The organism is Paraburkholderia sp. SARCC-3016 (assembly GCF_031119615.1).
Taxonomy (GTDB): Bacteria; Pseudomonadota; Gammaproteobacteria; order Burkholderiales; family Burkholderiaceae; genus Paraburkholderia.
In genome coordinates this window covers 114,174-210,689 of sequence record NZ_JAVHZD010000012.1, presented here as the reverse complement: position 1 = coordinate 210,689, position 96,516 = coordinate 114,174, and the positions used below count along the sequence as shown (strand labels likewise).

General features: G+C 62.3%; 81 protein-coding genes and 2 pseudogenes (1 of these 83 cut by a window edge). 36 read left to right on the top strand and 47 right to left on the bottom strand.

The genetic code is table 11. From position 1 onward, the window contains the following. The first annotated feature begins 54 nt into the window (after positions 1 to 54). Complete coding sequence (locus tag QYH69_RS14495; protein WP_308832552.1) at positions 55 to 1,281, top strand: L-lactate permease; 1,227 nt, start codon at positions 55 to 57, stop codon at positions 1,279 to 1,281. 22 nt (positions 1,282 to 1,303) lie between these two features. Here QYH69_RS14495 and QYH69_RS14490 read toward each other — a convergent pair whose 3' ends face one another. The 7 genes from QYH69_RS14490 to QYH69_RS14460 form a co-directional block, all read right to left on the bottom strand. Next, complete coding sequence (locus QYH69_RS14490; RefSeq protein ID WP_308832551.1) at positions 1,304 to 2,242, bottom strand: dihydrodipicolinate synthase family protein; 939 nt, start codon at positions 2,240 to 2,242, stop codon at positions 1,304 to 1,306. 298 nt (positions 2,243 to 2,540) lie between these two features. Beyond that, entirely contained in the window at positions 2,541 to 3,044 is a 504-nt protein-coding gene (locus tag QYH69_RS14485; protein ID WP_374992414.1) for a diacylglycerol kinase, read from the bottom strand. A gap of 1 nt (position 3,045) precedes the next feature. Beyond that, entirely contained in the window at positions 3,046 to 4,737 is a 1,692-nt protein-coding gene (locus QYH69_RS14480; protein ID WP_308832550.1) for a sulfatase-like hydrolase/transferase, read from the bottom strand. Between the two features lie 209 nt (positions 4,738 to 4,946). Next, the gene (gene cls / locus QYH69_RS14475; protein ID WP_308832549.1) at positions 4,947 to 6,218 is read right to left on the bottom strand and encodes a cardiolipin synthase; all 1,272 of its coding nucleotides are present in this window, start codon (positions 6,216 to 6,218) and stop codon (positions 4,947 to 4,949) included. A gap of 37 nt (positions 6,219 to 6,255) precedes the next feature. Continuing rightward, a complete protein-coding gene (locus tag QYH69_RS14470) occupies positions 6,256 to 6,816 on the bottom strand; it encodes a class II glutamine amidotransferase (RefSeq protein ID WP_308832548.1) in 561 nt (186 codons plus the stop codon). Between the two features lie 82 nt (positions 6,817 to 6,898). Continuing rightward, a complete protein-coding gene (locus QYH69_RS14465; protein ID WP_308832547.1) occupies positions 6,899 to 7,507 on the bottom strand; it encodes a uracil-DNA glycosylase family protein in 609 nt (202 codons plus the stop codon). Between the two features lie 90 nt (positions 7,508 to 7,597). After that, the gene (locus QYH69_RS14460) at positions 7,598 to 8,488 is read right to left on the bottom strand and encodes a LysR substrate-binding domain-containing protein (protein WP_308832546.1); all 891 of its coding nucleotides are present in this window, start codon (positions 8,486 to 8,488) and stop codon (positions 7,598 to 7,600) included. 103 nt (positions 8,489 to 8,591) lie between these two features. Between QYH69_RS14460 and QYH69_RS14455 the strand changes: the two genes are divergently transcribed. Beyond that, positions 8,592 to 9,857 carry an MFS transporter gene (locus QYH69_RS14455; RefSeq protein ID WP_308832545.1) on the top strand — a complete coding sequence of 422 codons (1,266 nt, stop codon included), beginning with the start codon at positions 8,592 to 8,594 and terminating at the stop codon, positions 9,855 to 9,857. A gap of 249 nt (positions 9,858 to 10,106) precedes the next feature. Further along, on the top strand, positions 10,107 to 11,117 hold the full coding sequence (locus QYH69_RS14450; protein ID WP_308832544.1) for a bile acid:sodium symporter family protein: 1,011 nt from the start codon (positions 10,107 to 10,109) through the stop codon (positions 11,115 to 11,117). Here the strand turns inward: QYH69_RS14450 and QYH69_RS14445 are convergent. The 8 genes from QYH69_RS14445 to QYH69_RS14410 all read right to left on the bottom strand — a co-directional run bounded on the left by QYH69_RS14445 (position 11,058) and on the right by QYH69_RS14410 (position 23,067). Continuing rightward, positions 11,058 to 11,981 (bottom strand): LysR family transcriptional regulator, encoded by a 924-nt coding sequence (locus QYH69_RS14445; protein WP_308832543.1) that lies wholly within the window; start codon positions 11,979 to 11,981, stop codon positions 11,058 to 11,060. The two genes, QYH69_RS14450 and QYH69_RS14445, sit on opposite strands and share 60 nt — an antisense overlap. A gap of 60 nt (positions 11,982 to 12,041) precedes the next feature. After that, on the bottom strand, positions 12,042 to 15,182 hold the full coding sequence (locus QYH69_RS14440; protein WP_308832542.1) for an ImcF-related family protein: 3,141 nt from the start codon (positions 15,180 to 15,182) through the stop codon (positions 12,042 to 12,044). Between the two features lie 385 nt (positions 15,183 to 15,567). After that, positions 15,568 to 16,860 (bottom strand): hypothetical protein, encoded by a 1,293-nt coding sequence (locus QYH69_RS14435; RefSeq protein WP_308832541.1) that lies wholly within the window; start codon positions 16,858 to 16,860, stop codon positions 15,568 to 15,570. Further along, positions 16,860 to 17,120, bottom strand: a complete 261-nt coding sequence (locus QYH69_RS14430) for a PAAR domain-containing protein (RefSeq protein ID WP_308832540.1) — start codon at positions 17,118 to 17,120, stop codon at positions 16,860 to 16,862. The genes QYH69_RS14435 and QYH69_RS14430 overlap by 1 nt, the downstream gene beginning before the upstream one ends. Before the next feature lie 602 nt (positions 17,121 to 17,722). After that, positions 17,723 to 18,310: a hypothetical protein gene (locus QYH69_RS14425; protein ID WP_308832539.1), complete on the bottom strand. Its 588-nt coding sequence runs from the start codon at positions 18,308 to 18,310 to the stop codon at positions 17,723 to 17,725. Between the two features lie 87 nt (positions 18,311 to 18,397). After that, positions 18,398 to 19,045, bottom strand: coding sequence for a hypothetical protein (locus QYH69_RS14420; protein ID WP_308832538.1), 648 nt, complete (start codon positions 19,043 to 19,045; stop codon positions 18,398 to 18,400). Between the two features lie 58 nt (positions 19,046 to 19,103). Continuing rightward, entirely contained in the window at positions 19,104 to 20,801 is a 1,698-nt protein-coding gene (locus QYH69_RS14415; protein WP_308832537.1) for a M23 family metallopeptidase, read from the bottom strand. Between the two features lie 4 nt (positions 20,802 to 20,805). Continuing rightward, complete coding sequence (locus QYH69_RS14410) at positions 20,806 to 23,067, bottom strand: type VI secretion system tip protein VgrG (protein WP_308832536.1); 2,262 nt, start codon at positions 23,065 to 23,067, stop codon at positions 20,806 to 20,808. Between the two features lie 718 nt (positions 23,068 to 23,785). Between QYH69_RS14410 and QYH69_RS14405 the strand changes: the two genes are divergently transcribed. Further along, positions 23,786 to 24,148 (top strand): DUF4148 domain-containing protein, encoded by a 363-nt coding sequence (locus QYH69_RS14405; protein ID WP_308832535.1) that lies wholly within the window; start codon positions 23,786 to 23,788, stop codon positions 24,146 to 24,148. Positions 24,149 to 24,280: 132 nt separating this feature from the next. Here the strand turns inward: QYH69_RS14405 and QYH69_RS14400 are convergent, their stop codons facing one another. From QYH69_RS14400 to QYH69_RS14390, 3 genes are read right to left on the bottom strand one after another with little or no spacing between them, the layout of a single operon-like run. Beyond that, entirely contained in the window at positions 24,281 to 25,663 is a 1,383-nt protein-coding gene (locus tag QYH69_RS14400; RefSeq protein ID WP_308832534.1) for a DUF6513 domain-containing protein, read from the bottom strand. Then, positions 25,642 to 26,241, bottom strand: coding sequence for a flavoprotein (locus tag QYH69_RS14395; RefSeq protein WP_308832533.1), 600 nt, complete (start codon positions 26,239 to 26,241; stop codon positions 25,642 to 25,644). The genes QYH69_RS14400 and QYH69_RS14395 overlap by 22 nt, the downstream gene beginning before the upstream one ends. Before the next feature lie 6 nt (positions 26,242 to 26,247). After that, a complete protein-coding gene (locus QYH69_RS14390; RefSeq protein WP_308832532.1) occupies positions 26,248 to 28,341 on the bottom strand; it encodes a sigma-54-dependent Fis family transcriptional regulator in 2,094 nt (697 codons plus the stop codon). 366 nt (positions 28,342 to 28,707) lie between these two features. On the opposite strand from QYH69_RS14390, the gene QYH69_RS14385 reads away from it, so the two are divergent. Continuing rightward, positions 28,708 to 29,235, top strand: coding sequence for a dihydroneopterin aldolase (locus QYH69_RS14385; protein ID WP_374992413.1), 528 nt, complete (start codon positions 28,708 to 28,710; stop codon positions 29,233 to 29,235). 65 nt (positions 29,236 to 29,300) lie between these two features. On the opposite strand, the gene QYH69_RS14380 is transcribed toward QYH69_RS14385, so the two are convergent. The 9 genes from QYH69_RS14380 to QYH69_RS14340 form a co-directional block, all read right to left on the bottom strand. After that, a complete protein-coding gene (locus tag QYH69_RS14380) occupies positions 29,301 to 29,729 on the bottom strand; it encodes a hypothetical protein (protein WP_308832531.1) in 429 nt (142 codons plus the stop codon). A gap of 104 nt (positions 29,730 to 29,833) precedes the next feature. Continuing rightward, positions 29,834 to 30,343 carry a formaldehyde-activating enzyme gene (fae, locus tag QYH69_RS14375; RefSeq protein WP_075159723.1) on the bottom strand — a complete coding sequence of 170 codons (510 nt, stop codon included), beginning with the start codon at positions 30,341 to 30,343 and terminating at the stop codon, positions 29,834 to 29,836. 131 nt (positions 30,344 to 30,474) lie between these two features. Further along, positions 30,475 to 31,371, bottom strand: a complete 897-nt coding sequence (locus tag QYH69_RS14370; RefSeq protein WP_308832530.1) for a triphosphoribosyl-dephospho-CoA synthase — start codon at positions 31,369 to 31,371, stop codon at positions 30,475 to 30,477. Further along, complete coding sequence (locus QYH69_RS14365; RefSeq protein ID WP_308832529.1) at positions 31,358 to 32,407, bottom strand: RimK family alpha-L-glutamate ligase; 1,050 nt, start codon at positions 32,405 to 32,407, stop codon at positions 31,358 to 31,360. The genes QYH69_RS14370 and QYH69_RS14365 overlap by 14 nt, the downstream gene beginning before the upstream one ends. Then, entirely contained in the window at positions 32,404 to 33,513 is a 1,110-nt protein-coding gene (gene mch, locus QYH69_RS14360) for a methenyltetrahydromethanopterin cyclohydrolase (protein ID WP_308832528.1), read from the bottom strand. Before mch ends, QYH69_RS14365 begins: the two co-directional genes overlap by 4 nt. Continuing rightward, on the bottom strand, positions 33,488 to 34,771 hold the full coding sequence (locus QYH69_RS14355) for an ATP-grasp domain-containing protein (protein ID WP_308832527.1): 1,284 nt from the start codon (positions 34,769 to 34,771) through the stop codon (positions 33,488 to 33,490). The genes mch and QYH69_RS14355 overlap by 26 nt, the downstream gene beginning before the upstream one ends. An 18-nt stretch (positions 34,772 to 34,789) precedes the next feature. Beyond that, a complete protein-coding gene (locus QYH69_RS14350; RefSeq protein ID WP_308832526.1) occupies positions 34,790 to 35,716 on the bottom strand; it encodes a methylenetetrahydromethanopterin dehydrogenase in 927 nt (308 codons plus the stop codon). A gap of 136 nt (positions 35,717 to 35,852) precedes the next feature. Then, positions 35,853 to 36,887 carry a beta-ribofuranosylaminobenzene 5'-phosphate synthase family protein gene (locus QYH69_RS14345; RefSeq protein ID WP_308832525.1) on the bottom strand — a complete coding sequence of 345 codons (1,035 nt, stop codon included), beginning with the start codon at positions 36,885 to 36,887 and terminating at the stop codon, positions 35,853 to 35,855. Positions 36,888 to 37,019: 132 nt separating this feature from the next. Further along, complete coding sequence (locus QYH69_RS14340) at positions 37,020 to 37,406, bottom strand: 4a-hydroxytetrahydrobiopterin dehydratase (protein WP_308832524.1); 387 nt, start codon at positions 37,404 to 37,406, stop codon at positions 37,020 to 37,022. Positions 37,407 to 37,690: 284 nt separating this feature from the next. Between QYH69_RS14340 and QYH69_RS14335 the strand changes: the two genes are divergently transcribed. The 8 genes from QYH69_RS14335 to QYH69_RS14300 all read left to right on the top strand — a co-directional run bounded on the left by QYH69_RS14335 (position 37,691) and on the right by QYH69_RS14300 (position 46,087). Continuing rightward, positions 37,691 to 39,499 (top strand): methanol/ethanol family PQQ-dependent dehydrogenase, encoded by a 1,809-nt coding sequence (locus QYH69_RS14335; protein ID WP_308832523.1) that lies wholly within the window; start codon positions 37,691 to 37,693, stop codon positions 39,497 to 39,499. A gap of 228 nt (positions 39,500 to 39,727) precedes the next feature. Beyond that, complete coding sequence (locus QYH69_RS14330) at positions 39,728 to 40,141, top strand: c-type cytochrome (RefSeq protein WP_308832522.1); 414 nt, start codon at positions 39,728 to 39,730, stop codon at positions 40,139 to 40,141. Positions 40,142 to 40,206: 65 nt separating this feature from the next. Beyond that, a complete protein-coding gene (locus QYH69_RS14325) occupies positions 40,207 to 41,115 on the top strand; it encodes a substrate-binding domain-containing protein (protein ID WP_308832521.1) in 909 nt (302 codons plus the stop codon). A 47-nt stretch (positions 41,116 to 41,162) separates the two neighbouring features. Beyond that, entirely contained in the window at positions 41,163 to 41,969 is an 807-nt protein-coding gene (locus tag QYH69_RS14320) for a hypothetical protein (protein WP_374992416.1), read from the top strand. Positions 41,970 to 42,092: 123 nt separating this feature from the next. Continuing rightward, a complete protein-coding gene (locus QYH69_RS14315; RefSeq protein ID WP_308832519.1) occupies positions 42,093 to 43,124 on the top strand; it encodes a LysR family transcriptional regulator in 1,032 nt (343 codons plus the stop codon). Further along, entirely contained in the window at positions 43,124 to 44,071 is a 948-nt protein-coding gene (locus tag QYH69_RS14310) for a quinoprotein relay system zinc metallohydrolase 2 (RefSeq protein ID WP_308832518.1), read from the top strand. Before QYH69_RS14315 ends, QYH69_RS14310 begins: the two co-directional genes overlap by 1 nt. 70 nt (positions 44,072 to 44,141) lie before the next feature. Beyond that, positions 44,142 to 45,032, top strand: coding sequence for a quinoprotein dehydrogenase-associated SoxYZ-like carrier (locus QYH69_RS14305; RefSeq protein WP_308832517.1), 891 nt, complete (start codon positions 44,142 to 44,144; stop codon positions 45,030 to 45,032). A gap of 44 nt (positions 45,033 to 45,076) precedes the next feature. Then, positions 45,077 to 46,087 (top strand): MBL fold metallo-hydrolase, encoded by a 1,011-nt coding sequence (locus QYH69_RS14300; protein ID WP_308832516.1) that lies wholly within the window; start codon positions 45,077 to 45,079, stop codon positions 46,085 to 46,087. Between the two features lie 10 nt (positions 46,088 to 46,097). On the opposite strand, the gene QYH69_RS14295 is transcribed toward QYH69_RS14300, so the two are convergent. The 4 genes from QYH69_RS14295 to QYH69_RS14280 all read right to left on the bottom strand — a co-directional run bounded on the left by QYH69_RS14295 (position 46,098) and on the right by QYH69_RS14280 (position 49,477). Beyond that, positions 46,098 to 47,456 carry an ATP-binding protein gene (locus QYH69_RS14295; protein ID WP_308832515.1) on the bottom strand — a complete coding sequence of 453 codons (1,359 nt, stop codon included), beginning with the start codon at positions 47,454 to 47,456 and terminating at the stop codon, positions 46,098 to 46,100. Next, positions 47,453 to 48,115 (bottom strand): response regulator, encoded by a 663-nt coding sequence (locus QYH69_RS14290; RefSeq protein WP_308832514.1) that lies wholly within the window; start codon positions 48,113 to 48,115, stop codon positions 47,453 to 47,455. Before QYH69_RS14290 ends, QYH69_RS14295 begins: the two co-directional genes overlap by 4 nt. Before the next feature lie 108 nt (positions 48,116 to 48,223). Beyond that, complete coding sequence (locus QYH69_RS14285) at positions 48,224 to 48,505, bottom strand: hypothetical protein (RefSeq protein ID WP_308832513.1); 282 nt, start codon at positions 48,503 to 48,505, stop codon at positions 48,224 to 48,226. A 162-nt stretch (positions 48,506 to 48,667) separates the two neighbouring features. Then, positions 48,668 to 49,477, bottom strand: coding sequence for a hypothetical protein (locus tag QYH69_RS14280; protein WP_308832512.1), 810 nt, complete (start codon positions 49,475 to 49,477; stop codon positions 48,668 to 48,670). A gap of 190 nt (positions 49,478 to 49,667) precedes the next feature. On the opposite strand from QYH69_RS14280, the gene QYH69_RS14275 reads away from it, so the two are divergent. Continuing rightward, positions 49,668 to 50,375, top strand: coding sequence for a dienelactone hydrolase family protein (locus QYH69_RS14275; protein WP_308832511.1), 708 nt, complete (start codon positions 49,668 to 49,670; stop codon positions 50,373 to 50,375). A 196-nt stretch (positions 50,376 to 50,571) separates the two neighbouring features. Here the strand turns inward: QYH69_RS14275 and QYH69_RS14270 are convergent, their stop codons facing one another. Beyond that, positions 50,572 to 51,840 carry a PQQ-dependent sugar dehydrogenase gene (locus QYH69_RS14270; protein WP_308832510.1) on the bottom strand — a complete coding sequence of 423 codons (1,269 nt, stop codon included), beginning with the start codon at positions 51,838 to 51,840 and terminating at the stop codon, positions 50,572 to 50,574. 267 nt (positions 51,841 to 52,107) lie between these two features. Here QYH69_RS14270 and QYH69_RS14265 point away from each other — a divergent pair, with 267 nt between their 5' ends. Then, positions 52,108 to 52,929, top strand: coding sequence for an enoyl-CoA hydratase/isomerase family protein (locus QYH69_RS14265; RefSeq protein ID WP_308832509.1), 822 nt, complete (start codon positions 52,108 to 52,110; stop codon positions 52,927 to 52,929). Between the two features lie 96 nt (positions 52,930 to 53,025). Here the strand turns inward: QYH69_RS14265 and QYH69_RS14260 are convergent, their stop codons facing one another. From QYH69_RS14260 to QYH69_RS14240, 5 genes are all read right to left on the bottom strand, one after another. After that, positions 53,026 to 54,177, bottom strand: coding sequence for an ABC transporter substrate-binding protein (locus QYH69_RS14260; protein ID WP_308832508.1), 1,152 nt, complete (start codon positions 54,175 to 54,177; stop codon positions 53,026 to 53,028). 99 nt (positions 54,178 to 54,276) lie between these two features. Further along, complete coding sequence (locus QYH69_RS14255) at positions 54,277 to 55,209, bottom strand: 3-hydroxyacyl-CoA dehydrogenase (RefSeq protein ID WP_308832507.1); 933 nt, start codon at positions 55,207 to 55,209, stop codon at positions 54,277 to 54,279. Positions 55,210 to 55,314: 105 nt separating this feature from the next. After that, entirely contained in the window at positions 55,315 to 56,052 is a 738-nt protein-coding gene (locus QYH69_RS14250; RefSeq protein ID WP_308832561.1) for an ABC transporter ATP-binding protein, read from the bottom strand. Continuing rightward, positions 56,045 to 57,838: a branched-chain amino acid ABC transporter ATP-binding protein/permease gene (locus QYH69_RS14245; RefSeq protein WP_308832506.1), complete on the bottom strand. Its 1,794-nt coding sequence runs from the start codon at positions 57,836 to 57,838 to the stop codon at positions 56,045 to 56,047. The genes QYH69_RS14250 and QYH69_RS14245 overlap by 8 nt, the downstream gene beginning before the upstream one ends. Then, positions 57,835 to 58,716, bottom strand: a complete 882-nt coding sequence (locus QYH69_RS14240; RefSeq protein ID WP_308832505.1) for a branched-chain amino acid ABC transporter permease — start codon at positions 58,714 to 58,716, stop codon at positions 57,835 to 57,837. Before QYH69_RS14240 ends, QYH69_RS14245 begins: the two co-directional genes overlap by 4 nt. 231 nt (positions 58,717 to 58,947) lie before the next feature. On the opposite strand from QYH69_RS14240, the gene QYH69_RS14235 reads away from it, so the two are divergent. Next, complete coding sequence (locus QYH69_RS14235) at positions 58,948 to 59,799, top strand: FadR/GntR family transcriptional regulator (RefSeq protein ID WP_308832504.1); 852 nt, start codon at positions 58,948 to 58,950, stop codon at positions 59,797 to 59,799. 67 nt (positions 59,800 to 59,866) lie between these two features. Here QYH69_RS14235 and otnI read toward each other — a convergent pair whose 3' ends face one another. The 5 genes from otnI to QYH69_RS14210 all read right to left on the bottom strand — a co-directional run bounded on the left by otnI (position 59,867) and on the right by QYH69_RS14210 (position 64,683). Then, positions 59,867 to 60,649, bottom strand: coding sequence for a 2-oxo-tetronate isomerase (gene otnI / locus QYH69_RS14230; protein WP_308832503.1), 783 nt, complete (start codon positions 60,647 to 60,649; stop codon positions 59,867 to 59,869). Between the two features lie 54 nt (positions 60,650 to 60,703). Then, positions 60,704 to 61,366, bottom strand: a complete 663-nt coding sequence (locus QYH69_RS14225) for an aldolase (protein WP_308832502.1) — start codon at positions 61,364 to 61,366, stop codon at positions 60,704 to 60,706. Continuing rightward, positions 61,363 to 62,658, bottom strand: a complete 1,296-nt coding sequence (gene otnK / locus QYH69_RS14220; RefSeq protein WP_308832501.1) for a 3-oxo-tetronate kinase — start codon at positions 62,656 to 62,658, stop codon at positions 61,363 to 61,365. The genes QYH69_RS14225 and otnK overlap by 4 nt, the downstream gene beginning before the upstream one ends. A gap of 10 nt (positions 62,659 to 62,668) precedes the next feature. Beyond that, the gene (gene denD, locus QYH69_RS14215) at positions 62,669 to 63,643 is read right to left on the bottom strand and encodes a D-erythronate dehydrogenase (RefSeq protein WP_308832500.1); all 975 of its coding nucleotides are present in this window, start codon (positions 63,641 to 63,643) and stop codon (positions 62,669 to 62,671) included. 161 nt (positions 63,644 to 63,804) lie between these two features. Then, complete coding sequence (locus tag QYH69_RS14210; protein WP_308832499.1) at positions 63,805 to 64,683, bottom strand: FadR/GntR family transcriptional regulator; 879 nt, start codon at positions 64,681 to 64,683, stop codon at positions 63,805 to 63,807. A gap of 156 nt (positions 64,684 to 64,839) precedes the next feature. On the opposite strand from QYH69_RS14210, the gene QYH69_RS14205 reads away from it, so the two are divergent. From QYH69_RS14205 to QYH69_RS14180, 6 genes are all read left to right on the top strand, one after another. Beyond that, positions 64,840 to 66,150 carry an MFS transporter gene (locus QYH69_RS14205; RefSeq protein WP_308832498.1) on the top strand — a complete coding sequence of 437 codons (1,311 nt, stop codon included), beginning with the start codon at positions 64,840 to 64,842 and terminating at the stop codon, positions 66,148 to 66,150. Positions 66,151 to 66,174: 24 nt separating this feature from the next. Further along, positions 66,175 to 68,121: a hypothetical protein gene (locus QYH69_RS14200; protein ID WP_308832497.1), complete on the top strand. Its 1,947-nt coding sequence runs from the start codon at positions 66,175 to 66,177 to the stop codon at positions 68,119 to 68,121. A 2-nt stretch (positions 68,122 to 68,123) separates the two neighbouring features. Continuing rightward, positions 68,124 to 70,085, top strand: coding sequence for a sugar ABC transporter ATP-binding protein (locus QYH69_RS14195; protein ID WP_308832496.1), 1,962 nt, complete (start codon positions 68,124 to 68,126; stop codon positions 70,083 to 70,085). Beyond that, positions 70,082 to 71,182 (top strand): ABC transporter permease, encoded by a 1,101-nt coding sequence (locus tag QYH69_RS14190; RefSeq protein WP_308832495.1) that lies wholly within the window; start codon positions 70,082 to 70,084, stop codon positions 71,180 to 71,182. Before QYH69_RS14195 ends, QYH69_RS14190 begins: the two co-directional genes overlap by 4 nt. Positions 71,183 to 71,225: 43 nt before the next feature. Further along, the gene (locus QYH69_RS14185; RefSeq protein ID WP_308832494.1) at positions 71,226 to 72,239 is read left to right on the top strand and encodes a substrate-binding domain-containing protein; all 1,014 of its coding nucleotides are present in this window, start codon (positions 71,226 to 71,228) and stop codon (positions 72,237 to 72,239) included. A gap of 285 nt (positions 72,240 to 72,524) precedes the next feature. Then, positions 72,525 to 73,277, top strand: coding sequence for a class I SAM-dependent methyltransferase (locus tag QYH69_RS14180; protein ID WP_374992412.1), 753 nt, complete (start codon positions 72,525 to 72,527; stop codon positions 73,275 to 73,277). A 4-nt stretch (positions 73,278 to 73,281) separates the two neighbouring features. On the opposite strand, the gene QYH69_RS14175 is transcribed toward QYH69_RS14180, so the two are convergent. Together QYH69_RS14175 and QYH69_RS14170 are read right to left on the bottom strand one after the other, a co-directional pair. Then, the gene (locus tag QYH69_RS14175) at positions 73,282 to 73,584 is read right to left on the bottom strand and encodes a hypothetical protein (RefSeq protein WP_308832492.1); all 303 of its coding nucleotides are present in this window, start codon (positions 73,582 to 73,584) and stop codon (positions 73,282 to 73,284) included. Between the two features lie 341 nt (positions 73,585 to 73,925). Next, entirely contained in the window at positions 73,926 to 74,651 is a 726-nt protein-coding gene (locus tag QYH69_RS14170; RefSeq protein WP_308832491.1) for a GntR family transcriptional regulator, read from the bottom strand. A gap of 175 nt (positions 74,652 to 74,826) precedes the next feature. Between QYH69_RS14170 and QYH69_RS14165 the strand changes: the two genes are divergently transcribed. The 7 genes from QYH69_RS14165 (at position 74,827) to QYH69_RS14135 (ending at position 85,463) form a co-directional block, all read left to right on the top strand. After that, positions 74,827 to 76,047 (top strand): aminotransferase class V-fold PLP-dependent enzyme, encoded by a 1,221-nt coding sequence (locus QYH69_RS14165; protein ID WP_308832490.1) that lies wholly within the window; start codon positions 74,827 to 74,829, stop codon positions 76,045 to 76,047. Then, on the top strand, positions 76,044 to 76,847 hold the full coding sequence (locus tag QYH69_RS14160; RefSeq protein ID WP_308832489.1) for a fumarylacetoacetate hydrolase family protein: 804 nt from the start codon (positions 76,044 to 76,046) through the stop codon (positions 76,845 to 76,847). Before QYH69_RS14165 ends, QYH69_RS14160 begins: the two co-directional genes overlap by 4 nt. 76 nt (positions 76,848 to 76,923) lie before the next feature. After that, positions 76,924 to 79,938, top strand: coding sequence for an FAD-linked oxidase C-terminal domain-containing protein (locus QYH69_RS14155; protein WP_308832488.1), 3,015 nt, complete (start codon positions 76,924 to 76,926; stop codon positions 79,936 to 79,938). 305 nt (positions 79,939 to 80,243) lie between these two features. After that, the gene (locus QYH69_RS14150) at positions 80,244 to 81,533 is read left to right on the top strand and encodes an MFS transporter (RefSeq protein WP_308832487.1); all 1,290 of its coding nucleotides are present in this window, start codon (positions 80,244 to 80,246) and stop codon (positions 81,531 to 81,533) included. Positions 81,534 to 81,666: 133 nt separating this feature from the next. After that, a complete protein-coding gene (locus QYH69_RS14145; protein WP_308832486.1) occupies positions 81,667 to 82,449 on the top strand; it encodes an enoyl-CoA hydratase-related protein in 783 nt (260 codons plus the stop codon). Between the two features lies 1 nt (position 82,450). Further along, positions 82,451 to 83,698 carry a CaiB/BaiF CoA transferase family protein gene (locus tag QYH69_RS14140; protein ID WP_374992411.1) on the top strand — a complete coding sequence of 416 codons (1,248 nt, stop codon included), beginning with the start codon at positions 82,451 to 82,453 and terminating at the stop codon, positions 83,696 to 83,698. A gap of 181 nt (positions 83,699 to 83,879) precedes the next feature. Further along, positions 83,880 to 85,463, top strand: coding sequence for a methyl-accepting chemotaxis protein (locus QYH69_RS14135; protein WP_308832485.1), 1,584 nt, complete (start codon positions 83,880 to 83,882; stop codon positions 85,461 to 85,463). Between the two features lie 97 nt (positions 85,464 to 85,560). Here the strand turns inward: QYH69_RS14135 and QYH69_RS14130 are convergent, their stop codons facing one another. Genes QYH69_RS14130 through QYH69_RS14120 form a run of 3 tightly spaced genes read right to left on the bottom strand, consistent with a single transcriptional unit; the run spans position 85,561 to position 87,380 of the window. Next, positions 85,561 to 86,331: an energy transducer TonB gene (locus QYH69_RS14130; protein WP_308832484.1), complete on the bottom strand. Its 771-nt coding sequence runs from the start codon at positions 86,329 to 86,331 to the stop codon at positions 85,561 to 85,563. Further along, a complete protein-coding gene (locus QYH69_RS14125; protein WP_308832483.1) occupies positions 86,328 to 86,747 on the bottom strand; it encodes a biopolymer transporter ExbD in 420 nt (139 codons plus the stop codon). Before QYH69_RS14125 ends, QYH69_RS14130 begins: the two co-directional genes overlap by 4 nt. 21 nt (positions 86,748 to 86,768) lie before the next feature. Continuing rightward, positions 86,769 to 87,380, bottom strand: a complete 612-nt coding sequence (locus tag QYH69_RS14120; RefSeq protein WP_308832482.1) for a MotA/TolQ/ExbB proton channel family protein — start codon at positions 87,378 to 87,380, stop codon at positions 86,769 to 86,771. Between the two features lie 1,058 nt (positions 87,381 to 88,438). On the opposite strand from QYH69_RS14120, the gene QYH69_RS14115 reads away from it, so the two are divergent. From QYH69_RS14115 to QYH69_RS14090, 7 genes and pseudogenes are all read left to right on the top strand, one after another. Next, positions 88,439 to 91,099, top strand: a complete 2,661-nt coding sequence (locus QYH69_RS14115; RefSeq protein WP_374992410.1) for a TonB-dependent receptor plug domain-containing protein — start codon at positions 88,439 to 88,441, stop codon at positions 91,097 to 91,099. A 231-nt stretch (positions 91,100 to 91,330) separates the two neighbouring features. Beyond that, positions 91,331 to 91,988: pseudogene (locus QYH69_RS36105) on the top strand (ABC transporter substrate-binding protein); the annotation flags it as partial. An 81-nt stretch (positions 91,989 to 92,069) separates the two neighbouring features. Further along, positions 92,070 to 92,918, top strand: a pseudogene (locus tag QYH69_RS36100) (ABC transporter substrate-binding protein); the annotation flags it as partial. Positions 92,919 to 92,934: 16 nt separating this feature from the next. Further along, entirely contained in the window at positions 92,935 to 93,873 is a 939-nt protein-coding gene (gene oppB, locus QYH69_RS14105) for an oligopeptide ABC transporter permease OppB (protein WP_308832480.1), read from the top strand. A 4-nt stretch (positions 93,874 to 93,877) separates the two neighbouring features. Continuing rightward, positions 93,878 to 94,792, top strand: a complete 915-nt coding sequence (locus tag QYH69_RS14100; RefSeq protein ID WP_308832479.1) for an ABC transporter permease subunit — start codon at positions 93,878 to 93,880, stop codon at positions 94,790 to 94,792. A 1-nt stretch (position 94,793) separates the two neighbouring features. Beyond that, on the top strand, positions 94,794 to 95,789 hold the full coding sequence (locus QYH69_RS14095) for an oligopeptide/dipeptide ABC transporter ATP-binding protein (RefSeq protein WP_308832478.1): 996 nt from the start codon (positions 94,794 to 94,796) through the stop codon (positions 95,787 to 95,789). Next, positions 95,789 to 96,516: the 5' portion of an oligopeptide/dipeptide ABC transporter ATP-binding protein gene (locus QYH69_RS14090; RefSeq protein ID WP_308832559.1), read on the top strand. It continues 301 nt past the right edge of the window; the window shows 728 of its 1,029 coding nt (coding positions 1–728); it begins with the start codon at positions 95,789 to 95,791; its stop codon lies off the right edge, out of view. The genes QYH69_RS14095 and QYH69_RS14090 overlap by 1 nt, the downstream gene beginning before the upstream one ends.

Genomic DNA, 96,516 nt, shown 5'->3' with positions numbered 1-96,516 from the left:
AAGCGGTCTTAGGAAGACAAAACATTCTACCAACTCCTTGGCTCACAGAACGACATGGCTACGATCCGACTTCAGGTGACCCTGTCGGCAATGGCGGGGCGGCAGTTGCCGTTTGTGTCGGTACTCGTGCCGTTCTGGCTGGTCGCGACGTTCGTCAAAATGGAAGGCGGCACCTGGAAGCAGGTGTTCGAAGTCTGGCCGGCAATGTTGTGCGCGGGTTTGACGTTCGCGGCGATGCAGTTTTTTGCATCGGGCAGCAGCGCGCTGCATTTGATGACCGATGTGGTGTCAGGTGTATTTTCGGTGATCTGCACGGCGCTGTTTCTGCGCTTCGTCTGGCATCCAAAGACGCGGTTTCTGCTGCGCTCCGAGCGCGAGGCGCTCGAGCGCGCGGGTCAAAACCCGGAAACCGTCACGGCGGACTCGAACGGATGGAAGTACCGGTACACGACGCGCGAGACGATTCATGCGTGGATGCCGTGGGTGATTCTGATTGCGTGTTGCGCATTGTGGGGTGTGCCGGAGTTCAAGAAGCTGCTCAACGGTCTGTTCTCAGGCGTGACGTTTTCGACGACATTGCTCGGCTCGCCGTTTGCCGGTTCGCTGTCGCTGCCTGTGTGGGACATGCCTGCGCTGCACAACCTCGTTCAACGCATGCCGCCGGTTGCGCCCGTCAATGCGAAAGCTGAAGCGGCCAAATTCACGATCAACTGGTTATCGACCGCAGGGACGGGCGTGTTCGTCGCGGCCTTGCTTGCCGGTCTTGTTCTTAAGTTGAATGCGGCGCAATGGAAGGAAGCGTTCATCCAGACCATGCGGCGGATGAAGATTCCGGTGCTGGTGATCGGTCAGGTTCTGGGCCTTGGATTTCTGACGCGCTATTCGGGCACGGATGCGGTGCTCGGTCTTGCGTTCACGCATGCCGGCTTTCTTTATCCGTTTTTCGCTGCCTACCTCGGCTGGCTCGGCGTATTCCTCACCGGCTCCGATACGGCGTCCAATGCGCTGTTCGGCAGCCTGCAGCGGATTACGGCGCAGCAGCTGAACCTGAATCCGACACTGATCGTCGCGACGAATTCCACGGGCGGGGTGATGGGGAAGATGATCGACGCGCAGTCGATCATGGTGGCCTGCGCGGCCTGCTACGACGATCCGAAGGAGCGGTCGTTCGCGTTAGGCCCGATCTTCAGGACGGTATTTTTCCATTCGATTGCGGGCGCAGCGGTGATCGGGATCATCGCCATGCTGCAGGCGTATGTGTTTCCCTCAATGATTCCATAGGCAGGAGAAGGGCCGTACGGCCCTATCGAAGCTCATCGAGCCGCTTCGTCTGGCGCCTGACAAGACGCTCGATGTCGCCGATATCGGCTGCCGAAAGCCGGGGGCCCGGTTTGCGCAGCGCCGCCGAAGCAATCACGCCGCGCTGCGCCATGATGTGCTTGCGCACCGCGAGGCCAATGCCCGGCTGTTGCTCATAGCGCGCGAGCGGCAGATATGCATCGAACAGATCGTGCGCGCGTTCGATGTCGCCGTTCGCATGGGCTCGGCACACGTCGACCATCATTTCGGGGTAGGCGAAACCTGTCATCGCACCGTCGGCGCCGCGCGTCAGCTCTTCCGGCAGAAAGAGACCGCCGCCGTTGCCGGTCAGGATCGAAACGCGCTTGAGTTCGCCCTTGTCGCTCGCGGCGCGGATGGCCGACAGCTTCGCGAGGCCGGGACAATCTTCATGCTTGAGCATCACGCAGCCCGGCAAGTTCTTGAGGATCCGCAGCACCACCGGCGTGGACATCTGCACGCCCGTCGAAACCGGGTGGTCTTGCAGAACCCACGGGCAACCGCCTCCCAGGGTCTCGTTGACCATGTCGAAGTAGGCGACGATCTGGTCGTCGGTGCGCAGCGTCGGAGACGGTGCGACCATGACGCCGGAGGCGCCCATGTCCATCACGCTCACGGCCAGTTCGCGCATGGGCGCGAAACCCGCTGCCGATGCGCCGACTACCACCGGCACGCGCTCGGCCACGCGCGCGAGTACACGCTTGACGAACGTACGCGACTCGTCGGCCGTCAGCTTGGTCGCTTCACCGAGGATGCCGAGAATCGTCAGGCCGGTCGCGCCGCGCTCCAGATAGAAATCCACCATGCGGTCGGTACTCTCGAGATCGAGATCGCCGGTTTCGGTGAACGGCGTCACTGCGATCAGGAAAACGCCTTTGGCAGTGGCATTCAACAGGTTGCTCATGAAGTCGTGCTCCTCGTTGGGTTCGGCCTGGCGATGATGGCAGTATTCGACGCCGCGAGACGCTCGCGTGTTCGCGATCGCGGCGGACGCCTCGATCCGCCTTTCAACGATGCCAGGACGACAGATCCCACTGCAGCGGCAGGACTTCTGCTCGGGCGCCCGGAGATGTCCGCAGCGGAATGCGACGTTGGCCGATTAGTATAGGCAACGGCAAGTCCGATATAAAACGGATAGTTTCTTGTCTGAGCATCGAAAAATTCGATGCATATGTGGATTTTTGGATCCCTCCCGGTTTGCGCTAAAACAGCGCACGCAACCAGCGCATGACGAATGGCCCCGCGATAATCCCCCACGTCATCAAGCAAAGGCCAAGTGCCGCCATCACAGCCGCGCTGCCCAGATCTTTCGCGCGGCGCGATAGTTCATGACGTTCGAGGGAGATGCGGTCGATCGCCGCTTCAAGGCTCGAATTGAGCAGTTCGACGATCAGCACGAGCAGCACGGAAGCGAGCAACAGCACGCGCGAGGCCGCATCGACGGGCACGGCGAGGGCGCACGGTATGAGTATCGCGGCCAGCACGAGTTCCTGGCGAAATGCGCTCTCTTCGCGGATCGCGACGCACAAGCCGGCTACCGAGTGCTTCGCCGCGCGCCAGCCGCGCATAAGACCCCGGCTGCCTTTGTACGGATTGAACGATAACGGCGAGAGCGGATCGTCCGGGGAAAGCGGTTCGGGCGGGACGTCTGGCTGCATAGCTGCATATCGTGGGTTGAGGGAATAATGAACAACGTAGGGATGCAAATTAATAATTGACCTGAGCCTGAACGGAATGTTGCCCGGCGGTTTCCATTCGCGGCCGCTGCACGAAGGGGTCGACGTCGTGCCAGCTGGCTTGCGAGCTGAATACGCCGAACAGGTCGTCCGAGACGAAGCGTGGTTTGGTATCGAGATCGCGCAGAAGCGATTCGTCGTAGGTTGCGGCGATATCGGATGGCGTATAGCCCATCAGTTCGAGCAGCGTCGGTGCAATGGCGAAATGAGATGCGCGGCCCGGAAAACGCCGCGACACGTCGGCGAAGCGCTGCCTCAGTCTCTGGTCCCCGGTGGCGACCAGCAACGGCACGATACCTTCCTGAGCATCGACATTGCTGGCGGAACTGCAATGGGTCAGGTGTCCCGGACGGAAGTTCTGACCATGGTCGGACGTGTAGATCATCGTCATGCCATCCCAGTTCGCCTCGCGTGTCAGTTGAGCCATTGTCCGGTCCGTCGACCAACGGACGGCCCTGGCATACGTTGCAAGCGTTGCGGGATCGTTGCCCACGTAGTTGCCGTCGATGGACACAGGAGGCTTCTGGTTGCCGGGAGCGTCGTTCACGTAAGGGAAATGGGCGCCATTCTTGTTCGCGTAAATGAACACGCGATCGCCGCGGCCGAGTTCGGACAGGGTAATACGGATCAGTTCGTCGTCGAGCTGATACGTGGGGACGCTCGTGTCCAGTTTGTAGAGACGGTCGATCGAGTTCGTCTCCGAGGGAGTCATATAGTTTTGCAGCTTGCCATAGGCGCTGATGAAGCCAGCCTGCGCATCGATATAGACGGTGCGGAATCCTGCCGCTTTCGCGTACTGCCAGACGGTCGGATTGGTTGTGATGCTGGTCGTGAGATTGCGTGGGCTGGCCATAAAGCGCAGCAATGCGTTCGAATTGTTGGAACAATTGCTTCCCGACACCGCAGGACCGAAGTCGATCCAGGGCCCGCTTGCCGAGGCCCATTCCGGCGTGTACGGATTGCCCGGCTCGAGGCTCACATGGTCGGCACGCACGCTTTCGTCGACCATCAGAACCAGTGCGCGCACCAGTGGGGCGCCAGGCTCGAATTGCACCTGATGGCGATCGGGGAATCTGCCGGTATCGATCTTGTAGGCGGCCAGGGCAGAGAGCGAGAGTGGCGCAAACTGCTTGGGCATGGCATCCGATCCTTTACCGTCCCGATAGAGCACGACGAGGATCACGATCCCGATGGGCAGAACCGGGGCCATGGAAAGCGCAAATCGCATCGGGCGACGAACTTCGGTAGACAAGCCTGTTGGCATGGCGAACGCGACGAAGCTTGCGCATAAGACGGTTAGCGACGGCGCGATTGCGCCGGAATAGAAATCCAGCGCCCGATTCACGTCATGGCGAGCGGACCAGAAATTCAGCACGTCGAATATGAAGAATTCCGACTGCTGAACCGCATAGTAGGCAAATGCCGCCGTCCCCGCGATGCTGAGCGGAACTGCCCAGAACAGGCGCACGCCAGGAGAGGGATGAAAAGCGGCTGCCAGAATAGCGGCTAGAGAAAGAATCCAGATCGCGCCGAATATCACAAGCGTTATCAGGCGCTTATCGACGAGCAGAAAATGCACGCGACTTAATGCGCCATGGTTCGTGGCATTGATTACCACGACCAGTAGCCCGGTCTTTACCAGGAAAGCAGGTTTAATTCTCATGGACCCTTCTCGCTCTCGATGACGAGTTTCCCCGGGGAGGCATAGCCTTCCCGGTCGCGTTATAAGCAGCGGATGAAGCGCGACCATGAGAACCGGAATGTGCGGGTCGCAGAGGTGAATGAAAGGCGACGGCGCGGATAATGTAAATCGTAAAAGGCCTGCTTCTGCGCGATGGCGCACAAAAGTGTGTCAATCGTGTGATGGCCTCGCTAGAGTTGCGGATCGAGCAGTGCGGCAACGCGTTCCAGCAGTTTTTCGGTGAATGGGCGACGGCGCCAGTCGTCAAGTGTGATGCGTTTTGCGTGGGCGACGTCCTCGTCGAAAATCGCGGTTTGCTGCTGCGCGAAATCGCGGTCGTAGATGTTGAGATTAGCCTCGTCGTTGAGCTTGAAAGAGCGGCTATCGAAGTTAGTGGAGCCAACCGATACCATATACTCGTCGACAACGATCAGCTTGCAGTGGAACATCGTCGGCTGATACTCGTGCATCTCGACGCCTGCCGCGAGCAGGTCGCCCCAGCACGCGCGCGACGCCTCGCGCACCGTATGGGTGTCGATGCGCTTGCCTGGCGTGATGATGCGCACCTTCACGCCGCGCTTCGCCGCCTCGACGATTGCGTTGATGGTCAGCTTGTCCGGCACGAAGTACGCGCTCGACAGATGGATGGAATGCGTCGCGGCGGTGATCGCCATGAGGTACATGAGCTGCATGTCGTCGCTGCCGCCCGACGGCGAGCTGCTGAACATATGTGCAAGGCCGTCGCCTGCCGCGTCGATTTCCGGGAAGTAGTGCGGGCCGTGCAGCACGTTCCCGGTTGCCTTGACCCAGTTGTCCATGAAGACTGCCTGCATCTGGCCGACGGCTGGGCCTTCGACGCGGAAGTGCGTATCGCGCCAGTGCTTCTCGTCCTGTGCGTGCCCGGTCCATTCGTCAGCGATACCGACGCCGCCCGTGAAGCCGATGCGACCGTCGATCACGAGCAGCTTGCGGTGCGTGCGGTCGTTCATGCGGCCGAGGCCCGTCCAATGCGGCTTGTGATACTGGATGACTTCCGCGCCCGCTTCGCGCAGCATCCGCAGATAGCGTCGGTCCATTTTCGACGAGCCGACCCAGTCGAGCAGTACATGCACCGCGATGCCCGCGCGCGCCTTGTCGGCCAGCGCCCGCGCGATTTCCTCGCCGACCGCGCCGGACCAGTAAATGAAGGTCTCGAAGGTGATCGTGTGACGTGCGGCACGAATGCCTTCCAGCATCGACGGAAAGATCTCGTCGCCGTTCACGAGTACCTCGAAGCGATTGCCCCCGACGACAGGAGGCCCGAGCAGCAGGCCCATCGAGCGCATGAATTGCGGGTCTTCGCTGGGGTACAGCCGTTCGATCTTGTGCTCGATCTTCTTTTCGCCGCTCGACAGATTCGCGATGATCAGTACGACGACGAGCGTTACCACTACAGTCAGGACAATCAGGGCAATCGTCGGCATGCGCGTGCCTCGCGTAGCGAACATTCGTCCGGAGCCGCTAGTGTACGACGGCCGTCTTGTCCCATGGATCCTTGCCGTCAGGCAGGGCGGCCATCAGGCTTGCAAACGCGGCACGAAGGGCTGCTGCCGGATGTCGCCGCGGCGCGCGACGATAGAACATGACTTCCGAATCAGTCGATCCCTCGACCGATCTGAATAGCGCGGGGTCGATCCTCATCATCAGGTCGCGACGCAGCACATGAAAATGCCGGATCAGTCCGTTGTGCACGAACAGCCACTGGTTGTGGCGAAACGGATGACAGTTCGATTCCTGCACCGGCGCTTCGGTTGCCGCGCGGATATGCGCGACAAACAAAGGGGCATGAATGGCTCGCGCAGCCTCGCGCAGATTATGGTCGTTCCATGCCGGGCGAACGCTGCGGTAACGGAACGGAGCCTCGTGAGGCCGGCCATACCAGCCGATGCCGAAGCCATCGCCGTTGGTCGTCGTGGCACCCATGCGCGAGTGCAGGCTTTGATCGATCAGCGAATGCGTCGAACGAAAAATGACAGTCTCGAGCTGAATCGGATTTCCCGTGTAGGCGAGCCAGCGGCACATGATCGATCTCCCGGAAAAATGCGATTGCCTGGTCGGCTGACGACACCTTACCGCGATTGCGCCTCTCGCGCGGCGCAGCGCGTTACGAGGCAGAACCAGACAACGCGAGTGCGACCCGCTCCCGAAGCGTCGGCAACACTTCTGCCTCAAACCACGGATTGTGCTTGAACCAGGCGATATTGCGCGGAGACGGATGCGGCAACGGAATTACCTTGGGACTGAAATCGCGCCATCGCAGCAGTGTTTCGGTCAATGTCGTACCGGATGCATTGCCGAGTCCGAAGCGCAGCGCGTATTGGCCGATCAGTATCGTGAGCCGAACCGAGCGGATCTGCGCCAGCAGAACGTTGTGCCAGCGTGCGGCGCACTCGGGCCGTGGCGGAAGGTCGCCGCTTGCGCCGCGGCCCGGAAAACAGAACCCCATCGGCACGAGTGCGAATTTCGTATCGTCGTAGAACGTCGCGTCGTCGACGCCGAGCCACGTGCGCAGCCGAGCGCCGCTTGCATCGCTCCAGGGAACGCCCGATGCGTGCACGCGCGCGCCGGGCGCCTGGCCGATGATCAGAATTCGGGAACGTTCGGATGCGGCGAGTACCGGGCGGGGAGCGTGCGGCAGCACAGGCGCGCAAATCGTGCAGGCGCGGATGTCGCGCAACAGGACATTCAGTGGAGATTGCTTCATAACCCGCATTATCGACGAAGTATGCCGACATCATGCAGAGCCCGGCGATCACCTCGCAAAAGCTTCATCTCGTCACTGCGGCTGATGCATGGCGCTTGCTCATACCATTTTTGACACCGCTGCAAATGAAGCCGCCTGCGGCGAAGGCTGACGGGTCTGCAATACCAGCCACATGGCCGATCGCGCGCCTTTCTCCTTAAGCGGCCTGTACACCACGCCGTTCGCGCCGATGCTCCGCAGCGAGTCAGGCACGACCGCGACACCGAGCCCTGCCGCGACGAGTCCGACTATCGTCGCCATTGCATGCGCTTCTTGTGCGATGGTCGGGGCAAACCCCGCCTGCCTGCACAGCATGATGATCTGGTCATATACGCCGGTCCCGCTATCGCGCGGGTACATGACGAACGCCTCGTCTGCCAGCGCTCCGATCGGCAGCGGCCTCGAGACGCCGGCAAGGCGATGCTGGGCAGGCAATGCCACGACTAGCGAGTCTTCGAGCAGACGCGTCGCGCGCAGCGTAGGAGGGAGGTCGGGGGTCGACACGCTACGCACGATGGCTACGTCGAGTTGCTGTTGAAGCAGCGCGTTCAGTTGCTCCTGGGTCGTCAGTTCGTCGATGCGCAGACGCACGCCGGGAAAACGCTGGCGGTACGTGAGGATCAGTCGCGGAATCACGACGGTGAAGATGGCCGAGCCGGTCAATCCGACTCGCAGCTCGCCAATTTCGCCGCGCTGCGCGCGGGCCGCCACGGTCGACGTGCGGTCCGCTTGAGCGAGTAACGCGCGCGCCTCGGGCAGTAGCGCCTTGCCGGCGGGTGTCAGCTCCACGCGCCGGTTGCTGCGCTCGAATAGCCGCGCGCCCAGTTCCTGTTCGAGCACGCGGATCTGCTGGCTCAGCGGCGGCTGCGCAATGTTCAGCGACAACGCGGCACGGCCGAAATGCAGGGTTTCGGCCAGCACGACGAAGTAGCGGATGCGACGCAGGTCCATGATATGGATTATGTATCAATTACGGCGCAAACGATATTGGACGGCGATGCTTCGCGGTTGGATCATTTGAACCATACGAACGATTTTCGACTGGGAATGGATCATGGCAGGACAGGACGCCGACACGTTGGAACAGGAAGTCGCGCCCGCGGCAAAGGCGCCGCCCGCACCCGATGTGGCGATCGACAAGATCGAATTCGGGACACCCGCCTTCATTCGCACGAACTGTGCGCTATTTGCAGCGGGCTTTGCGACGTTTGCGCTGCTTTACTGCGTGCAGCCGCTCATGCCGCTTTTTTCCCAAAGTTTTCATGTGGATGCCGCAGGCGCCAGTCTTGCGCTGTCGTTGACGACCGGCCTGCTTGCGGTCTCGCTACTCGTAGCCGGCGGACTCTCCGAAGCGTGGGGCCGCAAACCGATGATGGTCGGCGCGTTGCTGCTGTCTGCTGTGCTGGGCATGCTCAGTGCGGTCTTGCCGCACTGGCCGGCGTTTCTCGCGACGCGCGCGCTGATGGGCGTGGCGCTGAGCGGTTTGCCCGCTGTCGCAATGGCCTATGTCGGCGAAGAGATGCATCCGCGTTCGCTCGGCATCGCGATGGGGCTATACGTCGGCGGCACCGGTTTGGGCGGAATGTCGGGCCGTCTGCTGACGGGCGTCGTGACGGACCTGTGGGGCTGGCGCGCGGCCGTGATGACGATGGCCGTTCTCGCGATGCTGTGCGCGCTTGTCATGTGGCGCTATCTGCCGGCGTCGCGGCACTTCGTACGTCGTCCATTGCATCTTGGCTTGCTCGCGAAGACGTATGCGCTGCAGTTGCGGGACCGCACGCTGCCATGGCTATTTGCAAGCGGATTCATGCTGGCGGGCGGCTTCGTGGCCGTCTACAACTACATTGGCTACCGGCTCGTCGCGCCGCCGTTCTCGCTGAGCCAGACAAAAATCGGCCTGATTTTCGCCGTCTATCTGTGCGGTATCGTCAGTTCGGCGTGGATCGGCAGTCTGTCGGGATGGCTCGGCCGTCGAACGCTATTGCCGGTTGCGCTCGGGCTCATGCTGCTCGGCACTTTGCTTACGCGTGCCGATTCATTGCCCCTCATCGTGACCGGCATTGCAATATTGACCGTTGGCTTTTTCGGCTCGCATTCGGTCGCGAGCGCGTCGGTCAGCGCTCGCGCGCGAACCGGCAAGGCGCAAGCTTCATCGCTGTACCTGTTTGCGTATTACGCGGGGTCGTGCGTGGTGGGCTCGCTGGGCGGCGTGTTCTGGAACCTGGGCGGATGGTCCGGCATGACGTGGATGACGGGTTCGCTCCTGCTCGTCGCGATCCTTGTCTCGCTCTGGTTGCGCGCAACCGGCAGGAGCGCGTGAGTCAACGCGTCCCTTCCCGGCGCGTTCCGAACCTACGGGTTCCGAGCCTTAGCCCCGTGAGGTCAGCCGCGCCTCGTCCCCAATCGTTACGCTTGGCGTAAACATTCGCCATCCGGTTGATTGATCGCTTTTTTACGGCGACTTATCGTGCATGACATACATGAGCTCGTAAGCGACGTCGATTTCCTACGGAAGAGAACGGGGTGCAGAGCCAGGTAACCACTGTTCTGAATTCTGAAAGGAAAGGAAATGTCGCTGCACAAGCTGATACCGGACAAATTTACGCTGGCGCTCGTATGTACCGTCGTCTTCGCCACGCTGCTTCCATGTCGAGGCTCCGCGGCTACGGCTTTCAACTGGCTGACCGACGCGGCGATTGCCCTGCTGTTCTTTCTTCACGGAGCGAAGCTTTCCCGGGAGGCGATCGTCGCCGGGGCGTCGAACTGGAAGCTTCATGCGGCGGTGTTTTGCAGCACTTTTGTGCTTTTTCCGCTGCTCGGCGTCGTGTTGCACCCGGTGCTCGGTGTGTTCGTCAAGCCGTGGTTGTATCTGGGCGTGCTGTTTCTGTGCACGCTGCCGTCCACCGTGCAATCTTCGATTGCGTTCACGTCGATGGCAAACGGAAACGTTTCGGCGGCTGTTTGCAGTGCCTCCGCGTCGAGCCTGCTCGGCATCTTCCTGACGCCCGCTCTCGTTAGCCTGGTTGTGACCAACCACGCAAGCGGCGGCGGTTCGGCATTCAGCTCGGTGGGCGACATCGTTCTTCAGCTTTTCGTCCCGTTTATTGCCGGCCAGCTGTTGCGCCCGGTCATCGGTCGCTGGGTCGACGCGCGCAAGGAACTGCTTCGCTTCGCCGACCAGGGATCGATCGTCCTTATCGTATATGTCGCTTTCAGCGAAGCGGTGAATGGCGGCATCTGGCATCAGCTTTCCGCAAGCTCGCTTGTCGGCATCGTTATCGTCAATATGATTCTGCTTGCCAGCATTCTTCTACTGACGACCTATGGGAGCAAGTGGTTGGGATTTTCGGATGAAGACCGGGTGACGATCATCTTCTGCGGCTCCAAGAAAAGCATGGCATCCGGTATTGCGATGGCGAAAATCCTGTTTGGCGCGCATGCGGGACTGATCGTGCTGCCCGTCATGCTGTTTCATCAGATCCAGTTGATGGCGTGTTCCGTGCTGGCGCAACGCTGGGGTTCACGTACGAAGACTGAACCGCTTCGCCATGGCCCTGCAAACCACGCCAAGCTTCAATAGCGCGGGGTTGCGTTCGCGAACGCTTAAATAGGTCAATCCGATTTGCTGTTTCATCTGGAAACGTGAATCCAGAGGAATGAAGCGGACCCGGTCTTTCAGGAAGCCGCGAATTCGTCCGGGCAAAAGCGTATATCCGACGCCGCCGCTCACCAGACTCGTCAATGAGAATACGTCTCCGACGGTCATGGCAACGGTGGGCGTTGTTCCGGCGAGATGGAATGCGTGTTGAAATCCATGATACGTAGCGAACCCTTCGTGTAGCGAGACGAACGGTTCGTGCGAACAGGCGCGCAGATCGATCGTCTCGTGCTTGTCGTACTTCGATCCCGCAGGCGCAGCGAAGAAGATTTCGTCTTCGAACAGTTCAATGGTCTGAAACTCCGCACCGAGGTCGGAGACGGCCAGCAGCGCGGCGTCGAGTGCGCCGTTCGACAAGCGCTCGAGCAGTTCGGTGTTGGAGCCGAGCGTGAGGTCGACCTCGAGGCCCATCTCGCGTGTTTTCAGTTCGCCGATGATGGCCGGGACGGTCTCGAGCGTCAGGGAGTAAAGGGAGCCCAACCGGATCACGGACGACGCATAGCCAGCCACCTCGCGCGTCGTGCGAATTCCGCTGGAGATGGTCGACAGAACCTCGCGCGCGGTGGCGGCCAGCGTTCTCGCAGCCTCGGTCGGAATCAGTTGTCTGCCTTGATGCAGAAACAGTTTGCAGCGCACGCCCTTTTCCAGCGCGTGCAACGCGCGGTGAACGCTGACGGTGCTGGTATCGAGCCGTTCCGCTGCCTTTCCGAGGCTGCCGCCTTCCATGAAGGCGAGCAAAACCTCAAGCCGGCGGAAGGTCACTTGCTCGTCGATTCTTTCTTCCATGGCGGCGGCGATGTGTGGGTATCGATTCGATCATACCTTTTCGCGGCTGCCGGAATCTATTCACTGAAAAGGCGAATCGATTGGCGGCAACGGCGGGAGTGCCGCTGCGGCCAGGGCGCCTACGTCCTTGCCGACGCTAAAGATGCGCTCCGGCATTCGAAAGCCGCGCAGCTTGAGCAGCGCGAGCGGTCCCGCGCCGACCTGCGTGCGCATCACGTAGCGCAGCGGCGCCGCATTCGGCTCGTTCCACGTCAGCTCGTAACGCGTGCTGTCGAGCGGTTTGATTTGTGCCTGCGCGAGCAGTCGCAGGAAAGCCCAGTCGCCGGTTGCGTCGAACGCCTGACGCAATCCCGCGTTGACCATTTCCCACATCAAACCCGCGCGGCCATTCAGGCCGTTGCCGGGCCACGTCAGAGCGGTCCACGATTCCTTCTGGTTGAAGTAGACGATCGGCTTGCCGTCGACGCTCAATTCGGTACGCGTCACGCTAGCCGTCGGCAGCGCCATGATCTCGAAGTGATAACCGGCGTCCCCCTGTGCGTAGGCGAGTGCGCCGAGACCCGATAACTGGCGGATCGCCGCGAGAAACGCGAGATCGAAGCGCAGCGCCTGTGGCGCGAGTTCGTCCGGTCTCCACTGGTCGCCCTGACGTTTGAGCATGCCGGCCAGTTCGGTCGTCAAAAAGCGTGAGATCAGTCCGGTGTCAGGGCGCACATAGCGGCCCAGTTCAGCAAACGATGCATCGGCATTCGTATCGAAGAACGGATAGCGGCCGTCGAATGAAGTCTTGAACGGCATGGCGATGCTTGTGCGCCATGCCTCGTTCAGACTTGCTGCTGCCGGCTGCAGGATCGTTTGCCAGGCGGTGTCGAGCGGTCGGGCAAAGAGTGCGTCGCCGAAGCCGGACCACTGCGTGCCGAGGCTCGCAGCGGTTAGCGCCGCATCGTCGCGCGCCTGGGTGAGTTCGGAAAATTTGCCTTGGAATACGGCCTGCGCGAGCGAACGGGCCATGGCCTGCGCATCGGGACTCGCGGCAATCTGCTGGAGCTTCAGGCGCATGGTCGTGGTGACGGTCAGGTAGTGTGCGAGGCTCACGCCGCCTGCTGTGATTGGCGCGGCGCCCGCATGGTCGCCATTGTTTGCGTCTGTATTTGCACCGTTGTCTCCCATCAACGCGAGCAATGCGCCGAATGGTCGGTCGAGCGGGTTTGCGCCGGATGTTTGCGGGTTGATGCCGTTGCCGATCAGACTTTGCGCCTTGCGCACGAGGGTATCGCCAAGCGCCTGGGAAGGGCGACCCGCTTGCGCCTGATATTGGACAGACTTCATCAACGCGATAAGCGGCGACGTTTGTGCGTCGGCCAGTCGCGTGAGCTGGTCGATCGCGGCATTGACGTTCGCGGCTGGTTGCCACTGGATGCTGTTGAGCATGCGTTGCCATGCGGCGGTGTAGTCGGCGAAGTAGCGTGCGGTGAGGCGCTGTTTGAGCGCTTCGCTGGCGCGTTTCTTATCGGTTGCCGATGCAGTTGCTGGAGGCGGCAGCGCGGCTGCTTGCGTGGATGGTGCCGGTCTGTCGCCGCTCAGCACCCAGTCGCCGATCGTGCGTTGCTCACTGGCCGCTTGCTCGATCGCGTCGGCGATCTTGCCGTCCCACGCAGCACGCGTGTAGATGCCGGACACCGTTTGCGCGGTCGAGAAAAGGCCGCGTGCGTCGGCGCCGTTCAGCAGGGTGGCAAGCGAGGCATCGGCATACTTGCCGTTTGCATCGTCGAGAATGGAGCGGTACACGGTGTCGTCGTCGTTTGCGAGGCCGATCTGGTTGATGAGGGTGTTGCGCGACCTGGCGATGAGCGAATCGCGCGCATGGGTGCGCCATTCAGGGTGATCGTTCAAATGCGCGGCGTAGAACCGCGCCAGCTGCTCTGCAAGGTCGTCGCGCTCGCCGACGGACATGCCGGCCGGCAAGGGCCACGACGACACCAGCATCTTCGCGAGAAAAGTCGCATCGGCGCGCTGCGGATGCGAAAGCATCAGGTACGCCTTGAGCGTGTCGTAGCCGTTTTGTCTCGCGCGCTCGGTTTGCAGTGCATCGGCCCGCGTGCGGTTCATATCGTCGAGGCGGGCTTCTAGCGATGCGACGACAGGCTGCTGCAGGTTGCGTGCGGCGACAGCCGCGTACGGGCGCCACAGCGCTTCGAGCAATGCGTCGTTGCGGCTCAAGCCCGCGCGCAGATACCACGGCGCGCCGTGTTGTCGACGATATTCGAGTGTATCGATCTGCAGTTGCAGTGCCCGTTGCGCGCGCAGCGCGGCAGGTGTGGCGGGCGATGCGTCGAGTGCGGCGTTGGCTACGGCTTGCGCTTCGCGAGTCAATTGCCGGTTGCAGAGAAATGAAACGGTCATCGCGATACACGAGGCGATCGATGCGAGCATGACGCTCGCGGCCAAGGCGTTAGGCCAGTGAAATCCGATGCGCCGGCCGCTGCGATGACGCAAGCGGAGGCTGATTTCTTGCCATGTGGATTCGAGCGCGAGCGGTTCGCTGCGTGCCGCGACTGCGGTGCCGGGGTCTACTTCGACTGGCATTGGGGCGGAGTGCACGCCGCTATCGAAGACGGGCGCGAATATCAGGCCCGCGAGCGGCGCACGCAACCACCCGGACGAGACGAGCGAGCGCCAGTTTTCCACGATCTTTTCGCGTTGTTCTGTGATGTATTGCGACACCTGCGCGAGATAGAAGAGGCGCTGAGGCGAACAACATAGCGGGACGCCGGACAGGGCGGCCTCGATTTCGAGGTCGGCGAGATCGTTTGAAAGCGCATCTGCGGCGCGCTGCATCGCTTGACGTGTTCTGGCATGCCGGAATGTGCCGACCGGGTCGTACTGTGTCGGCTGCGTGCCTGTGGCTTTGACCGCATGCAAAAGCGTGATCGGAGCCGCCCAGCCGAGATCGGCGGCGATCGTTGCGAGCGTGCGAGGCGTTGTGGCGTCGCGCGGCTCGTCTTTTCCGAGGCGCGTGATGTGCACGAGGACGTCGATGGGACGGCGGCGACGAAGGCGTTTGATCTGGCGGCGCCAGTGGGCCGGATCGATGTCGTCGGGTGCTGCGTGAAGGAGCACGGTGCCGGCAACCAGCATGGCGCCGGACTGTTTGAGACCGGGCGCGACTTCGTCGATCTGTTTGTCGCTGCCGGTGAGCATGAGCCATGAGAGGCGGTAGCGCCAGCGTATGCCGTGGGTGTGGCGGAGTTCGTCGTGGAGGTGCTGGAGGCGGGGGTCGCGTCTTTGAGGCTGGGCGGTATGCGGTGTATCGCCGGTTTGGCGAAGAACGAATCGCGCGGCCATGTCGTACGCACCGAACGCCAAAGCGATAAAATAAGCCACTGCGGCGATGGCCAATGCGAAGCTGGTCCAGAGAATCGCCGATATGCGCGCATCCCTCGAGGGAAGGTCCAGCCAGTCCCCCTTCGACCAGATCAGTGCCGCCAGAAGCAGCGCGCTGCTCAGAGCGGCGAACGGAAAGCCCCATGCGGCGACAAGGCGTTGGCGTGCGGCAGCAGGTGTCTCTGATGTGGGCGTCGGCATGTTAGTCATGAGCGGCATGAGAGAAGACATGGAGGACCGCGGCCTGGTCGCGGTCGATAATGAGGTGAGGGCCTTCCTCGGCAGACTCGATCGCCGCTGCGATGGAAAGCCAGCCGTTGACTGCGCCGGCGTCGCCGACGATTCGGTCGGGGTGGCGACGCGCTTCCTGCCCTCCAACGCCTGATCGCGATGCTTCGCGAAGAGCGGCAAGCAATGTGTTGTCTTCTTTCGTAGTCAGACGCGTGATCCAGGCGCGCTTGATATCGGGGCCTGTGACTTTGCCCCATATCACAGCGTTTCCGAACAGGTCGCCCAGTGCCGCGCGTTGCCCTGCGACGGGACGGTGCAGCGTGCCGATCACCGGCACCGATGCTGGGAGCCGGTAAAAGCCAGGATCGAGGAGAATCGCAACGCAGCCCTCCGTGCTGCCGAAAGACGGATTGGCGTCATGCCACGCGGTGGCGACGACTAGTAGGGGGCGCCGCTCCTGCGCATCGAGCCATGCGTCGGCGACAAGCAGGCCGTCCGTGGAGGGAATGGCGTGGCATGCGAGTTCCGAGAGCCCGGCGATACGCAGTGCGTCGCAAACTTGCGTTTCAAGTAGCGTGGCGTCGCCGACGGCGGCAAGCACACGCACCTGCGGCCAATACGCGGATTCGTATAGCGTCAGCGCATGGAGGCTGGCGGCTAGCGGTTCGAGCGCCTTAGCGATTTTTAGTGCCAAGGGTGTGACGCTTTTGCGACTTACCGGTGGCGGCCCGGCTTGGACATCAACGTCAACGTTAGCGTCAACTTCGAGTGAAGAAATATCGGAGGGATCGTCTATAGGCGAGTTCGTTTCTGCAAAGCGGGCATGAACGACTATGCCCGAGCCTTTGCGCGGAGCCTGTGGTTTGGGGAGCGCTTTTCCGTCGGCGATGACAGCAGCAAGCGTTTGATTGCCGATGGGCAACGAGTAGCCGATGGCCAGTACCTTCAGCGGCCGCTGCGCTACGCGTAGCTTGTCCTGCAGCCATTTGTCCCGGAACTGGTTCCGATAGTGCGCTCGAAACCAGAATACCTCGTATGCGGAACGGTGGAGGCCGAGAACGACGGCAAATAGGAGGTTGGGAATCCCGAGCACGTATCCCCAAAATTCGAGGCCGTGGGTAGGCGAGCCTGCGGGCCAGAGCGTGATAACCAGCGGCGCACCCAGCATGTTGCATACGCATCCGATGCCCAGCCACGACCAGAAGCGGGGGCCGTGCGCGGGATAGACACTTGGTAGTCCGGCAGGAGAAAGATCGACCGGCATCACGCAATTCTGACGTTCGTTAGCGATGAGATCAGGCGGCAACCGCACGCGCACCGGTGATAGTGCATTGCGACCAGCTTGCCGTCCTGGTCCGGAAATCGTTCGTGGCCCTCACGGACGGTCGTTGAACCGTGTAGTGCGCAGGTGGCGGCGTCGCCCTGACGTGCTAAAGGGCGGTTCATGAAGACCATGAATGGAGAGCCGCCGGTTACCTGGCCGCCGTTTTCGAGCGTGTCGCCTTGTCGGATGGGAAGGGTCATTTTGGGTCTGGAGGACGAAATTGGGTGGATTGGGGAAACGGGAACCATGGGCGCGCATGCCGGTTACGAGATTTTCTGTGAGCCCACGGAAAAGCACACATATCGCGTCGAATCAGCATTTGCGTGAATGAAGCCGTCGCTAATGGACAAAGCGAACTTTTTGGACCATGGTTGCGCTAATTTTCGATGCTGATGTCGCGAACATGAAGCATCGGAATTCGCTCCAGCCAACGGGGATCGTACGAACTATGATCCGCAGGGGTGGCTGATAAAACGGTACCTCCCGGTGCTTTGTATGAGCCGATGCATGCTTCGAGCTTTGTTTGCCTCTCAGTGAACACATCGGCCGGCATTCGCGCCGTCATACCGCATGTTTCCAACAGCTCGCGTGACGGTTGAGCGTTCTTGGACTCGTTCCGTAAAACCTCCGAGTGGCCGCATACTGCGGATATCAGAATGACCAAAGCAAACAAAGGTTTCTTCATTAAAATGTCGACTCTCAACTAAAATGATTTTCTCTTTATTGAGTAGAAATTTGATTGAAAGCAGGAGAAAGAAAATATTGAAATATTTCCAACATGCCCGTTTTCTATAGTAAATCGCTACTCGTTGACGAAGCGCGCCGACAGCAGCATATCCATGAACAGGTCATAGCTGAATCCGTTTTCAACATTCATGTACTTTTTTCGCAAGAGGCAGACTCCCCAAAGCTGGGCCGTCATGGTGTCGTTGCCGAACATTACCTGGATGCAGCGATAACGGGACGTATATTCTTTATCCAGTTTGCAGTCTGGCCGATTTTTGCCAAAACTTCTCTCCGCGATCCACCCATGCCAGTTCACGCCTTGAATGCGCTTTATGCTGGTCATTGTTGATGGCCCGCAATTCGAATTTGCGTATGCGGCACCGGCCGATAGGATGGGCATGGTAATATCCGGTGTATTTCGAAATATGCTGCCTTTTCCAGAGCTGATCTTCTCATCTATGCCGACATTTTCAATTGTAAAGCTAATATGTTGGTTTCCCTCATAATGCTGACTTATATCATATTGGAAATCCATTGATAGAACGGCTCCGCCATCGGCCTTGTAAGCGCCCGTACAACCGAAGTCCAACGCCTGATCTGCTACGTTCCTTAGTGCCGGAATTCGCATCGTTATTCCGCACTGCCGCGCACTCGCTGGATTCATAGGGTTTGTCTCGTATGCCCCTGTGTTGTCTTTGGCATGCGCAATCATTATCAACGACGTGTACAAAGCTAATATTCGAGCAAGCATCTAGATGTCCTCACTTTGTCGTTCTAGTTTAAGTTCGGCGGGAAAATCTGGGCTGTCGCCCAGAATGAAATCAGCGTAGTGAAAAAATAGTGTTCTTTCGGCTAATCCACCGGCGCCGCCTACTTTTTTGAAACATTCTTTGACATCAATGTCACCTCTACCCCTATCGGCTTTTTTCATTATGTTGATTTTGATCCAGTAATATCCAGCCGAATCCGCTGCAGTTTCAGCGTCCGATTCGAGTTTTTCTGGATTGGGATCTGTCGTAAAATCGCGAGCACGAAATTTCGCGTAATCACCGTAACCATCGCGCCATGTGAGGTGAATTAATCCACGTCCTTTGAAGCGCGCGCCGTCTCCAGGGGAGATGTTTCCCCGCGAAACTGCTTTCTCGTGAACCTCCGCGGGGCGTTTCGCTATATATTCGGAGCGATTTCTGTTTTTAAGGTAGCCGAGCTTCTTTATCCAGTTATACTTGTTATCGAAATCGTAGGCCGCGTCGGATGGTGTGTAGTTTTCGTACATTTTCCGGAAGTATTCGGCATCGCCTTTCTCCTTCGCCGAAGTCAATGCGCCGGTTTCTTCAAACGCTTGCCCCACAAAATGAGCCTGTCGGAGACCGGTATTGAAGCCGTATTTCGCGAGCATGTGGTTTAATGCCAGCCCTATGCCAGGTGGCGCATGCTCGGTGCTTGTGGCATTGCCCTCAGTGAGCCTTCTCAGGCTTTCGTTCCACGAAATGACACCGCCCGCGGAAGATCTGTGCGGAAGCAGTTGGACTTGCTCGCGTAAGCTTAGCCATCCGCACTTTCGGAAATGCCGAATAAATCAGTTCTGGGAAAAAACCGACTTGCCGGCGGGGCAGAAGGTGTGCTTTTTTCATCCGCTTGCGAAACGACGTCAGCAGCTTGATGAACTCCGCATATCCCGTTTCATTACCGTGGTAAAACTCACCCTCGCCCTTGAGCTGCCGGTAGCGATTCTCGTTGTGCGTACTGTCCCATTCGCTCGGAGCCTCGCAAATGAATCCACGTAGCTGTTTGCACGCGGCAACATTCGATTTCATGTAGCGCGCGAGCGCGTCTTCCTTCTGATATTCCTTCTTTAGCGCAATCTCCTGCGGCGTTTGATGCTCAGCGGTATCTCTGACGATCTTCTTGAGCGCATCGATATCGCACAACCCATCTTCGTTAAACGGGTCATTGCCCTCGCTGATTTTTTGCCAGCCCATGAAGTACGGAAAATCCGCATCCGATAGCTTGAGTACGGCTGGATCGCTTATATCGATGTACCCTTCTTTCCCCTCTTCGAACGCGACGCGCATCCACGTCGCGCGTTGGCTCGATCGGGTGATGGATCGTGGATTGCCCTGTATCGCCGCATCGATTGGCGGAGGAGTACTAGCCGAAGCTGACGTAAGCGTTTCCGGCTTGGATAGGATCCGCCCGAAACGAAGCAATTCGTATCCGTCGCTTGGACACGCCGGATAGAGGTTGTCCGCGCGTTTGTACATGTCGTACTCGTATTCCGGCTCGCAGATCAGTTGTGGGGTAATCAGCTTTCTGCTGCCGTCCTGCGCCGCGCTCCACACATTCGTGTACTTGTTTCCTTTGTGGAAATACATCTCGACAAAAAGGGGCAGCGCGTTTTGCCCCGCTTGTAGCCTGTCGAATGCGACACCACGCAACTTGTTGTTGTCATCGACGTCACGCGGCAGCGAGCGAAATGAACTCATCTCTGGAATCTGGTAATAGCAGTGCCCCCAACAATCATTGCCTGTCGCTGAAGTCACCTCCGTTCGGCCAAGCTGCGTTTTCTTGAAGTAAGCATCGAAATCCGCCTTGGCCATGAAAATCTCGAAGTGCAGATGCGGTTGACCGTGACAGCCTCCTGTCCAACCGAGCACATCCTTGCGATAAACCCTGCGGCCTTCGCCTGGCTGTGCGGCCGGTATCGCCGAATCATCACCGGCAGCAGGCATACGCAAAAACTCAGGCAAAAGTTGCGCGTCCGCGCCAACAGACTGATAGCTGGCCAGGTCCAGCAGATGCATATAAAGCGAATAAAACGTCAGCGTGCGAGCATCGCCCGTCTCGGTCGTGTGACGCAGCAACACGAATCCGGCGCGACTATCCCGGGGCCCGCTTCCGCCGTCGTACGCGTGCTGGCAAACGCGATAAGCCACCACGACGCCGTCGGCGATTGCGTGAATCGCCTCGTTTTGCATCGACGGCATCAGATGCACGCCGCAATGCCACCTTCTGTCGAATGCGATCGGATAGACGCCGTGCGCGAGCTCGTATTTGTCTACGAGATCCATCATCAGGTCGACTTTCGCCGGATCCGTCGACGCGTCGATGGAGTTCAAACCTTCAACCGGCAGGTAGGGAGGGCTGATGATCATGGTGTTAGCGAGTAAAGGGATAATGGCCGCCGGGCTTGACATCGCTTTTAGGCAGAAATGGAAGCGGTATGCCCGTGTTCTCGGGACCTTCGAATACGAACGATGCAGCCTTGATGCGGAATTCGCCGGGGCAGCCGATTACCACGTTGCCGTTTTCGATCGTGATCGCCGCGCCACCGCTCATCAACACGACCTTTTCCTTCCCGGCTACGAGCACATTTGCTCCGGCGCTGGCTATATGCAGCTGCTTTTCGGCGAACAGATCGAGTGCATCGCTTTGCGCCTGAATTTCAACCTTGCCTTTTGCAGCAAAGAGTTTCAGTCCCAGCAAGTGTGAGCACAGTGAAATCAGTTTGCCGGCCGCGACGGTGAAGCGCCCCATCACGCTGATGTCTGCGTGCCGTCCGGCCGTTACGATCAGGTTCTTGCCGGCCGCGTGCGCGATCGACTTCGGGGTCACTAGCCCAATACCCGCAGGAGCACTGGCCAGCAATGTGGGCGCTTTCAGTTCATCTAGCGCGTCGGTGAGACTGGCCTGCGTGTCTTTGTCGGCCGGCGCGGCCTTGGCGCTTTGGGTCGCCTCTGCAAGCGAGGAGGTTCGCTGCAGTGAAGACTGCAATTCGCTGCGAGCCGCCGTCATCTCCGTTTGCGGCGCATCCTTGCTCGACAACGCATCAGCCGAAAAAAACAACCCCTTCGGCGCATGCACCGTACCGCACCCTTCGGTATGGATCTCAAACCCTTCGCCGCGCGGTTGCCGATTGCTGTCCACCAGATAACCAAGACTGACCGACGTCTGCATATAAACCGTCGAAGCCTTGAACCCTTCCTGGCCCTTCTCATCCTCAAGACGAACCTTTGCGCCCCGCAACGGGCTACGCCACATCGAGCGGGTATACCAACTCCGCAAACCGTGCACGACGTCCGGGTGCGCATAGTCATGCAGCGCACCTGCGATAAACAGACTATCGACATCGCCATCCGTTGCAACGAGCTGCACCTCTGTCTCCGACAACAGCGGCGAATGAAATCCGCCTTGATACGACGCCGACGGACGCAACAGCCGCAGCGACATCAAATGCGTGCCGCGCATGCCGCTCCGTCTGCTAAAGAGCGGCTCGACGTCATAGCGGCCATGCTCATCGATGGACGCATACGGTGCGTTGGAACCCGACTTGATCACGCCGGTCAGCGCCCCCGTCACTTTGCGCCAATGCGTTGCAGGATCGTATGGCGGGCGCCATGTAAGATGAGCGGGCGTTGCCTCGAACTCGTTGAACACGGGCATGCTGCGGCTGCCCTTTGTCTTGAGACGCGTGATCAGGAAACCGTAAGGCGCCTCCGCCAGCTTGCGATTGCTCAAACGCGCAACGAGTCCCGGCATCATGCCGATCGCGTTGCTCGTGCCGTACAACGTCTGTTGCCGCGAGACCAGTTCCTCGCGTCGTGCGTGAGCCAGCATCTCGCCGACATCGCTCGTGCGATGATGCTCATCGCTGCGATTGACGCGGCCGAACAGCGACTCGTCATCGTGAGCTACCACGGTGCTCGCCTTTAGCGAGTCTGCAGGCTCGCGGTAGTTGCGGTCCCATAGCTCGATCGCAGCCGGCGCCAGTTCGCGCACCGTGCCGATCGACAGCACGGCTTCGTGCCAATTGGCATTCAGTCCGGCGTCGGGCATCAACGGCAATTCGAGTGCACGGACATAGCCGCGCGGATTATTGCCGAACACCACGATGTCGCGCCAGGCTTTATCACCCTGCTTGAAGTAGTAGTAGATGCCCGCGCGCCGGCAATGGCGATCGATAAAGCCTTTGACGGTCTCCTCGTACATCACCGTCTGCTCGAATTTTTCTTCGACGCCCTCAAGATGAAACTCGATGTCGTGCGGATCGAACAGCTTGCGATCGACGATGCATTCCCTGATCAGATCACTCATGGTTTTGTTGCGGAATACGCCCGAATCGTGCACATGTGCAAGCAACGCGAAACGCGGTTCGATGCGCAGCGCGTAGGTCGTTTCATCGCGGCTCGACGATCGGCGCTCCCAGCGTGTCACGACCCCGTGTACGAGTCGCGCGGGTTCTATCACCGGCTCCATCACATCGACCAGCGACGGTACCGAGCCCTCTTCGATAATCGTGAAAGTCGCACGCCGCCCGACGCAGGCACCACCGTCCATTTCGTGATCGGACGAGGTGACGACGAGATCAAGCTTGTATGTCGTGTTCAGCGCTTCCTCGAGTTCGAAGCTGACGACAGACAAAGATTGCTTGACTGTGACAATCGATAAATCGAACTTTTGTCTTAAGCGTGCGCTTGGATACCGCAGAATTTCCTGGATCTTTCGCATAGAGGACGAGATTGCGATGCTCTTCTTAGGGAAATTGACGAGGCGTGCAAATATAAGCGACCGTGCACGGCTATTCACCCTGAAAAGCTAATGTCCAAATTACGCGGTGTCCATCCTCCTTGTCGATCTTTGACAAATCTTTTCAATCGAGTCTTGAGGAAAACTACGGATGGCTATTTCCTCGCGAGTTCAAGTTTTCCCAAAGACTCGCGTGGAAGTGCGGAAGGAGACGCGGGTGGTTGCGCTACGCGATCTGAATAGTAGTAAGCGAGAGGAACAGGGGTTAATCTGCTCTTTCCCTGTAAAAATTCATCGACTCTTCTTCCCGGCGGCGGAGCGCGCCCATGCGGTTCCTCGAGAAATTTCCGGTTCGGTCATCCATCAATGACCGATTCATAGTGGAACAAGAAAAGAGTTCACAAGTAATGGTTGCGCGATCACGCATCGGCCGGTAATCGAGGCCGGCTGACGATGCCTATAGCGCTGATGCAATGACTAAATAATTGCGTTAATTCCGGCCACAACGAAATTATTTCCCATCGCGCAGTGGCGGAAGCGAGCGGTTGCGATGCCGGGCACAAGGGATGCACCTTAACTCGTGCATCTCAACCTCATTCATGGGAGGACTACGATGAAGTCGATTAAACACGTTGCTGCAGTAGCCGCACTCGTCGCTACTCCGCTGGCCGCTTTCGCGCAGCAGACATATGCACCGGCGAACAATTCGCTAACGCGCGCGGAGGTGAGACAGGATCTGATCGACGTTCAGCGGGCCGGATACAACCAGTCGGTCGGCGACCAGACATCGTATCCGCGCGAAGCTCAGGCTGCCGAGGCACGCATTGGCGCGCAGCAGATACGCGCAGCTGAAGCGAGCAGCGGATATGGCGGGGTGATGCCTGGCTCTTCGGCATCCGGCGGATCGCAACAGCCGATGCAGCCGGCTAACACGCCAAGCGCAGACGGCGAACAGCCGGTCTATTACGGCAAGTAAGTCACGGCAAGTAAGTCGACAAACAGGCCGGCAAACGAGCCGGCCGAAGTCCGGTTTGACGGCGGTTTGATTCAGGACGCGGCACTGGCTCGACGAAATATCGATGCAGTGCCGCGTCTGCGCGTCTACGCGTCACCCCTTCTTCTTTGTGCTTCCCGGCGCATGCCACGCGGTAAGGTCTTTCTCCGGCCGGTCCACTGCGCATCCCCAATCGAGCATTTCATCCTGATCGAACCGCTTGCCTAACTGCCAGGCGATTTCCGCGCGCGCGAGTTGCACGCCCAGATAAAACGCGTGTCCACCATCGTGGTCCACGTCTAGCTGCGGATAAAACCCAAATGGATCGACGCCTGTCAAATGTCCATCGCGGTTATACACATGAATCCCATCGCTCGACACTTGCACGCGAAAATTGGGATCTCGCACACCGGCGGCAAATTCGGCAATTTCGTGAGCGTCATAGGGAAACGGCCGTTTCGAATGCAAGGCAGCGAGGTCGCCTGAAATACCTTTAGGCAGCACCTGCGCGCGTTCAGCCGCATGCATCACCCGCCGCGCGACATCCGCTTCGCGCACTGCGCGCCGCGCATGCAGGCTAACCGAAGTGGTCAGCACGGCGGAAACATGCAACTCAGCCGCGATGCCCATCAACACCGCATTAATCCCTGTGGTATCCGCTTCGGTCAACTCGGTCACGTTGCCGATCCCGAGCATGATCGCCACATCCGGATACCGCTCGCGCAATGCGACATAACGCGCTACAGAAGCCGCAAATCCAAATGGAATCGGATCGAGAATCGGATCGGCGAGAAACGGCTTGCCGCGCTCGAGCAATGCATCGATCGCCTGGTGCAGCGATGCCGTATCGCGCGGCTCGCGCGCAACGACAATCGGCGTCGCGGGCACCTCATCGGCGATCCACAGCGTATCGACGTTCAGACTCATCAGATAGTCGGCGCCGGCACACCCACCGCGCAGCAATTCATCGGTAACCATTGAATCGACGCTAACGCGGTAGCCTGCATCCTTCAGCATGCGCACAGCGTCTTCCAGATGAGGAAACGGCGTATCGGGCAAGCAGCCGACATCGATCACATCCGCGCCTTCATCCGCATAGCGTCTGGCGCGTGCGGCAATGCCATCGAGATCGAGGCGCGGCGCATCGACGATCTCCGCGAAGATCTCCGTCTCATAGCGCGATAGATCGAGCTTGCGCGCTGCCTGCCCGAAGAACTGCGGCAAGTCCTTGATCTCTTCCGGCCCGCGCTCAACCGGTACGCCGAAATGAGCGGTCAATGCGTTCATATCGCCACGACAACGTCCAGGCACGATCACCCGATCGGCGTTCACCGGCACGGCCAAGCGCCGCCGGATCATATCGGCCGTCATGAGCCCCGCGACCTGCAGCCCGATTTCGCGCACTTCCCACGTAAATGTCGGATTTGCGAAACCCTCGAGCACTTGCACGACGCTTTTTTCGGCGAGCCTGCCGGTCAGGAAGACGATGTGTTCCATGCGAGCCCGAGTATCGACAGTCGTTGCGTGAGCGCGGCGCGCAGTTCGTCGAGCGAGCGCGCGACGCTCGTGTGTTCGATCCGCGCAAGCCGCTCGACATTCTCGAACTCGATCGCGCGTGGACGCAATTCGACCCAGTCGTGCGGGCTCTGCGTAATCACGGTCGGCTCGGTGTCGCACGCGAAAACGATGCCGGGCACGCATTGCTTGCCCGCTTGCGCGTACAGATTCGTCGGCAAGGTGTCGGAGATGCCGAACGCGCACTTCGCAACCGTATTGCTCGTTGCGGGCGCAATCACTACCGTGTGGTAAAGGCCTTCATACAGCATGCCGACCGGCACGCTGCTCGCGCTGTTGTCGCGGATCACGCGGAAATGTTCACGCAGCTTCGCGACAGGCCAGCCATAAAGCGGCAACACTTCTTCGCCCGCTGCCGACAGAAACATATCGACGCCCGGCAATTGCAGCGCGAGGTCGACCGATTCCTCGATCATATGACCGGAGCCCGTCACGCACCATGCAAAGCGCGCGTCAGACCTGAATTCGCCGGGGCGGCGGGCGGGCGACGGCGCACTCATCGAACCTCACGCATCGTTAGGCGGCGGCGGTGTGTCGTGCGAAAGCCGGATATACAGTCTGTGCATCTTCCGGTACAAGGTGTTGCGGCTGATGCCGAGCGTCTTCGCGACATTGCTCACGTTCCAGCGGTGTTCGTCGAGCATCGCGAGCACCGTTTCGCGCTCCTTGATCTGTATTGCGTTCAGGCTCGACACATCGCAATCGTCCGGTAACGCGAGCATGTCGTTCATCGACGAAGGCGAAGCTTGCGCGGCGCGCGCCGCAATGGTTGCGACCGCAACGGTGCCCTGTGTGATTTCCGGCGGCAAGTGCGCGCAGCGAATCTCCGGTCCGTCGCACAGCGCGATCGCCATTTGCAGAACGTGCCGCAACTGGCGAATATTGCCGGGCCATGCATAGTTGAGCAGCGCCTGGCGCGCTTCGGCGCTAAGCGGCGGCGCATCGTCCGCTTCGCTATCCAGCAGATGCTGGATCAGTGCGCCGATGTCCGCGCGTTCGTGCAGCGCCGGCAGATTGATTTCAATGCCGCTAAGCCGGTAATACAAGTCTTCGCGGAACATCCCGCGCTGCACGAGATCGAGCAGATTACGGTGACTCGCGCTGATCAGCTGGAAGTCCACCTTCAAGGTGGTTTCGGTGCCGAGCGGCGTGACCTCGTGTTCCTCGAGCACGCGCAACAGGCGCGCTTGCAGCGCCATCGGCATATCGCCGATTTCGTCGAGAAATAGCGTGCCGTTATTGGCCTGCACGATCTTGCCGCGCCGTCCTTCGCGTTGCGCGCCCGTGAATGCGCCCGCGCGATAGCCGAACAGCTCGCTCTCGATCAGATTCTCCGGTAGCGACGCGCAATTCACCGCGACAAAGCTGCCGCCGCTATTCGGGCTGATGCTGTGCAGCGCATTCGCGAATACTTCCTTGCCGGTGCCCGTCTGGCCGCGCAGGATAATCGGAATCTTGCGTTGAATCGCACGCGCCGCGAGCTGAATCTGCGAGGCCATGCGCGGATCGCCGAATTCGAGCTGCGACAGCTTGTCGAGGCGTCCGCTTGCGGGTGCGCGCGCGGCTTCCTTCGCTTTGGCGGCGATGCGCCCACGCGTCGCCGTATCGCCAGAGCCGGCTGTGCCGGCGCGCGGCGCCGGCAATGTCGAGAACGCGCTCGCGAACGTCGTCGCATCGCGCGGCGTCTGCGCGACAAGGAAAAACCGGTTGTTCGTATGCGCGCCGTAGACCGTAACCGGATGGAACGAGCCGCGAATGCTGCGCGCGATCATATCCTCGAGGCTCGCGTTGAACGCCTCTTCGATGCGTTTGCCGCATAGCTGGTCCGGCGAACGCAGATCGAGCTGGAATAGCGCGCTGCGGCTCGCGGCGAGCACGATCCCTTCGTCGTCGACGGCGAGCTTGCCTGCGTGCAGCGTGCCGACGAATTCAGGCCGGCTATGAAAATGGATCATGTTGGCGCGCCGGTAGCGCGAATCGATAAGCCGGTTTTCGATCATCTGCCGCGACATGCCGACAAGCACCAGCGAATGCTGCTGCAGCAATCTCGATCGGCTCGTCACGTCGAGCACACCGGCGACAATGCCGCGGTCGTCGAAAATCGGCGCAGCCGAGCAGGTGAGGGACGTGTAGCGCGGATAGAAGTGTTCGTGCTGATAGACCGCAAGACATTCGCGTTCGGCAAGACAGGTGCCCATACCGTTCGTGCCCGCGGTGCGCTCGCTCCACACGGCGCCGACGCGCAGCCCGTCCGCCGCGACTGCTTCGCCGAACGGCACCGAGGACACCTGATGCACGATCACGCCGTCCGCATCGGTCAGCACGACTGCGAGGCTCGGATCCGCAAGCTGCTGGTAAAGCGTCGTCATTTCGAGCTTCGAGCATGCGATCAGGTCGGTCGCGGCTTCGCGGCGCGCGGCAAGTTCATGCTGCGTGAGCACCGGCGGCATGATGAAGCGGCCCGGGTCGAGACCGAACTCGTTCAGGCAGCGCGTCCACGACTGCGCGACCGAGTCGCTCGTCTGTCGAGTCGGCGACTGGTTGTGAACCGTGTTTAAAACATCACGAACATGCGAGTTGATGTCAGCGAGCGATGACATATTGGGGCGTCTCCATTGCGTTCGGCTTATCCGTACCGTTCGAGCGGCGCGCCGACGCCTTTTATAGGTGTACCTCTTCCCCTGCGCGCCGCGCGATTCTGCGTCGCGCATCCGCCAAGCCACAACAGACGATTGTAGGCACCTGCTTCATTGCCCGTCGCAAACACTCTACAACCGTTAGCGCGCGTCATCAATAAGTAGTCTTATAAGGCCCGCATTTTGCGCGCGCTTTTTGCTTAGCGTGACAGGCTTGCGATTTGCGTGTTTTCGTTCATAGGTGTTCGTTCATATGCATGGCGCAAATCCAAAGACCCGGATCACAGTCATTCCATTCCATCAAAAGCCGACAGGCGGCGGAGTTACTTTATGGAGCGTTTCGATGCAATTCGCGCGACCCGGCAACCGATCGACATACCGCCTGGCGCCATGAACGACCGGCTTGCGGCAGGCACTGCGATAACCGACGCGCCGGCGCGCGTTCCGCTGGACATCGTGTTTATCGAAGGCTTCACCGGCCAGACCGTTATCGGCATCGATGCGCCGGAACTGCATACCGCGCAGCCGGTGCGGCTCGACCTCGCCATCGGCGTTCCGTCGCTGCGCGCATGCCATACCGACCGCATCGGCGACACCGTCGACTACTCGGCCGTGCGAACCGCGCTGCACAAACTTCTTGCAACGCACAAAGTTCAGTTGCTCGAGGCGCTGGCCGAGCAGATCGCGCAACTGGCGATCGGCTCATTCGGCGCGCATTGGGTGCGCGTATCGCTGTCCAAGCCCGCGAAGTTCGACGACGTGTCCGCCGTCGGCGTGCTGATCGAACGCAGACGCAGCCAGACACGCAGTGCCTGGGGCGCATGCGGGTCGCTCGGAGAAGGGCTGATTCCCGATTGATCGCTCATGCGTAAAGGCGCGCTCGAATTCGAGCGCGCCTTTACGCTTTGGCGCACCATCCAACGCTATTTGGCCGCCGCAGACGTTGCGGGTTTACCCAACCCGCACTGATCGTACGCAGTCTGTTGCAACGCGCGGAATTTCTTCGTTTGTGCGCGCGCCTTGTCCATCCGGAATTCGGCGCCGCCTTCGCCGCCCATCGTCGCGTACTTCGAGAATGTCGACTGTTCGACGTATTCGTCGTACGGCAGCGCCGCCGCGATCTTGTCGATCGTGCACGAGCATTTATAGACGTTCGCGAAATCGTGTCCGTTTTCGTCCATGCAGCCGAGCACGTACTCGACTCTTCCCTCGGTCGGATAGCTATAACCTTGCGCGGACGCCGCCTTGCCTGGCGCAGCCGGTGCACTTTGCTGAGCCAGCGCGGCAGGCGGCAGACACGCGGCGAGCGCGATAGAGACGATCGCGAGCCGAGTGCGGCAACATGAAGTCATGCGAGACCTCTTATCGAAACACGATGATCATCTGCCGATGCAAGCCGCGCGCCGGGTCACCGCCCGCCGCGCGAATTTTCGCACCGGCATCCAGACATCGAAGTTCAGTTCGGCGCAAACGGGTGTGCGGCCGAACTCTTCTTCGATACCACTTCCGCCGCGCTGGGCTCGCCCGCTACCGCACGTTGCAACGCTTCGCGCGTCGCCTTGTAGTTGAACTCCTGAATCTTCTTGTCGTCATCGGCCTGCCAGTGAATGAACACACCGACGCAGATAAAGAGGTCGTCGGCTTCGTCCTTCGGAATCGTGCCGTCTTCGACAGAATCGGCGACCGCCAGCGCCACCGCGTGCTGTGCCGGGCCGAACATCTGAACCGCCTGTTTAGCGCCCTTGATGGTCACCTTGTTGAACAGGATGGTGTTCGGCTTCGCCATGAGGTTCGGCGCGACCACCGCGAGGAGCGACGTAAAGCCGTCCTTGTTGTTCGTCAGTGCATTGCAGAATGCGGTCTCGGCTGCCGAACCGCGCGGTCCGATGATCAGATCGATGTGAGCGACCTCGTTACCATCGCCGATTAGCGACTCGCCTACCAGGACGCGATTAATCTTGGCCATGCTGTTCCTCCGTTGAAGTTGGATCGGTCGACGCGGGGGTCGCTCGCGGCGCACGGCGAATTGCCGCGAGGGGCGAGCGGAGAAAGCACCATCGCCCTGTCTAACAGGAAGCGTGCCAATTCGAGGCCTTTTCAGGTGCGGGTCACGCTCTTCAGGTAACGCTGCGGCGCAAGACAGATCGCCGCAAACAATGTCGCGACCGTCAAATCAGCGCTCGTGCCCGGATTAATGCCGTCGTGCTTTAATTCGGCATCCCATGCATCGAGTCGAGCCGCCTGCGGGCCGAACGGCGCAAGACGCCATTGCGCGTGGCGCCTCGCAGCTTCGCGCGTGACACTTTGCGCCACCGTCACGCCCTGCTTGCGCACAATGTGCGAGTCGGGCCATGACGAGAGGTACGTGAGGAACACATCGAGGGTGATCGTCTCAGGAGCCGCATCCGGGTTTATCTGTAGCAGGTTCTCGATCGCGGCGAGACCGGTCGTGAAGATATCGGCGAAGCCGTTTTCGTACTGGCGCGCGATGCTGTCGCGCTTCGCGGCGAGTTGCATGGCGGCACGCAGTCCGATGGTCGGTTGCGCGTGCACCGATTGTTCGGATGCATCGCCGAGACCGCCCGGGTTCGCCGCGCGAATCGCCATATAAGCCGCTTGCGCGTCGTCGACGGAGAGGCGCGCGAGCACGCGTTCTGTCGCTTCGCGCCACTGCGCCGCGCCCAGCAGGCTGCCCGGTTCTTCGAGTGCGGCGGCAAGCGGCGCAATAAGCAGCACGATACCGAGATTCGTGTTGCAGCCGGCCGCCCGTTGCGTGCTCATCACCGCATCGAGAATGCGCGAGCCGACGGGCGTGGCATGCGCGAACAGCGCCGGGGCGCAGGCGGCGGCGCTTGCGATGAATTGTTGGGCATCCATCCGGTGACCGGCGCTGTGCACGCTGACGTTGCCGGGCTTCGGCGTCTCGACGTCGAGGCTGCATGCACGCAGGAAGGCGTGGCGTGCGAGTACGAGCGGGTCGTCAGACGCTGGCATGGCGCAGCGGAGTCGGTTCGACGGGCGTGGCGCCTGTCGCCGCGAGTTTTCGGTCGAGCAGGTCGTCGACGAGCGCTGCGGCGATATCGAACTGCGTCACCGATTGCAGCCCTCGCCATGCGGCGACGCCGTTGACTTCGAGCACGAGTGGACTGGCGGACGGATGCTCGGGCGATGGATCGGCGGACGGCGCAGGAATCAGGTCGACGCCCGCATAGTCAAGCCCAAGCGCGTGCGTCGCGCGCACGGCGATTTCAGCAAGCGTGTCGTCAAGCTCCGCGGACGCGCAATGGGCGCCACGAGCGACGTTGTGAATCCAGCCGCGGCCGCCGGTGCGCCGCATCGCCGCGACCGCGCGACCGCCGATCACGAGTACGCGCCAGTCGAATGCGGCTTCAGCACGATGCGCGCCGGCCCGCAGCCGCGTCCGTGCACCGTCGTCGCCTACAAAGCGCTGTAAATACGCGACCTGCTGATATTGCCTGAGCGGCGGCAGCGGCACGAGCGTGCCGTCGCGCCGCACGCTCGCGCCGAGCCGGCGTAAGCCTTTGCCCTGCGAACCAAATAGCGGTTTCAGCACGACCTGATGTCCCGCAGCGGTCTCACGCATCAGCACGCGCTGCGCGAATGCAGCCGATTCGCCTGCCCAGGTCGCCGGTGTCGGCACGCCGCTGCGGTGCAGCAGAAAACTCGTCATCGATTTATCGACGCTGCGCTCGATCGCACGCGCATCGTTATAGACGGGCACGCCGCATTCGCGCAGCGCATGCAGGATGCCGAGGCGCAGCGTCACCTGCTCGAACGTGCCGCCCGCGATGCCGCGCACGAACACGGCATCGGGCAGCGCGTGCGCAAAGCCGGGCAGCGCGAGGCCATACGGTTCCCATGTCGTGTCGATGCGGCAGGCGGCGAGGTCGATGCAGCGCGCGTCGACGCCGCGCGCCCGAAACGCTTTCTTGAGGCGCGAGGTGTGCCAGCCGGTTTCGTCGGTCATGATCGCGACGCGCAGGCCGGCACCGATCGGCGTGTCGATCATTGCGCACCTGTTCCGGTATGGCCTGTGTCGGACGATGCACCGAACGAACCCGAATGGAACGCCGACGCACCGGCCGCAAGCGGGTCTGCCGCGCCGTTCCACTGGCGATGCAGCAACGCACCGTCGAGCCGCCCGCCGTAGTAAGTCGCGCCGCTTTCGAGGCTTGCGACCCACACCTCTGCCGGCGCGAACAGCGCGGGGTCGATCTGATAGAAGTCGTGGTTGAACGACGCGAATACATCGGCGAACGGCCGGCCGTAATCGCGCGAATTCCACGACGGCAGTTCGGCTGCGAGTTTGCGTGCGAGCGTATCGCCGGTCACGGTCAGATGCACGCGGCCGCCGTAAAGGATGGCGTCGTTCGTGCGGCCCATTGCAGCGAGCGCATCGGGCGCGGGCGGCGGCAGGGGGGCGGTGCCGCTCGCTTCGACGATGTCGGGCAGATGCGTGCCGAGCACATGTGCTTTATGTAGCGCGACTTCGACGACGCGCGAAACGACCTGCACCGTCCCCGCGACAGACTGTGTCGGCGTGACGACGATCGTCAACCGCTCGGGCGCGAGGCCGCAATCGTCGAGTACCTTGTCGATCACCGCTTGCGGCGGCAACTGGTGCACTTCCATCACGAGCACGCCGCTGTCGTGGCGATCGCGATAGGCGAGTTCGTCGAAGAGCGGCTCCTTGCACGCGAGCGCGCGGGCCGGCCCCGAGCCGAGCGAAAAAAATTTCTTGCCGTTGTTCTGCTCTTTGGTGGCCGACAGGCTCCAGCCCGCGTACTGGCTGCCGAGACAGGCGATGACCGGCGTCGACGTATGCACTTCGATCATGGCGGGCCACAGCGGCTCGCGCTCGACGGCGACGCGCGGCGCGACCTGGCCGAGGCCGCCCATGCAGATGCGCGCGATTTGCACGCCCGCTTCGACGCTGCCGCGCACCGCAACGCCGGCATCGACGATCGTCGTGCCCGATGCGCTGCGGGACACGCCGATCCGCAGCCGTGCCGCATCGGCAATCAGCTGTGCAACGAGCGGTGCGGTGAGGCTGTTGACGCTGATCGCATCGTCATGCGTTTGGGAATGGTCAGCCGGTTCGTGTGTGGAGGTCATCGTGGGACTCCTGGCAGGTGTCGATCAGTTCGAGAAGGCGCGCCCGCTGCCGCTCCAGTTCGTCGCGCAGGCGGGCGGGAGCCGCAGCGGTTGCGATCAGCGTGCAGACTGGCTCGCCGGCCGCGATGCGTACGCCGGGCTGCGGGATATCGCGGCACCACGGCGCGGCGAAAAGCGTGTCGCTGAAGCGCTGCGTGACGGTGAAGCTGTGTGCGGAGAACGCGACGCGTTGGGCGGCGTAGCGTTGCGGCGCGGCTCCTGGCGCAGCGTTGAGCGACTGCGGCAAGCGGCCCTTCAGACACGCATCGATATGACAGGCGAGCAAACCATGCGGCCACATCGCAGGCGATGCGATTTCATAAAGCGCGGCGGTCGACGAAGGGCGCGCATTGATTTCGAGCACACTGGTCATGTCGTTGCCGTCAAGCAGGAAGTCGATGCTGTTCATGCCGACGAGGCCGGTCTTCGCGACGATTGCTTGCACGATCTCATCGATGCGCGACGCAACGGGCGGCGGCAGGTCGATTGGACCGAGCGAGCCGGTGTGGATGAACGGCAGCGCTCCGTGCGAGACCGTCAGCTGTTCGGCGAAGCCGACGATCACGGCTTTGCCGCCCGCGGCAACAAAGAGCGCGGACACCGAGCGGCCCGCAGCGAGACGCTGGAAGTAGACCGGCGGCGTCGCGGCGGCATCGGATGCACCCGATGGGAATTCACTTGCTGCCCGAATATGCGTACCGCCGCACCCGTCAGCCCGCTTCCCGAGCCAACCTCGTGCATCGACGGGCCGCGTAAGCGAAACTTCCGGATGCTCAACGCCCAGCTCGTCGAGCAACGCAAAGAAACGCGTCGGCTCACGCACCGCTTCGATCGCGTGCATATCGTTACCGATAAACCGTGGCATGTCCGCCCGCTCATGCAACTCGCGCGCGAACGGCTCGAGCCCGCTGCCCGCGATCAGGCCCTGCATCCTTGGCAGCCGTGCCACTCGCGCAAGCGCCTCGAACAGCTTGTCGCGATCGACTGACAAGCCCTCGCCACCGACATGGAGCCACACCTTCGCGCGCTTCCGCGTATCGCGATCGCCAAACAGATCGAGCGCGGCGACATTGAGCCGTGTCTGCGCTGCCGACTCGGTAAGAAGCCGCGCAGACAAACCCGCGATCGCGACGAACGGCACGCGGATATCGTACGTACGCGCATAGGGCCGTGCCGATACGCGCGCGGAAGAAGGTCGGGCAGGAAGCCTTGCCTGCATGACGTTCGGGCGGCCGTATCAGTCGCGGCCGGCGACGATCGCACGCGCCTCGTCGAACGCTTCTGCGAAACCGAGGTACACGGGCTTGCCGCCCATGCGCATTCGCAGAAACAGACGATGCTCGACCTGGTATTTGACGTTGCCGATCGCGAGCGCGCCGATGCCAACCGCGTCGGGCCGCGCGGCACCGGCCAGCGGCTTGCCGTTGTCCATCACGTTGACGCCCGCGATGCCTTCGGGTGGCACTGCATTGACGTCGGCGGCGACCCGCATCTGCTGCGCATGCGCAAGGTCCGCGTTCGCGACGACCTGCACGCCGGCCGCGGCGGAGCCGATCACGACATCTGCGTTCGCGAGCGCCGCATGCAGCGCATCGGGTGTGCCGGCGCCGATGCCTCGAGTCGCGATGCTGAACCGCTTGTTGACCTCGTCGCTGACGCGCTGCGCGCGCGCTGCGTCGGAGTGGCTCGCGATCGATACTTCCGCACCGAGCGATGCAAAGAGCGCGGCCGACACGCGCCCGACCGCGCCGGTGCCCCCGAGAATCAGCACCTGTTTGCCGCCGAGGTCTTCGCCGTGCTCGGATTTCAAGGTGCGTTCGACGAGCGCGACCAATGCGGCCGACGTCGTGTACGCACCGCTCGGGTCCGCGAATACCGACACCTCGAACGGCGGCACCATCGCCTGGCGCGCGAGATCGAGCATGTCGGCGGCGAGCATCACATCGCGCCCGCCGATAAAGATGCCGGTGCGCGATACGCCTTTCGGCCCGCGCGAAAAGATCGCGTCTTGCGTGAGCTGCACGACGTTGCTCGCGTCGACGTTGCTGTACGGCACGACGATCTGATAGCCCGCGTCGGCCGCCATGTTGACGTCGAACGGACTCATCTGCGGCGTGGCCGTGAACATATGCAGGATGTATGGCCTTTCGGTAGCTTCGGACATGGCAGTGGCTAATATCTAAGGATCAAGGACCGTTTCGGGAGTGCGGGGCGACGTGAGGCGGTGTCTGCAATGTCGGCTGCACGGCGATATCGGTATCGCGGCGGTGCGCGGTGAATGCACGCGCGTGCGACGCGCGTCATCCGACGTCGACTCTGCAGTTGCGCATGCGCTCGACGCTAAAGGTCGCGCCGCGATTGCGCCCGACCGTCACCGCGCACGTCACGGAGGCTTCGTCGCGGGTTGCCGCGCGGGCCGCCGCGAGCGCGCGTTCCGCGGCTTGCGCGCTGCGCACGAACGCAAAGCCGGTCGGCCCCCACGACGTCTGGCCGATACCGGCCTTCTGCTCGTCCGCGATCGCCTGCAGCGCGCGGCCGACCGCGGCGCTCGTGAAGATGCCGCCCTGGACGGGCGCGAAGTATTCGCCGATCGTTTGCTGCACTGCGCTGATGCTGTCCGCGAAGGCGTCGAAGTCCTGCTCGGCGATGCCGGGCAAGACACGCATCATCACGAGATGGCACAGGTGCGCGGCCAGCGACTGCGGAAACGGCGGCAGTGCGGCAAGGCTGCGCCGCTCCTCGTCGCCGTGCAGCCCTTCGAGATCGGCGTCGTCGATCAGCACGACGCGCCACGCATCGGGAAACGCCTGGCGAAACAGCAGCGGCGGCATACGAGCGTCTTGCGGCCGCGTACCGCGCGCAGGACCGCCATCGACAATCAGGCCGCCATGATCGAAACCGAGCGCGCCGATGCCGGAGCGCGCGCCGCGCCCGAGCAGCCGCGCGATTTCATCGCTCGAGGCGGGCACACCGGCGAGCCGCGCGAACGCGGTGCCGATCGCGAGTGCGAGCTGGGTGCCCGAGCCGAGCCCGCAATGCGCACGCGAGGCCTGATCGATATCGACGGCGATGGAAGGACCACCCCACGCATCGCGCAAGCGGTCGAGATACAGCGCGGCCCGCGCGCGCAGCGCATCGTTCGGCGCCCGCGCGATATGCGAGCGTTCCGCCCGCCGCGCGCTGACGCGCGTACCGCGTCCTTCGATCACGAGGCCGACGCTGCCGAACGCGCGCCCGAGCGACGCGCTCGGGTCGAGAAAGCCCAGATGCAAACGGGCCGGTGCGTCGACGGTGACCGCCGATAGCGGCGCGATGTGGTCAGAGTCAATCGGCATGGCAAGCGTGTCCTTGTCGCGTCGTGGTTCGGACCGGGCCGCGCGCCTGCACTGCGCGCGAGCCAGCAGATGCGAAACAGAAGCTGTAAGGCAAAAGCCATACCACGCACGCGAACCGATCGCGTGCCGCGTCTAGCTCTTCGGGGCGTCGTACTTCATATAGCGGAAACGCTGATCGTCGGCGGGCGTGCCTTCGAGCGGGCCGCCTTCCTTGGCCGGCTGCCACTGGATCACTTCCTCGATCTTGTTCGCAAGCGCGAAGTCTTTATCGGTGATCCCTTTGGCCGTGTGCGTTTTCAGCTTGACGATGACGAACGCATAAGACACGGTCAGATCCGGGTGATGCCACGCGGCTTCGGCGAGATGGCCGACCGTGTTGACCACCATCAGCGTGCCTTTCCAGCTTTCGGTTTTGTATTTGCGCCGGAGCCATCCATCTTCCAGATACCAGTGCTGCAACGCACCCACGAGACGCGCTTCGACTTCCTGATCTGAATACACTCGCTCGGCTTGTGCCATGACTGACCTCGATGAACATGAAGCGGACGCCTGCAATGTATCGCGTATTTGACACAGTATGTATCGTCATCCGAAGCGAATCGGCACACCTTGACGCCTGCATGCGCGGTACACCGACAAAGCTCGCGGTCGGCATGGAATATGCGATCAGCCTTCATACGCATGAGCCGGGCAAAGAATCCGGCTTGAATCTGGCTCGTTACCCGCATCCGGACGGCGCGGCTGGTGTAGCGCGGTAGCGTTTCATCGTGAGGTGGACGGTTTACCCATTCTGGAGGAGACACATGAACGTACGCACCGTGGTTCTAGGACTGGCGGTGGCTGCGGCAACGGCACTGAGTTCATTCTTCGCACACGCCGATCCGCAGCTCGATTCGCTGCTGAAGAACCCATCCAACTGGGCTGCACAGGCGGGCGACTATGCCAATCATCGCTATAGCCCGCTCAAGCAGATCAACGAGAACAACGTAGGCAAGCTGCAAGTCGCATGGACGATGTCGACCGGCGTGCTGCGCGGTCATGAAGGCTCTCCGCTCGTGATCGGCGACACGATGTATATCCATTCGCCATTCCCTAACAAGGTGATCGCGATCAACCTGAAGGACAAGACCTTCATCTGGCAATACGAGCCCAAGCAGGACACGCAGGTTATTTCCGTGATGTGTTGCGACACGGTGAATCGCGGTCTCGCGTATGGCGACGGCAAGATCTTCCTGCAGCAGGCCGACACGACGCTCGTCGCGCTCAATGCGAAGACCGGCGACGTTGTCTGGTCGGCGAAGAACGGCGATCCGAAGGCCGGCGAAACCAACACGAATGCGCCGCACGTATTCGGCGACAAGATACTGACCGGCATTTCGGGCGGCGAGTTCGGCGTACGCGGGCGTCTGATCGCGTATGACATCAAGACCGGCAAGGAGGTCTGGAAGGCGTACAGCACCGGTCCCGACAACGAGATGCTGCTCGACCCGGACAAGACCATGACGTGGACGGACGGCAAGATGCAGCCGGTCGGCGCGGATTCGTCGCTAAAGAGCTGGAAGGGGGATCAGTGGAAACTCGGCGGCGGTACCACATGGGGCTGGTACGCGTGGGATCCGAAACTGAACCTCGTCTACTACGGCACCGGCAACCCCGGCACATGGAATCCGACGCAGCGGCCAGGCGACAACAAGTGGTCGATGTCGATCTTCGCGCGTGATCTGAACACCGGCAAGGCGAAGTGGGTGTATCAGATGACGCCGCACGACGAGTGGGACTACGACGGCGTGAACGAGATGATCCTCGCGGACATCCCGATGAACGGCAAGACGGTTCCCGCAATCGTGCACTTCGACCGCAACGGCTTCGGGTATACGCTGAACCGCGAAACGGGCCAACTACTGGTCGCGAACAAGTACGACCCGGCGGTGAACTGGGCGGAAAGCGTCGACCTGAAGAGCGGCCTGCCGATTCGCAACGCGAGCTATTCGACGCAGAAGGCCGGTCCCGACCACAACGTGAAGGGCATCTGCCCGGCGGCGCTCGGCTCGAAAGACCAGCAGCCTGCCGCGTTCGATCCGAAGTCGAAGCTGTTCCTCGTGCCGACCAATCACGTCTGCATGGACTACGAACCGTTCGATGTCGACTACGTGTCGGGCCAGCCCTATGTCGGCGCGACGCTGTCGATGTTCCCGGGTCCGAACGAGAACGGCGCGATGGGCAATTTCATCGCGTGGGATGCGTCGAAGGGCAAGATCGTCTGGTCGAAGCCCGAGCGGTTCTCGGTATGGTCCGGCGCTCTCGCGACGGCCGGCGGCATCGTGTTCTACGGCACGCTCGAAGGCTACATCAAGGCGGTGCGGATCAGCGACGGCAAGGAGCTGTGGAAGTTCAAGACGCCGTCCGGAATCATCGGCAACGTGTTCACTTACACCTTTGACGGCAAACAGTACGTCGGCGTGTATTCGGGCATCGGCGGCTGGGCCGGCATCGGGATGGCCGCGGGCCTGCAGAAGTCGACCGAAGGTCTCGGCGCGGTCGGCGGTTATCGCGAACTCGCGAAGTACACGGCGCTCGGCGGCACGTTGTTCGTCTTCGCGATTCCGAGCTGATGGCACGCCTCGTATGAGCGAACAGGCGCAGGCTTTCTCGTCGAAACGAAAGCCTGCGCTTGACGAATAGCGATGCACGAGTAGCGCTGTACGAGTAGCGATGCGAAATATCGGGGGCGCGCATACCGCACTGCGAGGGCATGCGGTATGCGCGCCATCCGGCGGGCACGGCAGCTGGAACCGGGCTGGCCGGGAATGAAAGCGACAGTGTGGATGGGAGACGAACGCATGAAAGGCCGTTTGATGTTGTTGCCGTTTGCAGTGGCTGTATTTGCGTGGCCGGTCGCATATGGGCAGACCAATGCTACGCAGATGAAACCGGTTGCCTACAAGGTGGTAGACGGCAACAAGGTCGATGGCGATACCTACCTCGGCTGGAAAACGTGGCGCGCGCTAGCCTGCGAACGGTGTCACGGCGCAAAACAGGAGGGTCTCGTCGGCCCGTCGCTCATCGATGCATTCAAGACGCTCGACAAGAACGAATTCCATCGCACCGTATTCGGTGGACGCATCGACAAGGGTATGCCCGACTTCAGTTCGAGCCAGATGATGCAAAAGAATTGGGAAAACCTTTATTCGTATCTGAAAGGGCGTTCCGACGGAAAGATCAATCCGGGCGATCTGCAACCGATCGACAAATGACCTGATTGCGGACCGCCCCCGTCGGCCCTATCGGTTTCCCGATGTTTCCCGTTTCGGAGATAGTCATGTCCGCTCGCAGAACCCGATTTGCTTATATCTTGCGCGCCGCGCTCGCGCTTTCGTGCGCGAGCTGCGCGGTGCCGTTCGCGCAGGCGCAGAATGCGCCGTCGCTGCCGAATAACGACGGCGCCGACAAGGTGCTGCGCGTGTGCGCGGACCCGAACAACCTGCCGTTGTCGAACGACAAGGGCGAGGGCTACGAGAACAAGATCGCCGAAGCCATGGCGAGCGATTTCGGCTACAAGGTCGAATACACCTACTTTCCGCAGCGCATGGGTTTCGTGCGGCACACGCTGCGCGAAAAGGAGCCCAATACCGAGCGCTACAAGTGCGATCTGATTGTCGGCGTGCCGCGTGGTTACGACATGACGGCGACGACACGCCCGTATCTGCATTCGACTTACGCGATGGTCTTCAGTAAAAAGCCGGAGTTCGCGAACATCAACACGCCGAGCGATCTGTTGAAGCTGCCGCCCGATCAACTGAAGAAATTGCGCCTGGGCATTTTCGCGCAAACACCAGCGGTGGACTGGCTGCTCGCGAACAACCTGATCGACCAGGCCGTGTCGTATCAGGCGCAAAGCGGCGATCCGCAGGCGTTCCCGGGCGAGATGATCCAGCATGACCTGAAGCAGGGCAACGTCGACGTCGTGTTCGTCTGGGGGCCGATTGCCGGTTACTTCGTGAAGCGTTCGGGGGACACCGCGAAACTCGTGCCGTTTCCGCCGCAGCCCGGCATCCGTTTCGACTTCGAGATCGCGATGGGGACGCGCCACGGCGAAAAAGCGTGGCACGACAAGGTCGACCAGTGGATCGCGACGCATCAGGACAAGATCAATACGATTCTCACGAGCTATGACGTGCCGCTGCTGCCGATTGCCAGCGCGCCCGTCGCGTCGAATACGCCGCAATGATGGACACGCCTGCGAAGTTCATGCGGCGCGGAACCGCGTGGTGCGTCATGCGGCATGCGACGATGCGTCCGTCGTGGTGTGCGGTGAGCGCATTATGTGCGGCGGCGGCGTTGGTCTTGCCGCTGGCGTCGGTGCATGCGGCTACGCCAGCGGCGTCCGGTGCAGAGGCGGCGTCGCCGGCATCGGATGCGGCAAACGAGATCGCGCCGGCCGAGCGGCTGCTGTTCATGACGCCGCACTTGCGCGGCGTCGCGGCGCAAACCGAGCTCGACTACGCGATGACGCTATCGCATCCGCCTGAAAAGGCCAGCGACACCGTGCGAGTGCTCGTGAAAAGTGCGAACAATTCGGCTGACGATGCGAGCGTCAGCGATCGCACCGGCAAGGTCTCGGTGCCGTCGGGCGGGCTACCCTGCAACCCGGTGATCGTCTATTTTCTCGAGCGCGATATCGCCGAAATGGAACAGCTGACGGGCGGCCAGCGCCGCTATTTCCAGAAGCGCGTGCGGCTCGCGCTTGCCGCAAATCCGCCGATCACGCCGGTGACGAGCAACGCGAACGGCAAGACGGTAAAGGCGCGCAAGGTCGAGATCCAGCCCTATCTGAACGACCCGAACGCACAACGTTTTCCCGATTTCCTCGGCAAGCGCTATACGTTCGTGTTTGCGGACGACATACCCGGTGGCGTATCGCTGATTCGAACCGAAGTGCCTGGAGAGAAGAACGACTTCGCGCATCCGCGCCTCACGGAAACGCTGAGTTTCACGGGCGCCGTGCGCAAGCTCGTGCCGCCGCCGGCGCATGGCACGCCGGTGCCGCCGCCACCGCCGAACGGACCGCGCGCGAGCCGCTGAAAAGCGGGCGCGCGGGCCGCTAACGCAGTCCCTGAGGCAACCGGCGGGGGATCGCAGGCACGCTGCAACCGTCCGCGTGCGAGCCGCCCAGGACGGCCGGAAGCATTTTGCTCGGGAGGTAACGTGAACCTGATACGCGCGCTGACGCTGCGGCAATTGCAGATCTTCGTGATCGCGAGCCGTCTGCCGAGTTTCGCGCGCGCGGCCGAAGAGCTTCACCTGTCGCAGCCCGCGGTATCGATGCAGATCCGTCAGCTCGAAGAAGCGCTCGGCCTGCCCTTGTTCGAGCGCGTGTCGCGACGGCTCACGCTGACCGAAGCGGGCGAGCGCCTGTCGCACCACGCGAGCCGCATCATCGGCGAGATCAAGGACATCGAGGACACGATGACCTCCCTCGCGCAAGCCGACAGCGGCACGATCGCGGTCAGCATCGTCAGCTCGGCGACGCATTTCGCGCCGAAGCTGCTCGCGCTCTATTCGCGGCAATTCCCGAAGGTGAACGTGCATTTTTCCGTCGGCAATCGCGAGACGCTGCTGCGCCTGCTGCAGGACAACGCAACCGATCTTGCGATCATGGGACGCCCGCCGCCCGAACTCGGCACGACGGCCGAACCGCTTGCGCGGCATCCGCATGTGATCATCGCGCCGCTCGATCATCCGCTGCGCGAGGCACGGCGTTTCGACCTGCAGGAGCTGGCCGGCGATACGTTTTTATTGCGTGAACCCGGTTCGGGCACGCGCGCCGTGGCCGAGCATATGTTCAGGCAGCATTTGTTCACACCGTCGCGCTGCGTGACGCTCGGCAGCAACGAAACGATCAAGCAGGCCGTGATGGCCGGCATGGGCGTGAGCCTGTTGTCGCTGCATACCCTGTCGCTCGAATTGCGCGCGGGTGCGCTTGCGGTGCTCGACGTCAACGGCACGCCGCTCGAGCGGACCTGGCAGATCGTGCATTTGAGCTCGAAGCAGCTTTCGCCGACCTGCGTTGCGTTCCGGCGCTTCATGCTGGAACACGCGGCGCCGTTTCTCGAGCGCGAATATGCGGAGTTTTTGCGGCGCCTGTCGCCGGCCGCTGCGCGGCGCGCGGCGGCCACGGGTGCTGCGAACGCCGGTGACGATGACAGCGGTGCGCGCGATCGGACGGCGGCCCGGTAATGCAGCCGGTCCGCTTCGCGTTTTTTGCGTGTGTTGCGTACCTTGCGTCAGCAGCGTGCGGCGGTCCGGCCGCGGCCTGGGAGGCCACCCGGCCGCTTGCGGTCGTCCAGCTCGAACCCGGTCTTTATTTTCACCGAGGCCGGGATGACGTCGCGACGCGCGAAAACGGCGGCGATATCGCCAACATCGGTTTTATCGTCGGTTCGCGTTGCGTTGCAGTGATCGACACCGGCGGCACGGCAGCCGAAGGGCGCGCCTTGCGTGCGGCGATTCGCGCGGTCACGCCGTTGCCGGTCTGCTACGTCATCAACACGCACATGCATCCGGACCATATTTTCGGCAATGTCGCGTTTGCGGCCGATCATCCGCGATTCGTCGGCAGCGCGACGCTCGCCGAAGCGGAGGCGTCGCACGAAGAGAGCTATATGCGCGTGCTCAAGCGCGAACTCGGCGACCTCGCGGACGGCAGCGTCATCGTGCCGCCCTCGCTGACCGTGTCCGGCAGCATGAAGCTCGATCTGGGAAAACGCGTGCTGCGGCTGCGGACCTGGAAAACAGCCCATACGAACAACGATTTGACCGTCTACGATGAAGCTAGTGGCACGCTGATCGCAGGTGACCTGCTGTTCGCGGGATGCGTCCCCGTGATCGACGGCGCCGTGCTTGGCTGGCTCGACGATATTGCGGCGATGCGGGCCATGAATCCGCACCGCATCGTGCCGGGCCACGGCCCGCTCGACGCGCCGTGGCGCGAAGCACTCGCCGCCGAGGAGGCTTATCTGGCGCATCTCGTGCGCGATGTGCGCGCGGCGATCCGACAGGGCAGGACGATGCAGCAGGCGGTCGAGACGATTGGGCAGGAGGAACGCGGCAAGTGGCGGCTATTCGATATCTACCACCGCCGCAACGTGACGGCCGCATACGCGGAACTCGAGTGGGAGCAATGAAGCGGGTGCGCCCGCCCGCTGCTAACCGCTCATGCATCCGCTGTAGTTCAGAAGGGTGGAGGAGCTTGAAATGGACAACATGGCGAAAAGCGCAGTGACGGGTTTTGTCGCGGCATGTGTGGCGCTTGCCACGACGTTTGCGGCGCCATTTTCCGTTAGTGCCGCGTATGCGGAAGAACACCCGGAAGACAATCCGGACACGCCCGCGCGCTGGGTCGACTTCAGGGACGGCACGTTCAAGGGCCGGCCGATCGATACGCATGGCGACGCGGTAATCAAGCTCGACGCGCCGGCGCGTGCGGCGGACGGCGCCGTGGTGCCGATTGCGATTGCCGCGCAGTTCCCGCAGACGCCCGCGCGCTATATCAAGAAGGTGTATCTGTATATCGACGAGAATCCGGAACCCTATGCGGGCTCGTTTTCGTTCACGCCTGAGTCGGGCTTCGCGACAATCGAAACACGCGTGCGCGTCGAAGATTACACGTTTATGCGCGCGATCGCCGAAACCAGCGACGGCAAGCTGTATAGCGCCGTGCGTTTCGTGAAGGCGTCAGGCGGCTGCTCGGCGCCGGCGGGCAAGGACGATGCGGCAGCCGAGGCGAGCGCGGGTCAGGTGCGCCTCACGCTGCAAGGCCAGACAGTGGCGGGCAAGCCGCAACTCGCGCAGCTGATGGTCAGGCATCCGAATCGCACCGGCATGGCGATGAACCAGGTCACGCGCAACTATGCGACCGCGTATTTCGTGCGCAAGGTGACGATCACCTATGGCGGCAAGCCGGTGATGGTCGCGGATGTCAATTTCTCGATCAGCGAGAACCCGAACTTCCGTTTCTGGTTCGTGCCGCACGGCGACGGCGAACTGAAGGCGCATCTCGAGGATACGAAGAACAAGCAGTTCGAAGCCGAGGTCGCGGTGAGCCCGCAAGCGGGCGCGCAGCAGAATGCGTCGTCGAAGCTGTGATGCGGGCGGCACGAGATCGGCGTGCGTGCAGGGGCCGCCCTGATGTGCCGCGTGCGGCAGGCGCGGTGCGCGAGGTCTACGGCGTATCGATTGCGATGCTGGCGGGTGCGATGATCGTCGCGCTGGCGGCGGCTATGTTCGCACCGGCGGCACGCGCCGAACCGCAGTCGGCGTCGGCATTTCGTGCGCCCGTGCCGAACGAAATCGCGTCCGGCGTCTACGTCATGATGGGCAGCGGCGACGCGGTTACGCCTGCGAATCATGGAATCGTTGCGAACAATGGTTTTATCGTCGGGCCGAGTGGCGTGACGGTGATCGACACCGGCTCGTCGTATCGCTACGGTCGCGCCATGCTCGACGCGATCCAGAAGATTACGCCTTTACCCGTCCAGCTCGTGGTTATCACGCATCAAGGGCCTGAATTCGTGTTCGGCGCATCCGCGTTCCGCGATCGGGGCGCGCCGATTCTCTCTCAGCGACGCACCGCGGAACTGATTCGCGAACGCTGCGCGATTTGCCTGAAGAATCTGAATCGCACGCTGGGCGAAGACGAGATGGCCGGGTCGCGCGTCACGGTGCCGGATCGTACCGTCGACGGAAATACGCAGCTCGAAAGCGGCGGCCGCACGCTCCGGCTGCTGTATTTCGGGCCAGCCAGTACGCCGGGCGATCTCGCGGTGCTCGATACGTCGAGCGGTGTGCTGTTCGCGGGCGGGCTCGTCAGCGTCGGACGAATTCCCGAACTGCGCAACGAGCGCATTCCAGGCTGGCTCGATGCGCTCGACCAGATCAAAACGCTCGACGCGAAAGCGATCGTGCCGGCGTTCGGGCGCCTCGCGAAGCCGGCCGATCTCGATCTGCTTGCCGAATATCTGCGCGAACTCGATGCAGCGGTGCGGCGTGCGTTCGCGTCCGGCGTCGGGATCACGCAGGCAATGCACACGGTGCAAGTGCCGGCGTTTCGTCATGACAAGCTGTATGCGGTCGCACAGCCGCAGAACGTCGAACACCTGTATTTGCAGCTCGAGAAGGAAAAAGATCAGGCCGGGCAGTGACGCGTTCGGTTCAGGTGTGCGCAAGCTGCGTTTCAGCGACCGGTCGAAATCCATCGACGCGTGCCGACAGACCCGATGCGCCTGCGCGGTTACGCAAGATCAACACGATCCCGAGGCGCGTCGCGATGCGCGCGGCGATTGCCAGCCCAAGGCCGCTGCCTTGCACTTGCGTGCCGGTGCCGCGATAGAATCGATCGAATACACGGTTCAGTTCGTCGTCCGGAATGCCGGGGCCGGTATCGCGCACTTCGATGCCGATCCGCTCTCCGATGCGTTCGAGCAGCACGTCGACCGTGCCGCCTGCCGGCGTGTAGCGAATCGCGTTGTCGATCAGCGTCGAAAGCAGCAGAAACAGCGCATGCTGATCGGTCAGCGCGATATACGCGTCTGTCGCGCCGAGCGCGGCGCTCGTCTCGAGCCCAAGGTCGATCTGCTTCGCCTCGGCGAGCAGCGAAAACTCGCCGACGACCTGCTCCCCCAGGCGCCGCATGCTGACTGGCGCCAGCGGCGCTGCGGTGGCTGCATCTTCGCGCGCGAGCGTCAGCAGTTGCTGGACGAGGTGAATCAGCCGCTTCAAGCGCCCCTGAATGCGTTCGAGCGTGACCTCGGAGCCGGTCAGCGTGCCGTCGCGCGCAGCGGCTTGCAGTTGCAATTGCAGCGCGGCCAACGGCGAGCGCAACTCGTGCGCGGCGTCGGCGACGAACATGCGTTGCGCCTGCGAGGCGACATGCAGGCGCCTCAAAAGATCATTCAATGCAACGACGAGCGGTAGCACTTCGACAGGTGTGTGCGCATCGATCGTAAGCGGTTCCAACGCTTCGAGAGAACGGCTCGCCAGCGAACGCGACAATCCCCCGATCGGTGCAAGCCCGCGCGTGACGACGAGCAGCACGAGCGCGATCGCGGCAGGCACCATCAGCGCAAGCGGCCACAGCGTATGCAAAGCAAGCGTCAGCGCCAGATCGTTGCGCACCGACAGCGGCTGTGCGACCTGCACGAAGCGCGCGGCCTGCTGCACGCCGAAGACGCGCCAGTGCGTTTCATCTTCTTCGATGGTGCGCAGCCCCGCCGGGTAGCGGCCGAGCGTCTGCCTTTCCTGCGAGCGATAGGCGGGCTTGCCGGACGCATCCCAGATCTCGATGACGATACGGTCGTCGGCAATATCGCCGAGCATGGTGTTCGACTGCTGCGAGGTCATCGCCGCATGCAGGTTAGGCGGCAGCGATAACGCGACGGTGCGCAGTTCGTAGTCGAACAGTTCGCCGGCTTCCTCGCGCGCCGTGTGGAAGATGCCGTACGCGGCTGCGGCCGATGCCGCACCGAAACCGAAAATCAGCCATCTCAGCAGCTTGCGCCGGATGGACGTCATTCCAGTCTCTTCAAGCGGTAACCGACGCCCCGCACCGTGACGATCTGATCGGCGCCGAGCTTGCGCCGCAAACTATGCACGTGCACCTCGATCGTATTGCTGCCGACTTCCTCGCCCCAGCCATACAGCTTTTCCTCGAGCTCGGTACGCGTGAAGACGCGCTTCGGAACTTCGATCAGCGCATGCAGCAGCGCGAATTCGCGCGGAATCAGCGCAATCGCTTCTCCATCCTTCAGCACCTCGTGCGCGGCCGGATCGAGTCTCAACGCGCCGTGCGTGAAGACGGGCTGAGTGCGGCCCGCGCGGCGTCGCAGCAGCGCGCGCGCACGCGCGGCCAGTTCGTCGAGATCGAACGGCTTGACGAGATAGTCGTCGGCGCCGGCGTCGAGGCCGCGTACGCGGTCTTCCACCGCATCGCGCGCCGTCAGGATGATAACGGGCGCAGCGCCGCCCTCGTTGCGCCAGGCCTTCAGCAGGTCGATGCCGTCGCCCTTGGGCAGACTCAGATCGAGCAGCACGAGATCGTAGACATCGTTGCCAAGCGACAGCGCAGCGGCGCGGGCGTCGCGCGCCCAGTCGATGGCGTGGCCGGCACGGCGCATCGATTCGAGCACGGTCTCGCCGATCATGTCGTCGTCTTCGATCAACAACAGGCGCATCGGTCAACTCCGTTTGAAACTTGCGTCGATGTTATCGCAGCGGCGCGGCGTACCGGCCACGCGGGCGGGCATGGCGGCAACGATACCCCGGCACGTCTGTGCCATCGGTCAATGATGTCCGAAGGTCGGCTCCGTGAAGCCACCGTGATTCATCGGACGGCCGGACTGGTAAGTGCCGTTTGCGGGCGTGCCGTAATCGATGCCTGCGTCGCTTCGCTGGCTTTGCGAGTTCATGGCCGGCTGGTGTTGCCAGTTCTGCTGGTCCGCGCTGGACATGGCGGGCGCGTTCGGCGCGGCTCCGTTGTTCATGCCGTTCGCGGTTTGCGCGAACGAAGTCGCGGAGGCCAGCAATAAAAGTGCCGAAGCAATGGCGGTTGAAAGGGCCTTCATGTGGTTTCTCCTGTGGAGTTGAACGAGAGCGGCACGCAATGCACACTCATCAACAAGCTTAGTTCTCCCGCCTTGCGCAGCGCTTAAAAAAGCTTGCGAAACCGTCAGTCGGACCGATGGGGTCAAGGTATCGATCGCGATTCGATCGAGCCCGCGTCGACGTCATCGCGCCGATCTTGCAGCGACATCGCGCGTGCCGCGTCCGAGCCAATGCTGCAGCACGACCACCGCAGCCAGCATGCCCAGGATCGCAAGCGACGCTGGGATGCGCTCGAGCGCAAGGCCGCCTTCCGCGTGTGGCTTCGTCAGCGTATCGCCCAGCGTTGCGCCGAGCGGCCGCGTCAATACATAAGCGGCCCAGAACAGCACACTGACGGGAATTCGCGTGCCGATGCGCCATGCAGCCGCGATGGACACGAGCAGCCCCGCAAACACGAGCGAGCCGCGTTCGAAGCCAAGACCAAGGCTCGTTGCGGTGAAATCGCCGAGCGCGGTGCCGAGTGTGTTCGATACGAGAATCGTGAGCCAGTAGAACACCTCGTCGCGAGGCCGCACGATATGCTGGTATTCGATGCGGCCCGCCACGGCCCGCCAGCTCGCGAGAACGACCAGCACGGCGGCGAACAGCGAGGCGGACGATGCGATGTAGCCGAGTCCCGCGGTGCGGTCGAGAAAGTCGGACATCGTCGTGCCGACGGTGGTGGTCGCCACGACGACGGCCCAGTAGACGGCCGGGCGATAGCGGTCGCTGCGCACCTGCAGCGTCAGCGTAATGACAAAGAACGCAAGGAAGATAAGCGTGGCGACCGCATAGCCGAGGTTCAGCGTCATCGATAATGCATCGCCGCCCGTTTCGCCGACGGTCGTCGCAAGAATCTTCACGATCCAGAATACGGCGGTGGCTTGCGGCACCTTGCTGATCAGATTGTCTTCATTTGTGCTGTTGCGGTACGTCGATGCCGATCGCGTCACTTTGCCCTCCGGAAAGATGTCCCGCGCATGCGTATCGCTTGCGTTTATGCGGGGAATAGACGCGATGTTGCAGGACAGCAGCTTAAGACTCCCTTAGCTGCAGTGCACCAGAATCTGCGCGGGAGCGTGGGCGGCGCTATGCTACTGCTTTCGCTGCTCCTCCTCCCTCCTCTGTGACCAAGGACTTGTCATGAAAACGAACCCCGGATCGACGGTCGGCTTTCGCCGGCCTGACGGCAAAGACGTCAACGGCTATCTCGCGAAACCCGAAAATCCGCAGGGCGCCCCCGCAGTCGTCGTGCTGCAGGAATGGTGGGGCGTCAACGACCAGATTCGCGGCGTGGCCGACCGCCTCGCGCAATGCGGCTATCTCGCGCTGGTGCCCGATCTGTACCGCGGCAAGTCGACCGTCGAGGAAGAAGAGGCGCACCACCTGATGTCGGGGCTCGACTTCGGCGATGCCGCATCGCAGGACATTCGCGGCGCCGTTCAATATCTGAAGCAGCAGTCGCCGCGCGTGGCGGTGATCGGTTATTGCATGGGCGGCGCACTGGCGTGGCTTTCACTTTGTCAGACGCCGGAGCTTTCGGCCGGCGTGATCTGGTACGGCTACCCGCCGATCGAATATATCGATGCGTCGAAGATCAAGGTGCCGGTGCTCGCGCATTGGGCCACGCAGGACGCGTTTTTCGCGGAAGCAGGCGTCGATGCGCTCGCCGCGAAGCTCAAGGAAGCGAACGTCGACGCGCAATTCCATCGCTATCTTGCGCACCACGCGTTCACGAACGAAACGGCCGTCGGCCCGGGCCGCATTGCCGGCACGCAGTTCGACCCGGTGTGGTCGCAACTGTCGTGGGATCGCACGCTGACGTTCCTTGCGCGCAAGCTTTGGGTTTGAGGACCGCGAGCCGAAGGCGCATCGACCGGTTTAGCTGAAGGACAAGGGCGCGCGGTGTTCGCAACGCGCGCCCTTTTTGCTACCGCTTCATGCTGCGATAAAACGTTGCGAGATCAGCGATATCGGCCGCGACGCCGCATGCCCCGCGCCGGCTGCCGGTACACACGCAGTAGCGCCGCCGCGACTGCCGCGCACGTCATTTCGCTCCCGTGTACGAGATGCGGTAAATCGCGCCCGCGTAGTCGTCCGAAACGAGCAGCGAGCCGTCCTGCAACTGCTGCACGTCGACCGGGCGGCCCATGTATTCGCCGTTCGGCGTGAGCCATCCTTCGGCGAAGACTTCGGCGGCGCCGGCCGTGCCGTCATCCTTGATCGGGATGAACATGATGCGCGCGCCGATCGGCTTCGTGCGGTTCCACGAGCCATGCTCCGCATCGAAGATGCCGCCCTGGTACTTCGCGGGGAACATCTTGCCCTTGTAGAACGACATGCCGAGATCGGCCGCATGCGCGGCGAATTCGACCTGCGGAAACACGAGGCCCGCGGGCGGCGTGCTGTCCTTGTACTCCTCGGTGCGGACCTTGCCGCCGCCGTACCACGGGAAACCGAAGTTTTCGCCGGCCTTCGTCGCGTGGTCGAGTTCGCCCGGCGGGGTGTCGTCGCCCATGCCGTCGACCTGGTTGTCCGTGAACCACAACGTGCCGTCTTTCGGGTTGAAGTCGAGGCCAACCGAGTTGCGCACGCCGTGGGCGTAGACCTCGCGGTTCTTGCCATTCTGGTCCATGCGGATGATGCCTGCCAGGCCATTCTTGTCGAGCTCGCTCAACTTGTCCTTGGGCGGCACGTTCCAGGGCTGGCCGAGCGCGATGTAGAGCTTCTTGTCCGGCCCGACGCGGCACGCGCGTGCGCCGTGATTGAAGCTCTCGAACTGCGTCGGAATCAGCTTGCCCTGAGGAACGACGACGGCTGCGGCGACATCGGACCCGCCTTCGCCGAAGAACTGCGCGGCCGGAAAGGCGAGCACGCGGTTCTGCTCGACCACATACAGCACGCCGTCCGGCGAGAAGCACACGCCGTTCGGCACCTTGAACGTCACGGAACTCGCGAACGAGACGACGTCGTCGGCAACGCGATGTTTCGTGCGATCGGTGACCTGCCAGACGCGCGCCTTGCGTGTGCCGACGAAGACGACGCCCGTCGACGGCTCGACCGCCATGTGGCGCGCATCGGGCACCACCGCGTACAACTCGATCTTGAAGCCGGGGGGCAGCTTGATCTGCTTGAGGTTTTCGCGTAGCTCGTCGGCGCGCTGGCCCGTTTGCGGCACCGTTTCGGGCGGTGTCTTGTCGCCGGTTTGCTGGAAGTTGGATAGTGCGGTGACGTTATCTCCCGCTGCTTGCGCGGCCGGCAGTGTCGCGATGAGCGTCGCGACGGCGCACGGCAGAAGCTTGAGCGTTGCCTTCATTGCTGTGTCTCCTTGAGGTTCTGTTTTGGCGACTGCAACTGCTGGTTCGACTTCTCTTACTTCATGCGCAAATCAGTAGCGTTATAGGTGATTTCGCGTGGCGCCGCACAGGAAAATCCCCTGGTGCCCGTACAAGGCTCCACGATCCTCAGCTTGGAACGCTTATGTCGCTGCAAGCGACATCTCTTCGTAGACTTGACTTGACCTCCGGACCGCCGGGGAGCGCAATGGCATTCCCTGTTTTGAATCTGGCCAGGAAGGTCCGCAATGACTCGACCCAGCAAGCAATTTTCGATCGACCGGCGCAGCGACGCGTATTGGCGTGTGACCTTCAGCAATCCGCCCATCAACATGCTCGACCCCGACACCATCAAGGAACTGCAGGCGCTGCTCACGCAGATGGAAACGGACGAAACGCTGAAAGTGGTCGTGTTCGATAGCGCGGACCCGGACTTCTTTATCGCCCACTACGATGTATCGCGCGCAAAAGACGCATCGCGTGAACCGGGGCCGACCGGTCACGCGCCGTGGATCGACTTTACGCACCGGATTGGCAGTGTGCCGGTGTTGAGCATCGCGGCAGTGCGCGGCCGCGCGCGAGGGGTAGGCAGCGAGTTCGCGCTCGCGTGCGACATCTGCTTCGCGAGCCTCGAGAAGGCGGTGTTCGGCCAGCCGGAAGCCGGCGTGGGGCTGATTCCGGGCGGCGGTGCGCTCGAGCGGCTGCCGCTCGCGGTGGGCCGCAAACGCGCGCTCGAAATCGTGCTTGGCGCCGACGATTTCGATGCCGCGACCGCGGAACGCTATGGCTGGATCAATCGTGCGGTGCCCGATGCGCAGTTCGATGCGTTCGTCGAACAGTTCGCACAGCGCATCGCGCGGTTCGAGCGCAATGCATTGCGTACATGCAAGCAACTCATCAATCGGACGACGCTCGCGTCGGCGGAGCATCAGAACGAATCGGCGCTGGCCTTCAGAGGCGCGTTTGCGTGGCCCGGCACACAGCGTATTGTAGCGGCGCTCATGCAGCAGGGCTTCGGCACGCGTGGCGAGCTTGAACTCGATTTCGGCGAGTTTCTGACGAAGCTTTGAAACCGGCCTTTTTGCCGGCGTAAAAAAGCCGCGACGGCCAACCGGCCGCGCGGCTTTCATTCATGCAGCAGTTCAGCGATGCGGCAATCCTTCGCCTTATTGCGCGAAGTCGATATGCTTCACGAACACGATCTTGCCGTTGTCGTTCTTCACGATGTTGTAGCCATGCAGGCCGTCGCCGTTCGCATCGAACGTGTACGTGCCTTCCACGCCCTTATAGCCCTTGATCGCGTGCAGCGCCTTGGCGATATCGTCTGGCTTCGTGCTGTTCGCATTCCTGATCGCGAGCGCGAGCAGCTTCACCGAATCGTAGGCCCACGCGGAATAGAAATCCGGCTCGACCTTGTACGCGGCGCGATATTGCTGCGCATACGCTTTCGCTTCGGGGCTCGAATCCGGCGCGAAATCGGCGATCGAATACGAGCCGTACAGCGCGTCGCCGGCCAGTTGCATCGCGGTCGCGGTCGAGACCGACGGCGAGCCGATCCATGCCGCCTTCACGCCGAGTTGACGCAGTTGCTTGCCGAAAATCGCGACGTCGGTCGAGTTCGCGATATAGGTCGCGACGATATCGGCGCCGGAGTTTTTCACGGCCAGCACGATCGGCGTGAAGTCCTGCGAATTGCTCGTGAAGCCCTGGACGACCACCGGCGTGATGCCCGCTGCCTTCAGCGCGTCGGTCAGATTGTTCTTGCCGCCGTTGCCGAACGCGTCGGTCGAGTGCACGATTGCCCATTTCTTCAGCTTCAGCGTGTTCACGCCGTAATCGGCGATCACTTTCGCCGAGTAGCCGTCGTTCGGCCGCGCGCGGAAAATCCACGGGTTATTCGCGTGCGTGAGGCCGACGTCGGTGCCGCCGACCAGAATCGGCAGCTTTGCGCGCATTACGGTCGGCGAAATTGCCTGGATCTGCGTGCTGCGCACCGTCGCGATCAGCGCCGACAGATTGCCCGCGCTCGTCAGCTTCGAAATCGCGAGCACCGAGCCCGGGTTCGTGCTCTGGTTATCCTCGTTGCGCACTTCGAGCTGGCGGCCCAGCACGCCGCCGGCTTTGTTGATTTCGTCGATTGCAAGCTTCGCGCCGTTCGCCTGATAGATGCCGGCTTCGGAGCTCGGGCCCGTGCTCTCGGTCATCATGCCGAACGTGATCGGATCGGCGGCGAATGCGGTTGACGTTGCAAGCGCGAGAGAGGCGGCAGCAGCCGTGGTGGCCGTGATCGCGGCCAGCCATGACGATGTTCTTTTCATTTGGATGTCTCCGTACGTTCCGGGCCGAATGGCCCGGTGTGATGGTCAAGCGTTCAACTTCACAACTTCCCCAACTTCAGGCTTCACTCGTTTGAACGTTCATTCGTTAGCCGCGCCGCGCTTGTGGACGACGAGGTTCATCAAACGCCCGTCGCGCCATGCCGAACGCGCGGGGCGCTTGTCGGCCGGCAGTTCGGCGAGGCGTTCCTGCTCGAGCTTGCCAATCAGCGCGTCGTTCCATTTGCGCGGTGTCGCTTGCGTTGCGATGTCGAAATACAGCGGACCGTAGCGGCCGCAGTAATCGCGAATGCCGCCCGGCGCGTTCAGATCGATCGTTTCCATCGGGCCCATGAACGACCAGCGCAGGCCAAGCCCATCCTTGACAGCCTTGTCGATATCGCCGCCGGTCACATAGCCGTCTTCCACGAGCCGGAATGCTTCGGCGAGCAGCGCGCCTTGCAGGCGGTTCACGATAAAGCCCTGAATTTCACGGTTCACGACAATCGGCACCTGGCCCACGCGCGCATAGAGCGTGCGGGCACGTTCGATCACGGCGGGATCGGTCCACGGCGCCGGCACGAGTTCGACGAGCGGCACGACCGAAGGCGGATTGATCGGGTGGCCGACGAAGCAGCGTGCGCGGCACGCGAGTTCTTCGGTGAAGGCGGATGCCGGAATACCCGACGTCGAGCTCGCGATCAGCGTGTTCGGGCCGACGAGCCGGTCGAGCTTCGCGTACACCTCTTTTTTTGCATCAACCGTTTCGCGCACATTCTCCTGTACGAAATCGGCGCCCCGCAGCGCGTCTTCGAGCGAAGCCGTCGCGCTCACGCGCGCGATCACGACGTCCGGTTCTTCGCTGATCAGACCGACCGCGCGCTGTTTGACGAGCCCGGCTTTGACCGTGTCGCGCGCGGTTTCGACGGCCTTCGCATCGATGTCGAACAGCGTGACCGTGTGACCGGCGCGCGCGAACACCGACGCCCATGCACAACCGATCAACCCGGCGCCGATGACTGCGATTTTTTCCATCTTCGACTCTCCTGTGTGTTCCGCAAACGGAACGAAAAACCATCAATGCGAAGCGTCGCGGCGGCGCAACCGGCAGTGGCCGCGGCGGCGTCTGCGTATGTGAGCTCAGCCGGCCGCCGGCGCGGGCGCCTTGCCGCCGCCGAGATAGGCCGCGCGTACTTCTTCGTTATTGAGCAGTGCGCTCGGCGTGCCCTCGACGATCACGCGGCCCGTCGACAGCACATAGCCGCGATCGGCCACCGACAGCGCCATATTCGCGTTCTGCTCGACGAGCAGCACCGTGGTGCCGCGCTCGCGAATCATGCGGATCGTCGCGAACAGTTGCTGAACGATGATCGGCGCGAGGCCGAGCGACGGTTCGTCGAGCAGAATCAGCTTCGGCTTCGACATCAGGCCGCGCGCAACCGCGAGCATCTGCTGCTGGCCGCCCGAGAGGCTCCAGCCGAGCGCGTTCGACAGGCGCTTGAGGTCCGGGAAGATCGCGTACATCTCTTCGACTTCCGCTTCGAGCGCGCGCTTTGCGACATGGCCGCGAGGCGACGAGCCGATCATGATGTTTTCCTTGACCGTGAGCCCCGGGAAAATGCGGCGCCCTTCGGGCACGTGCGCGATGCCCATCTTCACGATCTTTTCCGGCGATGCGCGCTCGATCGATTCGCCGTTGAAGCGGATCTGCCCGCGCGTGGCCGGCACGAGGCCCGAGATATTGCGCAGCGTCGTCGTTTTGCCCGCGCCGTTGGCGCCGAGCAGCGTGACGATTTCGCCTTGCTCGACGTGCAGCGACACGTCGTTCAAAGCCTGCACGTGGCCGTAGTGGCTTTCGATATTCGACAGTTCAAGCAGCGGCATGCGCGTTCTCCCCGAGATAGGCGGCAACCACGTCCGGATGGCGCATCACGTAGTCGGGCTCGCCTTCGGCGATCTTCTTGCCGAAGTTCAGCACCGTGATCGTGTCGGACACCTGCTCGATCAGGCTGATGTCGTGTTCGATCAGGAAAATCGTCATGCCGTGGCCTTTCAGGCGCTTCAACAGTTCGCCGAGGTTTTTCTTTTCGGTCAGGTTCAAACCGGCCGCCGGTTCGTCGAGCAGCAGGAAGCTCGGATGGCCTGCCAGCGCGCGCGCGATTTCGACGAGGCGCTGATGCCCGTACGGCAGGTTCTTCACCGTCATATGCATCTGTTCCGCCATGCCGACGAATTTGAGCGCGGACATCGCACGCTCGGTCAGCGCGGCGCGGCTCGTGCCGATCGGGTTGTTCGCGCGTTGCGCGCCGACCATCACGTTCTCGATGACCGACATCGACGCGAACAGGCGAATGTTCTGGAAGGTGCGGCCGATGCCGAAGCCCGCGCGCTGGTGCGGCGACATTGCGGTGATATCGGTGCCGTCGAACAGAATGCGGCCGCTCGTCGCCTTGTAGATGCCGTTCAGCACATTGAGCGTGGTGGTCTTGCCGGAACCGTTCGGGCCGATCAGCGTATGGACGGTGCCGCGCGCGACTTCGATCGAGATGCCGTCCACCGCCTTCACGCCGCCGAAATGCTTCGCGACGTTTTCGAGCTGCAGAATCGGCGCGGGGTTCGAGATCGGCACATCGAGTTCGAGCGGTCGGATGCTGTCGAGATTCACCGTCGGCGCCTTCCTGAAGCGGTCGAAGCGGCCGCGCACGATGCCCCAGATACCGGCCGGCAGGAACACCATGATGAGGATCACCGCGAGGCCGTAGACCGCGAGGTAGATGTCCTTCAGGAACCGCAGCCATTCGGGCAGCACGATCAGCAGGCCCGTGCCGAACACGCCGCCGAATGCGGAATCGGCGCCGCCCAACAGCGTCATCGTCAGGAATTCGATCGAGCGCGCGAAGTTGAAGTTGTCGGGGCTGATGTACGCGAAGCCCGATGCATAGAATGCGCCGCCGACGCCTGCGAGCGCCGCGCTCATCGTGAATGCGGTGACTTTCACGCGCAGGGTGTCGACGCCGGTCACTTCCGCTGCGAGTTCGTTTTCGCGCACGGCGCGCATCGCGCGGCCGATGCGCGTATGCGGCAACCACCAGACGAGCGCGACAGCCGCGTACAGAAACACGAGGCACAGCACGACGTAGAAGCGGTCGTCGGCAAACAGGAAGCCGAAGATCGACGGCCGCTGGATGCCCGCGACGCCGTCCGGCCCTTGCGTGACGCTGGCCCAGTTCACCATCACGAGATCGAAGATCTGCTGGAAGCTGATCGTGATCATCGCTAGGTAGTGGCCGCCGAGACGCAGCGTGGTGAGGCCGAGCACGAAGCCTGCAATCGTCGCGAGGCCGATGCCGAGCAGCAGCGTCATCCAGAAGTTCAGGCCGAGCACAACGGTGCCGAGGCCGACCGCATAGGCGCCGAGGCCGAAGAACGTCGCCTGCGCGAGATTGATCTGCCCGGTGTAGCCGAGCACGACGGTCATGCCGAGCACGGCGATCGCATAGGTCGCCGCCTGCATGAAGATGTTCAGCACATACGGCGTGAGCGGAAACACAAACGGCACGAGTGCGACTGCAATCGCGGCGACGATCGCCACGACGCCGCCGAACGAAATCCGTGCGGCGCGCGTGCCGGGCGCCGGTCCGGTGGAGGCGGGTGCCTGACTCATGCTTTCTCCGAAATCTTTTCGCCGAAGATGCCTTGCGGACGCAGCATCAGGAACAGGAACAGCAGCAGGAACGCGAACGCGTCCTTATAGGCGACCGAGATGTACTGCGCGCCGAAGCTCTCGACGACGCCAAGCAGCAGGCCGCCGATAATCGCGCCCGTGATGTCGCCGAAGCCGCCGATAATGGCGGCCGCGAACGCTTTGAGCGCAATGATCGAACCCATGCCGATCGACACGAACAGGATCGGCGACACGAGCGCGCCGGCAAGGCCGCCGAGCACCGCGCTATAGAAGAACGTGAACGCGATCATCGCCGCGACCGGGATGCCGACGAGGCGCGCCATGTCCTTGTCCTGCGACGTGGCCTGCAGCTTCTTGCCGAGCATCGTGCGTTCGAACAGCACGTACTGGAACGTCACCGCAATCGCGGTGAAACCGAGAATAGCGAGGTATTGGGTGTCCATGAACACGCCGCCGACGTCGATGCCCGGCGTGTCGAACAGGCGCTTCATCGCGCGCGGCTGCGGACCGAAAATATAGAGCGCGCCGTTCTGCATGAAGATCGACGCGCCGAGCGTGCTGATGATCACCGGCAGATACGAGCGATGGCGCAACGGGTAATACACGCCGAGCGCGAAGATCACGCCGAAGATGCCGAGCACGACGAGTGCGAGTACGAACGCGAGCCAGTAGGGCAGGCCGCTGCTCAGAAACGCGACCATCGCGAACCCGCCCACCATCGCAAAGTCGCCTTGCGCGAAATTGACGACGTTGGTGGCTCTGACGATCAGCACGAAGCCGAGCGCGACCAATGCATAGATCGAACCCAGCGCAAGTCCGGCGAACAGCACCTGAACGTTGTTGACCACGAAGCTCATCGCTTCTCTCCTCTCTTGGGCGGCGCGGCATGACTGCGTTGCGCCGCCGACGTTGCAGCCGGCTTGCAACCTTATGCCGGTTGCAAACCGTGTCTCCCCGGGGTGATGGATTTAAACGACTACATGTATAAAATCTGTCTGCGGATGGTATAAAGCTGTTCCAAGGCTGTCAACAGAAATCCGATTTGCGTACAATGACCGGATGGTCAAAGACTTCGAAGGATGGGAAGAATGAGCCCGGCGACCCCACGCGTTGCGGCCGAGACAGACGAAACGGGCGGCACCTCAGGTAGCACCGCGGGCAGCACCTCGGGCAGCACCTCAGGCGGCACATTCGATGCCGGCACGCTGGGCGAACGCGTGGCCGAAAAGCTGCTGTCGAAAATTCGCGGCGACGGTCTTGCGCCGGGCACACGGCTGCCTTCCGAACATGCGATGGCGCAGCACTTCGGCGTGAGCCGCACGGTAATGCGCGAAGCGATCGCGCTGCTGAAAGCCGACGGGTTGCTGACCACCCGCAAGGGGAGCGGCGCGTTTATCAGTCAGACGGCGTTTCCGCACGCGGCCAAGGGCGATCCGCTGACCGAGCAGTCGGTGCAGTCGTTGTTGAACCTCACGGAAGTGCGGCGCGGGCTCGAGGCGGAGATCGCGTCGCTCGCGGCCGTGCGGCGCACGCCGGGGCAGCTCGCGGAAATCGAGCACGCGCTGCGGCGCGTCGAAGATGCGATGCGCGCGGGCGGCGATGGCGTCGAAGAAGATGTGCAGTTTCATCTGCGCATCGCGGAGGCGACGGGCAACCCGTATTGGGTGCGCTTCATCGAGATGTTCGCGCAGCAGATCCGGCTGGCCGTGAAGGTCACGCGCGCGAACGAAGCGCGCCGGATGGATTTCGTGAACCAGGTGAAAGAAGAGCACGATCGCATCGTCGCGGCGATTGTTGCCGGCGACCCCGAAGAGGCGCGCATCGCGGCCGGCGATCACATGCTGTGCGTGGCGGAGCGCGTACGGCTTGCGGACCGCGACTTCTGGGCGGGCAGCGGCGGTAAGCTCGCGCGCGATCTGGTGAAGGACTTCGGCGTTTGATAAGGCAAACCCGCGTGCAAATCCGCGCGCAGCCCCGTATGCAAACGCGTGCGGGGCCGCGGTCAGCTTAGCCGAGCCACTTCTTCGCCCAACCGAGGCCGGCCGACGTCGGGCCCTTCGGAATGTATTCGCAACCGATCCAGCCGTCGTAGCCGAGTTCGTCGATGAGGTCGAACAGGTACGGGTAGTTCACTTCGCCGAGGTCCGGCTCGTGACGGTCCGGCACGCCCGCGATCTGCAGATGGCCGATATCGTCTTTCATCATCTGCTTCAGCTTGACGGCGAGATCGCCTTCCATGATCTGGCAGTGATAGAGATCGAACTGAACTTTCAGATTCGCCGCGCCGACTTCGCCGCAGATCTTTTTCGCATCGCCCTGCAGGTTCAGGAAGTAGCCGGGCATGTCGCGCGTGTTGATCGGCTCGATCACGACCATCAAACCATGTTGTGCCGCTTGCGATGCCGCATACGCGACATTGCGCACATAGACGTCGCGATGCCGTGCGCGGTCCGCGCCGGCGGGGATGAGTCCCGCCATGAAGTGAAGCTTGCGATTGCCGAGCACGTGCGCGTATTGCAGTGCGGTGTCGACGCTGCGCTTGAACTCGTCCTCGCGGCCCGGCAGCGCGGCGATGCCGCGCTCGCCGTTGGCCCAATCGCCGGGCGGCGCATTGAACAACGCCTGCTCGAGATTGTGCTTCTTGAGCAGCGCGGCGAGGTCTTCGGCCGGATAGTCGTACGGAAACAGATATTCGACGGCTTGAAAGCCGTCTGCCGCGGCCGCGCCGAAACGGTCGAGGAACGCGTGCTCGCGGTACATCATCGTCAGGTTGGCGGCAAAGCGGGGCATGGTCGTCGTCTCTATGTTAGGGATAGGGGGTGGGAAGCGCGTTCGCGGCGCATGTTACCAGCGCGCGCCGAACGTCGAGCGCAGCTCGTCGATTTGCGCGTCCGTCAGCGGCGCGGGGCGCGGGTCGGTCATGAGCCACAGCTGCGCGGTTTCCTCGAGTTCTTCCAGCGCCCATGCGGCTTGCGATACGCTTGCCCCCCACACTACGGGACCAAGCCGTTCGAGCAGCACGCCGCGTACGTCGTTCGCGAGCGTGCGCACGCGTTCCGCAACGCTCGGGTCGCCGGGCCGGCAGTACGGAATCAGCGGAATGTGGCCGACTTTCATCACGTAGTACGGCGTGATCGGCGGCAGCACGTCGCTCTGCTTCCAGACACCGGCGAGCGTCAACGCGACGAGATTCGTCGAATGTGTGTGCACGACGCCGTGCATCTCGGGGTTCGTGTCGTAGACGCCGCGATGCAGCGCGAGCGTTTTCGACGGCTTGTCGCCGCTCACCCATTCGCCGTCGCGGCCGACCTTCGCGATCTTCGCCGGATCGAGATGGCCGAGGCACGCGTCGGTCGGCGTGATGAGCCAGCCGTCTTCGAGCCGCGCGCTGATATTGCCCGCGGAGCCGACCGTATAGCGGCGCGAATACAGATCGGCGCCGATGCGCGCGATCTCTTCGCGCGCGCGGCTTTCGGCTGCTGCTGCCGAAGTAACCGTTGCGCTCATGGCTGCGCTCCCAGCGTGTCGAACAGAGCCAGCGTCTTGCTGAAGAAATCGACGGTGCCGAAGTTGCCGGACTTCAATGCGAGCGCGAGCGGCGTTGCGCCGATCGAAACCGTGGCCGGCACGCCCGGATCGATTTGAGGCCCGATTTGCAGGGCTTTGACGTCGAGCGCATTGACGACCGCGCCCGACGTTTCTCCGCCCGCCACGACGAAGCGGCGCACGCCTGCCTGATGCATGCGCTGGGCGATGGCCGCGAGCGCCTGTTCGACGAGCTCGCCCGACGCCGCCGTGCCGAGCTGCTTCTGCACGGCGCTGACTTCTTCCGGCGCACTCGTTGCGTAGATCAGCACCGGGCCTTTCGCGAGCAGCGGTTCGGCGAACGCCATCGCTTCGTCGGCCACCTTGTCGCCGCGCGCGAGTGCGAGCGGATCGACGCGGAACGCGGGGCGTCCGCTGTCGCGCCAATCCGCGACCTGCGCTTGCGTCGCGCGCGAGCAGCTGCCGGACAGCACGGCGGACAGGCCCTTGACGCCGGGCACGCGCTCGCTGTTCTTCGCGGCGGGCAGCAGGCCTGCACGTTCGAAATTGCGCGGCAGCCCGAGAGCGAGACCGGAGCCGCCGGTCAGCAGCAGATCGTTTGCACAGGCTTCGCCGAGCGTGTAGAGGTCGTCGTCCGAAATCGCATCGGCGATGGCGAGCGCCGCGCCGTCGCGCTGCAATGCCGCGCGCGCTTCGTTGACGGCCGCGGCGCCGCGCTGCACGGTGTCGTAACGCAGCAGGCCGACTTTGGTCTGCGTTTGCCGCTGCAGCACGCGCACGAGGTTCGCGTCGGTCATCGGCGTCAGCGGATGGTTCTGCATGCCCGATTCGTTGAGCAGCAGGTCGCCGACAAACAGATTGCCGCGATAGACGGTACGGCCATTTTCCGGAAACGCCGGGCACGCGATCGCGAACGGCGCGTTCAGCGCCTTCATCAAGGCATCGGCAACGGGGCCGATATTGCCGGCGTCGGTCGAATCGAACGTCGAGCAATACTTGAAGTAGAACTGCTTGCAGCCGAGCTTTTGCAGCCACTCGAGCGCGGCCAGCGATTCGGCGACGGCCTGTTCGCGCGGCGCCGTGCGCGATTTCAGCGCGACTACGATCGCTTCGGCCGGCGTATCGAGCGGGCCGCTCGGCACGCCGATGGTTTGAACGGTGCGCATGCCGCCGCGCACGAGCATGTTCGCGAGGTCGGTCGCGCCCGTGAAGTCGTCGGCGATGCAGCCGAGCAGGGCAGTGGATGAAGTCATGGTGGCGGGCCTATTGTGCGGCGTTGTCGCGAATGAAAGCATGCACGACGCTGTCGAAATCGGCGTCGAATACAAAGCCGAGCGAGCGCGCGTAGTCGGCCGAGAAATTGCCCGGCCACGAATTGACGATGCGCTCGATGGCCGGGTCGCGCTCCATCTTCACGCGGTTCGCGACTGCATCGCCGGCAATGCGCCGCAGCGATGCAAGCATGTCGTTCACCGACACCGACAGGCCCGGCATATTGATCACACGCCCTTGCGTGAGCTTGTCCTTGGGCAGTTCGAAGCCGTGCAGCAGATTCTCGATTGCGCGATCGGGCGACATCAGCCACAGGATGGTTTCCGGCGCGACGGGGCATACCGCGTCGACGCCGTTGATCGGCTCGCGAATGATGCCGCTCGCGAAGCTCGATGCCGCACGGTTCGGCTTGCCGGGCCGCACGACGATGGTCGGCATGCGCAGGCTGCGGCCGTCGATGTAGCCGCGCCGGCTATAGTCGGCAAGCATCAGGTCGGACAGCGCTTTTTGCGTGCCGTACGAACTTTGCGGCGACCATACCTGCGAGTCGGGCACCGTGGCCGGCATCGCGCCGCCGAAGACGGCGACCGAACTGGTCATCACGAAGCGCGCCTGCGTGCCGAGCGTGCGGATGCGTTCGAACAGCGTGCGCGTCGCGTCGAAGTTGATGCGCATGCCGAGCTCGAATTCCTGTTCGGCCTGCCCCGATACGATGGCGGCCAGGTGAAATACCGCGTGGGTATCGGCGTCGACGAGCCGCTCGATCTGCGCCGGATCGGCGATATCGCCGGTGACCGGATGCACGCGCGGGTCGTCGATGCCTTCGAGCGGCACCACGTCGAACGCATCGATGCGCTCGATCGCAACCGGTTTGCCGGCCGGGCCGGTCAGTTCGCCGCGCGCCAGCAGCGCGCGAATCAGACGGCGGCCGAGGAAGCCCGCCGCACCCGTTACCAGCACTTTCATATGTGTCTCCATACAGGTCGCGCAACATTGCGCGCGGCGAACGAGCAAGGGTCGCCGCCGAGTCCATGTCAAAGTTGTATGATGATGTTATCTTAGGACGGCGGGCGTGGCAAACTTCATGGTGCGTTCGGGTGTCGGTAAGTGCTCGCGCGGCGAGTTTTCTAGCTGCGCGTGCGACTGCGAGCGCTTTTGCCGGAGCCGCCGGGCGAGTCATCGAGTGTCCCCTTACGGGCCGCTTTCTTTTCCTCGTTGATCAAGGGCCGCGCGGCTGCGCTGCCGACGTCTTCCCAGAATGCCGAGTCGGCCTCCTGAATCCGCGCGCCGGCGTTGTCGATATGCGTAATGGCGGCCTGCCGTGCGGCTTCCGCGTCCTGCGCCGAAATCGCATCGAACAGCGCGCGGTGTTCGTTGCGCACCTGGGTCGAGAAATCGTCGCGGCGTGCTTCGTTCGTGCGCGTCACGAGAATCGCCGCATGCGTGAACTGGCTGATGAATTCGAGCAGCGACGGATAGAGCGGATTGCCGGTCGCGCGCGAAATCGCCATATGGAACGCGAGGTCTTCGTCGACGCCGTCGCGCTTTTCCTTCGCGGCCGCGTCGATGGCGGCAAGTGCCCGCCTGATGTCGGCCAGTTGCGCGCGAGTGCGGCGCTGCGCGGCGAGCGCGGCCGCTTCCGCTTCGATGCCGCGGCGTAGTTCGGTGACGCGCAGCACCGCATCGACCGAATCTTTCGGATCGATGTCGAGCCGGAAGGCGGTGGTGCGGTTCGGTTCGCGCACGACGGTTCCGCTGCCCTGACGCACCTCGACAAGGCCGTCGGACTTCAGCCGCGAGATGGCTTCGCGCACGACGGTGCGGCTCACGCCGAACCGCTCGGAGATCACCTGTTCGGTCGGCAGCCGCGTGCCGGCCGGAAATTCGCCGCCCTTGATCTTTTCGAGCAGGACGGCCGTGACGCGGTCGGCGAGCGTGCCGACATTCGTGATGACGGGCGCCTCGAAGGTGACGGAGGAGCGGGGCGTAGAGGTGGAGGTGGCCATGTCGTGTTTTACGAAAGACTTCGGAGACGTTCAGTTGTCTTTATAGGCGATGCGTTGACACGGTACCACTTTCTACCTATGATCGGAACCGCATAGATAACACATATGGTTATCATACAAATTCGGCCGTACGGATCGATGTAAGGAGACAAACCGGTGCAAACCGAGTCGATAGAAGTGGTAACACGCGGCGACGCGCAGGCATTCGAAGCGCGCACCTACGCAAAAGTGACCTGGCGCATCGTGCCGTTCCTGATGTTCTGCTATCTGGTCGCTTATCTCGACCGCGTGAACGTCGGTTTCGCGAAGCTGCAAATGTCGTCGGACCTGCATTTTTCCGACACCGTCTACGGCCTTGGCGCGGGTATCTTTTTTATCGCGTACTTCCTCGTCGAAATTCCCAGCAACATCATTCTCCACCGTGTCGGCGCGCGCCTATGGATGGCGCGCATCATGATCACCTGGGGCGTGATTTCGTCGGGCATGGCGTTCGTGACGACGCCGACCGCGTTTTACGTCATGCGCTTTCTGCTCGGTCTTGCCGAAGCGGGCTTTTATCCCGGCGTCATTCTCTACCTGTCGTACTGGTATCCGTCGAATCGGCGCGGCAAGATGTTTGCGGCGTTCGCCGCCGCCGTGCCGCTTTCGGGGTTGATCGGCGGTCCGCTGTCGGGTTACCTGCTGCATGCGCTGACCGGCGCGATGAACTTCGCGGGTTGGCAGTGGCTGTTCTTTGTCGAAGGCTTGCCGTCGATCGTGGCCGGCATCGCGGCGATTTTCGTGCTGACCGACGGAATCACGAAAGCGAAATGGCTGACCGCTGAAGAACGCGCGCTGCTGACGATGAACATCCGCGAAGATTCGGCGCACAAGGCGGAACATTCGGTGCTCGAAGTGTTCACGAATGGGCGCGTGTGGTTGCTCACCGCGATTTATTTTTGCCTGATTTGCGGCTTCTACACGGTTGGTTTCTGGCTGCCTACGTTGATCTCATCGACCGGCGTCAAGGATCCGCTGCAAATCGGTCTGCTGACTGCGATTCCATATGGCGCCGCCGCCGTGACGATGATGCTCGTCTCGCGCAGCGCCGACCGCCGCCGCGAACGGCGCTGGCACCTCGCATTCACGGCCGTGCTGGGCGGCGTCGGTCTCATCATGTCGGCGGCGTTTGGCTCACAGCCGGTGCTCGCGATGATCGGCCTCACGCTTGCGGCGATGGGCGGCCTGAGCACGCTGCCGATGTTCTGGAGCCTGCCGACGGCGTTTCTCGGCGGTTCGGCCGCGGCCGCGGGCATTGCGCTGATCAATTCGTGGGGCAATCTGGCGGGCTTCGTGAGCCCGTATCTGATCGGTTTCATCAAGGACACCACGCATAGCGCCAACCTGGGTTTGTACGCGATGGCAGGGGCGCTCTTCGTCGGCACACTGTTGACGTTCATCATGCCGGGCAAGGTGGTTAACCGTTAGACATCCGGCGCCGAGGAGGGGGCAATGCAAACAGTCGAAGTACTCGCAGTTGCACTCACCGGTACGGCACAAACCGAATCCGAGCCGGTACGTCTTGCCGCGGGCCCGCTTTCCGTCGAGTTCGATGGCGGCGGCCTGCGTTATGTTTGCTACGGGGAAGTGGAAGTCATCCGGGCGATCTCGTTTCTCGCTCGCGACGAGAACTGGGGAACGCACGCGCTGAAGCTCGACGACGTTCAGATCGAGCAGCGCGACGACGCGTTCGAGGTGCAGTTTCGGGGCACATGCGGGCCGGGCGGTGCGGAGTTGCAGCTCACTGCATCGATTGTGGGCAACGCCAACGGCCAGCTCGAATTCAACGCGAATGCGACGCTGGCGGGCGATCTGCCGACCAACCGCACCGGCTTTGTCGTGCTGCATCCGCTCGACGTGTCGGGCAAACCCGTAGTAGTCGAGACTGTCGACGGTCAGCGCAAGTCGACGCATTTTCCGCAAAAAATCGATCCGTTCCAGCCGTTTCGCGACATCCGTGCGCTGACGACGCAGCACAGTGAGGCATTGAGCGTCGAAGTGCGGATGGAAGGCGACACGTTCGAAATGGAGGATCAGCGCAACTGGTCCGACGCCTCGTTCAAGACGTATGTGCGGCCGCTTGCGTTGCCGTGGCCCTATACGCTCGCGAAAGGTTCGGCGCTGGCGCAGGCCGTGAAAGTGACCGTGCAGGCGGCGCAGCCTGCAACTGCAAGCGGTGCGGCACAGGATACGCGGGCCGCGCCCGCGCGTGTCCGGCTCGATGCCGATGGCGGCGAGCCACGCCCTGTGCCGCAACCTGGTATCGGCGTGCGCGCCGAGGATCTCGATACGGCGTTGCAGCATGCCGATGCACTGCACGCGTTGAGTCCCGCGTACTTCATCGCGCATCTGGACTTGCGTCACGACGACCCCGCTCATGCGATGCCGCATTTCGCGCAACTTGCCGATACGGCGCGCGTGCCGTACGTGCTCGAAATCGTGCTGACCGGCGACGGCGGTCCAGCCGATGAAATGCGCCGTGTGGCCGCCGCCGCGAGCGGATGTACGATGCCTGTTGCGCTGCAGGTCTCGCCCGCGCCGGATCTGAAAGCCGTGTTGCCGGGGAGCCCGTGGCCGCCGTGCCCGTCGTTCGACGATGTATTCGGGGCTGCGCGTGCGGCGTTTCCCGATACGCCGCTTGGCGGCGGCACGTTTGCCTATTTCACCGAACTCAATCGCAAACGGCCGCCGTTCGACAAGCTCGACTACGTGACGTTCACGACATGCCCGATCGTGCATGCGGCCGACGACCGTTCAGTGATGGAAACGCTTGCGACGCTGCCGTTCATCGCGAACAGCGTCACCGCGCTTGCCGGCAAGACGCCGTTCCGGGTTGGGCCCAGCACGATTGCTGCGCGCGACAATCCGTATGGGGCGTCGACATTGGCGAACGAAACCGGGCGCGGCGCGAAGCGGATCTGCCTGACCGATGACGATCCACGGCAGCGCGCGTTGTACGGCGCCGCCTGGAACCTCGGTTACTTCGCGGCGTTCGCCGCGGGTGGAGCGACGCATATCGCGCTCTCCGAACTGACCGGGCCACGCGGCCTTTTCGATAGCGGGAAGCCGACGCCGCTGTTTCGCTTGCTTGCATCGCTTGCCCAGGCGCGGGGCGCGCAGATCGCGAACCTGACCGTGGAGCCTGGCCGCGTGCCGCTTGCCGCATTCGCGGCGAAGCGTGCATCGGCGACGACGCTGTGGATTGCCAACCTTTCCGCGCAAACGAACCGGGTCGAGCTCGATGGCGGCGTGACGAACAACGGCGCCACCATCGCGCGGTGGCTGCCCGGTGTCGATTTCGCCGATGCATCGCCGCAGCACTCGCCACTGATAGCCGGGACGCTGACGCTCGAGCCCTACGAAACCGCTGAAATCCACTTATTCGCGTCAACGCCTTGACGATGAACACCGAAGCCGCCGCAACTGCCGGCACGGCCGGCGCCGAGGCACCTCGCGAGATTCTGCGCGCTGAGCACGTGACGAAGCTGTTCGGCCCGGTGCGCGCGCTCAAGGACGGCTCGCTCACGCTGCGTGCCGGCGAAGTGCATGCGCTGGTCGGTGTGAACGGCGCGGGCAAATCGACGCTCTCGCGCATTATCAGCGGCCACTTGCGCCGATCGGAAGGGCTGCTGCGCTACAAGGACCAGGATGTCGACTTCGCGATGCCGCGCGACGCGATGCGCGCAGGCATTTCGCTCGTCTTGCAGGAAACGAGCATCGCGCCCGATCTCTCGGTGATGGAGAACCTGTGTCTCACGAATTTCGGCCAGCGCGAGCGCCTCGACTGGAAGGCGCTCAAGCGCAAGGCCGAAGCGGTGCTCGAAGAACTGCATCAGGCCGAGCATTTGCCGCTGCACACACGGGCCGGCGATCTGTCCATGGCGCAACGGCAAATTATCGAAATCGGCCGTGCGCTGCAGCAGGACTCGGACCTCATCATCTTCGACGAGCCGACCGCGTCGTTTTCGCCCACCGAAGTCGCAAGCCTGTTCGAAGTCATGCGCTTGCTGCGTTCGCGCGGCAAGGCGCTCGCGTTCGTCTCGCATCGGCTCGAAGAAATCTTCGAGATAACCGATTGCGTGACGGTGATGCGCGACGGCCGCACCGTCGCCGCCGACGTCGCGACGCCCGAACTCACGCCGGCGGCGCTAATCCAGCTGATGGTCGGCCGCACTATCGAAAATCTCTATGAGCGCAGCAGCGCGCCGCCCGCGCAGGCACGCGTCGCCGACGCGCCATTGCTCGAGGTGAGTCATCTCGCGTCGGGTTCGATGGTGCGCGACGTGTCGTTCACGTTGCATGCGGGCGAGATTCTCGGACTCGCGGGTCTAGTCGGCGCGGGCCGCTCGGAGACGATCGAAGCGATCTTCGGGCTGCGCAAGCGCGATAGCGGCACGGTCCGGTTGAAAGGCGAGCCATTTACGGCTGCGTCGCCGCGCGATGCGATTGCGCGCGGCGTCGGCCTGATCGGCGAAGACCGCCGGCGCCAGGGCATCGTGCCGGATTTCTCGGTGACCGAGAATCTGCTGCTCGCGCATCTGGGCCGCGACCGCAGCATTCATCGAAACTACGAACGGCACTTCGCCGAGATCGACCGTCTGATGACTGAGCTCGACATGCCCGAGCATATCCTGACTGCGCCGATGCTCGGCTTGAGCGGCGGGCAGCAGCAGAAGGTCATTTTCGCGCGCTGGCTGTTGCTGAATCCGACTGTGCTGCTGCTCGACGAACCGACGCGCGGCGTCGACATCGGCACGCGCAACACGATCTACCAGATCATCCGCAGGATTGCGGCGCGCGGCATCGGCGTGGTGGTCGTGTCGTCGGATTTCGACGAGGTGCTCGGCTTGTCGGATCGCGTCGTCGTGCTCAGCGACGGCGTATCGGTCGCGCAGGCGACGAGCGATCTGCTCGACGCCGAGATACTTGCGACTTATGCGGCGCCGCGCTCGTCCGCGCAGGGCGTGCACGATGCGCTTGCCGATCTGTCCGCGCAATTCGGTGCGACGAGCTACTGGCTGCAGGTCGAGCGCGGCCGCGTGTTCTGCTTCGACGTCGTAGCGCACGCGAATGCGCCGGTCGGCATCGCGGCGGAACGCTTTCCGCTGATCGGCGAAACGGCGATACCGCTGGCGCTCGATACGCAAAAGGCGGGTACGGTGATCGACGACGGCGCACTGCATTCGGTACTGTTCAGGCTCGTGAACCAGAGCGGCCACTCGTTCGGATATGTCGGCGTGAGTGTGCCGTCTGCGGCGATGCTCGATCCGCAAGCGCTGCGCAAGCAGATGACGCAGAACATGAGCCGTCACGGCGTGGGGCAGCTTCTCGTCGCGGCGCAAGGGGAGGAGACAGCGGTATGAGCAGCAACGATCTGAAAGCGCACGGCGCCAGTCGCAGCGGCGCCGGCCATGACATGCAAACTCCAGGCGCGCAAAGCGACGCCGACGGCGGCGCGGTGGCAGCCGCAGCGATGCCGGCCGCGCCCGTCGCGCGCCGCCGCCATGCGGGATTCGTGCATCGCTTCGCGCTCGAAATACGCATGCTCGTCGTGTTGGTCGTGCTGTCGATTGCGCTCTCGCTGATCTCGTCGCACTTCTTCTCGCTTGGCAACCTGTTCAACCTGATGGACCAGTCGGTCGTGACCGGCATCGCGGCGATCGGGCAGACGTTCGTGATTCTGGTGGCCGGCATCGATCTGTCGGTCGGCGCGTTGACGGGCGTAGCCGGCATCGTGCTCGGCCTCGCGCTGACATCGGCCGGTTTGCCGGTGCCGGTTGCAATCGGCGCGGCGATCGTGTTCGGCGGCTTGATGGGGCTCGTCAACGGGTTGCTCGTCACGTTTGGCCGCATCGCGCCGTTTATCGTCACGCTCGGCATGATGTCGGTCGCGCGTTCGCTCGCGTACGTGATCAGCGACGGCAATTCGATTTCGTCGCTGCCGCAAGGGCTTTCCTATATCGGCTCGGCCGACGTGTTCGGGATACCCGCGAACTTTCTGTTCGTCGTGCTGCTGTTCGTGCTCGCCTGGTACTACCTGACCTTTACCAAAGGCGGCCGCACGATCTATGCGATCGGCTCGAATATCGAAGCGGCGCGCGCATCGGGTCTCAAGGTGACGTATTACACGACGCTCGCCTATGTGCTGTCCGGAGCGCTGTCGGCGCTCGCCGCGGTGATGCTCGCATCGCGGCTGCTGTCGATCGACCCGATCGCCGGCAACGGGCTCGAGCTCGATTCCATCGCGGCTGTCGTGATCGGCGGCGCAAGTCTCTTCGGCGGACGCGGGTCGATGATCGGCACGTTTTTCGGCGTGCTGATCATGGGCCTGATCCGCAACGGTCTGAACCTGCTGAACGTGGGACCTTACTGGCAGGGCAGTGCGATCGGCGCCATCATCATCATCGCCGTGCTTGCCGAACGCATCGTGACCACGCGCATCAACCGGCGCGGTCAATGACGTACGTATCGCCGTCCAACAAATCATTCAAGGAGACATCGGTATGAACCACATGCACAAGCGGGCTTTTCTCGCGCGCACCGCGAAGGCGTTCGGCGCATTGGTGCTCGGCGCGGCATTGAGCGCGTCGTTCGCAAGCGGCGCGTATGCGCAGCAAAGCGTGTCGGGCAAGCGCTTCGCGTATCTGACGCCTGGACTCGATCTGCCGTTCTGGCGCATCGTCGGCAAAGGGGTGACCGATACGATCAAGGCGCAGGGCGGCACGGTGACGATCTACGATTCGCACAACGATGCCGCCACGCAACTGAAGAACGCACAGGACGCGGTCGCGCAAGGCGTGGCCGGTATCGTGATCTCGCCGACCGATTCGTCGACGGCGCCGAGCGTGCTGCAGGTCGCCGCGCGTGCGAAGGTGCCGGTCGTGATCGCCGATATCGGTACGAACTCGGGCGATTACGTGTCGTTCATCAGTTCGGAGAACGAGAAAGGCGCCTACGAAACCGGCAAGAAGCTCGCTGAAGTGATGAAGCAGAAAGGCTGGGACAAGGGTGGTTACGGCATTTCGTCGATTTCGCTCGCGCGGCAGAACGGCAAGCTTCGCACCGAAGGTTTCCGCCGTGCGATGAAGGAAGCGGGCATTCCCGAAGTCGCGCTGAACCAGATGCAGCGCTACACGGCGGACGAGACGTTCCGCTTCGTGCAGGACATGATCACTGCGCATCCCGATATGCATGGTGTGTTCGTGCAGACCGATGCGCCGACGCTCGGCGCGGCGCGTGCGATCCAGGTCGCGCACAAGCAGTCTGATGTCGCGCTCGTCGCGTTCGACGGCATTCCGCAATTCGTCGATATGATCAAGGACGGCACGCTGACAGCTTCTGGCATGCAGCAGCCGTATCTGATGGGGCAGAAGGCGGCGGGCGCGATGCTCGATCATCTGGCGGGCAAGGAACCGCCGAAGAGCATCGTCGTGCCGGTCGTGGTGGTATCGAAGGATAATCTCGACCAGGAACTGCCGGTGATCAAGCAGACGGTATTCGGTGGCGAGATGAAGTGAAGCCCGCGAGCATGCGCGGGGCGTGCAAGGTGGAATAAAGCATGGCCGCCAGACGTTCGATGTGAGTCAGGCGCCATGCGTTTATGCTTCTGCTTCGGTGAATGACTGCCTGGCATGCGCAGGGGCCGTTATTCGCTCATATCCACCACCCTTGATGACTGCCCGCTCACGATGACCGTTCCGACTCGCCGCAATGCTTTTCGACGTTGTGCGCTCGCCATTGCGGCGAGCGCTTCATTGACCGTTTTTCCGTCCGTTTTTCAGGTTACATACGCCGCGGATTCGATGTCGCTTGCGGATGCGATTGCAGGCCCGCAGCGCAGCGATGCGAACCGCGCTCGCGACGTTTACCGTCATCCCGCGCAAACACTGACGTTTTTCGGCCTGACCGACCGTCAAACGGTAATCGAAATCGCGCCGGGAGCGGGCTGGTACACGGAGATTCTCGCGCCGTATCTGCATGCGCACGGCAAGCTGTATGAAGCGCCGTACATCGAGTCTGACGCGACGAGCGCCGCGCATCTTGCGCCGATGATCGATCGCTTCAGGCAGAAGCTCGCGAACGATCCGGCGGACTACAGCGGCGTAACGGTCGGGGCACTGCAAGCGGGCCGCCTGACCGGAGTCGGCGCGCCGGGTACCGCGGACATGGTGCTGACGTTCCGCAATATCCACAACTGGATCAAGGACGGCGATCTCGATGCGAATTTAAAGGCCTTCTACAAGGCATTGAAGCCGGGTGGCGTGCTCGGCGTGGAAGAACATCGCGCGAAGCCGGGCACCTCCCTCGCACAAACGATCGTGTCGGGCTACGTAACCGAAGATTTCGTGATCGAGCATGCACGCGCGGCCGGATTCGAACTGGCCGGCCGCAGCGAGATCAACAGCAATTCGCGCGATACGAAGGACTATCCGAAGGGCGTATGGACGTTGCCGCCGACGTACGCGGAGGGCGCCACCGATCGCGCACGCTATGCGGCTATCGGCGAATCCGACCGGATGACGCTGCGCTTCGTGAAGCCAGCGGCCGCGCATTGAGCCGCTATTGCTTCATCGAACCGCTCGAGCCTTGCGTCCCGTTTCCTTGCGGCGACATTCCTTGTTCGCGCTTTTGCATCAACGTGTCCTGCGGCGACGAAGCGCCGCTTTGCGGACTGCCTAGCTGATTCATGTTCTCGCCGGCCTTGCCCGGTTCGATGCCCTGCTTCGCGCCCGGCGCAACGCCTTGCGCGGGCCCTTGTGTCGAACCGGCGCCCGTCGCATTGGCGCCGCCCTGGTTTTGAGCCATCGCGTTAGCGCCGGCAAGCAACGCGAGCGCACATGCCATCGTAATGATGCTTTTCATGATCCACCTCCCATTTAGTGCCGGCTTTTTTGCGCTGGCCGGTTTTTTCGATCGCGCATACCGTGTGCCATCGAAGATCCGGGATATCGCGATCAGGCTTCGTCTGAAATCGATAATGGCCTTCGGTTACGCGGTCGAACGGCAACGATGCCGGGCTCGTATGAAGAAGCCGTGGCCGCGCGCTCACCGGGAACACATCGAGGGCGTCGCTTTGCGGTGCACGTGGATTGAAGAGCCGGAAAGCGAATTCGGCTGGACGCCGGGGGGGAAGCGGACGATAAGGCCGAAGGCAAGGCGAACGAGGCCACCGAACCCGATGCGAGCTTGGGCTCGAGCTAGCGCTACGTATCGGCGCGCGGCGCCAGCTTGACGGTCGACATCGTCCGCTCGGCGAGCACCGCGTCGCGTTTCGACAGCAAATGCGCGCGAAGGATCGTGCCCATTTTCTTGCCGTTGCGCGACTCGAGTGCCTCGATCATCTCTTCGTGATCCTGAATCGCGCTATCCCACTTGTTCGTCTGGAAGTTCGAACGGAACCGCAGCGCCTGCAGGCGCCGGTTGATCGACAGATAGGTCTGCCGCAATGCTGAATTGCGCGCGGCTTCGTTGATCTTGTCGTGAATCTTCTGATTGCGGCTGTAATAGCCCGACAGGTCGTTCTGCGCGCGGCACGCGAGCATCGCGTAATGGAGCGCCTTGATCTCCGCCAGTTCGGCAGGCGTAATCCGCTCGCACGCGAGCTCGCCCGAAAACGCCTCGAGCCCGCTCATCAATTCGAACGTCTCGCGAATCTCGGCGTCGGTCATCTGGGAGACCGTCGCGCCCTTGTTCGGCGAAATATCGATCAGGCCTTCGGCGGCCAGCACCTTCAGTGCTTCGCGCAGCGGCGTGCGCGAAATGCCGAGCGTCTCGCAGAGCTGACGCTCGTTGAGCTTCACGCCGGGCGCGAGCAACCCCTCGACGATGAAATTGCGCAGATGGTCGACCACCGTGTCGTGCAGACGCTGCCGTTCGACCTTCGGCAATGACGGCGGCAGCATTGCCTCCGGCATGTCAGCATTTTGCATGCAAAGACCTCATGAATGGGTTCGTCGGCATTTTATCGCAGGTCGGCACACCGTAAGGCGTGCGGGTTTATACCTGGCGAATCTGCGCGAATTTCGCTTCCCGCAGCTGGATCCGTGCGTTAGAGTATTTTGCATGCAAAATTCAAACGCAAGGTTTCCAATAAAAGGACCGCACATGCTGAAACTCGACTTCCACCCGGCCGGCCGTCACTTTCTGCAGATTCCGGGGCCAAGCCCCGTGCCCGATCGCATCTTGCGGGCGATGAGCTATCCGACCATCGACCACCGCGGTCCCGAGTTCGGCGCGCTGGGGTTGAAGGTGCTCGACGGCATCAAGAAGATCTTCAAGACGTCCCAGCCGGTTGTCATCTATCCGGCGTCGGGCACGGGCGCCTGGGAAGCCGCGCTTTGCAACACGTTGAGCGCGGGCGACACGGTGCTGATGTACGAGACCGGCCACTTCGCGACGCTGTGGAAAAAGATGGCCGAGAACCTCGGCCTGAAACCGGAGTTCCTCGGTTTGCCCGGTGTCGAAGGCTGGCGCCGCGGCGTGCAGGCTGACATGATCGAAGCGCGTCTGCGTGCCGATGCAGGTCATGTCATCAAGGCCGTATGCGTCGTGCACAACGAGACGTCGACGGGCGTGACCTCCGATATCGCGGCCGTGCGCCGTGCGATCGATGCGGCGGGCCACCCGGCGCTGCTGATGGTCGATACGATTTCAGGCCTCGCGTCGGCCGATTATCGGCATGACGAATGGGGTGTCGACGTAACGGTGTCGGGCTCGCAGAAGGGCCTCATGCTGCCGCCGGGCATCAGCTTCAACGCGATTTCGCCGAAGGCGATGAAGGCCCATGAACGCGCAAAGCTGCCGCGCGCGTTCTGGGACTGGGCCGATATCGTCGAGATGAACAAGCAGGGTTACTGGCCGTACACGCCGAACACGAACCTGCTGTATGGGCTCTCCGAATCGCTCGAGATGATTCTCGGCGAAGGCCTCGACAACGTGTTCGCGCGCCATCAGCGGCTCGCGGCGGCGTGCCGCGCGGCGGTCACGGCGTGGGGTCTCGAGGTGCAGTGTGCGGACCCCGCTGTCTATTCGCCGGTGCTGACGGGCGTGATCATGCCGGAAGGCGTCGATGCGGACGCGGTGCGCAAGCTTATCTACGAACACTTCGACATGTCGCTCGGCACAGGCCTCGGCAAGGTGAAGGGCCGCATGTTCCGCATCGGCCATCTCGGCGAATGCAACGACCTTACGCTCATGGCGACGCTGTCCGGCTGCGAAATGGGCCTGAAGCTCGCGGGCGTGCCGCTCAGGTCGAGCGGCGTCACGGCAGCAATGGAGTATCTGACGAGCCACGTCGCGAAGCCGTCGTTGAAGGCGGCTGCATGACGGCGCGCGAACCGCAGCTCGAAGCTGCCGTCGGCTCGGCGCACGATTCGCGTGAGGCGCTGGCGGCCTTGCTGGTCGACGCGGGTACGCGGCGCGCGTGGCTCGATGCGCTGCCGCAAGACGTTCAACCGGCGAACGCAGAGGATGCCTACGCAGTCCAGCACGCAACGCTCGATGCGATGCGCGATTCGATCGGCGGCTGGAAAGTCGGAGCGAAAACGCCGACCGGCGGCCCGATTCAAGGATCGCCGCTGCCCGCTGCGTGCGTGCATCGCAGCGGCGCCGGTTTGCCGCGCGGTTCGTTCAACCAGGTAGGGCTCGAACTCGAAGTTGCATTTGCGCTTGGGCGCCGTTTCGAGCCGGCCGGCGGCCCTTATACCGACGAACAGGTGCTCGATGCGATCGAATCGCTGCACGCGACGATCGAGATCGTGACGAGCCGCTTCGGCGCGTGGCCTGACATCGACAAGCTGTGGCAGCTCGCCGATCTGCAGAACCACGGTGCGCTGATCGTGGGCGAAGCGGTGCCGTACGACGGCGAGTTTCCGTTTCTCGCGCCGTCGGCAAGCTTCATGATCGACGGCGCGCCGCTGTTCGAAGGCACACCTGCAAATCCGGCCGGCGATCCGCGCAGGTTGCTCGGCTGGCTCGTCAATCACGGCGTGTCGCGCGGGCTGACGTTCGAGCCCGGTACCGTGCTGACTTGCGGCTCGTATACGGGCATGGCGTTTCCGGAGAAGAACGGCGTCGTGCGCGGTGTGATCGATGGCCTGCCGCCGGTGCAATTCACGCTTGTTTGAGGTTCGGATAAAGCGCCACCATGCCGGTCCGCTTTTCTTGAGCGAACGCCCATCCATTTGAATCTTTGCGACGTCCATGCTGAATTCCCGTCCCCAGGCACTTGTTCAGCCGATCCACCTGATGCCCGCGACGGCGCGTGCGAAGCTCGCGCCGCTTGCTGCACGCCTTGCGGCCGAACTGAAAGGCGATGTGCTGTTCGACCGCGCCGCGCGCGGCCGCTATGCGACCGATGCGTCGATCTATCAGATCATGCCGCTTGGCGTTGTCGTGCCGAAGGATCAGGCGGACCTGAAGCTCGCGCTCGACATCGCGCGCGACAGCAAGGCGCCTGTGCTTGCGCGCGGCGCGGGTACGAGCCAATGCGGGCAGACGATCGGCGAAGCGCTGGTGATCGATACGAGCAAGTGGCTCAACAACGTCGTTCACTTCGATAAAGAAGCGCGCACGGTTACCGTCGAGCCTGGCGTCGTGCTCGATCATCTGAACGCGTGGCTCAAGCCGCACGGGCTGTGGTTTCCAGTCGACGTATCGACAAGCGCGCAATGCACGATCGGCGGCATGGCCGGCAATAATTCGTGCGGCTCGCGTTCGATGGAATACGGGATCATGGTGCACAACGTCGACGCGATCGATGCGGTGCTGGCCGACGGATACGAAACACGTTTTACACACCTGTCGAAGATGACGAGCGATGCGCGCACGCGTGCGCTCGTCGAAGAAGTGCGCACGATCGCGCAGCGCGAGCGCGACGAAATGCGCGAGCAGATTCCGAAGGTGCTGCGGCGCGTGGCCGGCTACAACCTCGATCTGTTCGAATGTCAGAGCCCCCTGCCGTTTTCCGCCGACGGAGAGCCGAATCTCGCGCATCTGCTGGTCGGCTCGGAAGGCACGCTTGCGTTCAGCCGCACGCTTACGTTGAAGCTTTCGCCGTTGCCGGCGCACAAGACGCTCGGCGTCGTGAACTTCCCGACGTTCTATTCGGCGATGGACATGACGCAGCATATCGTGAAGCTCGGTCCCGTCGCGGTCGAACTCGTCGATCGCACGATGATCGATCTCGCGATGTCGAACCCGGCGTTTCGTCCCGTCGTCGAAAAGGCGCTGGTGGGCGAGCCGCAAGCGGTGCTGCTCGTCGAATTCGCCGGCGCCGACAAAGATACGCAACTCAAGAAGCTTGCTCAGCTCGTCGAAATGATGGGCGATCTCGGTTTGCCGGGTTCGGTTGTCGAGATGCCGGATGCCGCCGCGCAAAAGGCGCTGTGGGATGTGCGCAAGGCCGGTCTCAACATCATGATGAGCATGAAGGGCGACGGCAAGCCGGTGTCGTTTATCGAAGACTGCGCGGTGCCGCTCGAACATCTGGCCGACTATACGGCCCGCCTCACCGAGGTGTTCCACAAGAACGGCACCGAAGGCACGTGGTACGCGCACGCGAGCGTCGGCACGCTGCACGTGCGGCCGATCCTCGACATGCGCCGCGACGGCGCGCAGAAAATGCGCGCGATTGCCGAAGAGGCGGCCGCGATGGTGCGCGAGTACAAGGGCGCGTATTCGGGCGAACACGGCGACGGCCTGTGCCGCGGCGAATGGGTGGCCTGGCAGTACGGTCCGCGCATCAACGAGGCGTTTCGCGACATCAAGAAGCTGTTCGATCCGGACAACCGGTTGAGCCCCGACCGTATCGTCAATCCGCCGAAGATGGACGACGCAACCAACTTCCGCTTCCCGCCCACATACCGGGAGCGCGAGTGGAAACCGGCGCTCGACTGGTCTGCATGGAACGTCACGCGCGATCCGCTAACCGGCGTCGAAGGCGCGTTGGGCTCGGGCGGCGATCGCGCGAACGGTCTCGCGAAAGCGATCGAGATGTGCAACAACAACGGCCACTGCCGCAAATTCGATGCGGGCACGATGTGCCCGAGTTACCGCATAACCAAGGACGAGCAGCATGTCACGCGCGGCCGCGCGAACACGCTGCGCCTTGCGATCTCGGGCCAGCTTGGCGAAGACGGTCTGGCGGGTCGCGATGTCAAGGAAGTGCTCGACCTGTGTGTGTCGTGCAAGGGCTGCAAGCGCGATTGCCCGACCGGCGTCGATATGGCGCGCATCAAGATCGAAGCGCGCGCGGCATGGAATGCGCGGCACGGCACGACGCTGCGCGAGCGCCTGATTGCCTACCTGCCGCGCTATGCGCGTTATGCGAGCCGCATGCCGGCGCTGGCCGGTTCGCTCGAACGCATGCCGTTCGCGCGCTGGATGAAATCGCGCATCGGGCTTGCGGCAGAACGCTCTTTCCCACGATTTGCGAAACCGTTCCTTCCGGCCGTGCAGCCGCGCGTGAATATCGAAGCAGGCGCTAAAGAAGTTCTGCTATTTGTCGATACCTTCAACAACTACATGGAGCCCGATAACGCGCGTGCCGCACAGCGCGTACTCGAAGCGGCGGGCTACACGGTGCACTTCAACGTGAAGGATGGCGAACGGCCGCTGTGCTGCGGCCGGACGTTCCTGTCCGCGGGTCTCGTCGACGAGGCGAAGGCCGAGGCGCGCCGTGCGCTCGATGCGCTGCTGCCGTATGTCGAGCGTGGCGTATCGATCGTCGGTCTCGAGCCGTCGTGCCTGCTGTCGCTGCGCGACGAGTTTCTCGGTTACGGGTATGGCGATGCGGCGCAGCGCCTCGCGAAGTCGTCGTTCCTGTTCGAAGAGTTTCTGGTGCGCGAGCAGGCGGCGGGTCGTTTCAGGGTGTCGCTCAAGCCGCTCGGTACCGCGAAGGCGCTGTTGCATGGCCACTGCCATCAGAAGGCATTCGATGCGGTGCGCCCGGTGCAAACCGTGCTCGGCTGGATACCGGGGCTCGAGGTCGAAGCGATCGAATCGTCATGCTGCGGCATGGCGGGCAGCTTCGGATACGAGGCCGAGCATTACGACGCGTCGAAGGCGATGGCGGAGCTGTCGCTGTTGCCCGCGATCAGAAAGGCAGGCGACGCGTTGATCGTCGCCGACGGCACGAGCTGCCGTCATCAGATTGCGGACGGAACGCAGGCCGAGGCGCTGCATGTCGCAAGAGTGCTCGCTGCGGCGCTCGCGTAATAGAGGATCACTGAACGATAGACGGAGAGGGAAAACCAGAGGAAGCAGAGACGTAGTAACGCATCGCGGAAATCCATGGAGTCCGTGATCGGCGAACAGTAAGAGCAAGTACTACCAGAAAGGAGACAAAGCCATGACACGACTGTGCAATTTTCATCCCGGCCGCATGCCGGGCCGAATCCGAATCCGGTAACCGCAGTAGTCAAGGCGGGCGCACGCTACCGCCACGCTTTCGATGTTCGCTTTGCGATGCCTTCGGTATGCGACAGCGCGCTGGGGCCGATCGCACACAACTATAGGAGAGGATGATGTTCCGTCGAGCCACGACGCGCGTTCTACTGCTTCTCTGCGCAATGTATTTCATCACGTATATCGACCGGGTCAACGTCAGCACCGCCGCCAGCGCATTCGGCGCGGAACTGGGTTTGAACCACACCGAGGTCGGTTTCGTATTTTCCGCGTTCGCTTATCCGTACCTGATCTTCCAGATCATCGGCGGATGGGTGGGCGACCGTTTCGGGCCGCGCCGCACACTCGGCATCTGTGCGGTGATCTGGGCGGGCGCGACCGTGCTGACGGGTCTCGCAGGCGGCTTCGCGTCGATGATTTTCGCGCGCGTGCTGCTCGGTCTCGGCGAAGGCGCGACGTTCCCGACCGCGACGCGCGCCATGTCGAACTGGATGCGTTCCGATCAGCGCGGCTTCGCGCAGGGCATCACGCACGCGGCATCGCGCATCGGCAATGCCGTTGCGCCGCCGCTGATCGTCTGGCTCATGGTCGCGACAAGCTGGCGCGGTGCATTTATCGTGACCGGTATCGTGAGCTTCCTGTGGGCGCTCGCGTGGATCTGGTACTTCCGCGACAATCCGCGCGACCATCCGCGTATCACGGACAGCGAATGCGCGACCCTCTCGGCGTATAGCGGTGCGAAGCAGCGCACGCCGGTGCCGTGGCGCCCGTTGCTTGGCCGCATGGCGCCCGTGACGGCCGTGTATTTCTGCTATGGCTGGGTGCTGTGGCTGTTTCTCGGCTGGATTCCGCAGTACTTCCTGCACAACTATCACATGGATCTCAAGAAGTCCGCGCTGTTCGCATCGAGCGTGTTCTTTGCCGGGGTGATCGGCGACTGGCTCGGCGGCTCGGTGACGGACCGCATCCTGCGCAAGAGCGGGAACATCCGCCTCGCGCGTAACGTGATGGTCGGCGTCTGCATGTTTTTGACGCTGCTGTCGCTCGCGCCGATCATGTTCGTGTCGAACATCTCGATCACGATGGCCGCGTTGTGTCTTGCCGGCGGCTTCTTCTTCAACGAGATGACGATCGGACCGATGTGGGCCGTGCCGATGGATATCGCACCGAAGCATGCGGGTACCGCGAGCGGCATCATGAATACCGGGTCCGCGCTGGCGGCGATCATCAGCCCCGTGGTCGGAGGCTGGCTCATCGACCTGACCGGTAACTGGAATCTGCCGTTCATCGTATCGATGGCGCTGATGGCACTTGGCATTCTGCTGTCCTTCACGATGCGCCCGGACCGTGTGCTTGGTGCCGACGACGTCGAACAGCCTGCCGGCGAAGTCCGCAAGTTCGTCTAGGGCCGGGCGCCCCCGCGCCAGCGTGCCGCACGCAGCCCCGTGCGGCACGCGCCGGCGGCGGGCCGCCTGCCGCGACCACGATCGCGGTGGCCTCGACAGGCCGATTCGCCAATTCAAATCCGAGGGAGACGACATGACAGAACCTTCGATTTCGATCGAACGCGAAGGAACGATCGCCACGGTTACGATCGACCGTGAAGCGAAGCTCAACGCAATGACGAAAGACTTGTGGCGCACGCTCGGCGAGCGCATCGACGAATTGTCGGCGGACGACGCGCTGCGTTGCATCGTGCTGCGCGGCGCCGGAGAAAAGGCGTTTTCGCCGGGCAACGATATCGGCGAATTCGCTACCGACCGCGCGAACGTCGAACAGGCGCGCGCCTACGGCGCGATCATGCATCGGACGCTCGAGTCGATCAAAGCGTGCAGGCATCCGCTCGTTGCGATGATTCACGGCATTTGCGTCGGCGGCGGACTCGAAATCGCGGCAATGTGCGATTTGCGCATCTGCGGCACGTCGAGCCGCTTCGGCGTGCCGATCAAGAATCTCGGTCTCGTGATGGCGCATGCGGAACTCGAAGGGCTCGTGCGTCTCGCGGGTCCCGCGGTTGCGCTGGAAATTCTGCTCGAAGGGCGTATCTTCGATGCACAGGAAGCCTTGGCGAAGGGACTCGTCACGCGCGTGGTGCCCGATGCGGACGTCACCTCGCACACCTATGAAACCGCGCAACGGATTGCCGACGGCGCGCCGCTCGTCGCGCGCTGGCATAAACAGTTCGTGCGGCGTGCGATGGACGCGGCGCCGTTGACGGCAGCCGAACGCGACGAAGGCTTCGCATGCTTCGGCACGGAAGATTTCCGCATCGGCTATCGCGCGTTTCTCGACAAGGTCAAACCGGATTTCAAGGGGCGTTGACATGACGAATACGACGAAGACGAACACGGAGCACGCGGCCGGTTCGGGCCCGCTTGCCGGTATGCGTGTGATCGAACTCGCGCACATCATGTCGGGACCGATCTGCGGCATGATGCTCGCGGATATGGGCGCGGATGTGATCAAGGTCGAAAAGATTCCGGGTGGCGACGATTGCCGGCGTTTTGCGCCGATCATCGATGGCGGCGAATCGGCGTCGTTCATGATCGTCAATCGCAACAAGCGCGGCATTGCGTTGAACCTGAAGACCGACGGCGGCAAGGAAGTGCTGCGCAAGATGCTGGCGAGCGCCGACGTCGTGACCGAGAACTATCGCGGCGGCACGATGGAAAAACTCGGCATGGGTTACGAGACGCTGAAGCTCGCGAATCCAGGCCTGATTTACTGCGCGATTTCAGGTTTCGGGCGCAGCGGCCCGTATGCGGAAAAAGGCGGCTTCGATCTGATCGCGCAAGGCATGAGCGGCCTGATGAGCATGACGGGCGAACCGGGACAGGCTCCGATCAAAGCCGGTTCACCGGTTACCGATATCAATGCGGGCATTCTGGCCGCGCTCGGCATCAGCGCGGCTTATGCGAACAAACAGCGCACGGGTCTCGGCCAGATGGTGGACACGTCGCTGTTCGAAGCGGGACTGCAGCAGATGTACTGGGCGTTCGCAAACTACTTCGCGGATGGCACTGTGCTGCCGAAGGCCGGCTCGGCCAATCCGACGAGCGCGCCGTATCAGGCGTTTCGCACGCGCGATGGCTGGATCAATATCGGCGCCGCGAACCAGAGTAACTATGAGCGGCTCGTCGGTGTGCTGAAAATCCCAGATCTTGAGCGCGACGAACGCTTCGCGACGAATGCGGGGCGTTTGAAGCATCGCGAAGCGCTGGTCGAGATTCTGACTGCGCGTCTCGTCGAGCGGACCACAGCAGACTGGCTTGCGGCGTTCGACACAATCGGCCTGCCGTCGGGGCCCGTGCTCGAAGTACCGGACGCGGTTGCGCACGAGCAGGCGCTGGCACGCGGCATGATCGTCGAGACGCAGCATCCGGTGGCCGGAAAAACGCGCGGCATCGGCTTGCCGATTCACTTTTCCGATGGCTGCACGCGCGAATCGCGGCCCGCGCCGCTATTTGGCCAGCATACGGCCGAAGTGCTGCGCGAATACGGCTTCGACGGTGCGCGCATTCGTGCGTTGAAAAACGAAGGCGCTGTGATCGAAATGGAAGTCGCCGCATAAAAACAGAGGCTATTGCGGCGTCGGCGTGCCGCGTAACGGGGACCTGACACGGTAGCCATCCGATGCTGGCCGTCGGCACACGCGGCCTAAAGTTTTGTAAGCCGCGTGCCGATGACCAATATGAAGTGCCGCGAAGGAGACTTAAACATTTGCGGCGTCCGTCTGCTTACGCCGGATAATCATGAAAAAAAATCTTTCGATTCGATCCTGCCTGACCTTGATGGTAGTTGCGTTCGCAATCACATTGGTAACGGGTGCTGCCATCGGGCTTTTCGCACTGCGCTCGGAAAACCACGCGCTCCAACAGACGTATACCGTCGATACACCGGCCATCGCGAACCTGGAAAACAGCGCCGGACAACTATTGCGGCTGCGTCTTGCGCTTGCCACCTACGCATCGCTGACCGACCTTCACGATGCAAAGGGCGCGGAGGCGGTGCTCAAGCGCTCGGACAATTATCTTGAGATTTCGAATGACAAGCTGAAGAAATTTCTCGGCGCGGCTGTCGATAGCGACGACGCGCGAAATCGGATTCAGCTGATGCAGACCGCGCGCGATACGTTGCTGAAGGAAGGCGTCGAGCCCGGTCTCGCCGCATTGCGTGCGGGCGATCGCGACGCGTTCCTGCAGATTCAGGCGTACAAGCTCCCGAAGCTCTATAGCGCGTTCGAAAAGGCAATGCTCTCGGTCGAAAAAGTGCAACTCGACCAGGGCGAGGATCGTTACCGCAAGGCGCAGGATCAGTTCCAGCTCGTGATGACGCTCGTCGCGGTCGGGCTGGCGGCCGCGCTTGCGCTGGGGTGGCTCATGCGCCTCATGCTGCTGAGGGCAATCGTTAAACCCGCCGATGCGGCGGTCGCACACTTCGAGCGGATTTCGGCGGGCGATCTGGGCGGCGACATCGTCGTCGAGAGTACCAACGAGATGGGCGTTTTGACAGCCGCTTTAAAGCGTATGCAGGAGTCGCTGATCTCGACGGTCGGCGATGTGCGCAGCGGCGTGCAATCGATTCACACTGGCGTGAGCGAAATCGCGGCGGGCAATTCGAATTTGTCGCAGCGCACCGAACAGCAGGCCGCTTCGCTCGAAGAGACCGTTGCGAGCATCGAGGAACTTGCCGCGACGCTCAAACAGACGGCCGACAACGCAAAGGTCGCGAGCTCGCTTGCGACGGGGGCATCGTCGCTTGCGAGCCAGGGCGGCGACCTCACGCGCGATGTGGTCGGCGCGATGGAAAACATTGTCAGCGATTCGCACAAGATCGGCGACATCGTCGGGGTGATCGAAGGCATTGCGTTCCAGACGAATATTCTCGCGCTCAACGCGGCCGTCGAAGCGGCGCGGGCCGGTGAAAACGGCCGCGGTTTTGCGGTCGTTGCGAGCGAAGTGCGGTCGCTTGCACAGCGCAGCGCGTCGGCGGCGAAAGAAATCAAGGATCTGATCGTCGAATCGACGGGACGCATCGAATCGGGCGCGACTCTGGTGACACGCTCGGGCGATACGATGCGCGAGATTCTCGAATCGATCACGCGCGTGAGCGCCATCATGAGCGAGATCGAAACCGCGTCGTCGGAGCAAAGCGCGGGCATCGGGCAGATCAATATCGCGATCGCGCAGATGGATCAGGTCACGCAGCAGAATGCGGCTTTGGTTGAAGAGGCCGCGGCTGCTGCGGGGGCGCTTGAAGACCAGGCGAACCGGTTGAATGCGGCGGTGGCGATATTTGAGTTGGGCGGGGCGGCGGCGGGCGCGGTACATCGCTAGCCATAGTCGCGCGCCGGCTTTCTTGCCGGCGCGCGAGCATCCGGATCAGCGCAAGGCAGCAAATCGCTGCCGTTGCGCCACGCGTTGCGTCGCGATGCTACTCGTCATCGGACGCAGTCGTCTTGAACGAAAACTCGACTTCGCCCACATAAGGCTCGGCGTTCTTTTCGCACTTGTACGCGCGTCCTGCCGCGATCACCGCCTGATTGAACACGGAGGTCGGCGGCGTGACCCGCACGATCTTCACGTCGCCGACGCTACCATCCGTATTGATCGCCAGATGCGCGATCACATCGGCCGAAATGCCTTCCTGAAGGGCCTTTTGCGGAATCTGCGGCTGCACCGACTGGCAGTGACCCCGACCGTCGACGACACCATGCAGGGCCGGCGCCGGGGCAGGCGTCGCCGGAGCGGCGGCGGCAGTCGGCGTGGACGGAGCCGACGTTGCAGGCGCTGTCGCGAGCGCAGGAGCGTTCTGCGTGGGGTTGGCGGCTGCCGGAATCATCGCTTCCTTCGGTGCCGGCGCGGGCTTCGCGGGAGGCGGCTTGGGCGTCGGTAACGGCTTTGGCTGCACAGTCTTCGGCACGGGCTTCTGCGGTTCAGGAGGAGCGGGCGGTGGCTCCAGCTTCTTGACTTCGGGCGGTGGCGGCGGCGCGATCTGCACACGCATTTCCTTCGGCGGCGGCGGAGGTTCCTGCTGGAACTTCACGTGCGACAGACCTATGACGAGCAGCACTTCGACGAGCAGCGCAACGCCGACGGCGGTCTTCATCGAGAGACCGTGATGACGCGTGGGCGCGGACGATGCCCAGAGTGCGCCGTTCAAAGGCCGTTGCGGATCGTTCATATCGAGGGCCGGCGAGTTCATGTGGTCGGATTCGTTGCCAACGCAACCGAACTGATGCCCACCGCACGCACCAGGTCCATCACCTTGACGATGTTCTTGTAGCTCGTGCCTTCATCGCCCGCGATTGCGACGTCGACCTTCTTCGCATCGTGCACAAGCTCTTGCAAATGCGCGGTGAGCTCTTCCGGCGTAATTTCCTTTGCATCGAGATAAAGCTGATCTGTCTTCGTGACGCCGATCGATACCTTTACGGTCTGTTGCAATTGCTCGGCTGTGCTCGATTGCGGCAGATCGAGCTTGATGCCCGCACCCTGGATCATCTTCAGCGTCGCGAGCATGAAGAACACGAGCAGGAACATCATGATGTCGATCATCGGAATGATCTCGATGCGGGCCTTCTCTTCGCCGCCGAGATAGTGACTGCGATGGTTACGCATGATTCTGTCCTCCGGCGTCGGTCAGGCGGCGAAACGCGAGACCAGCAACGACTTGATCAGGTCGAACTGATTGACCGTCATGCGGATGCGCTTGTTGAAGTAGTTGAGGAAGACGACGCAGATAATCGCGATCGTCAGCCCGCAGGCCGTCGCAGTAAGGGCGTGGCCAATGCCGCCCGTTACGCCGTTCGGGTTCGCCGTGCCGCTCGTGCCGAGCACATTGAACGATTCGACCATGCCGACGATCGTGCCGAGCAGGCCGAGCAGCGGCCCGAGCGTGACAGCGGTGTCGAGAATCCACAGATTGCGGTCGAGGCGCGGTAGCTGGAACATGATCGTCTCTTCGATCTCGCGTTCGACCAGCGCTTCGCTTTTACCCTTCGCTTTCATCGCGGATCTGACGAGTTCGGCCTGTACGGTCCGGCTGTAGTGGTCTGCAACCTTGGCAGCATCGTCAAGATTGTTCGCATCGACGAGCTTCAGATCGTGTTCGAGCGTGTGGCCGGCGCGCACCGTTCGCGAAAAGAACACGAAGCGTTCGATGATGATGGCGATGCCAATCAGAAAGATGAAGGCGAGAAGGGGGATCAGACCCATCGACTGGATCGAGTAGGTGATAAGCGTGTTCAGCACTGCGGACTCCTGTTGGAACAAATCGGCCGTTGCATGACGGCGGGGTTTCTCGTTGTCGGTTCCCTTTTGGGTGGCCGGCTCAAAAGCGTCGCGAGCAATGCAAGGGGCGTACCAGCGAGGCGCGGCGGCGATGAGCCGGGACGTGCGAGACGGCTTCGCGTGACAGGCGCAAGCACGCAGCCATGGGCCTTGGCGAACGATCTGAATGCGGAAAGCATCGCTTTAAAGCGCTCTCTCGCAAACCGGAATGACACATCGAACGGAGGTGATGAATCCGGTGAGAATAGCGTTTAGTGACTCGATGTGCATGATTTAACCGATTCACGGTACTGACTTGGTGCCAACGTATAAAACTGCAATCGTGTGGTGCAAATCCCTCTATTTAAGTAGACAAGTTTCTTACAATTATTTTAATGAGAAAGCTTGCTAAAATGACGGTGAGAATTCGGGAAATCGTTGATGGATATGGCTAAACAACGATGTATGACAAAATGTTTACAAACGTTTCTTTCAGAGTATTTCTGCTCGTTTTCGGTGAATTAATGCATTCCCGGTTATTTGCGAATCGATGCACCGCTTTGAAATTATTCGCATTTGTCAGGTGCGGATAACGCACCATTGCGTGAAATAGACTAAACGCTCTAACGCCCGGTTTTCTCATCACCTTTATCGCGTCTTGTGTTAAACGCGCGAGCGTGAGTCGGCGCTTTATCGACTTCGCTGCGAATCGCGCATTAAAGCGCGATCAATCAATCACTTGCGTGCAAATCGATAGTTCGCGACGGGGTCGTTGCGCGTGCAACTATTTTCACTTGGCATGCGTCCTGCTTCCGCTGCGCTCGCTTTAAAAGCCAGGACGCGCCCGACACGATCGGCAAGGCGTTCTGGACGGGACGTGCGAGACCAGGGATAGGTACCGGCGGCGACGAACTCGCCGATCACATCGGACATCGCACGGCCGCGCAGCGCGCGACTCGCGCGCTGCGCGGATCGTTCAATGAAGGTGGCCTCTACGATAAGCAGGAGAGCAAGTGAAAAAGAAGAAACTGGTCTCGGCCATGACGAGAATCATAGGTGCCGAGCTCATGTTGTCCGCGGTGTGCATCCCGGCAGCGTATGCGCAAAGCCAGCCGGATACCGCGGCCGCTCCCGCAGCAGCGGCAAGCGGCACACCGGCCGCAACGGCGCCGGTCAGCAAACTGGAAAAGGTGGAAGTAACCGGCTCGCTGATCCGCACGTCCGACAAGGTCGGGAATATCGAAGTACAGACCATCACGCCCAAGGAAATCGAGCAAAGCGGCTATACGACGGTGGCTGACTTCCTGCGCGGTATGGCGGCGAACTCGGCGAGCAGCTGGTCGCAATCGACGATGAACAGCACCGCGCCCGGTGGCGCCGGCATTGCGTTGCGGGGTTTGAGCGAGAAATACACGCTCGTGCTCGTTGACGGTCAGCGCGTTGCGAACTACGCGGTGCCGGTGAACTTCACGGATACGTTCTTCGACGTCAATGCGATTCCGCTCAACATTGTCGACCATATCGAAGTGGTCAAGACGGGTGCGGTGTCGGAGTATGGCTCGGACGCGATCGCGGGTGTCGTGAACATCATCACGAAGAAGAATTTTCAGGGGCTCGAGATTAGCGGCCAGGCGGGCAAGACGCAGCACCCGGGCGATGGCCAGGGTCAGCTCAGTGTGCTCGGAGGCTTCGGTGATCTGAACGCAGACCGGTACAACATCACTGCGGCCGCTAGCTGGTATCGCGATTCCGGTTCGACGCTCGGCGATCGTTCGATGACCGCAAATCAGGATTTCTCACAGTTTCCGGGTGGCCACGCGGGTCCACTCGGTCCTAACCAGCAGTCGAACTGGCAACTCGCCGACGGCAGCACGGTGCCGATCAATCCGTGTCCGCCGGGCACCAACTCCAACGGCGAAGTATGCGTGCACAACCCGGCGTCGCAGACCTCGCTGATTCCGGCGACGACGCGCTGGAACGCGAAAGTGCACGGCACGTTCAAGGTCGACGACAACACGCAGGCGTATGGTGACCTGTGGTTCAGTCGCGACGAGACGATCCAGCTGCAAGGCCCGGCTGCGATCAGCAGCCTGTCGAACGTATTCAATCCGGCAACGGGCTCGGTGTCGCCGCTCGACCGAACGGTCGCGGCGACCAATCCGTTCAACCCGTTTGGCGTGCCGACCGCGATCAACTATACGTTCCCGGACCATACGATCGTCGCCGACACCGTATCGACGTTCTGGAAGGCATCGACCGGTGTGAAAGGCTCGTTCACGACGCCGAAGGTCGGCGACTGGGACTGGCAGGTCGACTATGGACATTCGCAGAGCACGGTCGATACGAGTTACGCGAATGAACTCAATGTGGCCGGTGTGCAGAACATCCTCGCCAACGGCATCTTCAATTTCGCGAATCCGGCTGCGACGCCGAACGGCACGGCGGGGCTCTTCTCGCAGGACGACCAGCAGGCGATCTCGAAGCTCGACGACGTTACCGCGAAGATGTCGACGGGCAACCTGTTCACGCTGCCTACCGGCAATATCGGACTTGGCCTCGGCACCGAATTCCGCCACGAAAGCTCGGTGATCAACCCGCGCACGCTGTCTTCGCAAGGCATCGTGACGCCGGCGCAGGTGCAGACGGTCGACGGTTCGCGCAATGTTGCGGCTGTCTACTACCAGGTCGAAATTCCGATCTTGCACAACCTGACGTTTACGCAGTCAGGCCGCTATGACCACTATAGCGATTTCGGCGGTGCGTTCTCGCCGAACTTCGCGTTGCGCTTCCAGCCGGTCCAGGCGTTCACGACCTACGCGTCGTATAGCCGCGGCTTCCGTGCGCCGACGCTGGTCGAGAACTCGCAGGCAGCCTATCTCGCTCACCAGAACCTCAGTGATCCGAATGATCCGAGCGGAACGCCGACGACGCACTTCACAACCGAGCGAATCAACGGCAACCCCGATCTGCAGCCCGAGCGCACGAAGAACTACAACATCGGCTTCGAACTGTCACCCGATCGGTCGACCGATATCGGCGCGGCGTTCTACAAGATTCACATCGACGGCGTGATCGGCACGAACGATCCGAACGCGATATTGCAGGCGAACGATCCGTCAGTGGTGGTCCGCAATCCGGACGGGACGATCAGCTTCATCAACCAGCAATACGTGAACCTCGGTTCGCTCGATACCGACGGCTTCGATTTCAACTTCCGCAAGTCGCTCGGCACGAAGTACGGCACGTTCACGCTTGCAGGCGATTGGGCTTACGTGTGGCACTTCAAGCTCAATTCGCCGGGCCAGCCGACACAGGATTTCGCCGGCAACAACTTCGCGTTCCTGCAGCCGTTCGGCGCGAGCAACCCGCGCTGGAAGGGTAATACGAGTCTGAGCTGGGACTACCGGAAGTTTACGACCACGCTCACGTGGCAGTACACGGGCCCGTATACGAACGCGGTGGCAGAGGAGTTCGGCGACGGCGGCACGCTGTCGGTCGCGTCGTATAGCCAGTTCAACCTGATCGCTCAGTACACGGGCTTCAAGCATTGGACGATCTACGGCGGCATCACGAACCTGTTCGACCGCTCGCCGCCGTTCGACGTCGAATGGCAGTCGTATCCGGACATTACCGGCTACGACCAGTCGCTGTACACCGATATGGGCCGGACTTTCCAGATCGGTGCGACGTATCGCTTCTGAACATAGCGTTTCGAATCGCCGGCATGCAGTGCGCCGGTGGCAGTGCCGCTGTGATGTAGATGGTGATGTGGTCTCCTCTCGTTCCTTCTGCTTCTGCTTCGAATGAAGGGGCTTGGCGGCGGTGCTGCGCGCACCGCCGGTTTTTTTGTTCGATGTGACCGGATCGACGTGGGCGCGCAGCATGGTCCGTTTGTGGAGTTCCCGTTGAAATCGCCAAAGAATCTGCAGCTATTGCTTGCGACGGCGCTCGGCGCCCTCGTCGTTTCGTTCGCCGGCCGTGCGCCGGCTGCCACCGTACCCGCCGGTGTGACGCTCGCGGCACAGCAGGAAATGACGCGCGATGCGCAATCGGAGGTCGAGTCGCTCGATCCCGCGCATATCGAGACCGTCATTGCCAATACGATCGGTTGCGATCTGTTCGAAGGTTTGACGCGCGTCGACGCGGCGGGCAATGTCGTGCCCGGCGTCGCGCAATCGTGGACGCGCACCGCGCCCGATACCTGGGTCTTCAAACTGCGTCACGATGCACGCTGGAGCAACGGCCAGCCTGTCACGGCGGCCGACTTTATCTATGGGTGGCAGCGCAATGCCGATCCGAAGACCGGCTCGAAATACACGATTCTCGTTGAGTTCGTGAAGAACGCGAAGGCGATTGTGGCAGGCAAGGCAGCGCCGTCCACGCTCGGCGTGCGCGCGCCCGACCCGTATACGCTCGAAGTGAAGACCGAAACGCCCGTGTCGTTCTTTCCCGATGTGGTTGCGAAGTCGAATATGGTGCCGGTCAATCGCGATGTCGTAGCGAAATTCGGCGATGCCTGGACGCGCCCCGGCAATATGGTGAGCAATGGCGCGTACGTGCTCTCGGACTGGCAGCCGAACAACCACATAAGTCGGAGGCCAAGCGGTCTTAGGAAGACAAAACATTCTACCAACTCCTTGGCTCACAGAACGACATGGCTACGATCCGACTTTGTATCAGGCGGGGCAGTTCGACTTCACGTACTCGATTCCGTCGGGCGTTTATCCTCAGCTCAGCAAGCAGTTTGGCAGCGAACTGAAGCCCGGACTCGCGCTCGGCACCTATTACTACAATCTGAACAACAAGGATCCGGCATTGCGCGACAAGCGCGTGCGGCAGGCCTTGTCGATGGTGATCGACCGCGAGTTGCTGACCTCGAAGCTCATACAGTCGGGCGAACTGCCCGCATACGGTCTTGTCGTGAAAGGCACGAAGGGCGCCGAGCCATTCAAGCCCGACTGGGCGTCCTGGCCGATGCAAAAGCGCGTTGACTATGCACGCGGCCTGATGAAGGACGCGGGCTACGGCGACGCAAAGCCGCTGACGCTTACGCTCACGTACAACACGAACGATCGGCACAAGAAGATTGCGCTATTCGTTTCGTCCGAATGGCGCACGAAGCTTGGCGTCAACGTGAAGCTGGAAAACGTCGAATACAAGGTTCTGCTCAAGATGCGTCATGACGGCAAGACGCAGGTTGCCCGCAATGGCTGGTTCCTCGATTACAACGATGCGATATCGTTCCTCGACCTCGTTCGTTGCAATAGTCCCCAGAACGATGAAAATTACTGCAATCCCCAGGTGGATGCGCTGATCGAGCAAGGCAACGAGCAGATCGACGATGCGAAACGCACCGCGCTCCTCACCCAGGCTCACGCGCTTGCGATGAGCGACTATCCGGTCATTCCGCTGTACCAGTACACGACGAACCGGCTGGTCAAGTCTTATGTGGGCGGCTATACGTCGACGAACTACATCGACCAGCGCGTGACGCAGGACATGTACATCGTCAAACACTAGACGACGAGGTGCACTGATGCTCGCTTATACGCTGCGCCGTACCCTTTGGGCGATCCCGACCATACTGGCTGTGATTACCGTCTGCTATCTGCTGCTGCATCTGACGCCGGGCGGTCCGTTCGACGCCGAACGCAAGCTGTCCGCGGCCGTGATGCAAAACCTGAACGCGAAGTATCACCTCGACGAGCCGCTATGGCGCCAGTATTTGCGCTATCTCGGCGCGCTCCTGCACGGTGACCTCGGGCCATCGTTCCGTTACAGCGACTGGAGCGTCAACGATCTCGTCCGCAAGGCGCTGCCCGTGAGTCTCGGCATCGGCGGCATCTCGGTGCCGATCGCGCTCGTACTTGGCGTGGGTTTCGGCACGCTGGCCGCAGTGCGGCGCGACAGCGCGGTCGATCATGGCGTGATGATGCTCGGCAATATCGGCAACGTCGTGCCTTCGTTCGTGCTGGGGCCGGTGCTCATCTGGGTGTTCGCGATTCTGTTGCATACCGCGAGTGGACGAGGCTGGCTGCCGGCCGGCGGTTGGGGCGACGGCGCGTGGCGATACCGCGTGCTCCCCGTGGCGCTGCTCACGCTGATCAACGTAGCGACGATAGCGCGTGTGATGCGCGGCAGCATGATCGAAGTGCTGAGCGGCAACTTCATTCGCACCGCGCGTGCGAAAGGTTTGCCGACCCGGACGATCGTGTTGCGGCATGCGATGAAACCCGCACTGATGCCGGTCGTTTCGCTGATGGGCTCGGTATGCATCTCATCGATCACTGCCGCGATCGTCACCGAATCGGTGTTCGCCTTGCCGGGGCTCGGCCAACTCGTCGTGAACGGCGCGATCAATCGCGACTACACGCTCGTGCTGGGCCTCGTCGTGCTGACGACGGTTGTGGCCGTCCTGTTCAATCTGCTTGTCGACCTTGCCTATGCATGGCTCGACCCGCGTATCCGGTACTAACCTCATGAGCCGCTCATCCTTCGTTAGTGGTGTGGCTGCGTCGTCGCCATCACCGTCTTCCGCGCAGCCGCGCTCGCGCAGCCCGCTCGCGACGGCATGCGCGCGTTTCATGCGCAATCGCGCTGCTGTCGTTGCGCTTGCAACGTTGCTGGTGGTCGTGCTTGCGTGCTTCGTCGGTCCGCTGCTGCTGCCCAACAACGCGATCGACAACGACTGGTCGGCGATCAGCCTGCCGCCCACGTTGCAGGGCATGCACTGGTTCGGCACGGACGAAGTCGGCCGCGACCTGCTCGTGCGCACGCTCGAAGGCGGCCGCGTGTCGCTCGAGGTCGGCCTGCTCGGCACGTTCGTATCGGGATTCATCGGCGTGGCGTACGGCGCGATTGCCGGTTACGTCGGCGGCCGGACCGATTCGGCGATGATGCGTGTCGTCGACATGATGTACGCGATTCCGTACATGCTGATCGCGATTCTGATGATGACGTTGTTCGGTCGTTCGTTTTACCTCGTGGTGCTGACGATCAGCGCGTTTTCGTGGCTCGACATGGCGCGTGTGGTACGCGGCCAGACACTGACATTACGCACGCGCGAATTCGTCGACGCGGCGCGTGCGACCGGCGTCAAGCCGCTCGCCATCATTGCGCGGCACATCGTTCCGAACCTGATCGGGGTGGTCGTCGTCTATGCGAGCATAACGGTGCCGGGCATCGTGCTGACCGAGTCGGTGCTGTCGTTTCTCGGTCTTGGCGTGCAGGAACCGATGACGAGCTGGGGCGTGCTCGTCGAAGACGGCGCGCAGAAGCTCGAAGCGATGCCCTGGCTGCTGCTATGCCCGGCAACGATGCTGTGTGTGACGCTCTATTGCGTGAGCTTTGTCGGTGACGGATTGCGCGACGCGTTCGATCCGAAGGAGCGTTGACATGGCGTTGCTGGAAGTGAGGAACCTTGGCGTGCGCTTTGCGCGTCATGACGGCGCGCCGGTCGATGCGGTACAGGAGGTGTCGTTTTCGCTGGACAGCGGCCGCACGCTCGGCATCGTCGGCGAATCGGGGTCGGGCAAGAGCCAGACGGTGATGGCGCTGCTTGGCCTGATCGCGTCGAACGGCGCGGTATCGGGCGAGGCGTCGTTTCGCGGGCAGAACCTGTTGAACCTGAATGCGCGGGATCTGAACCGCATTCGCGGCGATCGCATTGCGATGATTTTCCAGGACCCGATGACGTCGCTCAATCCGTTTCTGACCGTCGAGCGGCAGATGACCGAGGCATTGCAACTGCATCGACAGATGTCCCGACGCAAGGCGCGTGGTCTTGCAATCGAAGCGCTCGAGCGCGTACGCATTCCCGATGCGGCACGCCGCGTCGGCATGTATCCGCACGAGTTCTCCGGGGGAATGCGCCAGCGCGTGATGATCGCGATGGCGTTGCTGTGCGAGCCCGATATTCTGATTGCCGATGAGCCGACCACGGCGCTCGACGTGACCGTGCAGGCGCAGATCATCGAATTGCTGCGCGAGCTCAATCAGGAGCGCGGCACCGCGATTGTCCTGATCACGCACGACATGGGCGTCGTGGCGGGCCTTTGCGACGACGTCATGGTGATGTATGCGGGCCGCACCGTCGAGCACGCGAGTGCGCGCGCATTGTTCGAGAGTCCGAGTCATCCGTACACGGTGGGACTGCTCAACGCATTGCCGCGATTGACCGATGAAGGCGACGCGCCGCTGCGCACGATTCCCGGCAACCCGCCGCTGCCGGGCCTCGCCTGCGTCGGCTGCGCGTTTGCGCCGCGCTGTCCACATGCGGGCGACGTGTGCCGCGCCGAGCGGCCGGAATTGGTGACGTTCGAACGCGGATGGCGCGCGTGCCATAGAACGGTCGCTGAAATCGAGGGCTTACGGATGGGAGTGCAGTCATGATGCGTCGTCATCAGGCGGAGTTCGAAGATAGCGACGCACCGTTGCTGAACGTCGAAGATCTGACGGTCCATTTCAGTGTCGCGCGAGCGGGTCGCCGCGCGCTGCCGTGGTCGAAGCGGGCGACGGTGCACGCCGTCGAACGCGTGACGTTCGACGTCAGGCGCGGCGAGACGGTCGGCCTCGTCGGCGAATCGGGCTGCGGGAAATCGACGCTCGCGCGCGCGTTGATCGGCCTCGTGCCGGTCACGGGCGGCAGCGTTCGCTGGCGCGGCGACGAGACCGTATTCGGCGCGCGGCGCGAGATCGCCCAGTTGCGGCGCGAGGTTCAGATGATCTTCCAGGATCCGCTCGCATCGCTCGACCCGCGCATGACGATCGAACAGATCGTCGCCGAACCGCTGAAAACGCAGCGTCCCGATATCGGCCGCGCCGAATTGCGCGCGCGCGTGCAGGCGATGCTCGAACGCGTCGGCCTCAACGCGTACCATTTGCAGCGCTATCCGCATGAGTTTTCGGGTGGGCAATGCCAACGGGTCGGTATTGCGCGGGCACTGATCGGCGAGCCGCGGCTCGTGATTTGCGACGAGCCGGTATCGGCGCTGGACGTGTCTATCCAGGCGCAGATCGTCAATTTGCTGCGCGATCTGCAGCGGGAGCTTTCGCTATCGTTATTGTTCGTTGCGCACGATCTCGCGGTGGTCAAGGCGATCAGCCATCGCGTGCTCGT

Coding starts and splice junctions, on each gene's coding strand:
- QYH69_RS14370 (WP_308832530.1), bottom strand. CDS start 31,371: ATGCCAGCGTCTGACGACCCGCTCGTACTCGCACGCCACGCCTTCCTG.
- QYH69_RS14150 (WP_308832487.1), top strand. CDS start 80,244: ATGATGTTCCGTCGAGCCACGACGCGCGTTCTACTGCTTCTCTGCGCA.
- QYH69_RS14365 (WP_308832529.1), bottom strand. CDS start 32,407: ATGATCGACACGCCGATCGGTGCCGGCCTGCGCGTCGCGATCATGACC.
- otnI (WP_308832503.1), bottom strand. CDS start 60,649: ATGCCCCGCTTTGCCGCCAACCTGACGATGATGTACCGCGAGCACGCG.
- QYH69_RS14255 (WP_308832507.1), bottom strand. CDS start 55,209: ATGGAAAAAATCGCAGTCATCGGCGCCGGGTTGATCGGTTGTGCATGG.
- QYH69_RS14190 (WP_308832495.1), top strand. CDS start 70,082: ATGAGCAGCAACGATCTGAAAGCGCACGGCGCCAGTCGCAGCGGCGCC.
- QYH69_RS14265 (WP_308832509.1), top strand. CDS start 52,108: ATGACTCGACCCAGCAAGCAATTTTCGATCGACCGGCGCAGCGACGCG.
- QYH69_RS14295 (WP_308832515.1), bottom strand. CDS start 47,456: ATGACGTCCATCCGGCGCAAGCTGCTGAGATGGCTGATTTTCGGTTTC.
- QYH69_RS14380 (WP_308832531.1), bottom strand. CDS start 29,729: ATGACTTCATGTTGCCGCACTCGGCTCGCGATCGTCTCTATCGCGCTC.
- QYH69_RS14415 (WP_308832537.1), bottom strand. CDS start 20,801: ATGATCATCAGCCCTCCCTACCTGCCGGTTGAAGGTTTGAACTCCATC.
- oppB (WP_308832480.1), top strand. CDS start 92,935: ATGCTCGCTTATACGCTGCGCCGTACCCTTTGGGCGATCCCGACCATA.
- QYH69_RS14305 (WP_308832517.1), top strand. CDS start 44,142: ATGGACAACATGGCGAAAAGCGCAGTGACGGGTTTTGTCGCGGCATGT.
- QYH69_RS14450 (WP_308832544.1), top strand. CDS start 10,107: ATGTCGCTGCACAAGCTGATACCGGACAAATTTACGCTGGCGCTCGTA.
- QYH69_RS14225 (WP_308832502.1), bottom strand. CDS start 61,366: ATGAGCGCAACGGTTACTTCGGCAGCAGCAGCCGAAAGCCGCGCGCGC.
- QYH69_RS14130 (WP_308832484.1), bottom strand. CDS start 86,331: ATGAACTCGCCGGCCCTCGATATGAACGATCCGCAACGGCCTTTGAAC.
- QYH69_RS14425 (WP_308832539.1), bottom strand. CDS start 18,310: ATGAATCCAGCGAGTGCGCGGCAGTGCGGAATAACGATGCGAATTCCG.
- QYH69_RS14405 (WP_308832535.1), top strand. CDS start 23,786: ATGAAGTCGATTAAACACGTTGCTGCAGTAGCCGCACTCGTCGCTACT.
- QYH69_RS14285 (WP_308832513.1), bottom strand. CDS start 48,505: ATGAAGGCCCTTTCAACCGCCATTGCTTCGGCACTTTTATTGCTGGCC.
- QYH69_RS14175 (WP_308832492.1), bottom strand. CDS start 73,584: ATGAAAAGCATCATTACGATGGCATGTGCGCTCGCGTTGCTTGCCGGC.
- cls (WP_308832549.1), bottom strand. CDS start 6,218: ATGCCGACGATTGCCCTGATTGTCCTGACTGTAGTGGTAACGCTCGTC.
- QYH69_RS14435 (WP_308832541.1), bottom strand. CDS start 16,860: ATGCCGGTCGATCTTTCTCCTGCCGGACTACCAAGTGTCTATCCCGCG.
- QYH69_RS14400 (WP_308832534.1), bottom strand. CDS start 25,663: ATGGAACACATCGTCTTCCTGACCGGCAGGCTCGCCGAAAAAAGCGTC.
- QYH69_RS14390 (WP_308832532.1), bottom strand. CDS start 28,341: ATGTCATCGCTCGCTGACATCAACTCGCATGTTCGTGATGTTTTAAAC.
- QYH69_RS14100 (WP_308832479.1), top strand. CDS start 93,878: ATGAGCCGCTCATCCTTCGTTAGTGGTGTGGCTGCGTCGTCGCCATCA.
- QYH69_RS14270 (WP_308832510.1), bottom strand. CDS start 51,840: ATGAAGGCAACGCTCAAGCTTCTGCCGTGCGCCGTCGCGACGCTCATC.
- QYH69_RS14470 (WP_308832548.1), bottom strand. CDS start 6,816: ATGTGCCGCTGGCTCGCCTACACGGGAAATCCGATTCAGCTCGAGACT.
- mch (WP_308832528.1), bottom strand. CDS start 33,513: ATGACCTCCACACACGAACCGGCTGACCATTCCCAAACGCATGACGAT.
- QYH69_RS14185 (WP_308832494.1), top strand. CDS start 71,226: ATGAACCACATGCACAAGCGGGCTTTTCTCGCGCGCACCGCGAAGGCG.
- QYH69_RS14495 (WP_308832552.1), top strand. CDS start 55: ATGGCTACGATCCGACTTCAGGTGACCCTGTCGGCAATGGCGGGGCGG.
- QYH69_RS14180 (WP_374992412.1), top strand. CDS start 72,525: ATGTCGCTTGCGGATGCGATTGCAGGCCCGCAGCGCAGCGATGCGAAC.
- QYH69_RS14170 (WP_308832491.1), bottom strand. CDS start 74,651: ATGCAAAATGCTGACATGCCGGAGGCAATGCTGCCGCCGTCATTGCCG.
- QYH69_RS14335 (WP_308832523.1), top strand. CDS start 37,691: ATGAACGTACGCACCGTGGTTCTAGGACTGGCGGTGGCTGCGGCAACG.
- QYH69_RS14275 (WP_308832511.1), top strand. CDS start 49,668: ATGAAAACGAACCCCGGATCGACGGTCGGCTTTCGCCGGCCTGACGGC.
- QYH69_RS14385 (WP_374992413.1), top strand. CDS start 28,708: ATGGAGCGTTTCGATGCAATTCGCGCGACCCGGCAACCGATCGACATA.
- QYH69_RS14430 (WP_308832540.1), bottom strand. CDS start 17,120: ATGACCCTTCCCATCCGACAAGGCGACACGCTCGAAAACGGCGGCCAG.
- QYH69_RS14325 (WP_308832521.1), top strand. CDS start 40,207: ATGTCCGCTCGCAGAACCCGATTTGCTTATATCTTGCGCGCCGCGCTC.
- QYH69_RS14490 (WP_308832551.1), bottom strand. CDS start 2,242: ATGAGCAACCTGTTGAATGCCACTGCCAAAGGCGTTTTCCTGATCGCA.
- QYH69_RS14140 (WP_374992411.1), top strand. CDS start 82,451: ATGACGAATACGACGAAGACGAACACGGAGCACGCGGCCGGTTCGGGC.
- QYH69_RS14240 (WP_308832505.1), bottom strand. CDS start 58,716: ATGAGCTTCGTGGTCAACAACGTTCAGGTGCTGTTCGCCGGACTTGCG.
- QYH69_RS14310 (WP_308832518.1), top strand. CDS start 43,124: ATGCAGCCGGTCCGCTTCGCGTTTTTTGCGTGTGTTGCGTACCTTGCG.
- QYH69_RS14445 (WP_308832543.1), bottom strand. CDS start 11,981: ATGGAAGAAAGAATCGACGAGCAAGTGACCTTCCGCCGGCTTGAGGTT.
- QYH69_RS14340 (WP_308832524.1), bottom strand. CDS start 37,406: ATGGCACAAGCCGAGCGAGTGTATTCAGATCAGGAAGTCGAAGCGCGT.
- QYH69_RS14465 (WP_308832547.1), bottom strand. CDS start 7,507: ATGCGGGTTATGAAGCAATCTCCACTGAATGTCCTGTTGCGCGACATC.
- QYH69_RS14125 (WP_308832483.1), bottom strand. CDS start 86,747: ATGCGTAACCATCGCAGTCACTATCTCGGCGGCGAAGAGAAGGCCCGC.
- QYH69_RS14455 (WP_308832545.1), top strand. CDS start 8,592: ATGGCAGGACAGGACGCCGACACGTTGGAACAGGAAGTCGCGCCCGCG.
- QYH69_RS14235 (WP_308832504.1), top strand. CDS start 58,948: ATGAGCCCGGCGACCCCACGCGTTGCGGCCGAGACAGACGAAACGGGC.
- QYH69_RS14460 (WP_308832546.1), bottom strand. CDS start 8,488: ATGGACCTGCGTCGCATCCGCTACTTCGTCGTGCTGGCCGAAACCCTG.
- QYH69_RS14440 (WP_308832542.1), bottom strand. CDS start 15,182: ATGCTCACCGGCAGCGACAAACAGATCGACGAAGTCGCGCCCGGTCTC.
- QYH69_RS14420 (WP_308832538.1), bottom strand. CDS start 19,045: ATGCTCGCGAAATACGGCTTCAATACCGGTCTCCGACAGGCTCATTTT.
- QYH69_RS14200 (WP_308832497.1), top strand. CDS start 66,175: ATGCAAACAGTCGAAGTACTCGCAGTTGCACTCACCGGTACGGCACAA.
- QYH69_RS14095 (WP_308832478.1), top strand. CDS start 94,794: ATGGCGTTGCTGGAAGTGAGGAACCTTGGCGTGCGCTTTGCGCGTCAT.
- QYH69_RS14210 (WP_308832499.1), bottom strand. CDS start 64,683: ATGGCCACCTCCACCTCTACGCCCCGCTCCTCCGTCACCTTCGAGGCG.
- QYH69_RS14115 (WP_374992410.1), top strand. CDS start 88,439: ATGACGAGAATCATAGGTGCCGAGCTCATGTTGTCCGCGGTGTGCATC.
- QYH69_RS14320 (WP_374992416.1), top strand. CDS start 41,163: ATGCGGCATGCGACGATGCGTCCGTCGTGGTGTGCGGTGAGCGCATTA.
- fae (WP_075159723.1), bottom strand. CDS start 30,343: ATGGCCAAGATTAATCGCGTCCTGGTAGGCGAGTCGCTAATCGGCGAT.
- QYH69_RS14480 (WP_308832550.1), bottom strand. CDS start 4,737: ATGAGAATTAAACCTGCTTTCCTGGTAAAGACCGGGCTACTGGTCGTG.
- QYH69_RS14290 (WP_308832514.1), bottom strand. CDS start 48,115: ATGCGCCTGTTGTTGATCGAAGACGACGACATGATCGGCGAGACCGTG.
- QYH69_RS14165 (WP_308832490.1), top strand. CDS start 74,827: ATGCTGAAACTCGACTTCCACCCGGCCGGCCGTCACTTTCTGCAGATT.
- QYH69_RS14155 (WP_308832488.1), top strand. CDS start 76,924: ATGCTGAATTCCCGTCCCCAGGCACTTGTTCAGCCGATCCACCTGATG.
- QYH69_RS14135 (WP_308832485.1), top strand. CDS start 83,880: ATGAAAAAAAATCTTTCGATTCGATCCTGCCTGACCTTGATGGTAGTT.
- QYH69_RS14330 (WP_308832522.1), top strand. CDS start 39,728: ATGAAAGGCCGTTTGATGTTGTTGCCGTTTGCAGTGGCTGTATTTGCG.
- QYH69_RS14160 (WP_308832489.1), top strand. CDS start 76,044: ATGACGGCGCGCGAACCGCAGCTCGAAGCTGCCGTCGGCTCGGCGCAC.
- otnK (WP_308832501.1), bottom strand. CDS start 62,658: ATGACTTCATCCACTGCCCTGCTCGGCTGCATCGCCGACGACTTCACG.
- QYH69_RS14195 (WP_308832496.1), top strand. CDS start 68,124: ATGAACACCGAAGCCGCCGCAACTGCCGGCACGGCCGGCGCCGAGGCA.
- QYH69_RS14345 (WP_308832525.1), bottom strand. CDS start 36,887: ATGCCGATTGACTCTGACCACATCGCGCCGCTATCGGCGGTCACCGTC.
- QYH69_RS14245 (WP_308832506.1), bottom strand. CDS start 57,838: ATGAGTCAGGCACCCGCCTCCACCGGACCGGCGCCCGGCACGCGCGCC.
- QYH69_RS14355 (WP_308832527.1), bottom strand. CDS start 34,771: ATGCAGGCAAGGCTTCCTGCCCGACCTTCTTCCGCGCGCGTATCGGCA.
- QYH69_RS14260 (WP_308832508.1), bottom strand. CDS start 54,177: ATGAAAAGAACATCGTCATGGCTGGCCGCGATCACGGCCACCACGGCT.
- denD (WP_308832500.1), bottom strand. CDS start 63,643: ATGAAAGTGCTGGTAACGGGTGCGGCGGGCTTCCTCGGCCGCCGTCTG.
- QYH69_RS14145 (WP_308832486.1), top strand. CDS start 81,667: ATGACAGAACCTTCGATTTCGATCGAACGCGAAGGAACGATCGCCACG.
- QYH69_RS14350 (WP_308832526.1), bottom strand. CDS start 35,716: ATGTCCGAAGCTACCGAAAGGCCATACATCCTGCATATGTTCACGGCC.
- QYH69_RS14395 (WP_308832533.1), bottom strand. CDS start 26,241: ATGAGTGCGCCGTCGCCCGCCCGCCGCCCCGGCGAATTCAGGTCTGAC.